The organism is Streptomyces cinnamoneus (genome assembly GCF_014650495.1).
GTDB lineage: Bacteria > Actinomycetota > Actinomycetes > Streptomycetales > Streptomycetaceae > Streptomyces > Streptomyces cinnamoneus.
In genome coordinates, this window is record NZ_BMVB01000011.1 from 110091 (window position 1) to 223203 (window position 113113).

Annotated in this window: 107 protein-coding genes, 2 pseudogenes and 1 riboswitch (2 of these 110 only partly in view); of the genes and pseudogenes, 61 read left to right on the forward strand and 48 right to left on the reverse strand. The window is 72.4% G+C overall.

The genetic code is table 11. From position 1 onward, the window contains the following. The 11 genes and pseudogenes from uvrC to pgi form a co-directional block, all read left to right on the forward strand. A protein-coding gene (gene uvrC / locus IE182_RS17880; RefSeq protein WP_190110850.1) for an excinuclease ABC subunit UvrC crosses the window boundary here: on the forward strand, positions 1-506 show its 3' portion. Its footprint begins 1465 nt before the window's first position; 506 of the gene's 1971 nt are visible here — the last part of the coding sequence; its start codon lies off the left edge, out of view; the stop codon is at positions 504-506. Positions 507-678: 172 nt separating this feature from the next. After that, on the forward strand, positions 679-1581 hold the full coding sequence (gene rapZ, locus IE182_RS17885; protein ID WP_190110952.1) for an RNase adapter RapZ: 903 nt from the start codon (positions 679-681) through the stop codon (positions 1579-1581). Continuing rightward, on the forward strand, positions 1578-2627 hold the full coding sequence (locus IE182_RS17890; RefSeq protein ID WP_190110851.1) for a gluconeogenesis factor YvcK family protein: 1050 nt from the start codon (positions 1578-1580) through the stop codon (positions 2625-2627). The genes rapZ and IE182_RS17890 overlap by 4 nt, the downstream gene beginning before the upstream one ends. Further along, complete coding sequence (gene whiA, locus IE182_RS17895; protein WP_071964484.1) at positions 2618-3625, forward strand: DNA-binding protein WhiA; 1008 nt, start codon at positions 2618-2620, stop codon at positions 3623-3625. Before IE182_RS17890 ends, whiA begins: the two co-directional genes overlap by 10 nt. A 175-nt stretch (positions 3626-3800) precedes the next feature. After that, positions 3801-6020 (forward strand): annotated as a pseudogene (locus tag IE182_RS17900) (M14 family metallopeptidase); the annotation flags it as partial. 382 nt (positions 6021-6402) lie between these two features. Beyond that, positions 6403-7407 (forward strand): type I glyceraldehyde-3-phosphate dehydrogenase, encoded by a 1005-nt coding sequence (gene gap, locus IE182_RS17905; RefSeq protein ID WP_190110853.1) that lies wholly within the window; start codon positions 6403-6405, stop codon positions 7405-7407. A 155-nt stretch (positions 7408-7562) separates the two neighbouring features. Then, entirely contained in the window at positions 7563-8774 is a 1212-nt protein-coding gene (locus IE182_RS17910) for a phosphoglycerate kinase (protein ID WP_190110854.1), read from the forward strand. Positions 8775-8780: 6 nt separating this feature from the next. Continuing rightward, positions 8781-9557, forward strand: coding sequence for a triose-phosphate isomerase (gene tpiA / locus IE182_RS17915; RefSeq protein WP_190110855.1), 777 nt, complete (start codon positions 8781-8783; stop codon positions 9555-9557). A 117-nt stretch (positions 9558-9674) separates the two neighbouring features. Beyond that, the gene (secG, locus tag IE182_RS17920; RefSeq protein WP_190110856.1) at positions 9675-9911 is read left to right on the forward strand and encodes a preprotein translocase subunit SecG; all 237 of its coding nucleotides are present in this window, start codon (positions 9675-9677) and stop codon (positions 9909-9911) included. 233 nt (positions 9912-10144) lie between these two features. Beyond that, positions 10145-10432, forward strand: a complete 288-nt coding sequence (locus IE182_RS17925; RefSeq protein ID WP_004002138.1) for an RNA polymerase-binding protein RbpA — start codon at positions 10145-10147, stop codon at positions 10430-10432. 125 nt (positions 10433-10557) lie between these two features. Beyond that, positions 10558-12210, forward strand: coding sequence for a glucose-6-phosphate isomerase (gene pgi, locus IE182_RS17930; protein WP_190110953.1), 1653 nt, complete (start codon positions 10558-10560; stop codon positions 12208-12210). Between the two features lie 167 nt (positions 12211-12377). Here the strand turns inward: pgi and pgl are convergent, their stop codons facing one another. The 5 genes from pgl to tkt are packed head-to-tail and all read right to left on the reverse strand — an operon-like array spanning position 12378 to position 18984. Further along, positions 12378-13157 carry a 6-phosphogluconolactonase gene (gene pgl / locus IE182_RS17935; protein WP_190110857.1) on the reverse strand — a complete coding sequence of 260 codons (780 nt, stop codon included), beginning with the start codon at positions 13155-13157 and terminating at the stop codon, positions 12378-12380. Next, on the reverse strand, positions 13154-14230 hold the full coding sequence (gene opcA, locus IE182_RS17940) for a glucose-6-phosphate dehydrogenase assembly protein OpcA (RefSeq protein WP_190110858.1): 1077 nt from the start codon (positions 14228-14230) through the stop codon (positions 13154-13156). Before opcA ends, pgl begins: the two co-directional genes overlap by 4 nt. Next, positions 14227-15750 (reverse strand): glucose-6-phosphate dehydrogenase, encoded by a 1524-nt coding sequence (zwf, locus tag IE182_RS17945; RefSeq protein WP_190110859.1) that lies wholly within the window; start codon positions 15748-15750, stop codon positions 14227-14229. Before zwf ends, opcA begins: the two co-directional genes overlap by 4 nt. A 1-nt stretch (position 15751) precedes the next feature. Then, complete coding sequence (gene tal, locus IE182_RS17950; protein ID WP_190110860.1) at positions 15752-16867, reverse strand: transaldolase; 1116 nt, start codon at positions 16865-16867, stop codon at positions 15752-15754. Between the two features lie 35 nt (positions 16868-16902). Then, positions 16903-18984 (reverse strand): transketolase, encoded by a 2082-nt coding sequence (tkt, locus tag IE182_RS17955; protein WP_190110861.1) that lies wholly within the window; start codon positions 18982-18984, stop codon positions 16903-16905. 419 nt (positions 18985-19403) lie between these two features. On the opposite strand from tkt, the gene IE182_RS17960 reads away from it, so the two are divergent. From IE182_RS17960 to IE182_RS17970, 3 genes are all read left to right on the forward strand, one after another. Beyond that, positions 19404-20351: a heme o synthase gene (locus IE182_RS17960; RefSeq protein WP_190110862.1), complete on the forward strand. Its 948-nt coding sequence runs from the start codon at positions 19404-19406 to the stop codon at positions 20349-20351. An 89-nt stretch (positions 20352-20440) separates the two neighbouring features. Further along, the gene (locus IE182_RS17965) at positions 20441-20788 is read left to right on the forward strand and encodes a hypothetical protein (protein ID WP_229844903.1); all 348 of its coding nucleotides are present in this window, start codon (positions 20441-20443) and stop codon (positions 20786-20788) included. Positions 20789-20864: 76 nt separating this feature from the next. Further along, on the forward strand, positions 20865-21923 hold the full coding sequence (locus IE182_RS17970) for an amidohydrolase (RefSeq protein ID WP_373303579.1): 1059 nt from the start codon (positions 20865-20867) through the stop codon (positions 21921-21923). On the opposite strand, the gene IE182_RS17975 is transcribed toward IE182_RS17970, so the two are convergent. From IE182_RS17975 to IE182_RS17985, 3 genes are all read right to left on the reverse strand, one after another. Then, entirely contained in the window at positions 21896-22894 is a 999-nt protein-coding gene (locus IE182_RS17975) for a COX15/CtaA family protein (protein ID WP_190110863.1), read from the reverse strand. The genes IE182_RS17970 and IE182_RS17975 overlap by 28 nt on opposite strands. Positions 22895-22975: 81 nt before the next feature. Beyond that, positions 22976-23758 (reverse strand): ABC transporter permease, encoded by a 783-nt coding sequence (locus IE182_RS17980; protein WP_190110864.1) that lies wholly within the window; start codon positions 23756-23758, stop codon positions 22976-22978. Beyond that, positions 23755-24681 (reverse strand): ABC transporter ATP-binding protein, encoded by a 927-nt coding sequence (locus IE182_RS17985; RefSeq protein WP_190110865.1) that lies wholly within the window; start codon positions 24679-24681, stop codon positions 23755-23757. The genes IE182_RS17980 and IE182_RS17985 overlap by 4 nt, the downstream gene beginning before the upstream one ends. Before the next feature lie 136 nt (positions 24682-24817). Here IE182_RS17985 and IE182_RS17990 point away from each other — a divergent pair, with 136 nt between their 5' ends. The 8 genes from IE182_RS17990 (at position 24818) to IE182_RS18025 (ending at position 31425) form a co-directional block, all read left to right on the forward strand. Continuing rightward, positions 24818-25585 (forward strand): helix-turn-helix transcriptional regulator, encoded by a 768-nt coding sequence (locus IE182_RS17990; protein WP_190110866.1) that lies wholly within the window; start codon positions 24818-24820, stop codon positions 25583-25585. Next, positions 25582-27003, forward strand: coding sequence for a Fe-S cluster assembly protein SufB (gene sufB, locus IE182_RS17995; protein WP_190110867.1), 1422 nt, complete (start codon positions 25582-25584; stop codon positions 27001-27003). Before IE182_RS17990 ends, sufB begins: the two co-directional genes overlap by 4 nt. Before the next feature lie 62 nt (positions 27004-27065). Beyond that, complete coding sequence (sufD, locus tag IE182_RS18000) at positions 27066-28256, forward strand: Fe-S cluster assembly protein SufD (protein WP_190110868.1); 1191 nt, start codon at positions 27066-27068, stop codon at positions 28254-28256. Then, on the forward strand, positions 28253-28573 hold the full coding sequence (locus IE182_RS18005) for a non-heme iron oxygenase ferredoxin subunit (protein WP_190110869.1): 321 nt from the start codon (positions 28253-28255) through the stop codon (positions 28571-28573). The genes sufD and IE182_RS18005 overlap by 4 nt, the downstream gene beginning before the upstream one ends. A 7-nt stretch (positions 28574-28580) precedes the next feature. Further along, positions 28581-29345 (forward strand): Fe-S cluster assembly ATPase SufC, encoded by a 765-nt coding sequence (gene sufC / locus IE182_RS18010; RefSeq protein WP_190110870.1) that lies wholly within the window; start codon positions 28581-28583, stop codon positions 29343-29345. 2 nt (positions 29346-29347) lie between these two features. Beyond that, positions 29348-30601 carry a cysteine desulfurase gene (locus IE182_RS18015; protein ID WP_190110956.1) on the forward strand — a complete coding sequence of 418 codons (1254 nt, stop codon included), beginning with the start codon at positions 29348-29350 and terminating at the stop codon, positions 30599-30601. Between the two features lie 12 nt (positions 30602-30613). Beyond that, a complete protein-coding gene (sufU, locus tag IE182_RS18020; protein ID WP_190110871.1) occupies positions 30614-31087 on the forward strand; it encodes a Fe-S cluster assembly sulfur transfer protein SufU in 474 nt (157 codons plus the stop codon). Next, positions 31084-31425 carry a metal-sulfur cluster assembly factor gene (locus tag IE182_RS18025; RefSeq protein ID WP_190110872.1) on the forward strand — a complete coding sequence of 114 codons (342 nt, stop codon included), beginning with the start codon at positions 31084-31086 and terminating at the stop codon, positions 31423-31425. Before sufU ends, IE182_RS18025 begins: the two co-directional genes overlap by 4 nt. A gap of 43 nt (positions 31426-31468) precedes the next feature. Here the strand turns inward: IE182_RS18025 and IE182_RS18030 are convergent, their stop codons facing one another. After that, entirely contained in the window at positions 31469-32470 is a 1002-nt protein-coding gene (locus IE182_RS18030) for an agmatine deiminase family protein (RefSeq protein WP_190110873.1), read from the reverse strand. A gap of 35 nt (positions 32471-32505) precedes the next feature. On the opposite strand from IE182_RS18030, the gene IE182_RS18035 reads away from it, so the two are divergent. Continuing rightward, positions 32506-32871 (forward strand): VOC family protein, encoded by a 366-nt coding sequence (locus IE182_RS18035; RefSeq protein ID WP_190110874.1) that lies wholly within the window; start codon positions 32506-32508, stop codon positions 32869-32871. A gap of 26 nt (positions 32872-32897) precedes the next feature. On the opposite strand, the gene IE182_RS18040 is transcribed toward IE182_RS18035, so the two are convergent. Then, positions 32898-34139: a S8 family peptidase gene (locus tag IE182_RS18040; RefSeq protein WP_190110875.1), complete on the reverse strand. Its 1242-nt coding sequence runs from the start codon at positions 34137-34139 to the stop codon at positions 32898-32900. Between the two features lie 292 nt (positions 34140-34431). On the opposite strand from IE182_RS18040, the gene dapD reads away from it, so the two are divergent. Then, a complete protein-coding gene (gene dapD / locus IE182_RS18045) occupies positions 34432-35424 on the forward strand; it encodes a 2,3,4,5-tetrahydropyridine-2,6-dicarboxylate N-succinyltransferase (RefSeq protein WP_190110876.1) in 993 nt (330 codons plus the stop codon). Between the two features lie 71 nt (positions 35425-35495). Here dapD and dapA read toward each other — a convergent pair whose 3' ends face one another. Continuing rightward, entirely contained in the window at positions 35496-36386 is an 891-nt protein-coding gene (gene dapA, locus IE182_RS18050) for a 4-hydroxy-tetrahydrodipicolinate synthase (RefSeq protein WP_190110877.1), read from the reverse strand. A 122-nt stretch (positions 36387-36508) separates the two neighbouring features. After that, positions 36509-38350 carry a DUF8508 domain-containing protein gene (locus IE182_RS18055; protein WP_190110957.1) on the reverse strand — a complete coding sequence of 614 codons (1842 nt, stop codon included), beginning with the start codon at positions 38348-38350 and terminating at the stop codon, positions 36509-36511. 592 nt (positions 38351-38942) lie between these two features. On the opposite strand from IE182_RS18055, the gene IE182_RS18060 reads away from it, so the two are divergent. From IE182_RS18060 to IE182_RS18070, 3 genes are all read left to right on the forward strand, one after another. Next, positions 38943-40448 (forward strand): hypothetical protein, encoded by a 1506-nt coding sequence (locus IE182_RS18060; protein WP_190110958.1) that lies wholly within the window; start codon positions 38943-38945, stop codon positions 40446-40448. A gap of 314 nt (positions 40449-40762) precedes the next feature. Continuing rightward, a complete protein-coding gene (locus tag IE182_RS18065) occupies positions 40763-42214 on the forward strand; it encodes an alkaline phosphatase PhoX (protein WP_190110878.1) in 1452 nt (483 codons plus the stop codon). A gap of 78 nt (positions 42215-42292) precedes the next feature. After that, positions 42293-43330 carry an MsnO8 family LLM class oxidoreductase gene (locus IE182_RS18070; RefSeq protein WP_190110879.1) on the forward strand — a complete coding sequence of 346 codons (1038 nt, stop codon included), beginning with the start codon at positions 42293-42295 and terminating at the stop codon, positions 43328-43330. Positions 43331-43462: 132 nt separating this feature from the next. Here the strand turns inward: IE182_RS18070 and IE182_RS18075 are convergent, their stop codons facing one another. The 4 genes from IE182_RS18075 to IE182_RS18090 form a co-directional block, all read right to left on the reverse strand. Continuing rightward, on the reverse strand, positions 43463-44629 hold the full coding sequence (locus tag IE182_RS18075) for a TerD family protein (protein ID WP_190110959.1): 1167 nt from the start codon (positions 44627-44629) through the stop codon (positions 43463-43465). 67 nt (positions 44630-44696) lie between these two features. Continuing rightward, on the reverse strand, positions 44697-45344 hold the full coding sequence (locus IE182_RS18080) for a response regulator transcription factor (protein WP_190110960.1): 648 nt from the start codon (positions 45342-45344) through the stop codon (positions 44697-44699). After that, entirely contained in the window at positions 45344-46612 is a 1269-nt protein-coding gene (locus IE182_RS18085) for a sensor histidine kinase (protein WP_229844905.1), read from the reverse strand. The genes IE182_RS18080 and IE182_RS18085 overlap by 1 nt, the downstream gene beginning before the upstream one ends. Continuing rightward, positions 46609-46986, reverse strand: a complete 378-nt coding sequence (locus tag IE182_RS18090) for a hypothetical protein (protein WP_190110880.1) — start codon at positions 46984-46986, stop codon at positions 46609-46611. Before IE182_RS18090 ends, IE182_RS18085 begins: the two co-directional genes overlap by 4 nt. A 201-nt stretch (positions 46987-47187) precedes the next feature. Here IE182_RS18090 and IE182_RS18095 point away from each other — a divergent pair, with 201 nt between their 5' ends. Continuing rightward, positions 47188-48315: an amidohydrolase family protein gene (locus IE182_RS18095; RefSeq protein WP_190110881.1), complete on the forward strand. Its 1128-nt coding sequence runs from the start codon at positions 47188-47190 to the stop codon at positions 48313-48315. Positions 48316-48328: 13 nt separating this feature from the next. On the opposite strand, the gene IE182_RS18100 is transcribed toward IE182_RS18095, so the two are convergent. Beyond that, positions 48329-48883 (reverse strand): hypothetical protein, encoded by a 555-nt coding sequence (locus IE182_RS18100; protein ID WP_190110882.1) that lies wholly within the window; start codon positions 48881-48883, stop codon positions 48329-48331. A gap of 261 nt (positions 48884-49144) precedes the next feature. Between IE182_RS18100 and IE182_RS18105 the strand changes: the two genes are divergently transcribed. Beyond that, complete coding sequence (locus IE182_RS18105) at positions 49145-50080, forward strand: SCO1860 family LAETG-anchored protein (RefSeq protein WP_229844907.1); 936 nt, start codon at positions 49145-49147, stop codon at positions 50078-50080. Positions 50081-50105: 25 nt separating this feature from the next. Here the strand turns inward: IE182_RS18105 and cobC are convergent, their stop codons facing one another. The 9 genes from cobC to IE182_RS18150 form a co-directional block, all read right to left on the reverse strand. After that, positions 50106-51158, reverse strand: a complete 1053-nt coding sequence (gene cobC, locus IE182_RS18110; RefSeq protein ID WP_190110883.1) for an Rv2231c family histidinol phosphate aminotransferase CobC — start codon at positions 51156-51158, stop codon at positions 50106-50108. A 34-nt stretch (positions 51159-51192) separates the two neighbouring features. Then, a complete protein-coding gene (locus tag IE182_RS18115) occupies positions 51193-51570 on the reverse strand; it encodes a cobalamin biosynthesis protein (RefSeq protein ID WP_190110884.1) in 378 nt (125 codons plus the stop codon). Further along, positions 51567-52988 carry a cobyrinic acid a,c-diamide synthase CobB gene (locus tag IE182_RS18120; protein WP_373303580.1) on the reverse strand — a complete coding sequence of 474 codons (1422 nt, stop codon included), beginning with the start codon at positions 52986-52988 and terminating at the stop codon, positions 51567-51569. The genes IE182_RS18115 and IE182_RS18120 overlap by 4 nt, the downstream gene beginning before the upstream one ends. Continuing rightward, positions 52982-53581 (reverse strand): cob(I)yrinic acid a,c-diamide adenosyltransferase, encoded by a 600-nt coding sequence (gene cobO / locus IE182_RS18125; RefSeq protein WP_190110886.1) that lies wholly within the window; start codon positions 53579-53581, stop codon positions 52982-52984. Before cobO ends, IE182_RS18120 begins: the two co-directional genes overlap by 7 nt. After that, positions 53581-55656 carry a putative cobaltochelatase gene (locus tag IE182_RS18130; RefSeq protein WP_190110887.1) on the reverse strand — a complete coding sequence of 692 codons (2076 nt, stop codon included), beginning with the start codon at positions 55654-55656 and terminating at the stop codon, positions 53581-53583. Before IE182_RS18130 ends, cobO begins: the two co-directional genes overlap by 1 nt. Before the next feature lie 127 nt (positions 55657-55783). Next, a complete protein-coding gene (locus IE182_RS18135) occupies positions 55784-57325 on the reverse strand; it encodes a cobyric acid synthase (protein ID WP_229844908.1) in 1542 nt (513 codons plus the stop codon). Beyond that, entirely contained in the window at positions 57322-58311 is a 990-nt protein-coding gene (locus tag IE182_RS18140; RefSeq protein WP_190110888.1) for a cobalamin biosynthesis protein, read from the reverse strand. Before IE182_RS18140 ends, IE182_RS18135 begins: the two co-directional genes overlap by 4 nt. A 121-nt stretch (positions 58312-58432) precedes the next feature. Continuing rightward, positions 58433-58559, reverse strand: a riboswitch (cobalamin riboswitch). A 115-nt stretch (positions 58560-58674) separates the two neighbouring features. Further along, positions 58675-58917 (reverse strand): hypothetical protein, encoded by a 243-nt coding sequence (locus IE182_RS18145; protein WP_190110889.1) that lies wholly within the window; start codon positions 58915-58917, stop codon positions 58675-58677. Positions 58918-58936: 19 nt separating this feature from the next. Beyond that, positions 58937-60187, reverse strand: coding sequence for an inorganic phosphate transporter (locus IE182_RS18150; RefSeq protein WP_190110890.1), 1251 nt, complete (start codon positions 60185-60187; stop codon positions 58937-58939). Positions 60188-60300: 113 nt separating this feature from the next. On the opposite strand from IE182_RS18150, the gene IE182_RS18155 reads away from it, so the two are divergent. From IE182_RS18155 to IE182_RS18165, 3 genes are all read left to right on the forward strand, one after another. After that, complete coding sequence (locus tag IE182_RS18155) at positions 60301-60975, forward strand: class II aldolase/adducin family protein (protein WP_190110891.1); 675 nt, start codon at positions 60301-60303, stop codon at positions 60973-60975. A gap of 44 nt (positions 60976-61019) precedes the next feature. Then, entirely contained in the window at positions 61020-62144 is a 1125-nt protein-coding gene (locus tag IE182_RS18160; protein WP_190110892.1) for an alpha/beta hydrolase family protein, read from the forward strand. Between the two features lie 111 nt (positions 62145-62255). Further along, entirely contained in the window at positions 62256-63674 is a 1419-nt protein-coding gene (locus tag IE182_RS18165; protein WP_190110893.1) for a hypothetical protein, read from the forward strand. 22 nt (positions 63675-63696) lie between these two features. On the opposite strand, the gene IE182_RS18170 is transcribed toward IE182_RS18165, so the two are convergent. Beyond that, positions 63697-64125 carry a VOC family protein gene (locus IE182_RS18170; RefSeq protein ID WP_190110894.1) on the reverse strand — a complete coding sequence of 143 codons (429 nt, stop codon included), beginning with the start codon at positions 64123-64125 and terminating at the stop codon, positions 63697-63699. A 23-nt stretch (positions 64126-64148) separates the two neighbouring features. Further along, positions 64149-65038: pseudogene (gene ypfJ, locus IE182_RS18175) on the reverse strand (KPN_02809 family neutral zinc metallopeptidase). A 237-nt stretch (positions 65039-65275) separates the two neighbouring features. Between ypfJ and abc-f the strand changes: the two are divergent. The 8 genes from abc-f (at position 65276) to amaP (ending at position 70757) form a co-directional block, all read left to right on the forward strand. Next, positions 65276-66874, forward strand: coding sequence for a ribosomal protection-like ABC-F family protein (gene abc-f / locus IE182_RS18180; protein ID WP_190110895.1), 1599 nt, complete (start codon positions 65276-65278; stop codon positions 66872-66874). Positions 66875-67287: 413 nt separating this feature from the next. Beyond that, positions 67288-67509 (forward strand): helix-turn-helix domain-containing protein, encoded by a 222-nt coding sequence (locus tag IE182_RS18185; protein WP_016573902.1) that lies wholly within the window; start codon positions 67288-67290, stop codon positions 67507-67509. 127 nt (positions 67510-67636) lie between these two features. Beyond that, entirely contained in the window at positions 67637-68428 is a 792-nt protein-coding gene (locus IE182_RS18190; RefSeq protein ID WP_190110896.1) for an enoyl-CoA hydratase/isomerase family protein, read from the forward strand. A gap of 129 nt (positions 68429-68557) precedes the next feature. Next, positions 68558-69007, forward strand: coding sequence for an Asp23/Gls24 family envelope stress response protein (locus IE182_RS18195; RefSeq protein ID WP_190110897.1), 450 nt, complete (start codon positions 68558-68560; stop codon positions 69005-69007). 10 nt (positions 69008-69017) lie between these two features. Further along, a complete protein-coding gene (locus tag IE182_RS18200) occupies positions 69018-69209 on the forward strand; it encodes a hypothetical protein (RefSeq protein WP_190110898.1) in 192 nt (63 codons plus the stop codon). Positions 69210-69230: 21 nt separating this feature from the next. Continuing rightward, the gene (locus IE182_RS18205) at positions 69231-69566 is read left to right on the forward strand and encodes an Asp23/Gls24 family envelope stress response protein (protein ID WP_190110899.1); all 336 of its coding nucleotides are present in this window, start codon (positions 69231-69233) and stop codon (positions 69564-69566) included. Beyond that, a complete protein-coding gene (locus IE182_RS18210) occupies positions 69563-70156 on the forward strand; it encodes a DUF6286 domain-containing protein (RefSeq protein WP_190110900.1) in 594 nt (197 codons plus the stop codon). Before IE182_RS18205 ends, IE182_RS18210 begins: the two co-directional genes overlap by 4 nt. Positions 70157-70163: 7 nt before the next feature. Beyond that, a complete protein-coding gene (gene amaP, locus IE182_RS18215; protein WP_190110901.1) occupies positions 70164-70757 on the forward strand; it encodes an alkaline shock response membrane anchor protein AmaP in 594 nt (197 codons plus the stop codon). Between the two features lie 69 nt (positions 70758-70826). Here amaP and IE182_RS18220 read toward each other — a convergent pair whose 3' ends face one another. The 5 genes from IE182_RS18220 to IE182_RS18240 form a co-directional block, all read right to left on the reverse strand. After that, on the reverse strand, positions 70827-71582 hold the full coding sequence (locus IE182_RS18220; protein WP_190110902.1) for an SDR family oxidoreductase: 756 nt from the start codon (positions 71580-71582) through the stop codon (positions 70827-70829). 4 nt (positions 71583-71586) lie between these two features. Further along, the gene (locus IE182_RS18225; RefSeq protein WP_190110903.1) at positions 71587-73371 is read right to left on the reverse strand and encodes a glycoside hydrolase family 15 protein; all 1785 of its coding nucleotides are present in this window, start codon (positions 73369-73371) and stop codon (positions 71587-71589) included. Positions 73372-73400: 29 nt separating this feature from the next. Next, positions 73401-74210 carry an SURF1 family cytochrome oxidase biogenesis protein gene (locus tag IE182_RS18230; RefSeq protein ID WP_190110904.1) on the reverse strand — a complete coding sequence of 270 codons (810 nt, stop codon included), beginning with the start codon at positions 74208-74210 and terminating at the stop codon, positions 73401-73403. 55 nt (positions 74211-74265) lie between these two features. Continuing rightward, entirely contained in the window at positions 74266-75276 is a 1011-nt protein-coding gene (locus IE182_RS18235; protein ID WP_190110905.1) for a DEDDh family exonuclease, read from the reverse strand. Positions 75277-75350: 74 nt separating this feature from the next. Beyond that, positions 75351-77990 carry an MXAN_6230/SCO0854 family RING domain-containing protein gene (locus IE182_RS18240; RefSeq protein ID WP_190110906.1) on the reverse strand — a complete coding sequence of 880 codons (2640 nt, stop codon included), beginning with the start codon at positions 77988-77990 and terminating at the stop codon, positions 75351-75353. Positions 77991-78247: 257 nt separating this feature from the next. On the opposite strand from IE182_RS18240, the gene IE182_RS18245 reads away from it, so the two are divergent. Beyond that, complete coding sequence (locus IE182_RS18245; protein WP_190110907.1) at positions 78248-79150, forward strand: sterol desaturase family protein; 903 nt, start codon at positions 78248-78250, stop codon at positions 79148-79150. After that, positions 79147-79884: a lysoplasmalogenase gene (locus IE182_RS18250; RefSeq protein WP_190110908.1), complete on the forward strand. Its 738-nt coding sequence runs from the start codon at positions 79147-79149 to the stop codon at positions 79882-79884. The genes IE182_RS18245 and IE182_RS18250 overlap by 4 nt, the downstream gene beginning before the upstream one ends. Here IE182_RS18250 and IE182_RS18255 read toward each other — a convergent pair. After that, positions 79845-81392 (reverse strand): S8 family serine peptidase, encoded by a 1548-nt coding sequence (locus IE182_RS18255; protein WP_190110909.1) that lies wholly within the window; start codon positions 81390-81392, stop codon positions 79845-79847. The two genes, IE182_RS18250 and IE182_RS18255, sit on opposite strands and share 40 nt — an antisense overlap. Positions 81393-81545: 153 nt before the next feature. Continuing rightward, positions 81546-81692: a hypothetical protein gene (locus IE182_RS18260; RefSeq protein WP_229844909.1), complete on the reverse strand. Its 147-nt coding sequence runs from the start codon at positions 81690-81692 to the stop codon at positions 81546-81548. 226 nt (positions 81693-81918) lie between these two features. Here IE182_RS18260 and IE182_RS18265 point away from each other — a divergent pair, with 226 nt between their 5' ends. The 3 genes from IE182_RS18265 (at position 81919) to moaA (ending at position 85023) form a co-directional block, all read left to right on the forward strand. After that, positions 81919-82308 (forward strand): DUF485 domain-containing protein, encoded by a 390-nt coding sequence (locus tag IE182_RS18265; RefSeq protein WP_229844910.1) that lies wholly within the window; start codon positions 81919-81921, stop codon positions 82306-82308. Next, a complete protein-coding gene (locus IE182_RS18270; RefSeq protein ID WP_190110912.1) occupies positions 82305-83951 on the forward strand; it encodes a monocarboxylic acid transporter in 1647 nt (548 codons plus the stop codon). Before IE182_RS18265 ends, IE182_RS18270 begins: the two co-directional genes overlap by 4 nt. Before the next feature lie 82 nt (positions 83952-84033). Next, positions 84034-85023, forward strand: coding sequence for a GTP 3',8-cyclase MoaA (gene moaA / locus IE182_RS18275; protein ID WP_190110913.1), 990 nt, complete (start codon positions 84034-84036; stop codon positions 85021-85023). An 84-nt stretch (positions 85024-85107) separates the two neighbouring features. Here moaA and IE182_RS18280 read toward each other — a convergent pair whose 3' ends face one another. After that, positions 85108-85335 carry a hypothetical protein gene (locus IE182_RS18280; protein ID WP_190110914.1) on the reverse strand — a complete coding sequence of 76 codons (228 nt, stop codon included), beginning with the start codon at positions 85333-85335 and terminating at the stop codon, positions 85108-85110. A gap of 226 nt (positions 85336-85561) precedes the next feature. After that, a complete protein-coding gene (locus tag IE182_RS18285) occupies positions 85562-85936 on the reverse strand; it encodes a DUF3099 domain-containing protein (protein WP_190110915.1) in 375 nt (124 codons plus the stop codon). A gap of 221 nt (positions 85937-86157) precedes the next feature. Between IE182_RS18285 and IE182_RS18290 the strand changes: the two genes are divergently transcribed. Continuing rightward, a complete protein-coding gene (locus tag IE182_RS18290; protein WP_190110916.1) occupies positions 86158-86436 on the forward strand; it encodes a GlsB/YeaQ/YmgE family stress response membrane protein in 279 nt (92 codons plus the stop codon). A 68-nt stretch (positions 86437-86504) separates the two neighbouring features. Here IE182_RS18290 and tyrS read toward each other — a convergent pair whose 3' ends face one another. The 5 genes from tyrS to IE182_RS18315 form a co-directional block, all read right to left on the reverse strand. Continuing rightward, a complete protein-coding gene (tyrS, locus tag IE182_RS18295; protein ID WP_190110917.1) occupies positions 86505-87908 on the reverse strand; it encodes a tyrosine--tRNA ligase in 1404 nt (467 codons plus the stop codon). A gap of 76 nt (positions 87909-87984) precedes the next feature. Further along, entirely contained in the window at positions 87985-89388 is a 1404-nt protein-coding gene (locus IE182_RS18300; RefSeq protein ID WP_190110918.1) for a metallopeptidase TldD-related protein, read from the reverse strand. Positions 89389-89512: 124 nt separating this feature from the next. After that, positions 89513-92098 carry a DUF6185 family protein gene (locus IE182_RS18305; protein ID WP_190110919.1) on the reverse strand — a complete coding sequence of 862 codons (2586 nt, stop codon included), beginning with the start codon at positions 92096-92098 and terminating at the stop codon, positions 89513-89515. After that, positions 92095-92475 carry a hypothetical protein gene (locus tag IE182_RS18310; protein ID WP_190110920.1) on the reverse strand — a complete coding sequence of 127 codons (381 nt, stop codon included), beginning with the start codon at positions 92473-92475 and terminating at the stop codon, positions 92095-92097. The genes IE182_RS18305 and IE182_RS18310 overlap by 4 nt, the downstream gene beginning before the upstream one ends. A 106-nt stretch (positions 92476-92581) precedes the next feature. Beyond that, positions 92582-94114 (reverse strand): TldD/PmbA family protein, encoded by a 1533-nt coding sequence (locus tag IE182_RS18315; RefSeq protein ID WP_190110921.1) that lies wholly within the window; start codon positions 94112-94114, stop codon positions 92582-92584. A 197-nt stretch (positions 94115-94311) separates the two neighbouring features. Between IE182_RS18315 and fabG the strand changes: the two genes are divergently transcribed. The 6 genes from fabG (at position 94312) to IE182_RS18340 (ending at position 97489) form a co-directional block, all read left to right on the forward strand. Next, positions 94312-95016 (forward strand): 3-oxoacyl-[acyl-carrier-protein] reductase, encoded by a 705-nt coding sequence (gene fabG, locus IE182_RS18320; protein ID WP_190110922.1) that lies wholly within the window; start codon positions 94312-94314, stop codon positions 95014-95016. 5 nt (positions 95017-95021) lie between these two features. Next, the gene (gene fabI / locus IE182_RS18325) at positions 95022-95792 is read left to right on the forward strand and encodes an enoyl-ACP reductase FabI (RefSeq protein ID WP_190110923.1); all 771 of its coding nucleotides are present in this window, start codon (positions 95022-95024) and stop codon (positions 95790-95792) included. A 151-nt stretch (positions 95793-95943) separates the two neighbouring features. Next, positions 95944-96282 (forward strand): hypothetical protein, encoded by a 339-nt coding sequence (locus tag IE182_RS18330; RefSeq protein ID WP_190110924.1) that lies wholly within the window; start codon positions 95944-95946, stop codon positions 96280-96282. A gap of 33 nt (positions 96283-96315) precedes the next feature. Next, positions 96316-96432 carry an SGM_5486 family transporter-associated protein gene (locus IE182_RS32480; RefSeq protein ID WP_263869375.1) on the forward strand — a complete coding sequence of 39 codons (117 nt, stop codon included), beginning with the start codon at positions 96316-96318 and terminating at the stop codon, positions 96430-96432. A gap of 227 nt (positions 96433-96659) precedes the next feature. Next, the gene (locus tag IE182_RS18335; protein WP_190110925.1) at positions 96660-96881 is read left to right on the forward strand and encodes a hypothetical protein; all 222 of its coding nucleotides are present in this window, start codon (positions 96660-96662) and stop codon (positions 96879-96881) included. Between the two features lie 89 nt (positions 96882-96970). Then, entirely contained in the window at positions 96971-97489 is a 519-nt protein-coding gene (locus tag IE182_RS18340) for a SixA phosphatase family protein (protein WP_190110926.1), read from the forward strand. Positions 97490-97557: 68 nt separating this feature from the next. On the opposite strand, the gene serB is transcribed toward IE182_RS18340, so the two are convergent. Beyond that, a complete protein-coding gene (serB, locus tag IE182_RS18345; protein WP_190110927.1) occupies positions 97558-98790 on the reverse strand; it encodes a phosphoserine phosphatase SerB in 1233 nt (410 codons plus the stop codon). A 58-nt stretch (positions 98791-98848) separates the two neighbouring features. Continuing rightward, positions 98849-100507 carry a streptophobe family protein gene (locus IE182_RS18350; RefSeq protein WP_190110928.1) on the reverse strand — a complete coding sequence of 553 codons (1659 nt, stop codon included), beginning with the start codon at positions 100505-100507 and terminating at the stop codon, positions 98849-98851. Positions 100508-100747: 240 nt separating this feature from the next. Between IE182_RS18350 and IE182_RS18355 the strand changes: the two genes are divergently transcribed. Then, positions 100748-103315 carry an ABC transporter ATP-binding protein/permease gene (locus IE182_RS18355; RefSeq protein WP_190110929.1) on the forward strand — a complete coding sequence of 856 codons (2568 nt, stop codon included), beginning with the start codon at positions 100748-100750 and terminating at the stop codon, positions 103313-103315. A gap of 103 nt (positions 103316-103418) precedes the next feature. Here the strand turns inward: IE182_RS18355 and IE182_RS18360 are convergent, their stop codons facing one another. Further along, positions 103419-104144 carry a transglycosylase SLT domain-containing protein gene (locus IE182_RS18360; RefSeq protein WP_190110930.1) on the reverse strand — a complete coding sequence of 242 codons (726 nt, stop codon included), beginning with the start codon at positions 104142-104144 and terminating at the stop codon, positions 103419-103421. Between the two features lie 361 nt (positions 104145-104505). Beyond that, positions 104506-105204 (reverse strand): nitroreductase family protein, encoded by a 699-nt coding sequence (locus IE182_RS18365; RefSeq protein WP_190110931.1) that lies wholly within the window; start codon positions 105202-105204, stop codon positions 104506-104508. Positions 105205-105307: 103 nt separating this feature from the next. On the opposite strand from IE182_RS18365, the gene IE182_RS18370 reads away from it, so the two are divergent. The 4 genes from IE182_RS18370 to IE182_RS32630 all read left to right on the forward strand — a co-directional run bounded on the left by IE182_RS18370 (position 105308) and on the right by IE182_RS32630 (position 108099). Beyond that, positions 105308-106453, forward strand: coding sequence for a GAF domain-containing sensor histidine kinase (locus IE182_RS18370; RefSeq protein WP_190110932.1), 1146 nt, complete (start codon positions 105308-105310; stop codon positions 106451-106453). Further along, positions 106446-107096, forward strand: coding sequence for a response regulator (locus IE182_RS18375; protein WP_308432125.1), 651 nt, complete (start codon positions 106446-106448; stop codon positions 107094-107096). The genes IE182_RS18370 and IE182_RS18375 overlap by 8 nt, the downstream gene beginning before the upstream one ends. A 177-nt stretch (positions 107097-107273) precedes the next feature. Further along, positions 107274-107519 (forward strand): chaplin family protein, encoded by a 246-nt coding sequence (locus tag IE182_RS18380; protein WP_229844911.1) that lies wholly within the window; start codon positions 107274-107276, stop codon positions 107517-107519. 190 nt (positions 107520-107709) lie between these two features. Next, positions 107710-108099, forward strand: a complete 390-nt coding sequence (locus tag IE182_RS32630; RefSeq protein ID WP_190110934.1) for a chaplin — start codon at positions 107710-107712, stop codon at positions 108097-108099. A 101-nt stretch (positions 108100-108200) separates the two neighbouring features. On the opposite strand, the gene IE182_RS18390 is transcribed toward IE182_RS32630, so the two are convergent. Continuing rightward, the gene (locus tag IE182_RS18390; protein ID WP_190110935.1) at positions 108201-109007 is read right to left on the reverse strand and encodes an Rv1486c family protein; all 807 of its coding nucleotides are present in this window, start codon (positions 109005-109007) and stop codon (positions 108201-108203) included. 92 nt (positions 109008-109099) lie between these two features. Between IE182_RS18390 and IE182_RS18395 the strand changes: the two genes are divergently transcribed. The 4 genes from IE182_RS18395 (at position 109100) to IE182_RS18410 (ending at position 112400) form a co-directional block, all read left to right on the forward strand. Next, positions 109100-109909: an ABC transporter ATP-binding protein gene (locus tag IE182_RS18395; RefSeq protein WP_190110936.1), complete on the forward strand. Its 810-nt coding sequence runs from the start codon at positions 109100-109102 to the stop codon at positions 109907-109909. A gap of 70 nt (positions 109910-109979) precedes the next feature. Continuing rightward, positions 109980-110402 carry an NfeD family protein gene (locus IE182_RS18400; RefSeq protein ID WP_190110937.1) on the forward strand — a complete coding sequence of 141 codons (423 nt, stop codon included), beginning with the start codon at positions 109980-109982 and terminating at the stop codon, positions 110400-110402. Positions 110403-110572: 170 nt separating this feature from the next. Beyond that, positions 110573-111520, forward strand: coding sequence for an SPFH domain-containing protein (locus IE182_RS18405; RefSeq protein ID WP_190110938.1), 948 nt, complete (start codon positions 110573-110575; stop codon positions 111518-111520). A gap of 106 nt (positions 111521-111626) precedes the next feature. After that, the gene (locus tag IE182_RS18410) at positions 111627-112400 is read left to right on the forward strand and encodes a sulfite exporter TauE/SafE family protein (protein ID WP_190110939.1); all 774 of its coding nucleotides are present in this window, start codon (positions 111627-111629) and stop codon (positions 112398-112400) included. A gap of 290 nt (positions 112401-112690) precedes the next feature. Here the strand turns inward: IE182_RS18410 and IE182_RS18415 are convergent, their stop codons facing one another. Then, a protein-coding gene (locus IE182_RS18415; protein WP_190110965.1) for a YbhB/YbcL family Raf kinase inhibitor-like protein crosses the window boundary here: on the reverse strand, positions 112691-113113 show its 3' portion. 117 nt of this gene lie beyond the right edge of the window; only the last 423 of its 540 coding nucleotides appear in the window; the start codon falls outside the window, past its right edge; its stop codon occupies positions 112691-112693.

Sequence of the window (113113 nt, forward strand, 5' to 3'; positions counted from 1 at the left end):
AGCGCTTCGCCTACCCGCCCCAGCTCGTCGTCGTCGACGGCGGCAAGCCGCAGGTCGCGGCCGCCAAGCGGGCGCTCGACGAGCTCGGCGTCACCGACGTGGCCGTCTGCGGCCTGGCCAAGCGGCTGGAGGAGGTCTGGCTGCCGGACGACGACGACCCGGTCGTCCTCCCGCGCACCAGCGAGGGCCTCTACCTCCTGCAGCGCGTCCGCGACGAGGCGCACCGCTTCGCCATCTCCTACCAGCGCAGCAAGCGCACCAAGACCCTCAAGGCCGGCCCGCTCGACACGGTCCCCGGCCTCGGCAGCACCCGCAAGCAGGCCCTGCTGAAACACTTCGGCTCGGTCAAGCGGCTGCGGGCCGCGACGGTCGAGCAGATCTGCGAGGCACCCGGCATCGGCCGCAAGACGGCCGAGACGATCGCCGCGGCGCTCGCGGCGGCGGCCCCGCCCGCCCCGGCCGTCAACACGGCGACGGGCGAGATCATGGACGACGCGGAGGAATGATGGACCTGGCCGCACAGGACGGCTCCCGCGGACGGCGCGCCGACCGGCGCCGCCCGCGGTCCGGGCCCCCGGCCCGGGAAAGCCGCAGTATGGAAGAGAGGACGGCGCCGGCGGCGCCGTCGGCAGAACGGGGGAAGACAGCATGAACGTGACCGACCGGGACGGAGCAAAGGTGAGTACGGGCACGACGGCGGATGCGACCGGCGAGGCAGCGGGCATCCCCGAGCTGGTGATCATCTCCGGCATGTCGGGGGCGGGGCGCAGCACCGCCGCCAAGTGTCTGGAGGACCTGGGCTGGTTCGTCGTGGACAACCTGCCGCCCGCGCTGATCCCCACCATGGTGGACCTCGGCGCCCGCTCGCAGGGCAACGTGGCCCGCATCGCCGTGGTCGTGGACGTCCGCGGCCGCCGCTTCTTCGACAACCTCCGCGAGTCCCTGGCGGACCTCGCGGCCAAGAAGGTCAAGCGCCGGGTGATCTTCCTGGAGGCGTCCGACGACGCCCTGGTGCGCCGCTTCGAGTCGGTGCGCCGCCCGCACCCGCTGCAGGGCTCCGGCCGCATCGTCGACGGCATCGCCGCCGAGCGCGACCTGCTGCGCGAGCTGCGGGGCGACGCCGATCTGGTGATCGACACCTCCAGCCTCAACGTCCACGAGCTGCGCGCCAAGATGGACGCCCAGTTCGCCGGCGAGGAGGAGCCGGAGCTGCGCGCCACCGTCATGTCGTTCGGCTTCAAGTACGGCCTGCCCGTCGACGCCGACCTCGTGGTCGACTGCCGCTTCCTGCCCAACCCGCACTGGGTCCCGGAGCTGCGGCCCTTCACCGGCCTCAACGAGGAGGTCTCGGGCTACGTCTTCAACCAGCCCGGCGCCAAGGAGTTCCTCGACCGCTACACCGAGCTCCTGCAGCTCATCGCCGCCGGCTACCGCCGCGAGGGCAAGCGGTACGTGACGATCGCGGTCGGCTGCACCGGCGGCAAGCACCGCTCCGTCGCCATGTCCGAGAAGCTCGCCCACCGACTCGTCTCGGAGGGCGTCGAGACCGTCGTCGTCCACCGGGACATGGGGCGCGAGTGACCGGCCGCACCTCCCGGATGCGCCGCGTCGGCAGACTGGTCCCCGGCCGCCGGCGCGGCACCGAGGGCCGTCCGGGCCGCGGCGCGCAGCCCAAGGTCGTCGCCCTCGGCGGCGGCCACGGGCTGTCCGCCTCCCTCGCCGCGCTCCGCCGGATCACCGGCGACCTCACGGCCGTCGTCACCGTCGCCGACGACGGCGGCTCCAGCGGCCGGCTCCGCCAGGAGCTGGGCGTGCTGCCCCCGGGCGACCTGCGCAAGGCCCTCGCGGCGCTGTGCGGCGACGACGACTGGGGCCAGACGTGGGCGCGCGTGATCAAGCACCGCTTCGAGAGCCAGGGGGAGCTGCACGGCCACGCCGTCGGCAACCTCCTCATCGTCGCCCTCTGGGAGCAGCTGGGCGACCACGTGCAGGCCCTGGACCTGGTCGGCAAGCTGCTGGGCGCGCACGGCCGGGTGCTGCCCATGTCGGCGGTCCCGCTGGAGCTCCAGGCGCTCGTCCGCGGCCACGACCCGGCCGAGCCCGACGCGGTCAGCACCGTGCGCGGCCAGGCCACCGTGGCGCTCACCCCCGGCGAGGTGCAGTCCGTGCACGTCGTCCCCGAGGACCCGCCGGCGGTCCCCGAGGCCGTCGAGGCGGTGCTGGACGCGGACTGGGTGGTGCTCGGCCCGGGCTCCTGGTTCTCCTCCGTCATCCCGCACCTGCTGGTGCCCGAGCTGCTGCAGGCCCTGCAGGAGACGAAGGCCCGCCGCGTGCTGTCGTTGAACCTCGCACCGCAGCCCGGGGAAACCGATGGCTTCTCCCCGCAGCGTCATTTGGAGGTTTTGGCCCGACACGCCCCTAAACTCGCCCTGGACGTGGTGCTGGCCGACGAGGCCGCCGTGCCCGACCGGGACAGCCTCACGGACGCCGCCAAGCGCCTGGGGGCGACGGTCGAGCTGGCGCCGGTCGCCTCCCCCGACGGCTGCCCGACGCACGACCCGGAGCTGTTGGCCGCCGCGTACGACCGTATTTTTCGGATGCATGGAAGGATCGGCCCATGGCGATGACGGCAGCGGTGAAGGACGAAATCTCCCGGCTCCCCGTCACCCGCACCTGCTGCCGCAAAGCGGAGGTCTCGGCGATCCTGCGCTTCGCGGGCGGGCTGCACCTGGTCAGCGGGCGCATCGTGATCGAGGCGGAGCTGGACACCGGGATCGCGGCCCGGCGGCTGCGCAAGGACATTCTGGAGATCTTCGGACACGCCTCCGACCTGGTGGTGATGGCCCCCGGCGGGCTGCGCCGCGGCAGCCGGTACGTGGTGCGGGTGGTGGCGGGCGGTGACCAGCTGGCGCGCCAGACCGGACTGGTCGACGGCCGCGGCCGGCCGATCCGCGGACTGCCGCCGCAGGTCGTCTCCGGTGCCACCTGCGATGCGGAGGCCGCCTGGCGGGGCGCTTTCCTCGCCCACGGTTCGCTCACCGAGCCCGGCCGCTCCTCCTCCCTGGAGGTGACGTGCCCGGGCCCCGAGGCGGCACTGGCGCTCGTCGGGGCGGCCCGCAGACTGCAGATCGCCGCCAAGGCCCGCGAGGTGCGGGGCGTGGACCGCGTCGTCGTCCGGGACGGTGACGCGATCGGCGCGCTGTTGACGCGGCTCGGCGCCCACGAGTCCGTGCTGGCCTGGGAGGAGCGGCGGATGCGCCGCGAGGTGCGGGCCACCGCCAACCGCCTGGCCAACTTCGACGACGCCAACCTGCGCCGCTCGGCCCGGGCCGCCGTCGCCGCGGGCGCGCGCGTCCAGCGGGCCCTGGAGATCCTCGGCGAGGAGGTCCCCGAGCACCTCGCCGCCGCCGGCCGGCTGCGCATGGAGCACAAGCAGGCATCGCTGGAGGAGCTCGGCGCCCTCGCCGACCCGCCGCTGACCAAGGACGCCGTCGCCGGCCGGATCCGCCGGCTGCTGGCCATGGCCGACAAGCGCGCGCAGGACCTGGGCATCCCCGGCACCGAGTCGAACCTCTCCGACCTGTCCGACCTCTCCGAGGAGATGGCCGAGGGCATGGTCGGCTGACTCCCGGGCCGCCCTCCGGCCGCCACGACGCCCCCGTCACCGCCCCCGTCACCCCGGGGGGAGACGGGGGCGTCGTGGCGTGCGCCCGGCGCGAATCGCACCGTTGACATGATCATGAAGGGGCTACAGCCTGACCTCCGTGCACCGACGTGGCAGTCGACAGCAAGGGGGGCTCATGAGACGCAGAAGAACGGGATCGGCGGTCGCGGTCGTCTCGCTGTTACTCGGCGGACCGGCCGTGGCGTCCGCCGCCCAGGCACAGCCGGCCGCGGGCACCGCCGCGGCCCCGCAGCCCGGCGCCGACGCGCCGGCCGTATGGACCGCCGAGGTCACCAGCGCACAGGTCCCGATCCTGCTCAGGGCCGGCGTCGACGGCCACGAGCTGGGCCAACGCATCACCGACGGCCGGAAGGCGGCCGTCGAGCTGTACCTCACCGCACCGCAGGCCGAGGAGCTGCGCCGGCAGGGCATCGCCCTCACCGGGAAGCGCCCGGCCGCCCCCGAGGGCCTCGGGCCCCAGGGCGACGGGGTCTTCCGCCCGTACAGCGGCGCCCACGGGCTCCGGCAGGAGCTCGTCGACACCTCCGCCGCACACCGCTCCCTCACCAAGCTCGTCAGCCTCGGCCGGACCACGCGCGGGCAGGACATCCTCGCCCTCAAGGTCTCCAAGGACGCCGGCGCACGGGCCGACGGCGCCAAGCCCGCCGTGCTCTACATGTCCAACCAGCACGCCCGCGAGTGGATCACCCCCGAGATGACCCGGCGGCTGATGCACCACTACCTCGACGGCTACGGCAAGGACGACCGCATCACGAAGATCGTCGACAGCACCGAGCTGTGGTTCGTCCTCTCCGCCAACCCCGACGGCTACGACTTCACCTTCGAAAGCCCCGCCAACCGGCTCTGGCGCAAGAACCTCCGCGACAACAACGGCGACGGGAAGATCACCCCCGGCGACGGCGTCGACCTCAACCGCAACTTCTCCTACAAGTGGGGCTACGACAACGAGGGTTCGTCCCCGCGCCCCGCCTCCGAGACCTACCGCGGCCCGGCCGCCGGATCCGAACCCGAGACCAAGGCCCTGGACGGCTTCCAGAAGAGCCACCGCTTCACGTACGCGGTCAACTACCACTCGGCCGCCGAACTGCTCCTCTACGGCGTCGGCTGGCAGGTGGCCACCCCCACCCCCGACGACGTCCTCTACAAGGCGCTGGCCGGCACCCCGGAGAAGTCCGCGATCCCGGGCTACCACCCCCAGCTCTCCTCCGAGCTCTACACCACCAACGGCGAGGCCGACGGCCATGCGGCCAACGCCAACGGCACGATGATGTTCACCCCCGAGATGGCGACCTGCCAGACGGCCTCCCGGGTGGACCCGGACGACCGCTGGGACCCGGCCGCGTGCGCTTCCGTCTTCAACTTCCCCGACGACGAGAAGCTGATCCAGCAGGAGTTCGCCAAGAACATCCCCTTCGCCCTCTCCGTCGCCGAGACCGCCGCCCACCCCGACCGCCCCTCCTCCGCGGTCGGCCTCACGGCCCCCGACTTCACCCCGCACGCCTTCACCACGTCCTACGCCCGCGGCAAGGCCCAGACCGTCGCCGTCACGGCCCGCAAGAGCCTGCGCGACAAGCACCTCAACTACCGCATCGACGGCGGCCGCACGCACACCGAGGAACTGCGGGCCTGGGACGGTGGCGACCGTTACGGCGGTGAGGACAACATCCGCTTCGACCAGTACCGCGCCGCGGTCGAAGGGGCCCGGCCCGGCTCCACCGTCAGCGTCTGGTTCACCGGCCGCACCCGTGAGGGCCGGGCGACCGCCAGCGAGCCCTTCACCTACACCGTGGCCGGGTACGCCGAGGCCGGGCGTTCCCGCGCCGACACCCTGGTCATCGCCGACGAGGGCGGCTCCGGCCCCGCCCGGCACGCCAGCGCCTACGTCAGGGCCCTCGCGGACAATGGCCGCAAGGCCGCGGTCTGGGACGTCGCCCGGCGGGGCGCACCCGACGCCCTGGGCGTCCTCGGGTCCTTCGACACCGTCCTGTGGTACTCCGGCGACGCCCGCCCGGACGGCGCCACCCTGCTCGCCGTCCGGGACTTCGTCAACGAGGGCGGCAAGCTGATCACCGCCGGCGTCAGGGCGGGCGGCAGCTCCAAGGTCGGCCCCGCCGACACCGACGACTTCAGCCAGTACTACCTGGGCGCGGGCACGCGGACCTCGCATCCCGTCCCGCGGCGCTTCACCGGCGCCGGCGAGCTCACCGGCACCACGGCGCTGCTGGGCGGCGCCGGCGGCGGACCGCTGGAGGCGGCCGGTGCCTACCGGCCCGTCTCCGAGGAGCTGCCGCCCGACGCCTTCCCGCAGTTCCGCAGCGCGGCCGCGGGCCACTACACCGCGGCCCCGGCGGAGGCACCCCGGAAGGTCACTCTGCGTGACGGCGGGGGCGCTGCCGGACCGGTGGCGGCCGTCACTACGCGTGACACCGCCCTCCTCGGCTTCGGCCTGGAGAGCGTGCCGGACACCCGCGAGCGCGCGGGGCTCATCGGTGCCGCACTGCGCGCAATTGGTGGGTGACAAACCGCCTCATTCCGGACGGCGTCCTCGCTCGTTCGGGCCCCCGACCGCTCGTTCGATCCCAGGCGCCCCATGGGCGGCGGGGCAGCGCCGCCAATGTCACGTACCTCCCTTGTTAGAGGTAGGGTCGGTGGTGGTCGGGGACATCCCATTACAGCCGCCGGCGGACAGTCCGGCACACCAACGAGGAGATCGGTTCGTGACGATCCGCGTAGGCATCAACGGCTTTGGCCGTATCGGTCGTAACTACTTCCGCGCGCTCCTGGAGCAGGGTGCGGACATCGAGATCGTCGGTGTCAACGACCTGACCGACAACGCCACCCTGGTGCACCTCCTGAAGTACGACACCATCCTGGGTCGCCTCAAGCAGGAAGTCAGCCACACCGACGACTCGATCACGGTCGGCAACCAGACGTTCAAGACGATGGCCGAGCGTGACCCGGCCGCCCTCCCGTGGGGCGAGCTCGGCGCCGACATCGTCATCGAGTCCACCGGTATCTTCACCAAGCGCGAGGACGCGGCCAAGCACCTGGCCGCCGGCGCGAAGAAGGTCCTCATCTCGGCCCCGGCCAAGAACGAGGACATCACCATCGTGATGGGCGTCAACCACGAGAAGTACGACGCGGCCAACCACCACGTCATCTCCAACGCCTCCTGCACCACCAACTGCGTGGCGCCGATGGCCAAGGTGCTCGACGAGAGCTTCGGCATCGTCAAGGGCATGATGACCACGGTCCACGCGTACACCAACGACCAGCGCATCCTGGACTTCCCGCACTCCGACCTGCGCCGCGCCCGCGCCGCCGCGGAGAACATCATCCCGACCTCGACGGGTGCCGCCAAGGCCACCGCCCTGGTCCTCCCGCAGCTGAAGGGCAAGCTGGACGGCATCGCCATGCGCGTCCCGGTCCCCACCGGCTCGGTCACCGACCTCGTCCTGGAGCTCGACCGCGAGGTCAGCAAGGAAGAGATCAACGCCGCCTTCCAGAAGGCCGCCGACGGTCCGCTCAAGGGCGTCCTGGAGTACACCGAGGACGCGATCGTCTCCTCGGACATCGTCAACTGGCCGGCCTCGTGCACCTTCGACTCCTCCCTGACCATGGTCCAGGGCAAGCAGGTCAAGGTCGTCGGCTGGTACGACAACGAGTGGGGCTACTCCAACCGCCTGGTGGACCTGACCGTCTTCGTCGGCGGCCAGCTCTGATCTCCCCCTGACGCGACTGCCACAGGCGACGGGATGTAGATGTAGGGGACGGGGCTCGTACGACGCGATGGTGCGCCGTACGGGCCCCGTTCCATGACTGACCCTCACGGATCCCCCAGCGACCGCTGGGAGGTGCCCCCAACCGGAGTCACTGCATGAAGACGATCGACGAACTGATCCAGGACGGCGTCACGGGCAAGCGGGTGTTCGTCCGCGCCGACCTGAACGTCCCCCTCGACGGCACCACCATCACGGACGACGGCCGCATCCGCGCCGTCGCGCCGACCATCGCCAAGCTCGCCGAGGCGGGCGCGAAGGTGATCGTCGCCTCCCACCTGGGCCGTCCCAAGGGCGCCCCGGACCCCCAGTTCTCCCTGGCCCCCGCCGCCGTGCGGCTCGGCGAGATCCTGGGCAAGAACGTCTCGTTCGCCACCGACACGGTCGGTGACAGCGCGAAGGCCACCGTCGCCGCTCTGGGCGACGGCGAGGTCACGCTGCTGGAGAACCTCCGTTTCAACGCGGGCGAGACCAGCAAGGACGACGCGGAGCGCGGCGCGTTCGCCGACGCCCTCGCGTCGCTGGCCGACCTCTACGTGGGCGACGGCTTCGGTGCGGTGCACCGCAAGCACGCCTCGGTCTACGACCTCCCGTCGCGCCTCCCGCAGGCCGCCGGCGATCTGATCGCCACCGAGGTCGGCGTCCTGAAGAAGCTCACCGACGACGTCCAGCGCCCCTACGTGGTGGTCCTGGGCGGTGCCAAGGTCTCCGACAAGCTGGGCGTCATCGACAACCTGCTGGAGAAGGCCGACCGCATCCTCATCGGCGGCGGCATGTCGTACACCTTCCTCAAGGCCAAGGGCCACGAGGTCGGCATCTCGCTGCTGCAGGAGGACCAGATCCCGGTCTGCCTGGAGTACCTGGCGCGCGCCGAGAAGCGCGGCGTGGAGTTCGTCCTCCCCGTGGACGTCCTGGTCTCGGCCGACTTCCCGGACCTGAAGACCAAGGCCCCGGCCAACCCGGAGCTCGTCGCCTCGGACGCCATCCCGGCGGACAAGGAGGGCCTGGACATCGGCCCGAAGACCCGCGAGCTCTACGCCTCGAAGCTCGCCGACGCGGGCACGGTGTTCTGGAACGGCCCGATGGGCGTCTTCGAACACCCCGACTACGCGAACGGCACCCGCGCCGTCGCCCAGGCACTGCTCGACTCGCCCGGCTTCACCGTCGTCGGTGGTGGCGACTCGGCCGCGGCCGTGCGCATCCTGGGCTTCGACGAGAACGCCTTCGGCCACATCTCGACCGGCGGCGGCGCCAGCCTCGAATACCTTGAGGGCAAGACGCTCCCCGGCCTCGCCGCACTGGAGGACTGAACCACTGTGAGTGCACGCACCCCGCTGATGGCGGGCAACTGGAAGATGAACCTCAACCACCTTGAGGCCATCGCGCACGTCCAGAAGCTCGCCTTCGCCCTCGCGGACAAGGACTACGAGGCCACCGAGGTCGCCGTCCTGCCGCCCTTCGTCGACCTGCGCTCGGTGCAGACCCTGGTCGACGGCGACAAGCTGAAGATCAAGTACGGCGCCCAGGACCTCTCGGCGTACGACTCCGGCGCGTACACCGGCGAGATCTCCGGCTCGATGCTCGCCAAGCTCAAGTGCTCCTACGTGGCCGTCGGCCACTCCGAGCGCCGCCAGTACCACGGCGAGACGGACGAGCTCTGCAACGCCAAGGTGAAGGCCGCCTTCCGCCACGGCATCACCCCGATCCTCTGCGTCGGCGAGGGCCTGGACGTCCGCAAGGCCGGCCAGCAGGTCCCGCACACCCTCGCGCAGGTCGACGGCGCCCTGAAGGACATCCCGGCCGAGCAGGCCGAGACGATCGTCATCGCCTACGAGCCGGTGTGGGCCATCGGCACCGGCGAGGTCGCCACCCCCGAGGACGCCCAGGAGGTCTGCGGGGCGATCCGCGCCCGCCTGGTCGAGCTCTACAGCCAGGAGCTGGCCGAGAAGGTCCGCATCCAGTACGGCGGCTCGGTCAAGTCCGGCAACATCGCGGCGATCATGGCGCAGCCCGACGTGGACGGCGCACTGATCGGCGGCGCCGCGCTGGACGCCGAGGAGTTCGTGAAGATCGTCCGCTTCCGCGACCAGTAGCAACTATGACGACGGAGGCTCTCCGTCGTACCCTGTCGGGGCCGGGACCGGCGCAAACGCGCCCCCCGGCCCCGCAGCATTGTCCATCCGAGTCAGTCCGAGAGAGTTGGTCCAGCCGTGGTCATCGGGTTCTCGATCGCCCTCATCGTCTTCAGCCTGCTGATGATGATGCTGGTGCTCATGCACAAGGGGAAGGGCGGCGGTCTGTCCGACATGTTCGGCGGCGGCATGCAGTCCTCCGTCGGCGGCTCCTCGGTCGCCGAGCGCAACCTCGACCGGATCACCATCGTGGTCGGTCTGCTGTGGTTCGCCTGCATCGTGGTGCTGGGCCTGCTGATGAAGCTCGACAGCTGACGTACTGTCGTATCAGCGGCCTATGATGGAGCTCGCGTTCTTATGGGCGGGCTGTAACTCCTGCCACTGGACGCGCGTTGGGCCTTACGTAGACTGGGGCGCCCGCAGCGGAGCCGACTGTCCGCCCCGCGGCGCAGCCGCTCAATCCGGCACAGTGCAGCACCATCACGCAGGGAGTTACAACCGTGGCAAGTGGCAACGCGATCCGAGGAAGCCGGGTCGGGGCGGGGCCGATGGGGGAGGCCGAGCGGGGCGAATCAGCCCCACGCCTCCGCATCTCCTTCTGGTGCTCCAACGGGCACGAGACGCAGCCGAGCTTCGCCAGCGACGCACAGGTGCCGGACACCTGGGACTGCCCGCGTTGCGGCTTCCCGGCCGGTCAGGACCGGGACAACCCGCCGGACCCGCCCCGCACCGAGCCCTACAAGACGCACCTCGCCTACGTCCGTGAGCGGCGCAGCGACGCCGACGGCGAGGCCATCCTCGCCGAGGCGCTCGCCAAGCTCCGTGGGGAGATCTGAGCAGCGGTACCCGAATGCGAAGCGGCCCGGCCGCACACCACACCAGGTGTGCGGCCGGGCCGCTTCGATCATTTAGGTTTGGTTGTGCGAGGCAGCTACCAAGGAGAAAAGGGCTGATGTCCGAGATGAACGCAGAAGGCCGCAACCGGCTCGACCGGACTCCCGAGTGGAACGCCCTGGCGAAGCACCGCGACGAACTGGGGGAGGTGCACCTGCGCGAGCTCTTCGCGGACGACCCCGACCGGGCCGGGAAGTACGCCCTGACGGTGGGTGACCTGCACCTCGACTACTCCAAGCACCTCGTCACCGACGAGACCCTGCGCCTGCTGCGCGAACTGGCCGCCGCGGCCGGCGTCGCCGGGCTGCGGGACGCGATGTTCCGGGGCGAGAAGATCAACACCACCGAGGGCCGCGCGGTGCTGCACACCGCCCTGCGCGCCCCGGAGTCGGCCGTCGTCGAGGTGGACGGGGAGAACGTCGTCCCCGCCGTGCACGCCGTTCTGATGAAGATGCAGGTCTTCTGCGACCGCATCCGTTCGGGTGACTGGAAGGGCCACACCGGAAAGCCCATCAAGAACGTCGTCAACATCGGCATCGGCGGCTCCGACCTCGGCCCCGCCATGGCCTACGAGGTGCTGCGCGCCTACACCGCCCGTGACCTGACGTTCCGTTTCGTCTCCAACGTGGACGGCGCGGACCTGCACGAGGCGCTGCGCGACCTGGACGCCGAGGAGACGCTGTTCATCGTCGCCTCGAAGACCTTCACGACCATCGAGACCATCACCAACGCCACCTCCGCCCGCAACTGGCTCCTGACCGGGCTGCGGGCCGGCGAGGAGGCCGTGGCCAAGCACTTCGTGGCGCTGTCGACCAACGAGGAGAAGGTCTCCGAGTTCGGCATCGACACCGCCAACATGTTCGAGTTCTGGGACTGGGTCGGCGGCCGCTACTCCTTCGACTCGGCCATCGGCCTCTCCCTGATGCTCGCCATCGGCCCGGACGGTTTCCGCGAGATGCTGGCCGGCTTCCACCTCGTCGACGAGCACTTCCGCACGGCGCCCTTCGAGGAGAACGCGCCGGTACTGCTCGGCCTGCTGGGCGTCTGGTACGGCAACTTCCACGGCGCGCAGTCGCACGCGGTGCTGCCCTACAGCCACTACCTGTCGAAGTTCACCGCCTACCTGCAGCAGCTGGACATGGAGTCCAACGGCAAGTCCGTGGACCGCGAGGGACGGCCCGTCGGCTGGGAGACCGGCCCCGTGGTGTGGGGCACGCCCGGCACCAACGGGCAGCACGCGTACTACCAGTTGATCCACCAGGGCACGAAGCTGATCCCCGCGGACCTGCTGGGCTTCGCGCGGCCCGTCGCGGACCTGCTGCCCGGGCTGCAGGGCCAGCACGACCTGCTGATGGCGAACCTCTTCGCCCAGGGGCAGGCGCTGGCCTTCGGCAAGACCCCGGAGGAGGTCGCGGCGGAGGGCGTCCCCGCGGAGCTCGTCCCGCACAAGACGTTCCGGGGGAACCACCCGACGACGACGATCCTCGCCAGTGAGCTGACGCCGTCGGTGCTCGGGCAGCTGATCGCGCTGTACGAGCACAAGGTGTTCGTACAGGGGGCGATCTGGAACATCGACTCCTTCGACCAGTGGGGTGTCGAGCTGGGGAAGGTGCTGGCGAAGCGGGTGGAGCCGGCGCTGACGGAGGGGGCGGAGGTCCCGGGGCTCGACGCGTCGACGGCCGCCCTCGTTGCGCGGTACCGCGAGCTGCGGGGGCGCTAGCCGCGCCGCGTTGACGCGCGGTGTCCTCACACGCCGGACGGGCTGGAAATTCCAGCCTGTCCGGCGTGTGAGGACCGGGGTCCGGGGCGGAGCCCCGGGAAACGGAGAAGGGGCGGGGCCGAGGACCTGAAAGGTCCTCGGCCCCGCCCCTTCGGGCTCACTGCCCGTCAGGGCGAGGCCGGCGGGTACAGGTCGCGCGGCAGGCGGGCCGCCGCGGCCTGGTCCAGCAGCCACAGCGTGCGGCTGCGGCCGTACGCCCCGGCCGCCGGAGCCTGCACCTCACCCGCACCGCTCAGCGCGACCGCCACCGCACCGGCCTTGTCCTCGCCGGCCGCCAGCAGCCACACCTCCCGCGCCGCCCGGATCGCCGGCAGGGTCAGGGAGACCCGGGTCGGCGGGGGCTTCGGCGCGCCGTGGACGCCGATGACCGTCCGCTCCGTCTCCCGGACGCCCGGCAGTTCCGGGAAGAGGGAGGCGACGTGCGTGTCCGGGCCGACGCCCAGCAGCAGGACGTCGAAGGACGGCACCGGGCCGTGGTCCTCGGGGCGGGCCGCGGCGGCCAGTTCGGCCGCGTAGGACTCCGCCGCCGCGTCCGCGTCGTCGTGCGTGCCGTCGGCCGCGGGCATGTAGTGCACCCGGGCCGGGTCCAGGTCGACCGCGTCGAGCAGCGCCTCGCGCGCCTGCGTGGCGTTGCGCTCGGGGTCGCCCTCGGGGAGGAAGCGCTCGTCGCCCCACCACAGGTCCAGGCGCGACCAGTCCACCGCGTCCCGGGCGGGCGCCGCGGCGAGGGCCGCGAGCAGCCCGTTGCCGTTGCGGCCGCCGGTGAGGACGACGGAGGCCGAGCCGCGTGCGGTCTGGGCGTCCACGATCTTCGTGATGAGCCGGGCCGCCGCGGCCTGGGCCATCAGCTCCTTGTCCCGGTGGACGACGATCTGAGGCGTGCTCACTTCGACGCCGCCTTCTTGCCGGAGGACTTCTTCGCCGGGGCCTCCTTGGCGGGGGCCTCCGCGACGGGCTCCTCGGCGACGGGCTCCTCCCCGGAGGCGGCCGCAGGGGCCTTCGGCTGGGCAGCCGCCGGTGCCGCCGGCACCGGCTCGCCCAGTCGCTCCACGCCGTACTTGAGCGCGGACTCGTAGATGAGGTCCGGGTCCAGTCGGCGCAGCTCCTCCGCGAGGAGCTCGGAGGTGTCGCGCCGCTTGAGCGCCACCGCGCGGTCCGGCTGGCCGCGCATGGAGAGCGTGGCCAGGGAGCCGTCGGGGCGGTCGAGGGTGATGACGCCGGACGTGGTCTCCAGGCGGACGGCCGTCAGGCCGGGGCCGTCGGAGACCGTGCGCCGGGCCGTGACCCCCAGGCGGTCGGCGAGCCACATGGCGAGCAGCTCGGCGCTGGGGTTGTACGCCTCGCCCTCGACCTCGGCCGCGGTGATCTCGACGCCCGGCTGCTGGTCCAGGGCGGCCGCCAGCATCGAGCGCCACGGGGTGATCCGGGCCCAGGCCAGGTCGGTGTCGCCCGGGGTGTAGCTCGCGGAGCGGGCCGAGAGCTCGGTGACCGGGTCCTCGGCGGCGTAGGTGTCGGTGACGCGGCGCTGGCCGAGCGCACCGAGCGGGTCCTTCTCCGGGTCGATGGGGGAGGCCACCGGCCACCACACGACCACGGGGGCGTCCGGCAGGAGCAGCGGCAGCACCACCGACTGGGCGTGGTCTATGACCTCGCCGTACAGCCGCAGGACGACCGTCTCGCCGGCACCGGCGTCGGCGCCCACCCGGACCTCGGCGTCGAGCCGGGCCTGGGCGCGGTCGCGCGGCGAACGGCTGACCCGCTTGATGACGACGAGCTTGCGCGAGGGGTGCTCGCGGGACGCCTCGTTGGCGGCCTTGAGCGCGTCGTACGCGTGCTCCTCGTCGGTGACGATGACCAGCGTGAGCACCATGCCGACGGCGGGGGCGCCCAGTGCGCGGCGTCCCTCGACCAGGGCATTGTTGATCTTGCTGGCCGTGGTGTCCGTGAGATCGATCTTCATGGCCGACGCCAGCTCCGTCCGTCTCGTGCGAGCATCTCGTCCGCCTCTGCCGGACCCCAGGTGCCGGCCGTGTACTGTGAGGGCTTGCCGTGCCGGTCCCAGTACTCCTCGATCGGGTCGAGGATCTCCCAGGAGAGCTCCACCTCCCGCAGGCGCGGGAAGAGGTTGGCGTCACCGAGCAGCACATCGAGGATGAGCCGCTCGTACGCCTCGGGGCTGGACTCGGTGAAGGACTCGCCGTAGGCGAAGTCCATCGAGACGTCCCGGACCTCCATCGAGGTGCCCGGCACCTTCGAACCGAACCGCATGGTGACGCCCTCGTCCGGCTGCACCCGGATGACCAGGGCGTTCTGCCCCAGCTCCTCGGTGGCGGTGTGGTCGAAGGGCGAGTGCGGGGCGCGCTGGAAGACGACCGCGATCTCGGTGACGCGGCGGCCGAGCCGCTTGCCGGTGCGCAGGTAGAAGGGGACGCCCGCCCAGCGGCGGTTGTCGATCTCCAGCTTGATCGCGGCGTAGGTGTCGGTCTTGGAGTGGGGGTCGATGCCCTCTTCCTCCAGGTAGCCGACGACCTCCTCGCCGCCCTGCCAGCCGTGTGCGTACTGGGCGCGCACGGTCTCCTTGCCGAGGTCCTTGGGCAGCCGGACGGCGCCCAGCACCTTGGTCTTCTCGGCGACCAGCGCGTCCGCGTCGAAGGAGGCGGGCTCCTCCATGGCGGTCAGCGCCAGCAGCTGCAGCAGGTGGTTCTGGATGACGTCGCGGGCGGCGCCGATGCCGTCGTAGTAGCCGGCGCGGCCGCCGATGCCGATGTCCTCGGCCATGGTGATCTGCACGTGGTCGACGTAGGACCGGTTCCAGATCGGCTCGAAGAGGGTGTTGGCGAAGCGCAGCGCCAGGATGTTCTGGACCGTCTCCTTGCCGAGGTAGTGGTCGATGCGGAAGACCGCCTCGGCCGGGAAGACCTCGTGGACGATCCGGTTGAGCTCCTGTGCGCTCTTCAGGTCGTGGCCGAAGGGCTTCTCGATGACGGCGCGCCGCCAGGAGTCCTCCTGCTGCTCGGCCAGCCCGTGCTTCTTGAGCTGCTGGACCACCGTGGGGAAGAACTTCGGCGGCACGGACAGGTAGAAGGCGAAGTTGCCGCCCGTGCCCTGTGCCTTGTCCAGCTCCTCGATGGTCTTCCTGAGCGTGTCGAAGGCCTCGTCGTCGTCGAAGTCGCCCTCGACGAAGCGGCAGCCCTGCACCAGCTGCTGCCAGACCTCCTCGCGGAACGGGGTGCGCGCGTGCTGCTTGACCGCGGTGTACACCTCGTGCGCGAAGTCCTCGTCGGCCCACGAGCGCCGCGCGAAGCCGATCAGGGAGAAGCCCGGCGGCAGCAGACCCCGGTTGGCCAGGTCGTACACCGCCGGCATCAGCTTTTTCCTGGACAAATCGCCCGTGACGCCAAAGATGACCAGGCCCGACGGCCCCGCGATACGCGGGAGCCGTCGGTCCGATGCGTCACGCAGCGGATTGCTGCTGCTCAATTCACGCCTCCGGGGCGAGGCGCTTGAGCTCCGCCTCGGTGGACTTCAGAAGGTCGTTCCACGACTGCTCGAACTTGTCCACGCCCTCGTCCTCCAGCAGCTGGACGACGTCGTCGTAGGAGATGCCCAGCTTGGCGAGCGCGTCGAGCTCGGCCTTGGCCTGCTCGTAGGTGCCGCGCACCGTGTCACCGGTGATCTGCCCGTGGTCGGCGGTGGCCTCCAGGGTGGCCTCCGGCATGGTGTTGACCGTGTTCGGGGCGACCAGGTCGTCCACGTACAGGGTGTCCTTGTAGGCCGGGTCCTTGACACCGGTCGAGGCCCACAGCGCACGCTGCTTGTTGGCGCCGGCCTTCTCCAGGGCGGCCCAGCGGTCCGAGGAGAAGACCTCCTCGTACGCCTGGTAGGCCAGGCGGGCGTTGGCCAGGGCGGCCTTGCCGCGCAGCGCCTTGGCCTCGTCGGTGCCCAGCGCGTCCAGGCGCTTGTCGATCTCGGTGTCCACGCGGGACACGAAGAAGGACGCGACCGAGTGGATCAGCGAGAGGTCCAGGCCCGCGGCCTTGGCCTGCTCCAGACCGGTCAGGTAGGCGTCCATGACCGCACGGTAGCGCTCCAGGGAGAAGATCAGCGTGACGTTGACGCTGATGCCCCGGCCGATGACGTCGGCGATGGCCGGCAGGCCCGCCTTGGTCGCCGGGATCTTGATGAGGGTGTTCGGGCGGTCCACCAGCCAGGCCAGCTGCTTGGCCTCGGCGACCGTGGCCCGGGTGTCGTGCGCCAGGCGCGGGTCGACCTCGATGGAGACCCGGCCGTCCTGGCCGTCGGTCGCGTCGAAGACCGGGCGCAGGATGTCGGCGGCGTCGCGGACGTCCGCCGTGGTGATCATGCGGATGGCCTCGTCGACGGTGACCTTGCGGGCGGCGAGGTCGGCGAGCTGCTGCTCGTAACCCTCACCGCTGGAGATCGCCTTCTGGAAGATCGACGGGTTGGTCGTGACGCCCACGACGTGGCTCTGGTCGATGAGCTCGGCCAGGTTGCCGGACGTGATGCGCTTGCGGGACAGGTCGTCCAGCCAGATCGCGACGCCTTCGTCGGAGAGGCGCTTGAGTGCGTCTGTCATGGGGTTTGCATCTCCTACTGGTTGTATACGGGGCGTCAGCGGCGGCCGGCGTCGGCGATCGACTCGCGCGCGGCCTCGACCACGGCCTCGGCGGTCAGGCCGAACTCGCGGTAGAGCACCTTGTAGTCGGCGGAGGCGCCGAAGTGCTCCAGCGAGACGATGCGGCCGGCCTCGCCGACGTAGCGGTGCCAGGTCAGGCCGATACCCGCCTCGACGGCCACGCGGGCCTTGACGTCCGGCAGCAGCACGCCGTCGCGGTACGCCTGGTCCTGCTCCTCGAACCACTCCACGGACGGCATCGAGACCACGCGGGTCGGGATGCCCTCGGCCTGGAGCGCGTCGCGGGCCTCGACGGCCAGCTGGACCTCGGAACCGGTGGCGATCAGGATCACCTGCGGGCGGCCGCCCTCGGCCTCGAACAGCACGTAGCCGCCCTTGGCCGCGCCCTCGTTGGCCTCGTACGTCGGGACGTTCTGGCGGGTGAGGGCCAGACCGTGCGGCGCCGGGTTGGTGGTGTGGCGCTTGGTGATCTCGCGCCAGGCGATCGCCGTCTCGTTGGCGTCGGCCGGGCGGACCATGTTCAGGCCCGGGATGGCGCGCAGCGCGGCCATGTGCTCGACCGGCTGGTGGGTCGGGCCGTCCTCGCCGAGACCGATGGAGTCGTGCGTCCACACGTAGGTGACCGGCAGCTTCATCAGCGCGGCCAGGCGCACGGCCGGGCGCATGTAGTCGGAGAACACCAGGAAGGTGCCGCCGTAGATGCGGGTGTTGCCGTGCAGCGCGATGCCGTTCATGGTCGAACCCATGGCGTGCTCGCGGATGCCGAAGTGGACCGTACGGCCGTACGGGTTCGCCTCCGGCAGCGGGTTGCCCTCCGGGAGGAAGGACGACGACGCGTCGATGGTGGTGTTGTTCGAGCCGGCGAGGTCGGCGGAGCCGCCCCACAGCTCGGGGATCACGCCGCCCAGCGCCTTGAGGACCTCGCCCGACGCCTTGCGGGTCGCGACGTCCTTGCCGACCGGGAAGACCGGGACGGCCTTCTCCCAGCCGTCGGGCAGCTCGCCCGCGGCGATGCGGTCGAACTCGGCGGCGCGCTCCGGGTTGGCCTCGCGCCACTGCTGGATGCGCTTGTCCCAGGCGGCGTGCGCCTCGCGGCCGCGGTCGACGACCTTGCGGACGTGGGTGAAGACCTCGTCCTCGACCTGGAAGTGCTGCTCGGGGTCGAAGCCCATCACGCGCTTGGTGGCGGCGACCTCGGCCTCGCCGAGCGCCGAGCCGTGCGAAGCCTCGGTGTTCTGCGCGTTCGGGGCCGGCCAGGCGATGATCGTGCGGGCCGCGATGATCGAGGGACGCTCGGTCTCGGCCTTGGCGGCCTGGAACGCCGCGTACAGCGCCTGGACGTCGAAGTCGCCGTTGGCGGCCTGCTCGATGCGCTGGACGTGCCAGCCGTACGCCTCGTAGCGCTTGAGGACGTCCTCGGAGAAGGCGGTCTCGGTGTCGCCCTCGATCGAGATGTGGTTGTCGTCGTACAGGGCGACGATGTTGCCGAGCTTCTGGTGGCCGGCCAGCGAGGACGCCTCGGCCGAGATGCCCTCCTCCAGGTCGCCGTCGGAGACGATCGCCCAGATGGTGTGGTCGAACGGCGACTCGCCCTTCGGGGCCTCGGGGTCGAACAGACCGCGCTCGTAGCGGGCGGCCATCGCCATGCCCACGGCGTTGGCGATGCCCTGGCCCAGCGGGCCGGTGGTGGTCTCCACGCCACGGGTGTGACCGTGCTCCGGGTGGCCCGGGGTCTTGCTGTCCCAGGTGCGGAACGCCTTCAGGTCCGACAGCTCCAGGCCGTAGCCGGCCATGAAGAGCTGGACGTAGAGGGTCAGGCTCGTGTGACCGGGGGAGAGGACGAACCGGTCGCGGCCGGTCCAGTCGGCGTCGCTGGGGTCGTGCCGCATCAGCTTCTGGAACAGCAGGTAGGCGGCGGGCGCCAGGCTCATGGCCGTGCCCGGATGGCCGTTGCCGACCTTCTGCACGGAGTCCATGGCCAGGACGCGGGCGGTATCGACGGCCCGCTGGTCCAGTTCGGTCCATTCGAGGTCTGTGGTGGTCGGCTTGGTGCTCACCCTCGGATCAGGGCTCCTCTCCACATGTTCAATCTGCCGGGGGCGGTATTGCCCGCCACGACGCGGCGCGGTCGAGCCTACCCCCGCTGGGACGCGCATTTTTTCGACGTACAGTCGGGCTCCCTGCCTCTCATTTGAGTGGGCGGCCCGCGGAACCTCATCCGTATATAAAAGATTCCCGTCACGGCATGACGGCCATGACTCCAGCCTGCCGGGCGACGGGCCCGGGCGCCTCTCGAACGCGACCGTTCTGTCGGGTTACGCGCCGTACGATCCGGCGGCGCCGGGCCCCCAACACGACCCCACCCCGGCGGAGGCCGAGCTCACCCCTGCGTCTAGAGTGGCGTGGTACGCGCAAGCCTTTACCCGGGATTCCCGCCCGGATGCGCTTGCTGGCCTTATCTCTGTCAGGGGTGTGCGTGACGGCCGTCGAATCCCGTCCTGCGGGGGTGCTCGCCGAGAGTCCGGTCCCGGCTCGCCGGCCGCTCGGGGCCCGTGTCAAGGCGTTCGTGGCGCTGACCAAGCCGCGCGTCATCGAGCTGCTGCTGATGACGACGGTGCCGGTGATGTTCCTCGCGGCCGAGGGGGTCCCGGATCTGTGGCTGGTGCTGGCCACCTGCATCGGCGGATACCTCTCCGCCGGTGGTGCGGGTGCGTTCAACATGTACTACGACCGTGACATCGACGCGATGATGGACCGTACGTCCCAGCGTCCACTGGTGACGGGCATGGTCTCCCCGGCCGAGTGCCTGGTCTTCGCCAGCGTGCTGACCGTCGGCTCGACCGTCTGGTTCTGGTATCTGGTCAACCCCCTGTCGGCGATGCTGTCGCTCGGTGCGTCGGTGTTCTACACCGTCGTCTACACGATGATCCTCAAGCGCCGTACCGCGCAGAACATCGTCTGGGGCGGCATCGCCGGCTGCCTGCCGGTCATCATCGGCTGGTCCGCGGTGAAGAACGAGGTCTCCTGGGCCTCCCTGATCCTCTTCCTCGTCATCTTCTTCTGGACGCCGCCGCACTACTGGCCGCTGTCGATGAAGGTCAAGGACGACTACGAGCGCGTGGGCGTGCCCATGCTGCCCGTCGTGGCCGGCAACAAGGCCGTGGCCAAGCAGATCGTCCTCTACAGCTGGGTGATGGTCGCCGTCTCGCTGCTGCTCACGCCGCTGGGCTACACGGGCTGGTTCTACACGCTCGTCGCCGTGGTGTGCGGCGCGCTGTGGCTGAAGGAGGCGCACGCCCTGCAGGCCCGCGCCAAGGCCGGCATCACGGGCGCCAAGCTCAAGGAGATGCGCCTGTTCCACTGGTCGATCACCTACGTGTCGCTGCTGTTCACCGCCGTCGCGATCGACCCGTTCCTGCGCTGACGCACCCACGTCGGATGGGCGGTGCGGGTGGCCAAAGCCACCCGCACCGCCCATCGCCGTTTCGGCTACTCGTCGGTAGCATCCTGGCCATGGCAGACGCAGACAACAAGCAGGCAGCGGCCGACCCCAAGCAGGCGGCCCGGCTGGCCAAGCAGATCACCGCCTTCGCCAAGAGCCACGGCGGCAGCGCGGAGGGCCAGCTCGCCCACATCGGCCGCGGCACCACCCGCATCGCCCTCGTCGGCGCCAACGGCGAGTGGGGCAACCTCGTGGCCCGCTCCCACGCGACCGCGCAGCAGGCCGTCGAGCTCGCCGGAATCACCCTCCAGGACGACTTCGACGGCGAGATGGCCGCCAAGGTCCGCACGGGCCCCTACGAGTGGTCCCGCATGGCCGGCCTGCAGCTCGGCGGCCCCGCCAACCCCGCCGATAACTGACGGCCCCCTCGCCCGTTAGAACCACCGGGAGCGGCGCCACGGCGCCGCGCGGTGGGGACCGGTGAGGGAGGGGCGCATGGACGGCCTGATCGATGACATACCGCCGCTCGTCGACCAGTACAGCCACGGCGCCGTCCACGGCGACCTCGGGCTCGGGGAGTTCGAGACGCACCTCGCCGAGGCCGCCGGGTCCACCGGACCCGCACCGCCCGGCACCACCTTCTTCGACAGCCGCGCGGGGCTGGCGGTGCGCCGCTGGTGCCCGCCCCTGCTCGGCCTCGAACCGCTCTGCGCCCCCGTCCGCTATCTGGCCAGGCGCCGCGAGCTGGGCGCCTACCGCGCGGGGCACCTGCTGCTGCGCGGCGCCGGCATCGGCACCTTCCTGCTGGAGGCGGGCGCACCCGGCGAGCTCACCTCACCGGCCGAGCTGGCCCGCGCCGCCGACGGCCGCGCCCACGAGGTCGTACGGCTCGAACCGCTCGCCGCGCGCATCGCCGACACCTCCGGCGGCCCGGACGCCTTCCTGGCCCGCACGGCCGAAGCGCTCTACGCGGCCGCCCGCACCGCCACGGCCTTCGCCTCCGGCGCCACCTTCTGCGACGACACCCCGCCCGCGGCCGCCGAGGTGCGCGAGGCGGCGGGACGCTGGCTGCGCGTGCGCCGCACGGGCGACGGGCCCACCGATCCGCTGCTCGCCCAGCACCTGGTGTGGAGCGCGGTCGCCACGGGCCTGCCCGCCCAGCTGCACTGCCCCGACCCGCAGCGGCTGACGGGCTTCCTGCGGGCCACCGCGAGCAGCGGCGTGGACCTGGTGCTGCTGCCCGACCCCTGGCACCGCCGGCAGGCGGCCCAGCTGGCCGCCGCCTTCCCGCACGTCTACGCGGACGTCGGCGCCCGACCGGAGGAGACGCTGCGCGAGGCACCGTTCGGCAAGCTGCTGTTCTCCACGGGTGCGCGCGGGCTCGCGGAGCTCTACGTGGTGGCCGCCCGGCTGTTCGTACGGGCCATGGAACGGCTCATGGGCGACTGGGTCGCCGACGGCTGGTGCCGGGCGGCCGAGGCGGGGCGCATCGCCTCGCTGGTGGCCGCCGGCACCGCCCGCAGGGTCTACCGGCTGGACGCCGCCGCAGGCTGACCGACGGCAGGCGCCTCGTGCCCGCCCGACGGCGCGGGCACGGTCGCCGCCTCGCCGCGCTCGCGCAGCGCCAGGAAGACCCGCAGCACCGCGATCCACACCAGGCAGGAGCCGAACATGTGGGTGCCGACGACGAACTCGGGCGAGTCGTTGAAGTACTGCACGTAGCCGACCAGGCCCTGGAGCATCAGCACGGCGAAGAGCTCGGCCGTGCGGCGGCGCGGGGCGGCGGGCGCGTTCACGGCCCGCAGCACGAACCACAGGGCCACCGTGAGACCGACGACGATGTAGACGAAGTCGACGTGCAGCTGGGTGATCTCCCGCCAGTTCAGCGGGATGCGGTGCACGTCCTTGGCGGCGTCGCCCGCGTGCCGGCCGGAGCCGGTCACCACGGTGCCGATCACGATCAGCAGGGCGCTCGTGACGACCAGCACCCACGTCAGCTGGCGCACCGGCACGGCCACCAGGTCGCGCGGCTCGGCATCCCCCTCGCGGGAGCGCTGCCACATCACCACCGCGACCGTCAGGAGCGCGGTGGACAGCAGGAAGTGGGCGCTGACGATGTACGGGTTGAGGCCCGTCAGCACCGTGATGCCGCCGACCACGGCGTTGCCCATGACGATCCAGAACTGCGCCCAGCCCAGCCGGGTGAGGCTGTGGCGGCGGGGGACCGCCGAACGGGCCGCGACGATCGTCAGGCCGATGACCGCGCACAGCACGTACGTCAGCATGCGGTTGCCGAACTCGATGATGCCGTTGATGCCCATGGCGGGCGTCGGCGTCAGGCTCTCCTCGGTGCAGGTGGGCCACGTCGGGCACCCGAGCCCCGACTGGGTGAGCCGGACCGCCCCACCCGTCACGACGATGACCACGGCCATGACGACGCAGGCCAGCGCGGCCCGCTCGACGAAGCGGGCGGAGGGCTGCCAGCGGTCGGCGACCATCTGGAGGGGGTTCAGCGTTCTGGGCACGGGAGCCATCGTAAGGGCCCGCTTGTGCACGGATTCACGAGGGGGGTGCGTGGCGGTTTGCCCGCCGGCGAACGAGCGTGATCACTCCCAGCGGAAGAAGCGGGCCGCCGCGCCCAGCCCCAGCGCCGCCCACGCGGCCAGGAGGCCCAGGTCGGCCCAGGGCATGCCCGCGCCCTCCTGCAGGACGTCCCGCAGGCCGCCGGAGAGCGCCGAGATGGGCAGCAGCTCCAGTGCGGCCCGGACCGTGCCCGGGAACTTCTCCAGCGGCACGATGACCCCGCCGCCGACCAGCAGCAGCAGGAAGACGAGGTTGGCCGCGGCCAGCGTCGCCTCCGCCCGGAGCGTGCCCGCCATCAGCAGGCCCAGTCCGGAGAACGCGGCCGTGCCCAGGACCAGCAGCAGGAGGACGGCCAGCGGGTTGCCGTGCGGCGACCAGCCGAGCGCGAAGGCGATCACGGTCAGCAGCACGATCTGCAGGACCTCGGTGACCAGCACCGAGCAGGTCTTCGCCGTCATCAGCGCCCAGCGCGGCAGCGGGGAGGCGCCGAGCCGCTTGAGCACCCCGTAGCGGCGCTCGAAGCCGGTGGCGATGGCCTGGCCGGTGAACGCGGTCGACATCACCGCCAGCGCCAGCACGCCGGGCGCAAGGAAGTCGACGGCCCTGCCCTCGCCCGTGTCCACGATGTCGACGGCGCTGAACAGCACCAGCAGGAGCGTGGGGATGACCACGGTGAGCAGCAGCTGCTCACCGTTGCGCAGCAGCATGCGGGTCTCCAGAGCGGCCTGCGCCCGGATCATCCGGCCGAGGGGGGCGGCGCCGGGCCGCGGGGTGAACGTGCCGGTGACGGCCGTTTCGGCGCTCATGCGCGCAGCTCCTTGCCGGTCAGTTCCAGGAAGACGTCCTCCAGCGTGTGCCGCTCGACCGTTATGCGGTCGGGCATGACGCCGTTCTGTGCGCACCACGACGTCACCGTCGCGAGCAGCTGCGGGTCGACCGTGCCGCCCACGCGGTACGAGCCGGGGGCCGGCTCGTCGGCCGTGGAGCCGTCGGGCAGGGCCTTGACGAGCGAGGACAGGTCCAGGCCGGGCCGGCCGCCGAAGCGCAGGGTGTTCTCGGCGCCGCCCCGGCACAGCTCCTCGGGGCTTCCCTGGGCGACGACCCGGCCGCCGTCGATGATGGCGACGTCGTCGGCCAGCTGCTCGGCCTCGTCCATGTAGTGGGTGGTCAGCACCACCGTCACGCCGTCCGCGCGCAGCTCCCGCACCAGCGCCCAGGTGGCGTGCCGGGCCTGCGGGTCCAGGCCCGCGGTCGGCTCGTCGAGGAAGACCAGCTCGGGGCGGCCGACGACGGCCATGGCGAGCGAGAGGCGCTGCTGCTGCCCGCCGGACAGCCGCCGGTAGCTCGTGCGGCCGCAGTCGCCGAGGCCCAGTCGCTCGATCAGCGCAGCGACGTCCAGCGGGTGCGCGTGCAGGGACGCCGTGTGGCGGAGCATCTCCTCGGCGCGGGCGCCGGCGTAGATGCCGCCGCTCTGCAGCATCACGCCGATGCGCGGGCGCAGTGCGGCGGAGTCGGCGAGGGGGTCGAGGCCGAGGACGCGGACGGTGCCGGCGTCGGGGCGGCGGTAGCCCTCGCAGGTCTCGATGGTGGTGGTCTTGCCGGCTCCGTTGGGGCCGAGGACGGCGGTCACGCCGCCGGCCGCCACCGTCAGGTCGAGGCCGTCGACCGCGGCTTTCGGCCCGTACCGTTTGACCAGGCCGTGGACTGCGACCGCGGGCTCTGCATGCATGCCCGGAAGTGTACGAAGCGCGGGGGTGTGCGTGGCCCGCCGGGGTCAGGGTTAGGTGACCCTAAGTGATCAAAGCCACCGTTACGTGATCCGTCCGCGCTTGTCGCGCCTCCGGCAATTACGCAACAATGGTGTTGTGAAATACGCGGGCGAAGCTCCACAGAGCCCCGTGGCCGAGCCGGCCACCGGGACGGGATCGCGCGTACCCGCAGGCCATGACGAGCTGCTCGGCACCCGCAACCGCGTCGCCCGGTCCATCCTCGACCACGGTCCGTCCACCGCCGCCGAGCTGGCCGAGCGCCTGGAGCTGACCCAGGCGGCCGTCCGCCGCCACCTCGACGCCCTCGTCGCCGAGGGTGTCGTCGAGCCCCGCGAGAAGCGCGTCTACGGCGCCCGGGCCCGGGGCCGTCCCGCCAAGGTCTTCGCCCTGACCGACTGCGGCCGGGACGCCTTCGACCAGGCGTACGACCAGCTCGCCCGGGACGCCCTGCGCTGGATCGCCCAGTCCGCGGGCGGCGGCGAGATGGGCGACGCCGCGGTCGCGGCCTTCGCCCGCGCCCGGATGGCCGCACAGGCCGAGGGGTACCGCGAGGCCCTGGCGGCCGTTGCGCCGGAGGACCGCGCGGAGGCCCTCGCCCGGGCATTGACCGCGGACGGGTACGCTGCTACGGCGCGTAGCGCGCCGGTCGGCGAACAGCTTTGCCAGCACCACTGCCCGGTCGCCCATGTCGCCGAGCAGTTCCCGCAGCTGTGCGAGGCGGAGACGGAAGTCTTCTCCCGCCTGCTCGGGACGCATGTGCAGCGTCTCGCCACCATCGCCCACGGTGACGGTGTGTGCACGACGTTCATCCCCAAGAAGACCACCACTGCATCCACCAGCACGGCCGGGAGGAACCCCGCATGACTCTCCCCACGGAGACTGCCCACCCTGAGCTTGAGGGCCTGGGCACGTACGAATACGGCTGGGCCGACTCCGACGCGGCCGGTGCCGCGGCCAAGCGCGGCCTCTCCGAGGAGGTCGTCCGCGACATCTCGGCGAAGAAGTCCGAGCCGGAGTGGATGCTCAAGCTGCGTCTGAAGGGTCTGAAGCTCTTCGAGAAGAAGCCCATGCCGACCTGGGGCTCCGACCTCACCGGCATCGACTTCGACAACATCAAGTACTTCGTGCGCTCCACCGAGAAGCAGGCCGCTTCCTGGGAGGACCTGCCGGAGGACATCAAGAACACCTACGACAAGCTGGGCATCCCCGAGGCCGAGAAGCAGCGCCTCGTCGCCGGTGTCGCCGCCCAGTACGAGTCCGAGGTCGTCTACCACCAGATCCGTGAGGACCTGGAGGAGCAGGGCGTCATCTTCCTGGACACCGACACCGCCCTGAAGGAGCACCCCGAGCTCTTCCAGGAGTACTTCGGCACGGTGATCCCGGTCGGCGACAACAAGTTCGCCTCGCTGAACTCCGCCGTGTGGTCTGGCGGCTCCTTCATCTACGTCCCGAAGGGTGTCCACGTCGACATCCCGCTGCAGGCCTACTTCCGCATCAACACGGAGAACATGGGCCAGTTCGAGCGGACGCTGATCATCGTCGACGAGGACGCCTACGTCCACTACGTCGAGGGCTGCACCGCCCCGATCTACTCCTCCGACTCGCTGCACAGCGCCGTCGTGGAGATCATCGTCAAGAAGGGCGGCCGCTGCCGCTACACGACGATCCAGAACTGGTCGAACAACGTCTACAACCTGGTCACCAAGCGCGCCGTGGCCTACGAGGGCGCGACCATGGAGTGGGTCGACGGCAACATCGGCTCCAAGGTGACGATGAAGTACCCCGCCGTCTACCTGATGGGCGAGCACGCCAAGGGCGAGACCCTGTCCATCGCCTTCTCCGGCGAGGGCCAGCACCAGGACGCCGGCGCCAAGATGGTCCACATGGCGCCCAACACCTCCTCCAACATCGTCTCCAAGTCGGTGGCCCGGGGCGGCGGCCGCACCTCCTACCGCGGCCTCATCGAGATCGGCGAGGGTGCCCACGGCTCCAAGTCGAACGTGCTCTGCGACGCCCTGCTGGTGGACACCATCTCCCGGTCGGACACCTACCCCTACGTCGACGTCCGCGAGGACGACGTCTCCATGGGCCACGAGGCGACCGTCTCCAAGGTCAGCGACGACCAGCTCTTCTACCTGATGAGCCGCGGTCTGTCCGAGGACGAGGCCATGGCGATGATCGTCCGCGGCTTCGTCGAGCCCATCGCGCGCGAGCTGCCGATGGAGTACGCGCTGGAGCTCAACCGGCTGATCGAGCTGCAGATGGAAGGCGCGGTCGGCTGACCCGGCCACCGTCCCCATCCGCAGCGAACCCTTTGTGACAGGAAGAGAGCACGACGACAGCCATGGCTGACAACACTCCCGCCGGCAGCACGACCGACGGCGCCATCCAGGTGGGCGGGCCGAAGCAGCCCATCGACGCGCGGGTCAGCGCCCCCGCCTCGTACGACGTCGCGGACTTCCCCGTGCCGCACGGCCGTGAGGAGGAGTGGCGGTTCACCCCGCTGGAGCGCCTCCGCGGTCTTCACGACGGCACGGCCGTCGACAAGGCCGTCGACGGCGGCGGCGTCAAGGTCGAGGTGAGCGCCCCCGAGGGTGTGACCGTGGAGACCGTCGGCCGCGATGACGCCCGGCTCGGCAAGGCCGGCAAGCCGGTCGACCGGGTCGCGGCGCAGGCGTTCAGCTCCTTCGAGACGGCCTCGGTCGTCTCGGTCCCCAAGGACACGGTGCTCACCGAGCCCGTCCGCATCGGCGTGCACGGCGTGGGCGGGGTGGCCTTCGGCCACCAGGTCATCGAGATCGGCGCGTTCTCCGAGGCCGTCGTCGTCATCGACCACACCGGTGACGCCACGCTCGCCGCCAACGTCGAGTACCTCGTCGGCGACGGCGCCAAGCTCACCGTCGTCTCCGTCCAGGACTGGGACGACACCGCGGTGCACGCCGCCCAGCACACCGCGCTGGTCGGCCGCGACGCCACCTTCAAGTCCGTGATCGTCACCCTGGGCGGCGACCTGGTCCGCCTCCACCCGCGCGTCGTCTACACCGGCCCGGGCGGCGAGGCCGAGCTGTACGGCCTGTACTTCACCGACAACGGCCAGCACCAGGAGCACCGCCTCCTCGTCGACCACGACACCCCGCACTGCCGCAGCAACGTCGTCTACAAGGGCGCACTGCAGGGCAAGGACGCGCACGCCGTGTGGATCGGTGACGTGCTCATCCGCGCGGCGGCCGAGGGCACCGACACCTACGAGCTCAACCGCAACCTCGTCCTCACCGACGGCGCCCGCGTCGACTCGGTCCCCAACCTGGAGATCGAGACCGGTGAGATCGTCGGCGCCGGCCACGCCTCGGCGACCGGCCGTTTCGACGACGAGCAGCTCTTCTACCTGATGGCCCGCGGCATCCCCGCCGACGAGGCCCGCCGGCTGGTCGTGCGCGGCTTCTTCGCCGAGCTCGTGCAGCAGATCGGCATCCCCGACCTGGAGGAGCGCCTCATCGCCAAGATCGAGGCCGAGCTGGAGGCGTCCCTGGCATGAGCGAGTTCGTCAAGGTGGCCGCCCTGAGCGACCTGGAGGAGGACACCCCCAAGCGGGTCGAGATCGACGGCACGCCCGTCTCCCTCGTCCGCACCGAGGGGGAGGTGTTCGCGATCAACGACATCTGCTCGCACGCGAACGTCTCGCTGTCTGAGGGCGAGGTGGAGAACTGCCACATCGAGTGCTGGCTGCACGGCTCCAGCTTCGACCTCCGCACCGGCAAGCCCGACGGCCTGCCCGCCACGCGCCCCGTCCCCGTATACCCCGTCAAGATCGAAGGGGACGACGTGCTCGTCTCCGTCACCCAGGAGTCCTGAGTTCCCCATGGCAACGCTTGAGATCCACGACCTGCACGTCTCCGTCGAGGCCGAGAACGGCCCCCGGGAGATCCTCAAGGGCGTCGACCTGACCGTGAAGCAGGGCGAGACCCACGCCATCATGGGCCCCAACGGCTCCGGCAAGTCCACCCTGGCCTACTCGCTGGCCGGCCACCCCAAGTACACGATCACCGGCGGCACCGTCACCCTCGACGGCGAGGACGTCCTGGAGATGTCCGTCGACGAGCGCGCCCGCGCCGGCGTCTTCCTCGCCATGCAGTACCCGGTCGAGGTCCCCGGCGTCTCGGTCTCCAACTTCCTGCGCACCTCCGCCACCGCCGTCCGCGGCGAGGCCCCCAAGCTGCGCACCTGGGTGAAGGAGGTCAAGGAGGCCATGGCGCGTCTGCAGATGGACCCCGCCTTCGCCGAGCGCAACGTCAACGAGGGCTTCTCCGGCGGTGAGAAGAAGCGCCACGAGATCCTCCAGCTGGAGCTCCTCAAGCCGAAGATCGCGATCCTCGACGAGACCGACTCCGGCCTGGACGTCGACGCCCTGCGCGTCGTCTCCGAGGGCGTCAACCGCGTCCGCGAGTCCGGCGAGGTCGGTACCCTGCTGATCACCCACTACACGCGCATCCTGCGCTACATCAAGCCCGACTTCGTGCACGTGTTCGCCAACGGTCGTGTCGTCGAGTCCGGCGGCGCCGAGCTGGCCGACAAGCTGGAGGCCGAGGGCTACGAGGCTTATGTGAAGGGTGGCGTAACGGCGTGACCATACTGCTGCCGGGTCTCCTCGACACCGACGCGATCCGTAAGGACTTCCCGATCCTGGACCGCAGGGTCCACGACGGGAAGAAGCTCATCTACCTGGACAACGCGGCGACCTCCCAGAAGCCGCGCCAGGTGCTCGACGTGCTCAACGAGCACTACGAGCAGCACAACGCCAACGTCCACCGTGGCGTGCACGTGCTCGCCGAGGAGGCCACGGCGCTGTACGAGGGCGCCCGCGACAAGGTCGCCGCCTTCATCAACGCTCCGAGCCGCGACGAGGTGATCTTCACCAAGAACGCCTCCGAGTCGCTCAACCTCGTGGCCAACATGCTGGCCTGGGCCGACGAGCCCTACCGGGTGGACCACGACACCGAGATCGTCATCACGGAGATGGAGCACCACTCCAACATCGTGCCGTGGCAGCTGCTCGCGCAGCGCTCGGGCGCGAAGCTGAAGTGGTTCGGCCTCACCGACGACGGCCGGCTCGACCTGTCCAACATCGACGAGGTCATCACCGAGAAGACCAAGGTCGTCTCGTTCGTGCTGGTCTCCAACATCCTGGGCACCGTCAACCCGGTCGAGGCGATCGTCCGCCGTGCGCAGGAGGTCGGCGCCCTGGTCGTCGTCGACGCCTCGCAGGCCGCCCCGCACATGCCGCTGGACGTCCAGGCCCTCCAGGCCGACTTCGTGGCCTTCACCGGCCACAAGATGTGCGGCCCCGACGGCATCGGCGTCCTGTGGGGCCGCCAGGAGCTGCTGGAGGACCTTCCGCCGTTCCTCGGCGGCGGCGAGATGATCGAGACCGTCTCGATGCACTCCTCCACGTACGCCCCCGCGCCGCACAAGTTCGAGGCCGGTACGCCCCCGATCGCCCAGGCCGTCGGCCTCGGCGCCGCGGTGGACTACCTCACCTCGATCGGCATGGAGAACATCGCCCGCCACGAGCACGCGATCACCGAGTACGCGATCCGCAGGCTCCAGGAGGTCCCGGACCTGCGCATCATCGGCCCCACCACGGCCGAGGACCGCGGCGCCGCCGTCTCCTTCACGCTCGGCGACATCCACCCGCACGACGTGGGCCAGGTCCTCGACGAGCAGGGCATCGCCGTCCGGGTGGGCCACCACTGCGCCCGTCCCGTCTGCCTCCGTTACGGAATTCCTGCGACCACGCGGGCGTCGTTCTACCTGTACTCCACCCCCGGCGAGGTCGACGCCCTGGTCGAGGGACTGGAGCACGTACGGAACTTCTTCGGGTGACGAGGGCTGACTGTGAAGCTTGATTCGATGTACCAGGACGTCATCCTGGACCACTACAAGCACCCGCACGGCCGGGGCTTGCGGGACGGCGACGCAGAGGTGCACCACGTCAACCCCACGTGCGGTGACGAGATCACGCTGCGCGTGCGGCTGTCCGGTGAGACCATCGAGGACGTCTCCTACGAGGGCCAGGGCTGCTCCATCAGCCAGGCGAGCGCCTCGGTGCTCAACGAGCTGCTGGTCGGCAAGGACCTCGGCGAGGCCCGTCGGATCCAGGAGACCTTCCTGGAGCTGATGCAGTCCAAGGGCAGGATCGAGCCGGACGACGCGATGGAGGAGGTGCTGGAGGACGCGGTCGCGTTCGCCGGCGTCTCCAAGTACCCGGCGCGTGTGAAGTGTGCTCTGCTGAGCTGGATGGCGTGGAAGGACGCGACCGCCCAGGCGCTGGGCGAGGGCTCCGAAAATACGGCAAGGAAGACCGCATGACCGACAACGCAGAGGTGGCCGGCACCAAGCCGGCCACGGAGGAAGAGGTCCGCGAGGCCCTCTACGACGTGGTCGACCCCGAGCTGGGCATCGACGTCGTCAACCTCGGCCTGATCTACGGCATCCACATCGACGACGCCAACATCGCCACCCTCGACATGACGCTGACGTCCGCGGCCTGCCCGCTGACCGACGTCATCGAGGACCAGGCGAAGTCCTGCACGGAGGGCATCGTCAACGAGCTCCGGATCAACTGGGTCTGGATGCCGCCGTGGGGCCCGGACAAGATCACGGACGAGGGCCGTGAGCAGCTCCGGGCACTGGGCTTCAACGTCTGATCCCGAGCTTCCAGCACGTGCGGCAGCCCGCCGCCTGACCCGGTCAGGCGGCGGGCTGCTGCTGTGTGGCGCAGTGGATGCCACCGCCGCCCTCGGCGAGGGCGGGGATCGGGACGGCGCGGACGTCACGGCCCGGGTGCAGGGCGCCCAGGAGGGCCGCCGCCTCGTCGTCGGCGCGGCGGTCGCCGAAGCGGGGGATGACGACGGCACCGTTGGCGACGTAGTAGTTGACGTAGGTGCCGAGGAAGTCGGGGCCGCGGTCGCCCAGTTCGCGCGGGTCGGGCTCGGGCAGGTCGACGATCTCCAGCGGGCGGCCGGCCGCGTCGGTGGCCGACTCCAGGGCCGCCCGGGCCTGGGCGTACACCCGGCTCCAGACGTCGGACTCCGCCGTGGACGGGCGGCTGAGGAGGACCATCCCGGGTCCGGCGAAGCGGGCCAGGGCGTCCACGTGACAGTCGGTGATGTCCTCGCCCCGCACGCCCTCCAGCCAGATCACCTTGCGGATGCCGAGCAGTTCGGTGAGGGCCGCTTCGATGTCGTCGCGGCCCAGGCCCGGATTGCGGTCGTCGCCCACCAGGGAGCTCTCGGTGGCCAGGAGGGTGCCGACGCCGTCGGTCTCCAGCGAGCCGCCCTCCGCGACGACGGGTGCCTCGATGCGGGGGATGCCGAACATCTCCAGCACGCGCCGGGCGACGAGACCGTCACGGGAGTGCGCCTGCTTGCCGCCCCAGCCGTTGAACCGGAAGTCGACGCCCGAGACGGCTCCCTGGGGGGTCGTGACGAAGACCGGGCCCGTGTCGCGCAGCCACAGGTCGTCCACCGGCACGGGGACGACCTCCACCGCCCCGCCGCACGCCGCACGGGCACCCTTGACGTCACCGGGCGCCGCGAGCAGCACCACGGGCTCGTGGTCCGCGATCGTCCGGGCGAGCGCGGCGACGTCCTCGCGCACGGCCGGGGTGTCGCGGCCCCAGACGGAGCGGGCCGGTGGCCAGCCCATGAACGTCCGGGCGTGCGGCAGCGACTCGGACGGCATCTGATGCATCGTCGGCTTCCCTCGGACTCCGGCAGACTGGACGCATGACCCTTTCGTTCTACACGATCGTCATCGATGCCCACGATCTCGCGGCGCAGGCACGGTTCTGGTGCCGCGCACTGGACTGGAAGGTGCTGTTCGAGGCCGACGACGAGGTCGTCATCGGCGCCGGCGAGCACACGCTGCCCGGCATCTGCTTCGTACCGGTCGGGGAGCCCAAGAGCGGCAAGAACCGGCTGCACATCGACCTCGCCCCCGACGACCAGGCCGCCGAGGTCGAACGGCTGATCGGCCTGGGGGCGCGGCCGGTGGACGTGGGACAGGGACCGGACGTCACCTGGCGGGTGCTGGCCGACCCCGAGGGCAACGAATTCTGCGTCCTGAGCCCGAAGAAGTCGCTGATCGCCTGAGCCGGACCGCCTGCCGCACCCCGGGCTCACAGGCCGCCCGTGTACAGCAGGCGGTTGGGCGTGCCCGGCTTCATGTCCTTGGCCGCGTTCTTCGTCGACTGCTCGACGATCCAGTTGATGACGGCCGTCGAGCCGGCCGTCGGGTTCTTCGCCTTGTAGAGCGCCGCCACGCCCGCCACGTGCGGCGACGCCTGCGAGGTGCCGCTGCGGGTGGCGCTGCCCCCGCCCATCGCCGCCGAGACGATGTCCGCGCCCGGCGCGAGGATGCGGGCGCACGGGCCGTAGTTGCTGAAGTCGGTCATCCGGTCCTGCTGATCGGTCGCCCCCACCGCGAGCGCCGCGAGCGCGCCGGCGGGGGAGTGGTCGCAGGCGTTGTCGTTCTCGTTGCCGGCCGCGACGACGGGCGGCACGCCCTTGGCGGCCACGTTGCCGACGGCGGTGTCCACCGCCTGCGAGGAAGGACCGCTGATCGAGGCGTTGACGACCGAGGCGGGGGCCGCCGACCGGGCCACGTAGTCGAAGCCCGCGATGAACTTGGCGACGGTGGTCCTGCCGCCGCAGTCCAGCACGCGCACGCTCACCAGGCTGACCTTGCGGGCCACGCCGAAGGTGGCGCCGCCCACGACGCCCGCCACATGGGTGCCGTGCCCGGTCCCCGTACGGCAGTCGCTGCCGTTGCCCGTCACCGAGACCAGGTCGATGCCGTTCTTCGCCCGGCCCCCGAAGTCGGGGTGGGCGTAGTCGATCCCCGTGTCCATGACGTAGACCGTGGCGCCCTCGCCCGTCGCGGTGGCGTTGAACTGGCTGTCGAGCGGGAGGTCGCGCTGGTCGATGCGGTCCAGCCCGTACGAGCCCGTCCCCACCCGGCCGGCGGCCCGCGCCACGGGCGTTGCGGCCGCCTCGGCCTGCGTGAGCACGGCGTCCTGTTCGACGGCCGCGACACCGGGTGTGCTGCGCACGGTCTCCAGCTGTTCGGCGCTCAGGGTGGCGGCGAAGCCGGTGAGGGCGTGGGTGTAGACGTAGTCCGGCGTCACGTCCAGCCGCCCGGTCAGTGCGCGCGGGCTGGTGCCGCTGCGCAGGGTGACGATGTAGTGGCCGGGTACGCGCTCGCCCGCCGTCGTCCGCAGCGGGGCGGGCCGATGCGGTCCCCCGGGGCCCGGTCCGGGGCCGGGTCCGGCCGGGGCGCCCGGCGTGTCGGCCAGCGCAACGACCAGGGGGAGCGCCAGGAGCAGGGCCGCGGCGGGTCCGTAGCGTCGGGGCAGTCTCATGCGGGGTCCGTTCGGGGCGGGGGCGGCATGCGGTCCGGGCGAGTCCGGCGGAAGGGGGCCTCGGGGCCTGGGGAGATGCGGTCCGGGGGGCTGGACCGGCCCCGGGGGCGGGAGCGCGCCCACGGAGCCGTCCCTCTATGGATATGTCGACACGTCTGTCGCCCGCGATCCGGGCTGAGCCGACCGGCTGGCCCGCTGCGCCACCCGCGTGACCGCCGCCCACCGGCCCTGCCCGTTCCCGGCACGGGCGCCGGTTCGCCTTGAGCAGGCCCGTCCGGTTAGGTTTTCGGACATGACCGATGCTGTTGCTTCCTCCTCCACCACCGGCGCAGTCGCCGCCGGTCTCGCCACGATCACCGCGGACGGCACCGTCCTCGACACCTGGTTCCCGGCTCCCGAGCTGACCGCCGAGCCCGGCCCCGCCGGCACCGAGCGGCTGACCGCCGAGCGCGCCGCCGAACTGCTGGGCGAGGGCGCCCTCAAGGCCGTGGGCCCGGACGCCCGCCGTGGCGTCGAGGTCGTGGCCGTCCGCACGGTCATCGCCTCGCTCGACGACAAGCCCCTCGACGCGCACGACGCCTACCTGCGCCTGCACCTGCTCTCGCACCGCCTGGTCAAGCCGCACGGCCAGAACCTTGACGGCATCTTCGGCCTGCTCGCCAACGTCGCCTGGACCTCGATCGGCCCCGTCGCCGTCGACCAGGTCGAGACCGTGCGCCTGAACGCCCGCGCCGAGGGCCTGCACCTGCAGGTCACCAGCATCGACAAGTTCCCGCGCATGACGGACTACGTCGCCCCGTCCGGCGTCCGCATCGCCGACGCCGACCGCGTCCGCCTCGGCGCGCACCTCGGCTCCGGCACCACCGTCATGCACGAGGGCTTCGTCAACTTCAACGCCGGCACGCTGGGCACCTCCATGGTCGAGGGCCGCATCAGCGCGGGCGTCGTCGTCGGCGACGGCACCGACATCGGCGGCGGCGCCTCCACCATGGGCACCCTCTCCGGCGGCGGCAAGCAGATCATCTCCATCGGCGAGCGCTGCCTGCTCGGCGCCGAGTCCGGCATCGGCATCGCGCTCGGCGACGAGTGCGTCGTCGAGGCGGGCCTCTACGTCACCGCCGGCACCCGCGTGACCCTGCCGGACGGCCAGGTCGTCAAGGCCCTGGAGCTCTCCGGCGCCGACAACATCCTCTTCCGCCGCAACTCCACCACCGGCGCGGTGGAGGCCCGCCCGTACAAGAGCACGTGGGGCGGGCTCAACGAGATCCTGCACAGCCACAACTGATCCACGACCGGGAGCGGCCGTCCCCACCCCCGTCGGGTACGGCCGCTCCCGCGTCGGTGCGCACCCGCCCCTTACAGGCCCAGCTTTCCGTACGCCTCCAGCAGCGCCCCGGTGCATGCGGAGGACGCCGGCCGCAGGGGTGCGCGGACCGGGCCGGCCGGCAGGCCCCGTTCGTTCAGCAGGGCCTTCGCCGTGACCGTGCCGGGGAAGCCGGAAGCCATCATGAGCTCCGTCAGCGGGAGCAGCCGCTGGTGCAGGCGCGCCGCCTCGTCCGTCGCCCCCCGGTCGAAGGCGTCCAGGACCGCGGCCACCGCCGGCCCCGCGACGTTGGCCACCGTGCTGACGTAGCCCACGCCGCCCACCGCGCGCAGCGGGAGGTTCAGCTCCTCGGAGCCCGAGTAGTAGGCGAGCCCCGTCGCGGCGATCACTTTGGCGCTGCCGAACAGGTCGTACGCACAGTCCTTGACCCCGGCGATGCGCGGGTGGTCGGCCAGCCGCAGCAGGGTGTCGGGCTCGATGCGGGTGCCGGTGCGGCCGGGGATGTCGTAGAGCATCACCGGGATGCCGATCGCGTCGGCGACCGTGCGGAAGTGCTCGGCGACGTCCTCCTGGGGCGGCTTGCTGTAGTAGGGGGTGACGGCCAGCACGCCGTGCGCCCCGGCCTTCTCCGCCGCCCGGGCCAGCTCCACGGTGTGCCGGGTGTCCGCCGTGCCGACCCCCGCCGTGATCCGCGCCCGGTCCCCGACCGCCTCGGCCACCGCGGTGATCAGCGCGCTCTTCTCGGCGTCGCTGGTGGTCGGCGATTCGCCGGTGGTGCCGCTGAGCACCAGGCCGTCGCAGCCGCCCCACCCGACGAGGTGGTCGGCGAGGCGCTGCGCGCCGTCCAGGTCGAGCTCCCCGTCCGGGGTGAACGGGGTGACCATCGCACAGACGGTACGGCCGAAGGGGCTGGTGGACGGCATGGCTCTCACACTCACGCTCCGGAATCGGGATTTCCGCGGCGCTCCGCGGGCCGCATCCGATTCTGGGCCCCTTCGACCGTACAGGTCCATTTAAATGTTCTGCCGGGTTCCCTTAAGGGATGTTACGGCTTCCAGCGCAGCACCTGCGGGTCGTGGTCGCTCGCCTGGTCGGCGAACTCCGCGTTGACGTGCACGATGTCGTAGTCGACGCGGCCGAGGTGGCGGCTCGTCAGCATGTGGTCCAGGACTTGCGAGTTGCCCTGGTAGACGTAGCCGTACCGCTCCTTCTTCGGGAGCCGGTCGACCAGGTCGGTCAGGACGCCGCCCGCGGTGAGCGCCTTGAGGGCCGGCGAGAACTGGTAGTCGTTGAGGTCGCCCGCGACGATCACGTTGGCCTGCCGGTCGGCCGTCAGGAGCTCCTTGACGAAGGCGTTGACGGCCTGCGCCTGCTGGGTGCGCTGCACCTCCGACGTCCGCGCGGGGGGCTGGAAGCGGCTGTCGACGCCCTGGTCGCCGCCCTTGGAGTTGAAGTGGTTGGCGACGACGAAGACGTCCTTGCCGCGGAAGGAGAACTGGCCCGCCAGCGGCTTGCGGCTGTTCGTCCAGGCCGCGTTCGCCGGGTCGATCCGGCCGGGGGAGGCGGACAGCGCGGCCTTGCCGCCCTCGCGGGTGACCTTCACGGCCGTGGTGGAGTCGCCGCCGGGGACGTCCTTGAACGACACGCGCGCGGGGTTGAAGAGGAAGGCCGTGCGGATGTTGCCGCCCGGCTGGCCGCCGTCCTGCCCGTCGACCGGGTTGACCTGCCGCCACTGGTACGCCGGGCCGCCCGCCGCCACGATCGCGTCCGTGAGCTTCTTCAGCGTCTGATCGGCGTCGACGACGCCGTCGTTGGTCGTGCCGTTGTTGTCCTGGACCTCTTCGAGGGCCACGACGTCGGGCGAGGCGAGGTTGGTCACCAGCGCCGCCGCCAGGCGGTCGAACTTCGCCTGCGGCGTCTTCGGCGAGAGGTTCTCGACGTTGTAGGTGGCGACGGCCAGCTCGCCGTCCTTCTGCTTGCGCGTGGTCTCGCGCTGCAGCTTGCCGTCCTTGAGCGCGCCCAGCTCGGTGGCCTGGAGGGTGTAGCCGCCGAAGTTGTCGTAGTCGAGCGGGCCGGCGGTGGTGCCGGTGAGCTCGTCGCCGACGTTCGCGACCGGGAAGGGGTGCTGCGCGTAGGGGAGCAGGGAGACGACCTTCACCCGGCCGGCGTTCGGGTCGCCGTACGAGCCGTAGACCGTGCCACCGCGGACGGTGCGGTTGTGCCGGGGGTCGGTGGTGACCCACAGGTCCTTGTGCTCGCTGGTGGCGCCGACGACGGGAGCGTCGCGGACCTCCACCCGCATGCCCTCCAGGGACTCGTAGCGGTCCAGGGCGTAACGGCCGGGGGCGAGCGGGAGCTTCTCGATGGAGCCGCCGTGCGCGTCGGGTGCGTAGCGGGCCGGAACGGTGGAGGGACGCAGCCGCACCGCGGCGGGCAGGACGTTGCCGGAGGAGGTGACGCTGACGGTGGGCTTGGTGAGCTGGGTGACCGACTGCAGGCCCGCGGCCTCGCCGCCCGGGTAGTACTCGGTGACCGTGCCGGAGACGAGCACGGCGTCGCCGACGGTGACGGCCGGGGCGTCCTTGCCGGTGAAGACGTAGATGCCCTCGCTGGTGGCGTCGTTCTTGTCGGGGTTCGGGTCCTGGACCCAGAAGCCGCGGGCCGAGCCGAAGTTCTTGACGGCCGTGACGACGCCCGGGACGTCCGCGACCTGCCGGCCGGCGAGCGGGGAGACGCGGGTGGTGCCCTGGATGTCATGGATGCGGACCGCGGTCCCGTCGGCCGCGCTCGCGAACTGGGCGGGGACGAGCAGCCCGGCCGCGAGCGCGCCGGCTATGAGGGTGCCGACGGTCACATGACGTCGGCGCGGGGAACGGCGGGTGGGCAGCACGAATGCCTCCGTGAGGAGTGATGAGGGGGGTGAGCAGGGGGAGACCACGGCTCATCGCCCCTGCCGACCGTGGCTCCGGCCGGAGGGGCGACGCGCTGGGTGATCTTGAGTGGTGCCGGGTGATTACATGCCGTCACATGGCCGGTACGCAATCTACGCGCGTCAATGTCGTGTGTGCGCAGGTCAGTTGTCAAGGGTCCGGCGGGAATCCGGCGGGGGGGGGCCGGGGCGGCGGCGATCGGGGGCAGGGCGGTGCCCCCGGCACCGTGGCGTGTCGGCGGGCGGGCGGGTGGCCGGGGCCGGGCGTCGGTGCGGGGGGCCCCGGCCCGGGGCTCGGGCCGCGGGCTGGGGAGGGCTCCGGGGGCCGGGCGGTGGTTTCGGCCGTCGAACCGGGCCGGGGGCGGGTGCATCGCTTCCGGGCGCGGAGCGTCGGTGGCCCGGTGGGTGGCCCGGGTTCGGGAGGGGGCGGGCCCGTCGCGGTCGCGAATGGGGGGAGGTCGGCGAAATCGCCCCCGGCACGGCCTAGGCTTGGCCCTTGCGCGCCCCGCACCACGGCGCGGCCCGCCACCACGAGGAGATGACCCCCCTGATGTCCGCAGACCGCCCGACCATGCCGCCGGTGCGGCTGCCCTCCGACGCGGAGCTCGCGCGCGACGCACTCTCCGCGCCGCTGTTCGCCCGCGCCGCGAAGCTCGCCCGCTGGGCCGGCGAGGGCACCCCGGTCGGAGCGGGCGGCGAACTGCTCGCCGGTCAGCTGCAGACCGCCACCGAACTCCTGGGCCTGGAGGCCGAGGAGGACGGCACCGCCTACGCCGCCGAGGCGTGGCAGCTCGCCCTGGACACCGGCCTCGTCGAGTTCACCGAGAACGAGGGCGCCGACGCCGAGGACCTCGACGCGGACGCCGACCAGCCCTACGGCACCGCCGTCGCCGGCGAGGAGCTCGCCACGCTCACCTCCGGCAGCCCCCAGGACGTCCTCGAACTCTGGCTCGGCGGCCTGGAGACCGTCCTCGCCGACGCCGCCGCCCCCGACCTGGGCGACCTCGTCGAGCAGCTCACCGACTCCTCCGGAGACCTGGACCTCGACGCGCTCGACTGGAACCCGGAGGAGGAGGCCGACTTCCTCGACGGCATCCTCGGCAACCTCTACCTGCTCACCGCCGTCGGCGAGGGCTCCGCCGAGCGGCCCGTGCCCCTGCCCGCGCTCGCCGCCTCCATGATCGTGCCCGACGACATGGACGAGCCCACCGACGACATCCTCGAAGAGGTCTCCGACGCGATGATGCGCCTGGACGACCAGTTCCGGATGCTCGCCCCCACCGGCATCGTCCACTACCGGCCCGTCGACGAGTCCCTCATCGAGGTCGTCGACGGCGAGGGCCACATCCGCGAGTCCGTCGACGGCGTGGACTCCGAACTGCCCGAGGACGAGGACGTCGCCCGCTACGGCATGGTCGCGCTCACCCCGCTCGGCCTCTTCGCCGTGCGCAGCCGGATGCTCGACGCCGGCGTCGACGCCCCGGCCGTCGGCGACCTCGCCGAGGCCGGCGCCGACGACCTCCTCGCCGCCCTGCCCGGCCACCCGCCCGCCGCCGCCCGCGCCGAGGCCGAGCTCTGGCTCGCCCGCCGCGCCCCGCTCGACGCCGCCCGCGAGCTGCTGGCCGCCGCCCGCGGCGCCGACGACGAGGGACCGGGCCGTCGCCTGCTCTGCCAGCAGACGCTCTCCCTCCTCGGCACCGAGGCCGAGCCCGCGCTGCGCGAGGTCCTCGACGACCCCCAGCTCGGCGGCCTCGCCCGCGTCTGGCTCGCCGAGCACGGCGTCACGGACGTCCCCGAGCCCGGCCAGGACGTGGTCTTCTGGCTGACCATCGACACCATCGCCGCCCAGCTCACCGCCGAGGAGGAGGACTCCGAGGAGCTCCAGGGCCTGGTGGAGAGCCTCGTCGGGCAGCACAGCGGCTTCTTCGACCTCGCCTGGAAGGTCGACCACCCCGCCACCGCCGACGTCCTGGAGGCGATGGGCCGCCTCCACCCCGACAAGGCCACGGCCAAGGAGGCCCGCAAGGCCGCCTTCAAGGCGCGCTCGCGGGGCTGAGGAACGCTCACCGCGGATAGCCGGGGGCCGGAACGGCGACGGTCCGGTGGCGACGTGTCCGGACGATGACGTGTTCGGGTGGCGACGTTCCGGACGGCGACGTGTCCGGGTGTCACCGGCGGGGTCCGTCCGGCCGGCCCCCGCCGGAAGCCCGCGGTCGGTCGAGCGGTCGGTACTCGTCCTTCCGACGCCGGGGCTTCGGGCCGTGTTCACCCTGCCTTTCCGGGGGAACGGGAACGTAAGCGCCGTCGCCGGGCCTTCCCGGGTCCTGCGACGGCGAGCCGCCGAACCCGCCCCGGAGCCTGGAGACGACGATGACCCTCAGCCGCAGAGATTTCGCCAAGCGATCCGCGTTCACGGGCGCCGGAGTGGTGCTGGCCGGGAGCGTCGGGGTGCTCGCCAGTGCGCCCGGTGCGCTCGCCGACGGGATGCCGGACGCCGACGGGGCGGGGGACGGGCAGGAGGCGCGCGCGGCGCGCCGGGTCGGGTACGGGCCGCTGCGGCCCGACCCCGCCGGGCTGCTCGCGCTGCCCGCCGGGTTCTCGTACCGCGTCGTCACCCGCACCGGCGTCACCACGCTGGAGTCCGGCGAGTCGACCCCGTCCCACCACGACGGCACCGCCGCCTTCGAGGGACGGCGCGGCACCGTCCTGCTCGTCAACAACCACGAGCTCAAGGGCCCCCGGTCCGGCTGGAAGCACCCCGTTCCGCTGGCCGAGGGACTGGTCTACGACCCCGCCGCCTCCGGCGGCTGCACGGTCGTGGAGGTCGCCCGGCACGGCGAACACGTCGCCGAGTGGGTCGGCATCGCCGGTACGTCCACGAACTGCGCCGGCGGCAGCACCCCGTGGGGGACGTGGCTCACCTGCGAGGAGACCGAGGACAAGGCCGGCCAGAACGGCATGACCAAGGATCACGGGTACGTTTTCGAGGTCGACCCGTACGACCGGCGCGCCAACCGCGCCCCCCGGCCCGTCAAGGCGCTGGGCCGCTACGCCCACGAGGCCGTCGTCGTCGACCCGGGACGCGGCCACCTCTACCTGACCGAGGACGCCTCCGGCCCCAACGGGCTGTTCTACCGCTGGACCCCGCCGGCCGGCTTCCGGCACGGGCGCGGGCGGCTGCGGACGCTCGCCGACGGCGCGGGCGCGCTGCAGGCGTTCACGTGCTACGACTCCGGCGGCCGGTTCGTCGACGACCTCTCGCGCGCCACGCGCGTCGGCACCGTCTACGGCGTCGACTGGGCCGACGTGCCCGACCGCGACGCGCGGACCACGTCCGTGCGCAAGCAGTTCAAGGACGGGCAGGTCACCCGGGCCCGCAAGCTGGAGGGCATGTGGTGGGGCGACGGCGGCGTGTACGTCGTGTCCTCCTTCGCCCGGGACGAGAGCCCCGTCCAGCACGACGGGCAGGTCTGGTTCTACAACCCGCGCCGCCGCACGCTCACCCTGAAGGTGCTGCTCGGCGTCAACAAGGACCCCGGGCGCGACGGGGCCTTCGACGGGCCCGACAACATCACCGTCTCCCCGTACGGGGGCCTGGTCATAGCCGAGGACGGCGAGGGCGTGCAGCACCTCTTCGGTGCCGTCGACGACGGGCGCACGTACCCCATCGCGCGCAACGAGCTCAACATCGGGACGCCTCAGAAGCCGGAGTTCAGCGAGTTCACGGGGGTGACGTTCTCGCCCGACGGGCGGACGCTGTTCGCCAACATCCAGGAGCCCGGGATCATGCTGGCCATCAGCGGGCCCTGGCGTCGGCACTGATCGTTTGCGTGGGGTGGGGTGGGGTGGGGCGGCGGGGCGGTCCGGGAATCCCTGGGGCGCGGTCGTGTTGACGTGTAGGTGACCTTTCAGCTCTCCGTACTGGACCGCTCCCGCACCCGGCAGGGGCGGCCACCCGGCGAGGCCCTGCGCGAGACCGTGCGCTTCGCGCAGGAGGCCGAGGCACTCGGCTACCACCGGTTCTGGGTCTCCGAACACCACGGGGTGCCCGGCGTCGCCGGGTCGGCGCCCACCGTGCTGGCGGCGGCCGTCGCCGGTGCCACGTCCCGGATCCGGGTCGGTACGGGCGGTGTGATGCTGCCCAACCACCGGACGCTGGTGGTCGCCGAGCAGTTCGGGGTGCTGGAGTCGCTCTTTCCCGGGCGCATCGACATGGGGCTGGGGCGGTCGGTGGGCTTCACGGGCGGGATCCGGCGGGCGCTGGGCGTCTCGAAGGACGCCATGGGGGACTTCGGCACGCAGCTGGAGGAGCTGGCGGGGTGGTTCGGCGGGGTCCCGCCGGTTCCGGGGGTGCACGCCCTGCCCGCCGAGGGGTTGCGTCCGCCGCTCTTCGTACTGGCCAACGCCTCCGGGGCCGATGTCGCCGCGGAGGCCGGGGCAGCGCTGGTCATCGGGGGGTTCTCGGAGTCGGCCGTCGCCGCTGCCGAGCGGTACCGGGCCGGGTTCCGGCCCTCGGCGTGGTGGGAGAAGCCGTACGTCGTCGTTGCGGGGAACGTCGCCGTGGGGGAGACGCGGGAAGCCGCCCGGCGGCTGCTGGTGCCCGAGGCGTGGGCGGTGGCCCATTCGCGTACGCACGGGGTGTTTCCGGCGCTGCGGTCCGCTGAGGAGGTGGAGGCGCTGGACATGTCCGAGCGGGAGCGGGGGTTCTACGAGGGCGCCTTGCGCGGGCACCTCTACGGCACCGAGGAGGAGGTCGGTGCCGCCCTGGGCTCTCTTGTGCGGAGCACCGGTGCCGGCGAGGTGCTCGTCACCACCGGGTCGTACGACCGTGACGCGTTGATGGACTCCTACCGCAGGCTCGCGGCGGTCGTGGGGCGGGGCCGGGAGGGGACGAGCCCTTCTGGGGGCTGCAATATGTGCGGCAACCGCACCCCGTAGGCGCGCTCCGAACGTCGCCGCACCTATCGCCCCCAGCTACCGCTGGGAGGTGCCCCCAACGCCCCCTGCCAGGGCTCGTCCCCTCCCGGCCCCTCCTGCCGGTGGTCTCCAGCCGGTTGTTCCGGGGGCGTCCTACAGCGCCTGCGCCGCCGGCTTCACCAGGTCGCGGACCGTCTTCGCCTTGACGTAGTCGCCCAGCGCCGTCATCTCCCACTCGCCCGAGAACTGGCGGATGAACTTGCACATGAGGACGCCCGTCTTCGGCTCCGCGCCCGTGAGGTCGAAGCGGACCAGCTCCTCGCCCGTCTGGGCGTCGAGGAGGCGGCAGTACGCCTTGGCGACCTCCGTGAACTTCTGGCCGTTGAACGAGCTGACGGTGAACACCAGGCCCGTCACCTCCGGCGGCAGACCGCCCATGTGGACGGTGATCGTCTCGTCGTCGCCCGAGCCGTCGCCGGTGAGGTTGTCACCGGAGTGCTGGATGGCGCCGTTGAGGATCTGGAGGCGGCCGAAGTAGCAGGCGTCGATCATGTTGCGGTCGGGGCCGTAGGCGATGACCGAGGCGTCCAGGTCGATGGCCCGGCTGTTCCACGCCGGCTCCCAGCCCAGGCCCATCCGCACCGAGCGGGTCAGCGGCCGGCCGCCCTTGACCAGCGACACCGTCTCGTTCTTGCGGAGGCTGACCTTGCCCTTGTCCAGGTTGATCTTGCCCGGGGCGGCGGGCGGGGCCGGGGGAGCGGCGGCCGGCATGGGCGGTGCCACCGCGGGGGCCGGGACGGGCGGGGCCGCCACGGGCGTCGCCGCCGGCTCCTCCACGCTCACGCCGAAGTCGGTGGCGATGCCCGCCAGGCCGTTCGCATAGCCCTGGCCGACCGCGCGGACCTTCCACGCGCCGTTGCGGCGGTAGACCTCCACGACCAGCAGCGCCGTCTCCGTGCCCAGCCGGGGCGGTGTGAAGGTGGCGATCACGGAGCCGTCGTCCGCGTTGCGGACGGTCGCGGTGGGCTCGGTGCCCGCGAAGGTGGCGCCCGCGGCGTCCGGGCTCGCCGTGACCACGATCTTCTCGATGGCGGCCGGGACGGCCGTGGTGTCGACGGTGATCGCGTCGGGCGTCGCGCCGGACGCGGCCCGGTGGGTCACGCCCGGGCCGCTGGGCTGGTTGTAGAAGACGAAGTCGTCGTCGGAGCGCACCTTGCCGTCGGCGGTGAGCAGCAGGCCCGAAACGTCGAGCCGCACCGGGGCGGTGACGTCCACCGTCACGCGGGCGACGGAGAGCGGGATGTTCGAGCCGGGTGTCATAGCGGTCATGTCCCGGGTAACGAGCGGCCCGGCTTTACGGTTCCATGACCCGCCCGGTTCGAACATCTCACCGTGGGGAGACGAAGCCGCTCTCGTAGGCGGCGATGACCGCCTGGGTGCGGTCGCGTACCCCCAGCTTGGCGAGCACCCCCGCCACATGGGTCTTCACCGTGGCCGCGCCCAGCGTCATCCGGGCGGCGATCTCGGCGTTCGACAGTCCCGCCGTCATCAGCCGCAGCACCTCCGCCTCGCGGTCGGTGAGCTTCTCGCGCAGGGTGTCCCTGCGGGGGCCGGTGCGGCCCGCGTGGGCGGCGGCCAGGGCGCGTACCGCGGAGGGGAAGAGCAGCGAGTCGCTGCCGGCCACCACGCGCACGGCCCGGACGAGTTCGTCGGCGTCCGACCGCTTGAGGAGGAAGCCGGAGGCGCCGGCGCGCAGGGCGTCGTAGACGTAGCTGTCGTTCTCGAAGGTGCTGACGACGACGATGCGCGGCGGGGCGTCCATGGTGGCCAGGATGTGCTCGGTGGCGCGGATCCCGTCCACCTCCGGCATCCGGACGTCCATCAGCACGACGTCGGGGCGCAGTGCGCGGACCACGGCGACGGCCTCGGCGCCGGTGGCCGCCTCGCCGACCACTTCCATGTCCGGCTCGGCGCCCAGGATGGCCCGCAGGGCCGTGCGGACCAGGTGTTCGTCGTCGGCCAGGACGATGCGTATCACCGGGCCTCACCGCGCAGCGGCAGGCGGACCGACAGCTGCCAGACGCCGTCGTGTGCGCCCGAGGAGCTGTCGCCGCGCAGCAGCCGGGCCCGTTCGGCGATGCCGAGCAGGCCGCGGCCGCCGCCCTGGCGTCGGGGGGCGGGGCCGGGTTTCAGGGGATTCTCCAAGGTGACCTCCACGTCGTCGTCGTCCACGGTGATCCGCAGTCGTACGGGCACCCGGCCCGCGTGCCGCAGGGCGTTGCTGAGCCCCTCCTGCACGATGCGGTACGCCTCGCGCGAGACGACCGCGGGCACCTCGGCCAGGCCGCCGCGGGCGGCGAAGTCGACGGTGCCGCCGGCTGCGCGCGTCCGTTCCAGCAGGCCGTCCACGTCGGTGAGGGTGGGTGCGGGGGCGGTGGGGGCGGTGCCGTCCTCGCGCAGCAGGCCCAGGACGGTGTCGAGTTCGCCGACCGCCTCGCGCGCCGTCTCCTCGATCGAGGTCAGCGCCTGGCGGGCGAACGCAGGGTCGGCGTCGAGGACCCGGCGGGCGGCGGCGGCCTGCAGGGTCACCGCGCTCAGCGCATGGCCGACCGAGTCGTGGAGCTCGCGCGCCAGGCGGTTGCGCAGCGCCAGCTGCAGGGCGCGCTCCTCGGCCTCCGCGAGCCGGTCCGCGGCCGTGGGGCCGAGCAGGACGGGCGCGCAGCGCGCCAGCAGCGAGCCCGCCGCCCAGGACGTGCCGACGACCAGCGCCAGCAGGGCGAGCCCCGCCAGGGGAGCCAGTGCGGGCCACGGGAAGTCCGTGCCCCCGTGGCGGTAGAGGTCCTCGATCCCGGCCGGCAGCGCGGTGACCGGCGAGGCGATCAGAACGACGGCCATCGGCGGCACGGCCAGCGACATGCCGCTGACGATGCCGCCGGTCAGCAGGTGCAGCGTGTACCAGGCGGCCGTGCGCCCCCGTGCCGCCCACGACCGGCTGGGCCCGGCCGCCAGGTCGGCCTCGGGCACTCCGCACAACGCGCGGGCCGCCGCGCCCTCCAGCGGCCGTACGAGCGGGTAGAGGGCCGTGACGGCCGCCGGGGCGAGCGCCAGGGCGAAGACGGCGAACTGCCAGAAGACCGAGGAGGGGATGAAGGCGCCGCGGTCGGGATCCTGGACGAGGAGTACCAGCAGCGTGTTCGCCGCCAGGTAGTACGGCATCAGCAGGGCCCCGCCCAGCAGCAGGTGCACCCAGCGCAGCCGGGCGCGGCGCCCCAGCGCCGCGCGGCGCAGGGCCGCCGCCGTCACGGGGTGCTGCGGCGGTGGAAGGGGTGGGTGCCGCTCGCGAGTACGAGTAATCCGATGATCACTGGCACAGCGTAGGTGATCGGCGCCGGCGGGGTCGCGGCCCGCCGGGCCGGCCCGGCCGCGGGCAGCCGGCCGCCCCGGCGACCGGGCGCCGCCGAGCCCACGCCCGACAGCAGCAGCGGCACCCGCGGCGGCCCGGCGCGCCGGCCGGTCCGGCTCCCGGCCGGCCAGGCGGCCTTGAGCGCGAGGCAGGGCACACGGGCGGCGATGGCGGCGGCCCGCAGCAGACGGCGGGCCGTCACGTGGTCGTCCCGGCGCGGCTCCGCCGTCGCGGTGACGGCGGCCGGCGACAGTGGCGCAGGCGTTCGGCTCATGCGTCCAGCCTTCCGTCCCGGGCTGCCGGGCGCCTCGGCCCGGACGGCGGACCTTCTCCGTCTCAGGGCGGAACCGCCCCTCCTCCGCACGTCCCGGGCCCGCGGGCCGCCGGTCCGCCTCAGGGCGTGGTGGCGGGCGCGTCCGGGACCGGGGTGGACGGTCCTCACCGTCATGGGACGCCGGGCTCGTACAGTGCGTTCATGGCCTCCATGAACGAGAGCGCGGCACCGCCGGAGCAGCCGGTGCTGCACATCAAGGGACGGATATTGACCGGCCCGGACCCGCTGGACGGGGTGCGCGACGAGCTGTGGGTCGTCGGCGGGCGGATCACCTTCGACCGGCCTGCCGGCGCGCGGGACGTCACCACCGTCGACGGCTGGGTGCTGCCCGGCCTGGTCGACGCGCACTGCCACGTCGGCCTCGACGCGCACGGCGCGGTCGACGCCTCGACCACCGAGAAGCAGGCGCTGACCGAACGCCACGCGGGCGCCCTGCTCCTGCGCGACGCGGGCTCGCCGTCCGACACGCGCTGGATCGACGACCGCGAGGACCTGCCCCGCATCATCCGCGCGGGCCGTCACATCGCCCGCACCCGCCGCTACATCCGCAATTACGCGCACGAGATCGAGCCCGAGGACCTGGTGGCGTACGTGGCGCGCGAGGCGCGGCGGGGCGACGGCTGGGTCAAGCTCGTCGGCGACTGGATCGACCGCGAGACCGGCGACCTGGGGGCCTGCTGGCCGCGCGGCGCGGTCGAGGCGGCCATCGCCGAGGCCCACCGGCTGGGGGCCCGCGTCACCGCGCACTGCTTCGCCGAGGAGACCCTCGCGCCGCTGGTGGAGGCGGGGATCGACTGCATCGAGCACGCGACGGGGCTCACCGAGGAGACGATCCCGCTCTTCGCCGAGCGGGGCGTGGCCATCGTGCCGACGCTGGTCAACATCGCCACCTTCCCCCGGCTCGCGGACGGCGGCCAGGACAAGTTCCCCCGCTGGGCGGACCACATGCGACGGCTGCACGCGCGCCGCTACGCGACCGTGGGCGCCGCCTACGACGCCGGCATCCCCGTCTACGTCGGCACCGACGCGGGCGGCTCGCTCCCGCACGGTCTGGTCGGCCAGGAGGTCGCGGAGCTGGTCAAGGCGGGCATCCCGGCGTCGGCCGCCCTGTCGGCGGCGACGTGGGGAGCCCGGGCGTGGCTGGGCCGCCCGGGCCTGGAGGAGGGCGCCCCGGCCGACCTCGTCGTCTACGACGCCGACCCCCGCGCGGACGTACGGGTCCTCGGGTCACCGCGCCGCGTGGTGCTGCGGGGGCGCGTGGTGGCGTGAGGGCCGTGGGAGGTCAGCCGAAGAGGGCGCTCAGCAGGGCCACGGCGGACAGCGCTCCCATGGACAGCGCGCAGACCCCCGCACAGCCCATGCCCAGTACCTCGCGTCCTTGCAGCGGTCGCCCCTCATCGGTGCGCAGGCTCGACAACCGTGCCAGCAGAGCGGCCGGGACGGTCGCCACGGTGAGCGCGACCCACCACCACAGGTAGACGGGCGCTGTCGCGGCTCGGTGCGCCGGTCCGATCGCCGTCCCCACGACGGCGATCACGGCGGCCACCACCACCGTGGCGGCGGCCGGCACCCAGCACCAGGCCCCCGAACCGCCCCACCGGGTTTCCGCACGCCGCGCCAGCACACTGGCGGGCAGGACGAACGCGCACACGAAGACGAGGGCCGCAGCCGTGGCGAACGGCAGGACGACCGGCAGGGCGAAGACGGCGAACACGGGGCTTTCCGGTCCCGCATCCCCCTCGGGGAGTGCCTCCGGGTGCGCCATTCCCCACACCCACAGACTCGCGTACGCGAGCGCCATCTCGACCAGGACGGTCGCTGCCGCGACCTTGGTCATGGACCACGTCCACGTGTTCCGACGTGTTATTGATGCTTTCACTCCACTGATCATCCTCTTGTCGCCGATGTGGCGAAAAGCCACCCCCGGCGCCCCGTGAATCGAATACTCACGCGAAACGCATCCTTTGGAGTGAACTCCCTCTGGTGTCATGTCCGTTCACCCTCACGTGATCGAACATTGCGGGGTCGATGCCGTCGGCGCGCGATGTCCCCCATTGGCGCGCCGACGGCTCCTTTCTCCCGTGGGGGTTCCACACACGTGTTCAGCACCACCAGCGCTTCCTCCGGCATGCCCGCACGCCGGTTCACGGCCCTCGCCGCGACGGCCACCGCCACCGCCCTCGCCCTGGGCACCGCACCCGCGCACGCCACCGACTCCGGCACGGCGGCGGCGACCGTGCTCCGCGCCGGGCTCGACGTCTCCCTCCTCGGCGGCACCGCACACGTACCGGTCAACGCCAGTCTCAACGACGTGAAGGCGCCGGGCGACGCCGCCAAGACCGCGCTCACCGTCACCCTCGACGGAGTCGAAGAGGGCAGGCCCGTCACCATCCTGCGCGCCGACGCCGCCACCTCCCGCGCCACCGCCGACCGCACCGCGTCCAAGGGCTACGCCCGCCTCGTCCACGCCGCCGTGCACGTCCCCGGCCTCCCGCTGCGCCCGCTCGTCGAGGTCCAGCAGGTCACCTCGGAGGCCGAGTGCGGGACGGGCCGCAAACCCACCGCCGCCTCGAACGTCCTCGGCAGCGTCTCGGTGCTCGGCAAGAAGGTCACGCTCAGCGCCACCGGCCCCACCAAGGTCGGCGTGCCCGGCGTCGGCGACGTGCGCCTGGACCTGTCGAAGACGGCCACGACCTCACGCACGGCGGCGGCCACCGCCCTCCGCCTCGACGTCGCCATCGACCCGCTCACCCTGGGCGTCGCCAAGGTGAAGGGCACCGTCACCCTCGTCGAGGCCAGCTGCGAAACACCCGCCGGTACGGGCGAACCGGCGAAGGAGACCCCCGCCACCGACCCCACGCCGCAGACCGCCGCCCACCAGGCCGCCGCACCCGCGAAGGGCGGCCTCGCCGAGACCGGCGGCAGCTCCGCCACCCCCTACCTCGCGGGCGCGGCCGGCCTGCTCGTCGTCGGGGGCGGCGGAGCCCTCCTCGCCGCCCGCCGCCGCAAGGACGCGGCGCACGGGAACGACTGACGCCCCGGCAAAAGGCGCGGCCGGGTCAGCCGGCCGTCAGAGCCTCGCCGAGCGCCGCGACGAAGCGGTCCGTGGTCGCACGGTCCCGGACCGCCAGGCGCAGATAGTCCGGCCCCAGCCCCGGGAACGTGTCACCCCGGCGCACCGCGAAGCCCAGCCCCCGCAGCCGCGTCCGCACGGCCCCAGCCCCCGCCACCCGGATCAGCACGAACGGCCCGGCCGCCGGACCGCACACGGTCACCTGCGGGAACTCCGCCAGCCGCAACTGCAGATGGGAACGGTCCGAGGCGATCCGGTCGGCGGCGTGCGCGGCCTCGGCGAGCGCCGCAGGCGCACTGCACGCCTCCGCCGCCGCCAGCGCCGGCGACGACACCGGCCACAACGGCTGCGCCCGCTCCAGCCTGGCCACCGTGCCGGGCGAGGCCAGCACGTAGCCGATGCGCAGCCCCGCCAGGCCCCAGGTCTTGGTGAGGCTGCGCAGCACCACCAGCCCCGGCAGGTCCGTGCGGGCCGCGAGGGACTCCCGCTCGCCCGGCACCGCATCCATGAACGCCTCGTCCACCACCAGCGTCCGCCCCGGCCGGGCGAGCCGTGCCAGGGCACGGGCGGGATGCAGGACCGACGTCGGGTTGGTGGGGTTGCCCACGACCACCAGGTCCGCGTCCCCCGGCACCGCGCGCGGGTCGAACCGGAAGCCGTTTGCGGCGTCGAGCAGTACCCGCTCGACCGTGTGCCCGGCGTCCCGCAGGGCCGCCTCCGGCTCCGTGAACTGCGGGTGCACGACCACCGCGCGCCGCACCGGCAGCGCCCGGGCTATCAGCACGAACGCCTCGGCCGCCCCCGCCGTCAGCAGCACCCGCTCCTCGGGCAGCCCGTGCCGGTCCGCCACGGCGCGCCGGGCAGCCCGCCCGTCCGGGTACGCCGCGAGCGTTCCGAGCGAGTCGGCTATGCGTTCGCGCAGCCACTGCGGCGGCGTGCCGGAGCGCACGTTGACGGCAAGGTCCGTCAGTTCCGCTCCCATGCCGCGTACTTCGGCGTCTCCGTGGTGCCGCAGGTCGGGTTCGGCGGATGTGTGCATGACGTAAACGGTACTGAGCAGCCGGGCGCGTCGTTCACCCGGGGCGGCCCGCGACGGCCGCCGTGGCCTGCGCGGATTTGCGTTTGGGGACGAGCAGGACGGCCCCCGGCCCCGCCGCCAGCAGCGCGGCCGCCTCGGCGACGCCCGGGGTGCCGAGGGCCCGCCGGGCCCATTCCGAGGGATGCGGCACCGGTTGCGCGGCGAGCACGTGGGGGGCGTACGCGAGCAGGCGCACGCCGAAGCGGGCGGCGGCCGCCAGCAGGGCGGGCTCGGCGGCCCGGGCGTCGACGGTGGCCAGCCCCGCCACCGCGGCCGTCCCGGCCTCGGCGACCGTCCGCTCGACGAGGGCGAGCACCTCCTCGACGGACGCCCCGCGGCAGCTGCCGACGCCGACGTACAGGACGCCGGTCATCGCCCGGCCGCCCGCGCCACGAAGCGCGCCGCCGTGCCGGGGGCTCCCGCCCAGTGGACGTGCAGGTACGAGGCGTGCACCCCGCCCTGGACGAAGCCCTCCACACGGCGCTGCGGATGGGTGATGCCCCACGCGGGGGCGGAACCGGCACCCGGCTCGATCACCGTGCGGTGGAACTCGTGCCCGCGGACACGGGTGCCGGCGGGGGCCAGCGGGTTGTCCGCGATCGCCACGGCCTCGCGGTAGCCGAGGGTGAGGCGCTCGCCCATGCGGGCGTCCGCCGGGAGGACGCCGCACATCGGCCTCCCGTCGAGGGAACGGGCCAGGTAGAGCAGGCCGGCGCACTCGGCGGCGACCGGCGCCCCGGTCGTGGCGAGGGCGGCGACGGCCGCGCGGAGCGGTTCGTTGGCGGAGAGCTCGGGGGCGTACACCTCGGGGAAGCCACCGCCGATGACGAGGCCGGCTGTGCCGGCCGGGAGCTCTTCGTCGCGGAGGGGGTCGAACGTGACCACTTCCGCGCCGGCTGCGCGCAGCAGCTCGGCGTGCTCGGCGTACGAGAAGGTGAAGGCAGGGCCGCCGGCAACGGCGATCACCGGGGCACGATCCAGCCCCTCCGGCGTTTGAGGAGCGGCGTCCGGGGCGGAGCCCCGGTTCGGGGAAGGGGCGGGGTGGGGGAGAAGCTCGCCGAAGGCGCTCCACGCCTCGCCGGGCACCGGCGGTGCCGAGCGCGCCAGCGCCAGCAACCGCTCCAGGTCGCAGCCCTCCCGCACGCGGGCCGCGAACTCCGCCACCGCGTCGACCGCCTCGGCCCGCCGCTCGGCGACCGGCACCAGCCCCAGGTGCCGGGACGGCGTGTGCACGGGCTCCGCCCGCCGCACCGCGCCCAGCACCTCCACGCCCGACTCCTCCAACGCCTCCCGCAGCAGCACCTCGTGGCGGTCCGAGCCGACCTTGTTGAGGATCACGCCCGCGACCCGCACCTCCGGGTCCCAGGACGCGAAGCCGTGCACCAGCGCCGCCACCGACCGCGACTGCGACGACGCGTCGACGACCAGCACCACCGGCGCCCGCAGCAGCTTCGCCACGTGTGCCGTCGACGCCAGCTCGCCCTGCCCGGCCGCCCCGTCGTACAGGCCCATCACGCCCTCGACGACCGCCAGGTCGCAGCCCGCCGCCCCGTGCAGGAACAGCGGGGCGATCCGCTCCGGGCCGCACAGGAAGGCGTCCAGGTTGCGGCCCGGACGGCCCGTCGCCAGTGCGTGGTAGCCCGGGTCGATGTAGTCCGGGCCCACCTTGTGCGGGGACACGGCCAGGCCCGCGTCCGCGAACGCCCGCATCAGGCCCGTGGCCACGGTGGTCTTGCCGCTGCCGGACGCCGGAGCGGCGATGACGAGGCGGGGGAGGTGCGTACTCACCACTCGATGCCCCGCTGGCCCTTCTGGCCGGTGTCCATGGGGTGCTTGACCTTGGACATGTCCGTCACCAGGTCGGCGAACTCCACCAGCTTCTCCGGGGCGTTGCGGCCGGTGATGACGACGTGCTGGGTGCCCGGACGGTCCCTCAGCACCTCGATCACCTCGTCCGTGTCGATCCAGCCCCAGTGCATCGGGTACGCGAACTCGTCCAGCACGTACAGCTTGTACCGCTCAGCCGCCAGATCGCGCTTGACCTGCTCCCAGCCCTCGCGGGCCTTCTCCTCGTTGCTCAGGTCGGAGTCGCGCTGGATCCAGGACCAGCCCTCGCCCATCTTGTGCCAGTCGACGGTCCCGCCCTCGCCGGACGCGCCGAGCACGCGCAGCGCGTTCTCCTCGCCGACCTTCCACTTGGCCGACTTCACGAACTGGAACACCCCGATCGGCCAGCCCTGGTTCCAGGCCCGCAGCGCCAGGCCGAAGGCGGCGGTCGACTTGCCCTTGCCGATGCCGGTGTGCACGAAGACCAGCGGCCGGTTGCGGCGCTGGCGCGTGGTGAGCCCGTCCTCCGGTACGACGGTCGGCTGTCCCTTGGGCATTACGCGGCCCTCCTGGTGTTCGTGTTCCGTACGGTACGCACGTCGCGCACCAGCGCGGAGACGTTGTCCGCGCGCAGTTCGTCGAGTGTCACCACGGGCCCGCCCAGCGCCCGGCCCAGCTCGCCCGCCAGGCCCAGCCGCACCGGCCCCGCCTCGCAGTCCACGACGACCGACGCCGTGCCCTCGCCGGCCAGCAGCCGCGCCGCCCGCGAGGCCCGATCCAGCGGCTCGGGGCCGCCGGTGGCCCGCCCGTCCGTCACCACGACCAGCAGCGGGCGGCGCGACGGATCGCGCAGGCGCTCCACCCGCAGCACCTCGTGCGCCTGCAGCAGCCCCGCGGCCAGCGGCGTCCGACCACCGGTCGGCAGCTTCTCCAGCCGCGCCGCGCCCGCCTCCACCGACGACGTCGGCGGCAGCGCCACCTCCGCGCCCGCGCCGCGGAAGGTGATCATGCCGATCTTGTCGCGCCGCTGGTAGGCGTCCATGAGCAGCGACAGCACCGCGCCCTTGACGGCACTCATCCGCTTGCGCGCCGCCATGGAGCCGGAGGCGTCGACCACGAACAGCACCAGATTGCCCTCGCGGCCCTCGCGCACCGCCTCCCGCAGGTCGTCGCGCCGGACCACCAGCCCGGGACCGCTGCGGCCCCGGGCCCGCTGATGCGGGGCGGCGGCCTGCACGGTCGCGGCCAGGTGCAGCGTGGAGAGGGCGCCCCCGCGCGGGCGGCGCGCCCCCGTCGTGCGCCCGTGCGCGGTGAGGGCGCGCGAGCGGCGGCCGTCGGCCCCTTCGCCCAGCCCGGGCACGTCGAACCTGCGGGTCCGGAACGGGTCGGCCGCGGCCACGGCGGGCGCCTCGGGGGCCTCACCGCCGGGGCCGGACGCCGGGGCTTCCTGCGGGGCGGGTGAGTCGGAGCCCTCCCGCTGTTGCGGTACGTCGGGGGTGCCGTCGGGGCCCGGACCGTCCTGCGGCGGCTGCTGCCCCCCGCCGTCGGGGCCGTCGGGGCCCTCGCCGTCCGGGTCCGGACCCTCGGGCTCCGGGTCCGGCTCGGGCTCCGGCTCGTCGTCCTCGAACTGATTGAGGATCTCGTCGAGCCTGTCCTCGTCCAGACCGGGTGCGTCGAACGGATTGCGCCGGCGCCGGTGCGGCAGCGACAGCAACGCCGCCTGCCGGACGTCCGCCGTCGTCACGTCCGTACGCCCCGCCCACGCGGCGAGCGCGCTCGCGGTGCGCGCGGTCACGATGTCCGCACGCATGCCGTCCACCTCGAACCCGGCGCACACGGCGGCGATGCGGCGCAGCGCGCCGTCCCCGAGCCGTACGTCCGGCAGCAGCGCGCGGGCGGCGGCGATGCGCTCGCGCAGCGCGTCCTCCTCCGCGGCCCACTTGGCGGCGAAGGCGGCCGGGTCCTCGTCGTAGGCCAGGCGCCGGCGCACGACCTCGACGCGCTCGTCGGTCTCGCGGGAGGCGGCGACCTCCACGGTGAGGCCGAAGCGGTCGAGGAGCTGCGGGCGCAGCTCGCCCTCCTCGGGGTTCATGGTGCCGACGAGGAGGAAGCGGGACGCGTGACGGACGGAGACGCCTTCGCGCTCGACGTGGGCGGCTCCGGTCGCCGCCGCGTCGAGGAGCGCGTCGACCAGGTGGTCGCCCAAGAGGTTGACCTCGTCGACGTACAGCACGCCCCGGTGCGCCGCGGCCAACAGGCCCGGCTCGAACGCCTTGACGCCCTCGGCCAGCGCCCGCTCGATGTCGAGCGCGCCGACGAGCCGGTCCTCCGAGGCCCCGACGGGCAGTTCGACCATACGGGCGGGCCGGGCGGCGCTCGGCCCGCCCTCGTGCGGGCCGTCGGGGCACGAGGGGTCCGGGGCCGCGGGGTCGCAGGAGAAGCGGCAGCCGGTGACGGTGTTGACCACCGGCAGCAGCGTGGCCAGGGCCCGGACGGTCGTCGTCTTCGCGGTGCCCTTCTCACCCCGTACGAGCACTCCGCCGATGGAGGGCGAGATGGCGTTGAGCAGCAGGCCCAGCCGCATGTCGTCCATGCCGACGATCGCGGTGAACGGATAGGTGGCCGAGGCCATCAGGTGTTACCCCCTTCGTGGGAACGTGGGTTGTGGGCAGTCGTTCCGCAGGGCTGGGGGGACCCCCGACGGTAGCTGGGGGAGGGTGGGCACAACTCCCACCCACCGGCCCGCACCTGCAGGACGATCACGGTGCCCCCGGCGGTATGAACGGGACACCCACCGGCACCCCGTCCTCGATAAGCCGCAGCAACGCATCCGTGTCCGCGTGCTCCTCGATCAGATCCCCCAGCCGGTCCAGCTGTTCCTCCCGCAGCCCCGCGAACGACGTGTCCGGCGCCGGGACGAACGCCCGCCCGGCCGCCTTCGCCACCCGCCGCAGGAACGCGCGCCGGAAGCCGTCGCTCTCCAGCGAGCCGTGCCAGTGCGTGCCCCAGACGGCACCGACCCGGCAGCCGTCCAGGAACGGCTCGTCGCCGCCCAGGACTTCGGCGACGCCGTGGTGGATCTCGTAGCCCTCCACCCGCTCGCCCAGGGCCTCGCCCACCGGCCGGGCCAGGGTCTTCTCGACCGCGAACCGCACCCGCACCGGCAGCAGCCCCAGGCCCTCGACCGCACCGGCCCGGGACTCCACCTCGTCCTCGATCCGCTCGCCCAGCACCTGGAAGCCGCCGCAGATGCCCAGCACCGGGCGGCCCTCGGCGGCGCGGCGGGCCAGGGCGTCCGCGAGCCCGCGCTCACGCAGCCACGCCAGGGCCTTCACCGTGCCGCGCGTACCCGGCACGACCACGAGGTCCGCGTCGGCGAGCTCCTCGGGCCGGTCCACGAAGCGCACCACGACGCCCGGTTCGGCCGCCAGGGCGTCCACGTCCGTGAAGTTGGACATCAGCGGCACCGCGCACACCGCCACCCGCAGCACGTCCGCGCCGTGCGGCGGCGCCACCACCGACTCCCGTACGGCGCCGCGCAGCGAGACGCGCAGGCCGTCCTCCTCGTCGATGCCCAGGCCGTGGGCGAACGGCAGCACGCCGAACGTCCGCCGCCCCGTCAGGTCGCGCAGCATGTCCAGGCCGGGCTCCAGCAGGGTCACGTCGCCGCGGAACTTGTTGACGATGTAGCCCGCTATCAGCTCCTGGTCCTCGGGCGAGAGCAGCGCCGTCGTGCCGAAGAAGGAGGCGAAGACGCCGCCCCGGTCGATGTCGCCGACCACGACGACGGGCAGCCGGCCCGCGCGGGCTATGCCCATGTTGACGATGTCGCTGCGCCGCAGGTTGATCTCCGCCGGGCTGCCGGCGCCCTCGCAGATGACCGCGTCGTGCGTACGCCGCAGCTCCTCCAGGCACTCCGTCACCGTGCCGAACAGCTGCTCCTGGCGCCCCGCGTGGTAGCCGCGCGCGCTCAGTTCGCCCACCGGCTTGCCCATGAGGACGACCTGGCTGCTGCGGTCGCCGCCGGGCTTGAGCAGTACGGGGTTCATGAGCGCGCTCGGCTCGACGCGGGCGGCCGCGGCCTGCATGGCCTGCGCGCGTCCTATCTCGGCGCCCTCGCGGGTGACGTACGAGTTGAGCGACATGTTCTGTGCCTTGAAGGGCGCGACCTTGACGCCCTTGCGCACCAGCCAGCGGCAGATGCCGGCCGTGACGACGCTCTTGCCCGCGTCCGAGGTGGTCCCCGCCACCAGCAGGCCCCCGCCCAGCGGGCCGCCGGGCCCGCTCCTGTCGGCTGTCACCGGTTCCCCCTCCGTGCGGACGTGCGTGCGGACGTGCGTGCGGACTTCGTGATGCTCGCCAGGGAGAGCCTGCCCACCACCGCGGCTCCCAGGGCGAGGGCGGACACCCTGCGCGAGAGCCGCACCGCGCGTTCGATGTCGGCCGTGCGCACCGGGCACAGCCCGGCTCCCAGGACGGGGCGGTGCTCGACGCGGCCGGCGTAGGCGAGGGTGCCGCCCAGCCGCACTCCGAGGGCGCCGGCGAACGCGGCCTCGACCGGCCCGGCGTTGGGGCTGGGGTGGCGGGAGGCGTCGCGCCGGGCCACGCGCCAGGCGCGGCGCGGGTCGGGGCCGGCGAGGACGGCGAGGGCGGCGGTGAGCCGGGCGCCGGGCCAGCCGACGACGTCGTCGAGCCGGGCGGAGGCCCAGCCGAACCGCCGGTGGCGGGGCGACTTGTGACCCACCATGGCGTCGAGGGTGTTGACGGCGCGGAAGCCCACCAGGCCGGGTACGCCGGCCAGGGCTCCCCATACGAGGGCGCCCACGACGGCGTCGGAGGTGTTCTCGGCGACGGATTCGACGACCGCCCGCGCGATCTGCTGCGCGTCCAGCGCCTGCGGGTCGCGGCCGCACAGGTGCGGCAGCCGCTCCCGGGCGACGTCCAGGTCGCCCGCGGCGAGCGCACCGCCGATGGCGCGCGCCTCGCGGCCCAGGGACGTGCCGCCCAGCACGGCCCAGGTGGCGGCGGCGGTCAGGGCGATGTCCGCGGGCCGGGAGCGGCGGGCGGTACGGGCGAGGAGCGCGGCGCCGGCCACGGCACTCCCGGCGCACAGCAGGGCGTGCGCGGTGCCGTAGCCGCGGTGGTCGCGCCACAGGCGCTGTTCGACGGCGTGCGCGGCGCGGCCGAAGGCGGCCACGGGGTGGCCCCGGCGGGGGTCGCCCAGGACGAGGTCGCAGGCGAAGCCGAGCGCCGCACCGCACGCGAAACCGATGTGATCGGCACGCATCGGGTCAGACCGCCGTCACGCCTCGGCGGTGGCAGGAGGGGACTTCGGGCGGTGTGCGGCCGGGCATGGGATGTGTCCTCACTCAGGGTCCGCGCCCTGGCTCGACGTGACCGGCGACCAGAGTCTCCTGGCTCCCGGATCGGCGTCGCCCCCGGCCTTCCGGCCCGCGTCGGCGGACCGTGGCCCTCGGTGGGGGGACACTCCCCGGTGACAGTGGCGGGACCGCGCCGGACTCGCACCGGCTTCCTCTGCTGTCGCCGTTTGGCTCCGGAAGTCCACCACGGCCCGGGAAGGGCAGTCAACTCACGGTTGACCTGCGGCCTTCCCGGGCCGTGGGGGAGGTATGCGGGACGGGCGAGGGCCTCAGGAGACGATGAGGTAGATGCCGTATCCGACGGCCGCCGCGCACAGCGCGAAGCAGGCGTACGCGCCGGTGCGCATCATCGCGCCCGGGGCGACGGGCGCGGCGACGGTGCCGTCCGGCTGCTCCTGGGGCTTGCGGGACGAGGTGCCCACGATGCCGAGGGTGAAGACGCCGACGAGCGTGACGGTCACGACGAGGCTGACGCCGAAGACCTGGCCGAGGGCTTCCCAGTTGATCTGCATGAGCGGGTTCCTTGGTTCCTTAGCTCGTCGCCGCGGCGGCGGGGGCGGCGGAGGAGGCGGTCGCCGGGGCGGCCAGGGGGCCGGCCGGCGGCGGGGCCACGGCCTGCAGGGCGGCGGTGATCACACCGGCCGGCTCGACGGGAGCGGCGTCCACGCCCTGCGGCTGGTTGAGGTCGTTGACGTTGTCGTGCGTGACCGGCTTGCGGCGGGAGGCCAGCCAGATAGCGCCGGAGACGGCCAGGCCGAGGACGGCCACCGCGGCCACGCCCCAGTCGCCCTGGTCGGCGAGGAGGGCCGCGCCACCGGCGACCAGGCCCGCGGCGGGCAGGGTCAGGCCCCAGGCCGCGACCATGCGGCCGGCGGTCGACCAGCGCACCACGCCGCCCTTGCGGCCGAGGCCGGCGCCCATGATCGAGCCCGAGCAGACCTGGGTGGTGGAGAGCGCGAAGCCGATGTGCGAGGAGGCGAGGATGACCGTCGCCGCGCCGGTCTGGGCGGCGAAGCCCTGCGCCGGCTTGATGTCGGTGAGGCCCTTGCCGAGCGTCTGGATGATGCGCCAGCCGCCCAGGTACGTACCGAGCGCGATGGCCAGGCCCGCGGAGACGATGACCCACATCGGCGGGTCGGAGTGCGGGGCGACGACGCCGCCGGTGACCAGGGCGAGGGTGATCACGCCCATCGTCTTCTGGGCGTCGTTGGTGCCGTGGGCGAGGGAGACCAGGGCCGCCGAGGCGATCTGGCCGGCGCGGTAGCCCTTGGCGGTCTCCTGCTCGTCGCGGCCCCGGGCCAGGCGGTAGGTGAGCCGGGTCGCGCACCAGGCGGCGAGGCCGGCCACCAGCGGCGCGGCGACCGCCGGGATGAGGACCTTCATGACGACCTTGTCGGCGTTGACCGCGTCGAAGCCGACGGCGACGACGGTCGCACCGATCAGACCACCGAAGAGGGCGTGGGAGGAGCTGGAGGGAAGTCCGGCCAGCCACGTGAGCAGGTTCCAGACGATGGCGCCGACCAGTCCGGCGAAGATCACCTCTGGTCTGACGCCGGCGGTCTCGTCGATGATCCCGCCGGAGATCGTCTTGGCGACCTCGACGGACAGGAAGGCGCCCACGAGGTTGAGCACGGCCGACATGGCCACCGCGACCTTGGGCTTGAGCGCCCCGGTGGAGATGGTGGTGGCCATGGCGTTGGCCGTGTCGTGGAAGCCGTTCGTAAAGTCGAACACCAAGGCCGTGACGATCACGATCCCGATGAGAAGCGTGATGTTTTCCATTCACCCAGGCAATCAGCTCGATGGTCAGTACAGCGGCGACCGTAAGGAGCCCGGGTGAACGGAAGGTGAACTGGGACGGGACGACCGATGACGCCAACCGGAGGCGGGGACCGATGAGGGCATACGAACAGACGCCGGGACCGGACGACCGCACGGCCCGCACCTGGGCGGAAGTCGTGGCCACGGCCCGCCGCAGCACCGCCGACGGCCTCGTGGTGGGCACCTCCGGCAACGTCTCCGCACGCATCGGCGACGTGGTGCTCGTCACGCCCAGCGGCGTCCCCTACGACCGGCTCGGCCCCGGCGACGCGGTCGGCGTGGACCTCGACGGCCGCCGGGTGCTCGGCGAGCTCGCCCCCACCAGCGAGCTCCCCCTCCACCTGGCCGTCTACCGGGCCACCGACGCCGCCGCGATCGTGCACACCCACGCCGTGCACGCCACCGCCGTCTCCACCCTCGTCACCGAGGTGCCGCCGATCCACTACGTGGCCGCCGCCCTCGGCGGACCCGTGCGGGTCGCCCCCTACGCCCTCTACGGCTCCGAGGAACTGGCCGACAACGCCCTGCGGGCCCTCGACGGCCGCACCGGCTGCCTCCTGCAGAACCACGGCACCCTCACCTACGGCGCCACCCTCGACCAGGCGTACGACCGCACCGCCCAGCTGGAGTGGATGTGCCGGGTCTGGCTCACCGCCGCCACCGTCCCGGGCCGCACCCCCTCCCTGCTGAGCCCCGAGCGGCTCGCCGAGGCCGCCGAGCGGCTGAAGGGCTACGGACAGCACGGCTGACCGCCCACTGGCCAGGCCGGCCGCCCGCGCCCACACTGGAGACGATGGTGCTGCGCACGGCGGCGGCCCTGGCCGCCACGACGCTGATCGGTGCCGGAGCGGCCGCGGTGGCGGCCGGGCGGTACGCCGGTGACGCTGCGCTCAAGGCGGGCCCCGGCAAGCCGCTGCCGGGCGAGCCGCGGCTGACCGTCCACGACGTCGGGGCCGGCACCGTCACCCTCGGCCGGACCCCCGCGGCGCTGCGTCCGGGCACCTACGGCCTCGCCGGAGCGGACCTGCACGCGATCGTCGGGCCCGTCGTCGCCGACGTCTCGCACCCCCACGACCGCGTCGTGCGGCGCCTGGAGTCGCTCGCCCGCGGCCTGCCGCGGCCGGGCGACCACGTCTGGCTCACCCCCCAGGTGCACACCGGCGACCCCGGCGAGGCCCTCGGCCTCGACCACAGGGACGTGGACGTCCCGGGCGAGCTCGGACCGCTGCCCGCCTGGTTCGTCCCCGGCAGCCGCGACACCTGGGTGATCACCGTGCACGGACTGGGCACCACCCGCGAGCACCCGCTGAACGTGCTGCCCGTCCTGCACCGCCAACGGCTCCCCGTCCTGGACATCGCCTACCGGGGCGACCCCGGCGCACCCCGCCCGGCCCACGGAATCCGCCACTTCGGCGCCGGGGAATGGCGGGATCTCGACGCCGCGATCCGCTACGCGATCCGCAGCGGCGCCCGCCGCGTGGTCCTGCACGGCTGGTCCACCGGCGCCACCATGGCCCTGCTGGCCGCCCGGGACTCCGCGCTCCGCGACCGCATCAGCGGGCTCGTCCTGGACGCCCCCCTCCTCGACTGGCCCGCCGCGCTGCGCGCCCTCGCCGCCCACCGCATCCCGGCATCCCTCATTCCGCTTGCGGTCCGTGCGACCGAGGGACGCACCGGACTCGGCCCCGGCAGCCTGCTGGCCGCCGCCGACCCCGCCCGCCTGACCGTGCCCGTCCTCCTCGTGCACGGCACCGACGACACCCTCGCGCCCCCGGTGCACTCCCGTGAACTGGCCGCCGCCCGACCGGAACTGATCACCTTGCGGACCGTGCGCGGAGCCGGGCACGCCGGGTCGTGGAACGCCGGCCCGCAGGGCTACGAAGAGGCCCTGCGCCGCTTCCTCGTCCCCCTCATGTAGGGCGCTCGCCGCCCGGGTGCAGCCCCTCCGTCGCCCCGCACCACCGGTCGCGTGCGACCGGTTCGCCGGTTCCGATTGGGTTTTCGGAGCGTGAACGGCAAGACTGCTCCTGTGACGTCCCGTACTCCGCGCGACTCCCGGCTCAGACTCGTCCCCCGACAGCCGATCGCCGCCGCCCGCCGGGCCGTGGCGAACCGAGGCACCCGCCCGGCGCCCCGCCCGCCCGCGGGCACCCCGGCCCGGCCCGAACTCGCCCAGCAGGCGAGAGCCGGGCTGGCCGGCGCCGTCCGCCTGGCCCGCTGGGCCGCGGCCGAAGCCGGCCGCGGCGCCACCCTGCGGCCGGGCCTGGCCGCGGGGTTGAGCGACGGCACGGCCGAGCGCGCCGCCGCAGCAATGGGACTGACGGCGGGCCAGGTGCGCGCCGACTGGGACCGGGCCCGCCTCGCCGGCCTCCTCGAACTGCACGGCGGCACCGCCCGCCCCGGCTGGCGCCTGCAGGCATGGGACCGCGACGACAGCGCCGTCCTGCGCGGCTGGGTCGCCCTCTTCGACGCCTGGTCCCTCGCCCACCCCGAGCCCGCCGGCGCCGACGCCACGATCGCCGCCGAGGTCGTCGAGGCCGCCCCGCAGCTGCTGTCCGTCATGCACCTGTCGGCCGGACCCGTCTCCGTGGCGATGCTCCTCGACCTGCTCCAGCAGCGCGTCGCCGAGATCCGCGCCGAGCGCTGCGAGATCCCGTACGACACCCCCGGCACGCCCCCGCCCCCCGCCCCGCCCGTCCCCGCCGACGGCGACCCGCTCCCCGAGCTCCTCGACTGGGCCCTCGAAGGGCTCGCCTCCGTCGGCGCCCTGGTGATGCGCGGCGGATCCGGCCCCCGCGCCGAGGCCCTCCTGACCCCCCTCGGCAACTGGGCCGTGTGGGTCAAGCTCGAACAGATCTGCGTGGCCGCCCAGAGCCCCGCAGGCAACATCGAACTCTCCGCCGAGGCCATGCTCCGCGGCTGCGCCGACCTCACCCCCGGCCCCGCCCGCGCCGAGTACCGCGCCTGGCTCGCCGCCCGGCCCGTGCGCAGCGCCGTCGAGGAGCTGCTCGGCACCGCCCGCGGCGACGACGCGATGGTGCGGGGCCTGGCCTTCGAGGCGCTGCGCGCCGTGGGCGCCCCCGCCGAGCCCGCGGTGCGCGCGGCGGCGGACGAGCCGGTGCTGCGCCCGTACGCCCTGCTGTGGCTCGCCGAGCACGAGGGCCACGACCCGGAGGAGGCCGCGGAGGTCCTCACCCGGGAGGAGGCGACGTGGCTGTGGATCGACACGGCGGCGGCTGTCGCCGACCACGGCGAGAGCCGGCTGCTGGTGCGCCACCTGGACTCGGCGGTGCAGGGGACGGTGCCCGGGCTCCTGGAGGAGGTACGGGCCGTGGGGCACCCGCGGACCGTGCAGGTGCTGGTGGCCCTGGCCGCCGCCCACCCGGACCCGGCCCTGGCCAAGGCCGTGCGCCGGGCCGCCTTCCAGGTCCACCGCGGCGGGGCGTGAGGGCGCGCCCGTCGGACAGGCCCTAACCCGCGGCGGCGGCCTCCGGCCCCTGTGGCGCGTACGTGCCGAAGCTCCAGATGTTCCCGCCGACGTCACGGGCCATGTAGTCGCGGGAACCGTACTCCTGGTCCGTCGGGGGCATCAGGATCTCGGCGCCGTTCTCCCGGGCCCGCCGGTGGTGGGCGTCGGTGTCCTCGACCACGACGTACACCGCCGCCGGGCCCGCCCCCGCCATCGCGTGGTCGAACACCCCGCCCGTGCCTCTGGAGCCGACCATCACCATGCCGTTGCCGTAGACGAGCTCGGCGTGCAGCACGGCGCCCTCCTCGCTCTCGTAGAGCGCGGTGCGGGTGAAGCCGAACGCCTCCGTGAGCTGCACGATTGCCGCCTGGGCGTCCTCGTAGAGCAGCGCCGGGCTGATGGTCGGCGACGCCGTGGTCATGTCGGTCATGACGGTCACTCCTCGGTCGAAGGTCAGCGGAAGGTGTCGCAGCGCTCCATGTCGCCCGTGGAGTAGCCGGTGGTGAACCACTGGCGGCGCTGTGCCGCCGAGCCGTGGGTCCAGCTCTCGGGGGTGACCCGCCCCTGGAACTTCTCCTGGATGCGGTCGTCGCCGACCGCCGCGGCCGCGGAGAGGCCGTCGTCGATGTCGGCCGGTGTCAGCTGCTTGATCAGCGGCCGGCCCGTGGACTTCTCCGGGGTCGTGGCCGCGTGGCGCGCCCAGACCCCGGCGTAGCAGTCGGCCTGCAGCTCGGTGCGGACGGAGGCGCTGTCGGCGCCCGTGCGCCGGTCCTGGGAGCGGCCCAGGACGCCCGCCAGGTTCTGGACGTGGTGGCCGTACTCGTGGGCGACGACGTACGCCTGGGCGAACGGGCCGCCGCTCGCGCCGAACTTCGTCCGGAGGTCGTCGAAGAAGCCCAGGTCCAGGTAGACCTTGTGGTCGGCCGGGCAGTAGAACGGCCCGACCGCCGAGGTGGCCGCCCCGCAGCCGGTGCGGACCTGCCCGGTGAAGAAGACCGTGGACGCCGGCGTGTACGTGCCGCCGTGGCGGGGCAGCTCCCGGCCCCAGAACGACTGCGCGCTGTTGACGACCGCCACGATGCGGCAGTCCTCCCGGGCGTTGGCGTCCTTGCCCGTCCGGCAGCTCTCGGAGACCTGCGCGGCCGTGCTCCCGGTCGGCCGCGTCCCCGGCTCCTGCGACGTGAGGCCCAGCTCACCCGGGCCGATGCCGAAGAAGAGCCCCAGCGCCAGGACGATCAGCCCGGCGATGCCGCCGCCGACGGTGAGCCCGCCGCCCGGGATCCCGCCGCCCGCCGGTCGTCCACCTGGGAGGTGTCGAGATCCGCGTCGTCGTCGAACTGCATGCGTCACCGCCCTCTCCGTCCTCCCGGCAGGCTTTTCCACCCTGAGTATCCGCGAATCGTCCCTTCTCCGCCCTTTTCGGCGCACGGAGTCGGGGTGCGGCCCCCGGGTGACCCTGGGAATCGGCTTGCGCGCCCCCGTTAGACTTGTCCCCATGGCATTCCTCCTCGTGCATTAGACGGCGTCGAATCGACCCAGTCCGCCCTTCCGCCGTCCTTCCTGCCCTGGAGTAGAAACCCGTGATCACCGCCTCCGGCATCGAGCTGCGCGCCGGCGCACGCGTCCTCATCGAGTCCGCCAGCTTCCGCATCGCCAAGGGCGACCGCGTCGGCCTGGTCGGCCGCAACGGTGCGGGCAAGACCACCCTCACCAAGTGCCTCGCCGGCGAGGGCATCCCCGCCGCCGGCACCATCGCCCGCTCCGGCGAGGTCGGCTACCTCCCGCAGGACCCCCGTACCGGCGACCTCGACGTGCTCGCCCGCGACCGCATCCTCTCCGCGCGCGGCCTGGACACCGTCCTGCGCAAGATGCGCGAGAACGAGGACCGGATGGCCAACGGCAAGGGCGCCACCCGCGAGAAGGCGATGAAGAAGTACGAGCGCCTGGAGACGGAGTTCCTCACCAAGGGCGGCTACGCCGCCGAGGCGGAGGCCGCGACCATCGCCGCCAGCCTCGGCCTGCCCGACCGCATCCTCACCCAGCCGCTGCACACGCTCTCCGGCGGTCAGCGCCGCCGCGTCGAGCTGGCCCGGATCCTCTTCTCCGACGCCGACACGCTCCTGCTCGACGAGCCCACCAACCACCTCGACGCGGACTCCATCGCCTGGCTGCGGGACTACCTCAAGAGCTACCGCGGCGGCTTCATCGTGATCTCCCACGACGTCGACCTCGTCGAGACCGTCGTCAACAAGGTCTTCTACCTCGACGCCAACCGCTCGACCATCGACGTCTACAACATGGGCTGGAAGCTCTACCAGCAGCAGCGCGAGGCCGACGAGAAGCGCCGCAAGCGCGAGCGCCAGAACGCCGAGAAGAAGGCCGCGGCCCTCAATTCGCAGGCCGACAAGATGCGCGCCAAGGCCACCAAGACCGTCGCCGCGCAGAACATGGCCAAGCGCGCCGAGCGGCTGCTCTCGGGCCTGGAGGCGGTGCGCGCCTCCGACAAGGTCGCCAAGCTCCGCTTCCCCGAGCCCGCGCCCTGCGGCAAGACCCCGCTCATGGCCGAGGGCCTGTCGAAGTCCTACGGCTCCCTGGAGATCTTCACCGACGTCGACCTGGCCATCGACAAGGGCTCCCGCGTGGTCATCCTCGGCCTCAACGGCGCCGGCAAGACCACCCTGCTGCGCCTGCTGGCCGGCACGGAGAAGTCCGACACCGGCCAGGTCACGCCCGGCCACGGCCTCAAGCTCGGCTACTACGCCCAGGAGCACGAGACGCTCGACCCGGACCGCACGGTCCTGGAGAACATGCGGTCCGCCGCGCCCGACCTCGACCTCGTCGAGGTGCGCAAGACCCTGGGTTCCTTCCTCTTCTCCGGCGACGACGTCGACAAGCCCGCCGGCGTGCTCTCCGGCGGCGAGAAGACCCGTCTCGCGCTCGCCACGCTCGTCGTCTCCTCCGCCAACGTCCTCCTCCTGGACGAGCCCACCAACAACCTCGACCCGGCCAGCCGCGAGGAGATCCTCGGCGCGCTGCGCACCTACAAGGGCGCGGTCGTGCTGGTGACGCACGACGAGGGCGCCGTCGACGCCCTGGAGCCCGAGCGGATCATCCTGCTGCCGGACGGCATCGAGGACCTGTGGGGCCCGGACTACGCGGACCTGGTGGCGCTCGCCTGACCCGCCCGCGGGGCCCTCGGGCCCCCTTTCCCGGCCGGCGCCGAGGGGCCCCGGCCGGGGCTCTTGATCAGTCCCGTCCCGATCATTCGGCCGACAGGTGATCCATCATCTGAGTGAGGACGGCTGGTACCCCGATAACACCCGGTGCTCCGGCGCATGCGCTGCGCGAGGTGCGGGGCGCCGTTCGCGCCGCGCGTGAGGGTGCCCCGCCTGACCTGCCGCTTCATCCCGCCACCCGTACGGCCGTACGAGCAGGATCACTCGGAATTGCCTGCTCCGGGCGGTCCCCGGGGCCCGATTTCCGGACGGCCGTTCCCCCCGACTTCGCATCGACCTTGCCGAATGGGTGGCCATGAGGCCGCCAAGGGGTGATCATGAGAGTCAAGAGGCGCATCTCCCATGAGGAGGCACGGGTGGCCGAGACTCTGAAGAAGGGCAGCCGGGTGACCGGCGCCGCGCGCGAAAAGCTCGCGGCAGACCTGAAGAAGAAGTACGACTCCGGTGCGAGCATCAGGGCGCTGGCCGAAGAGACCGGTCGCTCCTACGGCTTCGTTCACCGGATGCTCAGCGAATCCGGCGTGGTCCTGCGGGGCCGCGGCGGAGCCACGCGCGGCAAGAAGGCCGCCTCGGTCTGACGCCGCGCACCGGGAACAGCAGTCGGAGCACAGCAGTCAGGACAGTCGCCACCCGGTCGGCCGGCCGGCCCTCCGGGTGGTTACTGTGCAGTCAACCAAAGTGACTGCGGCCATTCCGGAGGCCCCCATGACTGCCCGCAAGACCCTGCTCGACCAGGACGGCGTACAGCTCACCGTCGATGATGCGGTTGCCACCGTCACGCTCACCAACCCCGCCAAGCGCAACGCCCAGTCGCCCGCGCTGTGGCGGGCCCTGGCCGAGGCGGGCCGGCTGCTGCCGGGCACCGTACGTGTGGTGGTGCTGGGGGGAGAGGGCAAGTCCTTCTCCGCGGGCCTCGACCGCCAGGCGTTCACCCCCGAGGGCTTCGACGGCGAGCCGTCCTTCCTCGACCTCGCGCGCGGCACCGACGAGGCGCTCGACGCCGAAATCGCCGCGTACCAGGAGGCGTTCACCTGGTGGCGGCGCAGCGACATCGTCTCCATAGCCGCCGTGCAGGGCCACGCCATCGGCGCGGGCTTCCAGCTCGCCCTCGCCTGCGACCTGCGCGTCTGCGCCGACGACGTGCAGTTCGCCATGCGCGAGACCAGCCTGGGCCTGGTGCCCGACCTCACGGGTACGCACCCGCTGGTATCCCTGGTGGGCTACGCCCGCGCGCTGGAGATCTGCGCGACCGGACGCTTCGTCCACGCCGCGGAGGCCGAACGGGTGGGTCTGGCCAACATCGTCGTCCCGCTCGCCGAACTGGCCGCCGCCACCGACGATTTGACGGCCGCCCTGCTGGCCGCGCCGCGCGACGCCGTCATCGAGACCAAGGCGCTGCTGCGGGGCGCGGGGGACCGCACCTACGACGAACAGCGCATCGCCGAGCGCGCCGCGCAGGCCCGCCGGCTGCGGGACCTCGCCGGTCTGGGGGAGTAGCGGCCCGCCCGTCCGGGACGGGGCCCACCCGAACGGTGGCCTCCGTCCCGCCCTTCCAGGGCATCGGCCGGGCGCGGCGGGGCAACCGCACCTATGGTGGCAAATGGACGGGAAAGGAGGCGATCGACCATGAGTGAGACCACCGGCCAGACCGGCCGCCCGGGAGACCGGGGCAAGCAGCCGCCGGTTCCCCCCGGCGACCGCGGCCGCACCACCATCGCCGACGGTGTCGTCGAGAAGATCGCGGGGCTGGCGGCCCGCGAGGTGATGGGCGTCCATGCCATGGGCAGCGGTCTCTCCCGCACCTTCGGCGCCATGCGCGAGCGGGTACCCGGCGGTGGCAAGTCCGTCGCCCGCGGCGTCAAGGCCGAGGTCGGCGAGGTCCAGACGGCCCTCGACCTGGAGATCGTCGTCGAATACGGCGTCTCCATCGTGGAGGTGGCCCGTGCCGTACGGGAAAACGTCGTCGCGGCGGTGGAGCGCATGACGGGTCTGCAGGTCGTCGAGGTGAACATCGCCGTCACCGACGTCAAGCTGCCCGACGAGGAAGAGGAAGAGCCGGAGCCCAGGATCCAGTGAGGAGCGCGCCATGAGCATGGCCGGGGCCGGCCTGATCGCCGGGATGGCTCTGGGATTCGCCGGCTACTTCGGCGGATTCGGGGCATTTCTGCTGGTGGCGGCGCTGGGTGCCGTCGGGTTCGTGGCGGGCCGGTTCCTCGACGGCGATCTGGAGCCGGGTGACTTCTTCCACCCGCGTGACCGCGACGGACGCGGGAGGTAGGGCGTGGGGGGAGGACCCGCGGTGGAACCCGCAGAGCGCGGGGCGACCCGCATCGCCGACCGCGTCGTAGCGAAGATCGCCTCCCAGGCGGCCCGCGAGGCGCTGCACGGGACGGCCACGGAAGGGCACGAGTCACCCCGGGCGTCCGTCGTCGTCCACGACGGCACCGCCCGGGTGCGGATCTCCGTCGACCTGGACTACCCCGCGGACATCGGCGCCCGCTGCCGTGCGGTGCGCGGCCGCATCGTCGAGCGGATCCGCGGCCTGGCCGGCATGGAGGTCCCCGAGGTGGTGATCACCGTGGAGCGGCTGCACGCGTCGCAGACCGGCCGTGTGGGCGCGGAGCGGGTCCGATGAGCGGTGTACCGCTGCAGAAGACGCCGCCGGACGCGCCTCCGCCCGGTGACGGGGCCGCACACCGCTTCTGGTCCGTGCGCCGCCTGCCCGCCGCGCTCGTCGCGGCCGTGGTGCTGGCGGCCGCGGGCTTCCTCCTCTACGACATCGTCTCCGTGCGGACCGGCCACCCCGCCCTGCGCTGGCGCCGCCGCCTCGCCCGGGAGCTGGCCGAGCGCCCTCTGGGCGACGGCTGGGTGACCGCGGGCGCCGCCGTGGCCGTCCTCGTGGGCCTGTGGCTGGTCGTGCTGGCCGTCACCCCCGGCCTGCGCGGCGTCCTGCCGATGCGGCGGGCCGCCGGCGTGCGGGCCGGACTCGACCGGCGGGCAGCGGCCCTGGCGCTGCGCGACCGGGCCCTGACGGTGTCCGGGGTGCAGTCCGTACGGGTCGACGTCGGCCGCCGTGTGGTCAGGGCCCGCGTCCAGTCGCACTTCCGCGACCTGGACGAGGTGCGGACCGACGTCAACAGCGTCCTGGCCGAGGGCGTCCGGGAACTGGGGCTGGCCCGGGAACCCTCCCTGTCCGTGCACGTACGCAGGGCGGCGAAGGGGTGAGCGCGCGGTGCTGAGGACCGTCAACCGGATCCTGGTGGGGCTGGCCGGAGCGCTGCTGCTGGCGCTCGGCGCCGCCGTCCTGATCGGGGCGCTGGACCTGCCGCGGCGCTGGGACTTCCTGCCGTCGGCGTGGCCGTTCGACGGCCCGCACGACGTGCTGCTCGCCCGCGAGGACCGGCTGAGGTGGCGCAGCAGCGGCTGGTGGTGGCCGGTGGTGATCGCGGCGCTGGCCGTCGCCGTCCTGCTCGCCGTGTGGTGGCTGCTGACGCTGGCCGCCCGGCGCCGGCTGCGCGAACTGGCCGTCCACAGCGACGGGCATGCGGTGGCGTCGGTGCGGGGGCGGGCGCTGGAGGAGGCGATGGGGGCGGAGACGGAACGGCTGGAGGGCGTGGAGCGGGCCGCGGTCGCCCTGACGGGGCGGCGGAGTGCGCCGCAGGTGCGCATCGTGCTGGTCCTGGGGGCGCACGCCGGCCCCGCCTCGGCGGTGGAACGGCTGCGGGCCGAGGTCCTGCACCACGCCAGGGTCTCGGCGGGGCTGCCCCACCTGCCCGCCGAGGTCCGCTTGCGTACGGTGCGGCACCGCCCGGAGCGGGTGGAGTGAGCTCTCCGGGGGCTCCGGACACCCGCGGCTCCCGGGACGGTCGTGGGGAACGGCGAAGGTGCCGCGGTGTCAGAATCCGTGCCGCGCCCCGCCGTCGACGGGCAGCACCACGCCCGTCAGGTAGGAGGCCGCGGGCGACAGCAGGAACGCCGCGGCCCTGCCGAACTCCTGCGGCGTCCCGTAGCGCCCCAGTGGGATCGACGCCCCGTGGCGGGCCCGGGCCGCCTCCGGATCCCGGGCGAGCGCGTCGAGCTCGCGCACCCGGTCGGTGTCGATCCGGCCGGGCGCCAGCCCCACGACCCGGATGCCGCGCGGGCCCAGGTCCCTGGAGAGCGAGTTGGCGAAGCCGGCCAAGCCCGGGCGCAGCCCGTTGGAGATCGTGAGACCGGGGATCGGCTCGTGCGCCGACGCCGACAGGACGAAGCCGATGACGCCGCCCTCGGTCAGCCCGGCCGCCGCCGCCCGGGCCAGCCGCACCGCGCCGAGGAAGACGGAGTCGAAGGCGGCCTGCCACTGGGCGTCGTCGTTGTCGGCCGCCGAGCCCGGTGGCGGGCCGCCGACGCTGATGAGGATGCCGTCGAAGCGGCCGAAGCGCTCGCGCGCGAGGGCGATCAACCGCTCCGCGGTGGCGGGGTCCGCGTTGTCGGCGGCGACGCCGACGGCGCCCGGGCCGAGCTCCCGCGCCGCCGCCTCGGCGGCCTCGCCGTCCCGGCCGGAGATGATCACACGGGCGCCGTCGGCGGCCAGTTCGCGGGCGGTGGCCAGGCCCAGTCCCCGGCTTGCGCCGGTCAGCACGTACACCCGGTCCTTGAGTCCAAGATCCATGCGCTCAGTCTGCCGTGCCCCCGCCGGAGAGGAGAAGTGCCGTGCCCACCAGGCCGATGTGGCTGAACGCCTGCGGGAAGTTGCCGAGCTGCCGCCCGGCCACGGGGTCGTACTCCTCGGACAGCAGGCCCACGTCGTTGCACACCCCGAGCACCTGCTCGAACAGCTCGCGGGCCTCCTTGGTGCGGCCGGTCAGGTGGAGCGCGTCGGCGAGCCAGAACGAGCAGACGGTGAAGGCGCCCTCGCCGGCGGGCAGCCCGTCCACGGGCGGGCCCTCGCCGCTGTAACGGCGGACGAACCCGCCGTGGGCCAGCTCCCGGCGCACCGCGTCGACCGTGCCGACGACGCGCGGGTCGTCCGGCGGCAGGAAGCCGACGCGGGGGATGAGGAGGGTGGCCGCGTCCAGTTCGTGCGAGCCGTAGGACTGGGTGAAGGTGCCGCGCTCGGCGTCGTAGCCCCACTCGCACACCTCGCGGTGGACCTCGTCGCGCATCGTGCGCCAGCCCTCGCGGTCGCCCTCCAGGCCGGGGTCGGCCTCCAGGGCGCGTACGGCCCGGTCGGCGGCGACCCAGGCCATGACCTTGGAGTGCACGAAGTGCCGGCGGGGCCCGCGGACCTCCCACAGGCCCTCGTCGGGCTCGCGCCAGCGGGCCTGCAGGAACGTCAGGAAGCAGCGCTGGACGTTCCACGCGTGCGGCTTGCCGCTCAGCCCGCCCCGGCGGGCGGCGTGCAGGGAGTCGATGACCTCGCCGTAGATGTCGAGCTGCAGCTGGGAGGCGGCGTTGTTGCCGACGCGGACGGGGAGGGACCGCTCGTACCCCGGCAGCCAGGCCAGGTCCGTCTCCGGCAGCCGGCGTTCGCCCGCGAGGCCGTACATGATCTGCAGGTCGGCGGGGTCGCCGGCGACCGCGCGCAGCAGCCAGTCGCGCCATGCGGCGGCCTCGTCCTCGTAGCCGAGGGAGAGCAGGGCGTTCAGGGTGAGGGTGGAGTCGCGCAGCCAGCAGTAGCGGTAGTCCCAGTTGCGCACGCCCCCGATCTCCTCGGGCAGGGAGGTGGTGGGCGCGGCGACGATACCGCCGGTGGGGGCGTAGGTGAGGGCCTTGAGCGTGATCAGCGAGCGGACGACCGCCTCCCGGTACGGCCCGCGGTAGCGGCAGCGGCCCGCCCACTCGCGCCAGTCCTCCAGGCTGTGGCGCAGTGCCTCGTGCGGGTCGACGAGGGCGGGCCGGGGCTCGTGGGAGGGGTGCCAGGTCAGGACGAAGGCGACCTTCTCGCCCGCCTCGACGGTGAATTCGGAGCGGGTGCTGAAGTCACGGCCGTACGTGGGGACCTCCGGTTCGCTGCGCAGCCAGACCGAGTCGGGCCCGGCGACGGCGACGCGGTGGCCGTCGGTGCGGCGTATCCAGGGCACGACGTGGCCGTAGTCGAAGCGCAGCCGCAGCACGCTCAGCATGTCGACGCTGCCGCTGACGCCCTCGACGATGCGCACGAGGTCGGGGGCCCGGTCGCGCTGCGGCATGAAGTCGGTGACCTTGACGGCGCCGGTGTCCGTCTCCCACGTCGAGTCCAGGACGAGGGAGTCCTCGCGGTAGGCGCGCCGGGTGCAGGCGGCCGCCCCGGTGGGGGCCAGGCGCCAGTGGCCGTTGTCGTCGTCGCCCAGGAGCGCGGCGAAGCAGGCGGGTGAGTCGAAGCGGGGCAGGCAGAGCCAGTCGACGGAGCCGTCGCGGCCGACGAGGGCCGCGGTCTGGAGATCGCCGATGAGCGCGTAGTCCTCGATGAGTGCAGCCACGCGAGGCGTCTTCCCTGATCGGCGCGGGCCTACTCCGGCGCGGCGGCCGTCCGGGCGGCGCCGGCGTCCGCCTCTGCGCTCTCCTGTGCGCCGGTGGCGGCCGCCAGGCGGTCGCGGCGCTCCCGGCGCACCAGGACGACCCAGCCGACGGGGACGAACGCGGCGAACAGCCACCACTGCACGGCGTAGGCCATGTGCGGGCCGATGCTGCTGTGGTCGGGGGCGGCGACGGGCTTGGGCTGGCCCTTGCCGGCCGGTTCGGTGAGCTCGACGTAGCCGCCGAGCAGGGGGCGGTGCAACTGGGCCGCGCGCTGCTCGCTGTTGATGAGCATCACCTGGCGGGGCGGCAGGCCCGCGGTGTTCTTGATGCCGCTGGCGGTGGTCTCGTCGGCCTTCAGCCGGCCGGTGACGGTGACCTTGCCGGTCGGTGCGGCGGGGACGTCCGGGAAGCGCGTCAGGTCGCCGTCGGCCGGAACCCAGCCGCGGTTGACGAGCACGGCCCGGCCGTCCTCCAGGACCAGCGGCGTGAGGACGAAGTAGCCCTGGTTGCCGTCGGAGTCCGTGCGCATCCGGACGACGACCTCGCCCTGGGGGTCGTAGGTACCGCTCGCCGTGACGGCGCGCCAGACGGCGTCGTGCGTCACCGTGCGGCCGGGGGCGGTGAGCTCGGTCACGGGGACGGGATCGGCGGACAGGCTCCGGGCGATCTGGTCGTTCCGCGCGACCCGGTGCTCGTGGCGATGCAGCTGCCAGAAGCCCAGCTTGATCATCACCGGGATGAGGGCGAGTCCCACGAGTGTGGTGATCACCCACTGCCGGGACAACAGGAAGCGGTACACGCTTTGACGGTACCTGGTGGGGTTCGCCCCCCGGCCAGCGGGTGGCGTGCGGGAGCTATGCGCCACTTGTCCCGTTTGCGGGTGTCGCCGGGGTCACATGCGAGAGCAGCTGGACGAACGCCGCCTCGTCGATCACGGGCGTTCCGAACGAGCGGGCCTTGGTGGTCTTGGAGGTGGGGGAGTCCGGGTCGTTGGTGACCAGCACGCTGGTGAGCCGGGAGAGGCTGGTGGCCACGTGCAGCCCGGCGTCGACGGCCCGGTCCTCCAGCAGCTCGCGGTCGATGGAGGTGTCGCCGGAGAACGCCACCCGCATGCCCTGCACGAGCTGCTCGCCGGGGACGTACCGGCCGGGGTTGGGGTACGGGCAGGCCGGGCGCTTCCGGCTGGGCCGCCAGGTCGCCGGCCGGTAGGACGCCTGATATCCGACCTGCGCCGAGCGGGCGCCGGCCGACGGCCCGTCGGACCACTCCGTCAGCGGCTGGCAGGCCAGCAGCGGCAGCTGCAGCCCCGCCTCGGCCGCCAGGTGCAGGCTCGGCCGGAACGCCTCGGCGAGCACCCGGGCGTCGTCCAGCGCGTGGTGGGCCCGCTGCTGCACGACGCCGTAGTGCGCGGCCAGCGACTCCAGCTTGTGGTTGGGCAGCGGCAGCCGCAGCTCCTTCGACAGCGCGATGGTGCACAGCCGTTGCCGCACGGGGGCGGCGGACCGCGCCCGGGCGTACTCCCGCGCGATCATCGACCAGTCGAAGGCCGCGTTGTGCGCGACCAGGACCCGCCCGTCGAGCCGCTTGGCGAACTCGTCCGCGATCTCCGGGAACAGCGGCGCACCCGCCAGGACTTCGGAGGTCAGCCCGTGGATCCACACCGGACCCGGATCCCGCTCCGGATTGACCAGCGTGTACCACTGGTCCTCCACCCGGCCGCGGGCGTCGAGCTGATAGACGGCCGCCGACACTATCCGGTCGTCCCGGGCGAGACCGGTGGTCTCGACGTCGACGACCGCGTACCCCTCGGGATACGCGGTCGGCCACGGGCTGGGCGAGGCGGCGGCGGTGCGGTCTTCGAGCATGGTCCAAGAGCTTACGGGCCCCCGCTGACAACGCGGGATCCGGCCGGGGCCCGGGGGCGGGCGGACGGTCCGGATCAGGCCAGCGGCGTCAGGAGGTCGCCGGCCGTGACGCGCTCCGCCTCCTGCCAGGCGTCCACGGCACCGGGGAAGAGCCGGTAGACGGTGCCGGTCGCGTTCTCGGGGCACACGTTCCCCTCGACGAGCGCGAGGAGGACGTGCCGTCCCCGGGCGGCCCGCGCCGCGAGGCCGTCGGCGTTCCCGGCGTTCCCGCCGGTCCCGGCCGGCTCCCGGGCCTCGGGCGTCCCCAGCGTCCGCAACCGCGCCGCGAAGGAGGGCACGTCCTCTCCTTCGCGGCGCCGGTAGCGCCACAGCTCGCCGGGGGTCCCCGGTGCCGGGGCCCGGCGGACGACGGCCGTCTCGTCGGCGCGCGCCGCCGCGTGCCAGCAGGCGAGGTCCCACACGGTGGTGCGGGCGCCGCCCTCGAAGTACGCCCACAGGTCGCGGCCGAGCGAGCCCAGGCCCACGCCGTGCCGCCTCGCGTCGTGGAAGCCGATCTCACCCGGAAGGTGGACATCGGTCCACACCGCGCGCCCGTCGGCGAGGTCGACGAGCATCGGCACGCACACGCGCGACGGCCCGGCGAGGTCGAACCGCTGCCGCACGCTCCCCGCGTCGTACGACGCGTCGCGCACCCCGAGGGCGGGCAGGGCCATGAAGCCCGCGAAGGCGTCCGGCAGCTCGTCGAAGGGGATGTCGTTGAAGCTGAAGACGACCGGCACGGCGAAGCGCGCACCACCGGACCTCAGTGCGGCGAGGTCGAGGTCGACGTACTCGGTCGCACCGCCGGGAGCGGGCGCGGAGGTGAGGTCGCCGGAGTGCACGGCGGCGTCGCCGTGGCGCAGCCCGGTGTAGTCGCACACGCCGGTCACGTTCCAGTCGTCGTCGAAGAACACCACCGACAGGTCGAGGTCCACGCGCATGCCCTCGGGCTGCGTCCAGTGCAGGAAGAGGCGCACCGTCCCGCCCTGCGGCAGCGGCAGCTCGCTGCCGCGCTGCACGGCGACCAGGGACGCCGAGAACGCCCGCTCCGCGAACGGCGCCGCGAGCGAGACCAGGTCCGCATCGAGCACGGCGAGCTCGTAGCGCGGCGCCCGGCCCAGCCGCCGCAGCAGCTCGGCCTCCAGCAGCGCACGCACCCGGGCGACGAGCGGCTTTGCGAGCGGCGCCCGCGCGTCGTCGGCGGGGTGGGCGTGCAGGACCCGGCCCCGGGGGAAGAACACCCGCCGCCGCGCCGGCACGTGCCGTCCGCGCAGCGCACCCCACGCCCCCAGCAGCGGCCCGGGCCCCACCCGGGGCAGGGCGTGCTCCAGCGCCCCGGCCAGCGCGGGCGCCGGCTCCTCGCCCCCGTACGCGCGCAACAGCTGGTCCAGCCGCCGCACCAGCTCCCCGGGCCGCTGCCGCAGCAACGCCACGGCCGCCCCAAGGTCACCGGCGCGCAGCGCCGCCTCGACGCGGCCCGCCCACGTACGGGCGACGAGGCGGCCGCCGCGCACCGACACGGCCTGCGGGTACGCCGCCGCCGTGCGCCGCAGGGCCTCGCCCAGCGCCCCCGGCGCGGCCGCATCCGTGCCGCGCAGCGCCGCGAAGGCCAGCGCCGCATGCGGATGCCGCGCGTGCTGCTCGAACGGATGCAGGATCTCCGCCGCGCGCTTCCACGCCGCCGGGTGCCGCCGCAGGTCCTCGACCAGCACGGACACCTCGAACCCGTCGAGCACGGAGAGCAGTTCGCGCCGTAGGGCGCGCGGCACGCTGCGCAGGCGCGGCACGGTCGGCAGGTCCGCCTCGCCGCCGGACCACACGCACAGCAGCCGCAGCACGTCCGTGGCCGTCGTCAGCAACTGCGGCAGCCGCTCCCGCACGGCCGCGGCAGCGGCAGGGCCGCCGTCGCGCAGCACGGTGCCCAGCACCAGCGCCTTGGTCGCGCGCACCGGCACCTCGGCGGGCAGCCAGCCGAGCCCGCCCGGCACGGCGTGCGCCAGCAGCACCGTGAGGTCCTCGCGGTCCTGCGGAGAGAGCGGGGTGGGCCGCGCCAGCAGACCGGCCAGCTCGGCACCGGCGTCCTGCGTGCGCGAGGCGCCGAGGACGAGCAGCCGCAGCGGCCCGCCGGGCAGGCTGCGCTCCTCGGCGCCGGCCGGCCGCGCGGGACGCAGGAACGGGTCCGACCGGTCGATGCGGCGGTGGCACAGCGGGCAGCCCGCGTAGTCCGCGCCGTCCCAGCAGGAGCGGCACACCAGATGGGCGCACGGCGAGACGGGGTGCACGACGCCGTGCGTGCCGCACAGCACGCACGGCTGCTCCGGATGCTGCAGCAGCAGGGCGAACACGCGGTCCACGTACAGCGCGAACGCGTCCTCGGGAACGGAGTGCGGGAAGCCGCGGAACAGCGGCATGTGCGTGCGGTCCGCTCCCAGCTGTGCGTCGATCGCCCGCAGCAGCCCGCGCCCGGAATCGGCGAGGGCCTCCGCCCCCGCGGCCGCCAGCGCGGTGCGCAACGGCTCGGTCAGCGCGTGCCCGCGGTCGAGCAACTCCGCATCCAGGGCGGCGAGTCCGGCCGCCACCTGGGGGTCGAGGACCCCGGAGGGCGGGGCGGACGGCTCGTGGTCGACGTAGACCGTCCGGGCGCGGCGGAGCAGCACGGAGTGCAGTGTGGACACGGCGGATTCCCCCTGAGGAAAAGCGAGCGGGGGCGGAGAGTGGGCGCGCTGGATTCATGGGAGAACGAGAAGGAAGCACACCGCGGAGCCGCCCCCGCACCGCGATTCTAGGGAGCGGGCATCCGGGCAGGCCACGGGTTTTCCGGGCCGTCCACAGGGCCTGGGTGCCACCGCCACCGAACTCGGGGTAACGCTCTTCGGTACCCGGGGGTAACAACCCCTAGCGGCACCCCCGTCGACGCCCTTATGGTGCGGCCATGCCGCACCTTCCCGATGTCGTGTTGTGGTCAGTCCCCGCCTTCGTCCTGCTCACCGCAGTGGAGATGGTCAGCTACCGGCTGCGCCCCGACGACCATGCCGAGGGCTACGCGGCCAAGGACGCCGCCACCAGCATCGGCATGGGCCTGGGAAGCCTGGTCTTCGACGCCCTCTGGAAGATCCCCATCGTCGCGGTCTACACCGCCCTGTACGAGCTGACGCCGCTGCGCGTGCCTGTCCTGTGGTGGACGCTCCCGCTGATGCTCCTCGCGCAGGACTTCTTCTACTACTGGTCGCACCGCGGCCACCACGTCGTGCGCATCCTGTGGGCCTGCCACGTGGTGCACCACTCCAGCCGCAAGTTCAACTTCACCACCGCGCTGCGCCAGCCGTGGACGTCGCTCACGGTCTGGCCGTTCTACGTTCCGATGGTCGCGGCCGGCGTGCACCCGGCGGCGGTGGCGTTCTGCTCGTCGGTCAACCTCGTCTACCAGTTCTGGGTGCACACCGAGCGGGTCGGCAGGCTGCCGCGGCCGGTGGAGTACGTCCTGAACACCCCCTCGCACCACCGCGTCCACCACGCCTCGCAGGGCGGCTACCTGGACCGCAACTTCGGCGGCATCCTCATCGTCTGGGACCGGCTGTTCGGCTCGTTCGTCGCCGAGCGGGAACGCCCCGTCTACGGCCTGACGAAGAACATCGACACCTACAACCCGCTGCGCGTCGCCACCCACGAGTACGCGGCCATCGGCCGCGACCTCAGGGCGGCACACACCTGGCGGGAGCGGGCCGGGCGGGTCTTTTGCGGTCCGGGCTGGAAGCCGCAGCCCCCCAAGCCCCCGGAGCAGCCGGCGGGCGGAGCGGCCGGGAGCGCGGCGGGTCTCCCGGAGCGGGTCGCGTGAGAACGGCTCGCGCGGCACGCCCCGCCCGGGCGGCGCTCGTGGCGTTCGCCGCGGCCGCGGCGGCCCACCTGGCCGCCCTCCTCGTGGACGTCCCGCTGCTCGCCCACGCCACCAAGCCCGCCCTGATGCCGCTGCTGGCGGCGTACGTCCTCGCCCGCGGAGGCCCGCGGCTGCTGGCCGCGGCGCTGCTGTTCGGCTGCGGCGGCGACACCGCGCTCCAGGCCGGCGGGGACGTCGTCTTCCTGCTGGGCATGGGCTCGTTCGCGGCCGGCCACGTCTGCTACCTGCTGCTCTTCGCCCGCCACGGCGGCGCGGGTGCGGCCCGTACGTACCGGCTCGCCGCCGGGTACGCCGTCGTCTGGCTGGTCACGGTCGCCCTGCTGTGGCCCGGACTGGAGCCGGGGCTGCGGGTGCCCGTCGTCCTCTACAGCGCGCTGCTGACGGCGATGGCGCTGGGCGCGACGCGGACGGCGGCGTGGCGGGCGGTGGCGGGCGGGGTGCTGTTCCTGCTGTCGGACACGCTCATCGCCAGCGGGCTCGCCGGGTGGCCGCAGGCCCCCGCCCCCCAGCTGTGGATCATGCTGACGTACCTGGTCGCCCAGAGCCTGCTGGTCTTCGGAGTGCTCGGGTGCGACGGTGGAGTGGGAGGGACCGGGCAGCAGCCACCCGGCCCCTCCACGGGCCGGCGACCGGGTCAGTCCTGGACCGCCGCCAGGGCGTCGACGATGCCGTAGCCGTAGAAGCTGTTCACGTGCTTGGTGCCGGTGCAGGCGGCCTTCCAGCTACCCTTCCCGTCCGGGTCGTACGCCGCCGTGGGGCAGCCCGGGTTCTTCGCCTGCGCCTTGAGGAGCCACTGGATCTCCTGCGGGCTGGACTTCGGGTGGGCGCTCTTCAGCAGCGCCGCCACGCCCGCCACGTGCGGGCCGGCCATCGAGGTGCCCTGCAGGTAGGCCCAGTCGCCGCCCGGCATGGTGGACAGGATGCGGCCGTCCTTGGCCGGCAGCTCCGGCACCTGGTAGGTGTCGCCGCCGGGGGCCGCGACGTCGATCGCGTCCTTGCCGTAGTTGGAGTAGAACGACTTCTGGGAGTTCACGCCGGTGGCCGCGACGGTGACGACGCCGGGCAGCTGCGCCGGCACGTCCAGGCACTTCTTCGGGTCCACCTTCCGCGGCCCGGGGGTGCTGTCGTTCGGGCTGGAGGCGTCGGTGATCTCCTTGGCCGCCAGGTCGAAGTTGGAGTTGCCCGCGGAGGCGACGTTGACGACGCCCTTGTCCTGGGCGTACTTCGAGGCCCGGCCGACCGCGTCGGCTATCGCCTTCTGGTCGGCGTTGTCCGGGCAGTTGAACATCCACGGGTCGACGTAATAGCTGTTGTTCGTCACCGAGGCGCCGTGGTCGGCGGCGAAGACGAAGGCGCAGACCACGCTCTCCGCGTAGAAGAAGCTGTCCTTCGGCGTGCTCACCTTGATGCCGGAGACCTTCACGCCCGGGGCGACACCGGCCACGCCGACGCCGTTGCGGGCCGCGGCTATGGAACCGGCCACGTGCGTGCCGTGGTAGTCCTCGGCCGGGTCGAACGGCCGCCAGGCGCCGGGGGTGGTGTCGGCCTTGCCGGAGACGCAGCTGGCGGACTGGCCCGCGGCGAAGTTCGGGGCGAGGTCGGGGTGGGTGTCGTCCACGCCGGTGTCGATGACGGCGACAGTGACGTTTCTGCTGCCCGGGTTGACCTTCGCGGCCTTGTCGGCGCCGATGGCACCGATGTCCCACTGCAGGCCCTCCAGCGGCTCCTTGCCGGTGCCGGCCGAGGCGGCCAGGGAACGTGCGCCCTCCTTGGACAGCTTCAGCCTCTCCGGCTTGCCGTAGTCGGTCGTCGCCGCGGACTTCAGCGGGGCGGTGCGGGTGGCACCCGCCGACTCCACGCCGGGCACCGCCCGCAGGGTCTTCGCGAACTCGGGGTTCTGCGCGTGCGCGACGATCACGCCGATCTTGTCGTAGGAGACCACGACGGTGCCACCGGCCTGCTTGACGGCCTTCTTCACCTTGGCCAGCGTGGCGCGGTCGGTGCGCGTGTTCACCACGTACGACAGCTGCGGGCCGTCCGTCGTCACGGCGGCCCTCGGGGCGGCGCCGTCCTGGCCGGCGGCCGAGGCGGCGCCGGGGAGGAAGCCGAGAGAAGCGGTGAGGGCCAGTCCGACGGGGGCCGCCAGCAGGGCGTGCCGCCGTCTGGAACGCAGACGATCCATGGGTCCTCCACATCATCCGGAAATCGGCCCGTGCGCACAGGTGTGCGTGGGCGCGTGCATGACGAGTGAAGCTATCGCCGATCATGGCGCCGGGCAATGAATTCCCCCAGAAACGAAGGGGAGTACGGCACTGTTGTCCCTGACGACGCCCCGTCAGCCGGGGCGGCGGGACGGCGCACCCGGCCCGCGCAGCGCCTCGATGCTCAGCGGCGGCAGCACCACCCGCGGTCCGTACCAGCGGACCGCCGCGCACATGACCGCAGGCCGGCCCGGGGACACGGCCGGCAGCGGAGCCGTCAACCTGACGCTCCCGAAGGGGCGACGGCCGGGGGACGGCGGCGGAGAAGCCGGGGCAGTGCTCACACCAGGCTCAACGAGGCCGTGCCCGGGCGGTTTTGCCGGCCGCGGCCACCGCTGCGACATTCGGTGAACCGACCCCTGTCGCATACTGCGGTGTCGCTCTACGATGCGTGATCCGAGTCACAGGCTTGGTTCGCGCCCCCGCATTCACTTGTCAGGAGAGACCGTGGACTCAGAAGAGGCCGTGGGAACGACACCGTCCACAGCCGAGGGGCCCGACGAGCCCGTCCGCCCCGCCATCCCCGCTCAGCCCGGCAGCTTCACCGACATGCAGACGAGCACGGAATTCGGCGAACTGCGCCGCGCGCACCGTTCCTTCGCCTTCCCGCTCACCCTCGCCTTCGTCAGCTGGTACCTGCTCTACGTCCTGCTCTCCAACTACGCCGGCTCCTTCATGGACACCATCGTCGTCGGCAACATCAACATCGCCCTGGTGTTCGGCCTCGCGCAGTTCCTCACCACCTTCCTGATCGCCTGGTGGTACGCCAAGCACGCCGAGGCCAGGATCGACCCGAAGGCCGAGGCCCTCAAGGCCCGTATGGAGGCAGGGGAATGAGCCCGAGCACCGTCCTGGCGGGCGCCACCGCCCACCCGCTGGCCGCCGGAGGCGCCGGTGAGCACCGCACCCTGATCATCACCCTCTTCTCCGTCTTCGTCGCCATCACCCTCGGCATCACCGTCTGGGCCGGCCGGCAGACCAAGGACGCCACCGACTTCTACGCCGGCGGCCGCTCCTTCACCGGCTTCCAGAACGGCCTGGCGATCTCCGGCGACTACATGTCCGCCGCCTCCTTCCTCGGCATCGCCGGCGCCATCTCGCTCTTCGGCTACGACGGATTCCTCTACTCCATCGGATTCCTCGTCGCCTGGCTGGTCGCCCTGCTGCTCGTCGCCGAGCCGCTGCGCAACTCCGGCCGCTTCACCATGGCCGACGTGCTCGCCTACCGCCTCAAGCAGCGGCCCGTGCGCACCGCCGCCGGCACCTCCACGATCGTCGTATCGATCTTCTACCTGCTCGCCCAGATGGTCGGCGCGGGCGCCCTGGTGGCCCTGCTCCTCGGCGCCACCGGCGAGGGCTCACGGCGCTGGATCATCGTCCTCGTGGGCCTGGTGATGGTCCTCTACGTGACCATCGGCGGCATGAAGGGCACCACCTGGGTGCAGATCGTCAAGGCCGTCCTGCTCATCGCGGGCACCCTGCTGATCACCGTCCTGGTGCTCAACAAGTTCCACTGGAACCTCTCCACCCTGCTCGGGCGCGCCGCCGAGGAGAGCGGCAAGGGCCGCGCCTTCCTGGAGCCGGGCCTCCAGTACGGCAAGGACGGGACCTCCAAGCTCAACTTCATCTCGCTCGGCCTCGCACTCGTCCTCGGCACCGCCGGGCTCCCGCACATCCTCATCCGCTTCTACACCGTGCCCACCGCCCGGGCCGCCCGGAAGTCGGTGAACTGGGCCATCGGCATCATCGGCGCCTTCTACCTGATGACCATCGCGCTCGGCTTCGGCGCCGCGGCCCTGGTCGGCCCGAAGGCGATCACCGCCTCGAACGAGTCCGGCAACACGGCCGCACCGCTGCTCGCCCAGGAGGTCGGCGGCGGCGCCGGCTCCACCGGCGGCGCGATCCTGCTCGCCGTGATCTCCGCGGTCGCCTTCGCCACCATCCTGGCCGTCGTCGCGGGCCTGACCCTCGCCTCCTCCGCCTCCTTCGCCCACGACCTGTGGGCCAACGTCATCCGCAAGGGGAGGACCAGCGAGAAGGAGGAGATCCTCACCGCCAAGTGCGCCGCCGTCGTCATCGGTGCGATCTCCATCGCGCTGGGCATCTTCGCCCACCGGCTCAACGCCGCCGCCCTGGTCGCCCTCGCCTTCGCCGTCGCCGCCTCGGCCAACCTGCCGACGATCCTCTACAGCCTCTTCTGGAAGCGCTTCACCACCCGCGGCGCCCTGTGGTCGATCTACGGCGGACTGATCTCCTCGGTCACCCTCGTGATCATCTCCCCGGTCGTCTCCGGCAACCCGAAGGCGCTCTTCCCGGGCCTGAGCTTCGACTACTTCCCGCTCGGCAACCCGGGCCTGGTCTCCATCCCGCTCGGCTTCCTGCTCGGCTGGGCCGGGTCCCTGCTCTCCAAGGAGGCCCCGGACGAGCAGAAGTACGCCGAACTCGAAGTCCGCGCCCTCACCGGCTACGGAGCGCACTGACGCCCGTACGGCCCCTCCCGCGGACGATCGCGTACGCTGCGACGAGCGAAGTACGTCTTCAGTCCGCGGGAGGGGCCACACCGTGCTCACCGACACCTACGGCCGCGTCGCCACGGACCTGCGCGTCTCCCTGACCGACCGCTGCAACCTCCGCTGCACCTACTGCATGCCGGAGGAGGGCCTGCAGTGGCTCGCCAAGCCGGACCTGCTCACCGACGACGAGATCGTCCGCCTCGTGCGCGTGGCCGTCACCCGGCTCGGCGTCACCGAGGTCCGCTTCACCGGCGGTGAGCCCCTGCTGCGCCCGGGCCTCGTCGGCATCGTCGAGCGCTGCGCGGCCCTCGCCCCCCGCCCCCGGCTGTCGCTGACCACCAACGGCATAGGGCTGGCCCGCACCGCCCGGGCCCTGAAGGACGCCGGCCTGGACCGCGTCAACGTCTCCCTCGACACCCTGCGCCCCGACGTCTTCGCCGCCCTGACCCGCCGCAAGCGCCACCAGGACGTCCTGGACGGCCTGGCCGCCGCCCGCGCCGCCGGGCTCACCCCCGTCAAGGTCAACGCCGTGCTGATGCCCGGCCACAACGACGACGAGGCACCCGACCTGCTCGCCTGGGCCGTGGAGAACGACTACGAACTGCGCTTCATCGAGCAGATGCCGCTGGACGCCCAGCACGGCTGGCAGCGCGACGGCATGATCACCGCCGAGGCGATCCTGGCGAGCCTGCGCACCCGCTTCACCCTCACCCCCGAGCGGGACGACGAGCGCGGCTCCGCCCCCGCCGAGCGGTGGCTCGTCGACGGCGGCCCGGCCCGCGTCGGCGTCATCGGCTCGGTGACCCGGCCCTTCTGCGCCGCCTGCGACCGCACCCGGCTCACCGCCGACGGGCAGATACGCACCTGCCTGTTCGCCACCGAGGAGAGCGACCTGCGCGGGGCACTGCGCTCCGGGGCCCAGGACGCGGAGATCGCCCGGCTGTGGCAGCAGGCCATGCGGGGCAAGAAGGCGGGGTCGGGCCTCGACGACCCGTCGTTCCTGCAGCCCGCCCGCCCCATGTCGGCGATCGGCGGCTGAGAGCCGGGCGACGGGTCGGTTTCCGGAGGAGCCGGGCGGTTTCCGGAGGGGCCGGACGGGCCCGTCAGGTTCCGGACGGGCCGGTCAATTCCCGGAGGCCGACGCCTCCCACTCCTCCAGCGTCACCACGTCCTTGAGGAAGCCGCGCAGACCGAGGAAGTTGGACAGGTGTTCGCGGTGCTCGTCGCAGGCGAGCCAGGTCTTGCGGCGCTCGGGGGTGTGCAGCTTCGGGTTGTTCCACGCCAGCACCCACACCGCGGCGGCGCGGCAGCCCTTGGCGGAGCAGATCACGGCATTCTCGGGGGAGTTCACTCCCCAGACTCTACGGCCACCCGGGACCCGGGCCCGCGGACACGGCGACGCCGGGCAGCCACGGGGGGAGCCGCCCGGCGTCGGTCTGTCGCTCCGACGGGGGATGCGGAGCGCCTACGAAGTATGTCACGGGGTGCCCGGCGCGGGGCACCGAACCAGATGATTGATCTGAGGTTTTCTTGAGCTTGTCACACCGTTCCCCGGCTGCCCGCGCGGAACCGGAGGATCAGTCGTGGTCGCGCTCTTGATCGCGCCGAGGGGGCCGGCCGGCTTCCGGGACGGGTTCCGCGACGCCCCCCGCCGGGCCGGTGGTCAGCATGGGACGGGTCGGCGCCGGCACGAACGTACCCGGCAGTGAAGGGGCGTTCTCCCGGCCCGCGTTGGCGATGACGACGGCCACGTAGGGCAGCAGCGCACCCAGGACCAGCGTGCCGATCGCCACGTAGCGCTCGATGTTCCACAGGATCACGGTCAGCACCACGGAGAGCGTGCGGATCCCCATCGAGATGACGTAGCGGCGCTGGCGCCCGCGCACGTCCTCCGCCAGGCCCTGACGGGCCCCGGTGATCCGGAAGACCTCCGTGCCACCCAGCTTCCGCATCACGTTCCACCACCCGACTGCCGCGCCGACGCCCCTCGGGCCCGTACGCAGTCAACGTTACGCCGCACCCTCGCCGGGTACGAGACCGGGGCGCTCCGCCCTGGCTCGCGGGCAGGCGCCCGACGTGCGCATACGGCGTACGGCCCGGTCCGACGTGCGCCGTAGTGGGCACGGCCCCAGAATGGCGGAGCACGCCACATCGCTCCGTAGGAGGAGGCGGCATGAACTGGTTGTGGGCAATCGTCGTCGGCCTGGTGCTGGGCCTGATCGCCAAGGCCATCCTGCCGGGCAAGCAACAGGTCCCGCTCTGGCTCACGATCATCCTCGGCATGCTCGGCGCCCTGCTCGGCAACTGGGTGGCCTCGTTGCTGGGCGTCGAGCACACCAAGGGCATCGACTGGATCCGCCACCTGCTGCAGCTGGCGGGCGCGGTGATCCTCGTCGCGATCGGTGACCGGCTGTGGGTCGGAGCCAGGGGGAACAAGCACAGGGCCACCTGAGCGGTCGCGAAAAAGAGGCGGCCGGTGCGCCATGTGCGCACCGGCCGCCTCGGGGAGCAGCGGATCCGTTACAGACCGCGCAGCTCGGCGATCTTGCGGCCGGCCTTGAGGTAGACCCCGGTCACCTCGCGCCCGGCCAGCAGCTCCCGCGCCACCTCGCCCAGCGGGCGGATCGCGTCGGCCTCGGGCAGCACCACGGCGTCCTGGCCGTCGGCGCCCTGGAAGACCAGGCGCAGGCCGTTCTGCTTGGCGACCCGGCGGGCGGCGGAGGCGCTCGGCTGGAAGCCCAGCACCTTGCTCAGCACGGCCGTGGCCGGCTCCTCGCCGTGCTCGGCCAGGTCCACCACCGGGGTCTCCACGTCGGTGAAGGACTTCTTCGAGAACTGCGCGACGAAGCCCGCGCGCGCCGCCATCGCCGCCTCCACGCCGTACAGCGCGGCCACGACCTCACCCGCGAGGACCTTCTTGAGGTCCATCGGGTGCAGCGACTTCTCCTCGATGCGGGCCAGGACCAGCGCGACCTCCGCGTCCGTCCACTCCGTCCACGCCTTGAGGTAGGGCTCCATCAGCCGGTCCGGCACCGACATGATCTTGCCGAAGACGTCGTCGGCGGGCGCGGACAGGCCCACGTAGTTGCCCTTGGACTTGGACATCTTCGCGCCCGTGCCGTCGGTGCCCTCGATCAGCGGCATGGTGACGACCAGCTGCGGCTTCTGGCCGTGCACCTCCATGAGCTTGCGGCCCATCTGCAGGTTCAGCAGCTGGTCCGCGCCGCCCAGCTCCACGTCGCAGTTCAGCGCCACGGAGTCCAGGGCCTGCGCGATGGGGTAGAGCATCTCCGTCATCGTCAGGCCGGAACCGGCCGCCAGACGGTTGCGGAAGTCCTCGCGCTGCAGCAGCTGCGAGACCGGCACCTGCGCGAGCACGCCCAGCAGCTCCGGGAAGGTGTAGCCGGCCAGCCACTCGCTGTTCTGGACGAAGCGGACCTTCTCGAAGTCGAAGAACGGCCGGACCTGCTGGCGGTAGCCCGCGAGGTTGGCGGCGATGTCCTCGTCCGTCAGCGGCGGACGCTCGGCCGTGCGGCCCGTCGGGTCGCCGATCTTGGCCGTGAAGTCACCGATCAGCAGGGTGACGTCGTGGCCCATGCGCTGGAAGCGGCTGAGGATGATCATCGGGACGGCGTGTCCGAGGTGCACGTCCGCGGCCGTCGGGTCGATGCCCAGCTTGAGGTGCAGGCCCTTGCCCTCGGCACTGCGTGCCTCGATGCGCTCGGCCAGCTTGGTCACCGCGGGCAGCACCTCGACCGTGCGCGCGGCGATGAGCTCGGCCTGCTCCTTCGCCGACAGGTCCGTCAGGTCCAGATAGCGCCGCGCCTTGGTCTCCGTGAGCAGCTGCTCCACGGTCGATTCGGTGGAGAGGTCCTGCGCCAGCAGTGCGCTGGCGCGCGCGACGGAGTCGCCGAGGCGTGTCATCGTGACGTTCCTGTGGTGGTTGTCGGACAGCGGACAGACCGAGTCTATTTGCTCGGCGCAACCGATTTCGCGCCGGTCACACGCCCTGGCTGACCGAGCTCATGTTGAAGTCCGGAATCCGCAGGGCCGGCATCGCGGCACGGGTGAAGTAGTCGCCCCACTCGCGCGGCAGCGTCGGCTCGGTGCGCCCCGCCTCGGTGGCCCGCGACAGCAGGCTCACCGGGGACTCGTTGAAGCGGAAGTTGTTGACCTCGCCGACGACCTCCCCCTTCTCGACGAGGTAGACCCCGTCCCGGGTCAGCCCCGTCAGCAGCAGCGACGCGGGATCCACCTCGCGGATGTACCACAGGCAGGTCAGCAGCAGCGCCGGCCCGTCGTGCCCGCTCGCGGCCACCATCTCCGCCAGCGACTGCGTCCCGCCCCCCTCCAGGATCAGGTTGTCCGTGTACGGGGTCACCGGCAGCCCCGTCAGCCCCGCACTGTGCCGCGTGGTGAGCAGGTGCTCCAGCACCCCGTCGCGGATCCAGTGCGTGGCGGCGAGCGGCAGCCCGTTGTCGAAGACCGACGCGTCGTCGCCGGAACTGCCCGTCAGCACGAACGGCGCGCACTCCAGGCCCGCCGCGTGCGGGTCGCTGCGCAGCGACAGCGGCAGCTGCGCGAGCTTCTCCCCGACCCGCGTGCCACCGCCGGCCTTCGAGAAGACCGTGCGGCCCTCGGCCGCGTCCCGGGCCGCCGCCGACCACTGCTGGTAGACCAGCAGATCGGCCACGGCGGTCGGCGGCAGCAGCGTCTCGTACCGCCCGGCGGGCAGCTCGGTCCTCCGCTGCGCCCACACCAGCCGCTGGGCCAGCTCGGCGTCCATCGCCCCCGGGTCCACGTCGGTGAAGTCCCGCGTGGCCCGCCCGGCCCACGCCGAGCGCGTGCGGTCCGGGGTCTTGGCGTTGAGCTCCAGCGTGCCGGTGGGCTGGTCGTGGCGCAGCCGCACCCCGGTGGAGGTGCCCAGGTAGCTGGAGACCACCTCGTGGCGGGCGAAGCCGTACAGCTCCCGCCCGGCGGAGCGGGCCCGCGCGAAGGACTCGCCCAGCGCGGGCGCGAAGGAGTCGAAGACGGCGGAGGAGGTCTCGGCGGGCGCGTCCGTGAAGTGCGGCGACTGCGGCACCCCCGTCACCAGCGGCTGGGCGTCCTCGGCGGGCCCCGCCTCCCGCGCGGCGGCCTCCGCCGCCCGCACCAGCGGCTCCAGCTCGGCGGCGGTCACCGCCGACCGCGACACCACCCCCGAGGCGGTGCCCTCGGAGCCGTCCACGGTCGCGATGACGGTGACGTCCCGGCCGCGGGTGACGCCGTTGGTGGTCAGCGCGTTGCGGGCCCAGCGGAGGTTGGCGGTGGAGTGCTCGCCGGCAATGACGACGCAGCCGTCGGCCCGCGAGAGGGAGAGGGCACGCTCGACGATCTCGTGCGGCTTGTTCGTACGTGGGCTCATCGACCGGCCTCCTGCGTGGTGTCCCGTACGGGGCCTGGTGGTGACCCCGTGTCGACTCGCGTCAGAGCCTACTGAGCGTACGGAGCGGGGGGTGTTCCGGCAGAGGGGGTGCGGGGGCCGTCGGTCACTTCGACGCGGTGACGATTTGGTGCCAGATCGTCACCGCGGCCCCTGCCTGTGCCAGCAGGAAGGCGATCTGCCCGGAAAGGCCGTGCACCTGGTAGACCGATGTGAGCAGGCCGAGGCGCTTCGTCCGGTAGTGCCGTTCCTGCTTGAACGTGTCGGTGTCGACCCACATGCTCGTCAGCGTCAGCACCATGAGCATCAGCACGACGTTCAGGACTTGCAAGCCCAATACCATGCGGCTGATGTCGAGGCTGAACATGGCCACCAAGCTGATGGGGATGAGCCAGGCGACGAAGAGGCTGAAGGCCCGCATCGGGCCGCGTTCCCCGGGCAGTACGCGCCACAACGCCCCCAGGACCAGTCCCGCACCGGCGAAGGAGATCTCCCGTGCCAGGAAAGCTCCTACTGTATCCGGAATTCCTGTGGGCAAGCTGAGTGTGAACGCCCAGTGATGGGCACCGTACGCATTCTCGTACCAGGCGGTGACCATGCTTGGGAGGATTCCGAACATGGACGCCCGGCGTGCAGCGTGCAGGGCATTGTCCCACCAATGGTGTTTCGGCCCCCAGCTCAGGGCGACATCGACCACGGATACGGGGTCGGGTAGGCAGTCACGGTGACATTCGGCGGGCCGCCAGTGGTGCAATGTCTGGAGCTGTGTCTCCAGACTTCTCCTTGTGGTGCCCTCCTCGTGCCCTTGATCGACGAGGTGCAGGCGGTGGAGCAGGGTTCGATAAAGGCGGGCATCTTCCATCAGCTTTGCATGCCCTGAAGGCTTGCTGAGTTCTGCCACGAGGCAATTTGTCTTCGTCTTTCTGTTCACTCGGTTCAATACCGACCGTCTACGCCCTATCAGCACCATTGCGTAAAGGGTGATCATGTTCATGGGCAGCCAGAGGCCGTACACTGCCGCCGAGCTTCCTGCAAACTTGACCCCCCTCAAAGCCACGACGATGGCGAAGATTCCGGTCACCGCGAATAGGCGAACTCCTTTCGGCTCGAGAGGTGTTTCCGGTAGTACGTGTGAGACGTTGTGGAGGAGTGCTACGAGTGCGATTCCCGTCAATACCCATGTATATGCGTATACCCATTGGGGCCCCCTGGCCGCGAAGTCGGCCAGTTGCAGGCCAAGGAGGCTTCTGTGGTCGGCCCCGAGAACCGTAGTTGCCTCTCCCATCCAGTTGGTGCGGTCCCAGAGACGTTCAAATGACTGTGCCCGGAAAAACACCACCATGGCGGCAGCCACAAGGAGTGCGGCCCCGATTGCAGCGATACGGCTGAGAGAATGCCTGGGATCGTCTCTGTTCAAGGAATCATGACGCGCGGGCTCGGCCGGGGCTTCGCCCAACCTTCCTTCTCGTGCAAAACGCCAGGCCCAGGCAGCCATCGCAGTCAGCCACAGCCAGAGCGCGGACACGTCCAACAGGGCCAGCCCGGTAATTCCTGAAGCCGGAGGCGGAGCTGTCGACGTCAGATTCTGCGGAAGGCCGAAGAGGTGAGGGGCGAGAATCACCAGCAGACCGATCGCTGCCGCTGTGCCCGCGCAGGTGGTAACCATCACCTTGCGTACCTTCAGACTCTTGTGATTACCGCCGGATCCTTGATTCCATGAAATCCACGGTTGTGCGAGGAGGACGAGAGTGAAGCCTGATGAAATCCCGATGAGGGCACGCCAACTATTCGCGCGGGGTGTACCGGCAGAGGGGTCCAGCGCCAGCAGCAATGTCAAACCAAGGGCTACACTCAGCCCTGCCCATTTCAAAACCGTGCGGGCCATGACTTTGGAGGCGGCCGTCTCGGAACTGCCGTTGGGCTTTCGGTCGGAGCGGAGGAAGCGCCATGCCGGCCAGGCGATCACAATCGAGGAGCAGGCCCACCAGGAGAGGATGCCCAACGAGCCGATCCAGGTGAATCGGCTGCTCAGCCCGAGGGCGAGATTCTTTGGCGGCACTACATCGACGTGTTCAAGGCTCTGCCCGCTCCATACTCTGATCTCTTTCTCGGTGCTCGATGCTCCGGGGGCGTCGCTGATCTTCAGGCCGTCCGGATCGACCACAATCTTCTCCCACGAGGCTCCGCGCAGAGCATGGGGCGATTGGAAGGCCAACCTCCAGTCCTTGTCCGGTTCGACGGTGACCGTCCACGGGCCCACTTCGAATTCGCCGCGGGAATTGATCAGATTCCATGACTCGTAGGGTGCAGTGACCATGCCTTCCAGCTTGGTCGCTTGAGAAGCGCTGGATCGCCACTCCGGGTGCCATACGTCGGCTGCCTTGTGCGGTGTGTGGTCGCTGTGCAGCAGGCAATGCAGAGCATTTCGATATCTATGGGTGTCCGGGCTGAGTGTCAGGTCGTTGGCGAGCTCCCACTGCGATTCCGGAACCTTGATGTTCGTTACCTGGTGCACCTCGACGAAGTCGGGATTCTGGCGGATGAATCGAATCTTGGAGTCAACATGGACCTTCCGGGGTTGAAGATTCCCGCAGTTCATCGCCTCGACGGCCTGTGCCGGTGCAGGTTGTACCGCCCACCACCCGAGCGTGGCGAAGACGACCGCGATCCACCGCCACGCCCGGAAGATCATGACCGGGGCGGGCAGCCGCTGTAGGGGTCACACACCAGGACGACCTCGTAGGGATCGCCGGCGAACTCCGCGCGGCGCGAGTGGTGGACGCCGGGCAGGAAGCGCCACTGGGAGGGCTTCTTGTGCCTGGTCCCACTCGCCTTCTCCACGCTGGTGCGGAGCGTGCGCGTCTCCATGTCGGTCGTCTCGACCAGGATCTCGTCCGCGGCCAGCGGGAAGTGGCCGTGCAGCAGGCACAGGCCGAAGCGGTCCGCGTTGCCGTGCTTCTCCAGGACGGCGATCAGGTCCTGGACGAATTCCGCGTCCTGCGGTCCGAGGGGTGCGGCCTCCTCGAACCGCGGAAGGTCCGTCCTCGGCTTGATGTCCTCAGTGCTCATGCGCAGCCTCCACGAGGATTACTCACAGTATGGATATTGTGACCGTAAGTGTCCGCATGGAGGCTCGCAACAGGAAGTGAAGCTTTCCGGGGTGACCGCAGAACCCTCAGGCGCCCCCCGCCTCGGCCGTGGTGTTCAGAATGTTGACGCCCCGGAACAGCGCCGACGGGCACCCGTGCGACACCGCCGCGACCTGCCCCGGCTGGGCCTTTCCGCAGTTGAAGGCGCCTCCGAGGACGTAGGTGCCGGGTCCGCCGACCGCCTCCATGGAGCCCCAGAACTCGGGGGTGATCCCCTGGTAGGCAACGTCCCGGAGCTGGCCCGCAAGCCGTCCGTTCTTGATCGCGTATGCCCTCTGCTGCGTGAACTGGAAGTTGTAGCGCTGCATGTCGATCGACCACGAGCGGTCGCCGACCACGTAGATGCCGTCGTCCACGCCCGAGATCAGTTCCTCGGTCGACGGGCCGTCCGGCGCCGGCTGCAGGGAGACGTTCGCCATCCGCTGCACGGGCACGTGCGAGGGCGAGTCGGCGTACGCGCAGCCGTTGGAGCGGCCCAGGCCGGTCAGGCGGGCGATCCGGCGGTCGGTCTGGTAGCCGACGAGCACGCCGTCCCGGACGAGGTCCCAGGACTGGGCGGCCACGCCCTCGTCGTCGAAGCCGACGGTCGCCAGGCCGTGCTCGGCGGTCCGGTCGCCGGTCACGTTCATGATCTTCGAGCCGTACTTCAGCGAACCCAGCAGATCGGGCGTCGCGAACGAGGTGCCCGCGTACGCGGCCTCGTAGCCCAGCGCCCGGTCCAGCTCGGTGGCGTGGCCGATGGACTCATGGATCGTCAGCCACAGGTTGGAGGGGTCCACCACCAGGTCGTACGAGCCCGCCGACACGCTCGGCGCCCGCATCTTCCCGGCCAGCAGCGAGGGGATCTCCGCCAGCTCCGCGTCCCAGTCCCAGGCGCCGTCGGCGCCCGTCAGGTACTCCCAGCCGCGCCCCACCGGCGGGGCGAGGGTGCGCATCGAGTCGAAGCCGCCCGTCGACTCGTCCACCGCGAACGCCGTCAGCTGCGGATGCAGCCGGACGCGCTGCTGTGTGGTCGTCGTCCCCGCCGAGTCCGCGTAGAACTTGTTCTCGTGGACCGTCGTCAGGGACGCGTCCACGTGCGCCACGCCCTCCGCGCCCAGCAGCCGCTCGCTCCACTCGCCGAGCAGCCCCGTCTTCTCGGCGTCCGGCACCGTGAACGGGTCGACGGCGTACGACGACACCCACGTCCGGTCCGCGTGCACCGCCTCCTCGGCCAGCTCCACCCTCTCGTCGGACCCGGCAGCGGCGATCACCTTGGCCGACAGCTTCGCCATCGCCACCGCCTGGGACGCCACCCGGGCAGCGGCGTCCATCGTCAGGTCCACCCCCGAGGCGAACCCCCACGTGCCGCCGTGCACGACCCGGACCGCGTACCCCAGGTCCGTGGCGTCCGACGAACCCGCCGGCCGGGCGTCCCGCAGCCGCCAGGACGCGCTGCGCACCCGCTCGAAGCGGAAGTCCGCGTGCGCGGCCCCCAGGGCCCGCGCCCGGGCGAGGGCCGCGTCGGCCAGTTGGCGCAAGGGCAGCGCCAGGAATGACGGATCGATCTCATGCGGCACGGTCCACTCTCCCTCTCGGTCTGTGTCCGCAGTGAAGCATGCCCTCCCCGGGCGGTCGCCGGACCGTTCCGGACCTGCTTCTGTAGAGATCCAACAGTGACTGCGGGTCGCCCCTGTCGCAGCTCGATTGTCTCTTCGGTGACCACTACCGATACGTTCGGTGTATCCAGCACCACCTAAAACGGAAGGGTGATCCTTTGAGCCGCTCGGTTCTCGTCACCGGAGGAAACCGGGGCATCGGCCTCGCTATCGCCCACGCGTTCGCCGAGGCGGGCGACAAGGTCGCCATCACCTACCGCTCGGGCGAGCCGCCCGCCGGCTTCCTCGCCGTGAAGTGCGACATCACGGACTCGGAGCAGGTCGAGCAGGCGTACAAGGAGATCGAGGAGAAGCACGGCGCGGTCGAGGTGCTGGTGGCCAACGCCGGCGTCACCCGTGACCAGCTGCTGCTGCGCATGTCCGAGGAGGACTTCACCTCGGTGGTGGAGACCAACCTCACCGGCACCTTCCGGGTCGTCAAGCGCGCCTCGAAGGGGATGCTGCGCGCCCGCAAGGGCCGCGTGGTGCTGATCTCCTCGGTCGTCGGCCTGATGGGCTCGCCCGGCCAGGCGAACTACGCCGCCTCCAAGGCCGGCCTCGTCGGCTTCGCCCGTTCGCTCGCCCGCGAGCTGGGCTCCCGCAACATCACCGTCAACGTCGTCGCGCCCGGCTTCGTGGACACCGACATGACCCGCGTGCTCACCGACGAGCAGCGCGCGGGAATCGTCGGCAACGTCCCGCTGGGCCGCTACGCGCAGCCCGAGGAGATCGCCGCCTCGGTCCGCTTCCTCGCCTCCGAGGACGCCGCATACATCACCGGAGCCGTCATTCCTGTCGACGGCGGAATGGGAATGGGTCACTGATCGCCATGAGTGGAATCCTCGCAGGCAAGCGCATCCTCGTCACGGGTGTCCTCACCGAGTCGTCGATCGCCTTCCAGGCGGCCAAGGTCGCCCAGAACGAGGGCGCCGAGGTCATCCTCACCGGCTTCGGCCGGCTCTCGCTCGTCGAGCGCATCGCCAAGCGGCTGCCCAAGCCGGCGCCGGTCATCGAGCTGGACGTGACCAACCAGGAGCACCTCGACGGGCTCGCCGACAAGGTGCGCGAGCACCTGGGCGAGGACGTCCCCCTGGACGGCATCGTGCACTCCATCGCCTTCGGTCCGCAGGGCGCCTTCAACTTCCTGGAGGGCACCTGGGAGGACGTCTCCACGGCCGTCCAGGTCTCGGCGTACTCCTACAAGTCGCTGACCATGGCGCTGCTGCCGCTGATGCGCGAGGGCGGCTCGGTCGTCGGCCTCACCTTCGACGCGCAGATCGCCTGGCCGAAGTACGACTGGATGGGCGTGGCCAAGGCCGCCCTGGAGTCGACCAACCGCTACCTGGCCCGCGACCTCGGCCCCAAGGGCATCCGCTGCAACCTGGTCTCCGCCGGCCCTCTCAAGTCGATGGCCGCCAAGTCCATCCCGGGCTTCGAGGAGCTCGCGGACGTGTGGAACCACCGCGCCCCCATCGGCTGGGACCTGACCGACCCGGAGCCGGCCGGCCGCGGTGTCGTCGGCCTGCTGTCGGACTTCTTCCCCCGCACCACGGGCGAGATCGTGCACGTCGACGGTGGCGTACACATGATGGGCGCCTGACGCCTGACGCCTGACGCCTGACGCCTGACGCCCGGCCCCGCCGCGGCGTCGCGATGCCCGTCCCGGACCCCCGGGGCGGGCATCGCGCGTTTCCCGGGTCGTGCGGTGCGCGGGCCGACCGCACACTGGGGGCAGGGAGGAGGTGCGGGTCATGCGCTCCCCGATATGCCGTACGGCGGCGCTGCTGCTGGCGACCGCCGCTCTCTCCGCCGCGCCGGCGTCCGCCGCCGGGCTCTCCGGCCGCGGGGCGCCCGAGCCGCCGCGCGAAGCCGAGTGCCACACCCGCGTCCACGGCTCCCGCGCCGTCACCGACTGCTTCAACCCCAACGCGACCACCGACCGCGTCCAGCTGCACCTCGTCTGCGCCCGCTGGTGGGACCCGGCCATGGACACCGCCCCCGTCGCCGTCGGGCCGGCCCAGCACGTCTCGCTCACCCAGCGCTGCTGGCTGGAGATACGCCGCGCCTGGGTGACCCATACGCCCGGGTGAGGGCGGCCCGGGCGGTGGTGGGAGACTGTCCCCATGCCCGTGCTGGAAGAGAACCCCAAGAACGGCCAGAAGGCCCTGCTGACCATCCTCGGCGTGATGCTCGGCATCACCGTCGTCATCGCCGTGATCGCCACGATCGCCTCGCCTTGAGCCTGAGCCCGCGCCGTTGAGCGCGCGCCCCTGAGCCCGTGCTCGCTGAGCCCGTGCCCCGGGGTCGCCCCCGCGCAGGGCCGTGGTGGGGTTGTCCCCACCATCCCCTAGGGGGTCAGGGTCAGGGACGAGTGGGTGGGTTACCGGATGGGCGGCGCGGTCCGCTCTCCGTAGGTTCGTAGTACACCGCGACGGCGCGGTGCACCGAAGCCTCGGAGGCGATCCCGATGTCCGCCGGAAAGCAGCTCCAGACCCCCGCCCGCACCCCGGCCGGGCCGCAGACCAGGCTGCCGTGGTGGGCATGGGCGCTGCCCGCGGCCGCGTTCGTGGCGCTGTTCTCCCTGCTGTCGTCGCCCGCCCAGGCGGACGGCAGCACTCAGGCCGGCAGCGGGCCGATGGCGCGGGTGGTGCAGTTCGTGCAGCATTCCGCCGGGCGTCTGGCGCCATGAGCACCCGCATGCGCGGGAGCGCCACCCGCCGGGGTCAAGCCTGCCAACACCCCGCGCCTCGCCGTGCGTTTCATGCGAAGCTGGACGGCATGAGCTCCGACCCGACCCGCAGGATCGTCATCCTCCGGCACGCCAAGGCCGAATGGTCCGACGTGGACGACCACGAGCGGCCCCTCGCGGACCGCGGGCGCAAGGACGCCCCGGTCGCCGGCCGCTGGCTCGCCGGTTCCGGCGTCACCCCCGACCTGGCCCTCTGCTCGACCTCCGCCCGCACCCGGGAGACCTGGAAGCTCGCCGTTCCCGAGCTGCCCGAGCGTCCCCGGACGGTCTACGAGGAGCGGATGTACGAGGCATCCCTCGGCGAGCTGATCGCGCTGGTCAACGAGGTCTCGGACGAGGTGTCCGACCTGGTGCTCATCGGGCACAACCCCGGGATGCACGCCCTGGCCGACGCCCTCGCGGGCGAGTCGGACGGCGATCTGCTGCCCCGGATGAACCGTTCCGGCTTCCCGACGTCCGCCATTGCGGTGCTCACCTTCACCGGCTCCTGGAAGGCCGTGGAGCACGGCGTGGGCAGGCTCGTCGCGTTCTGGGCCCCGCACGCCTGACCGCCGGCGGGGACGGGCGGCCCGTCGGTCCGTCCCCCTCCCGGACACTCGCGGGCGCTCCCGGGCGCTCACTCGTGGGTGTTGGCTGCCTCGACCTCTTCGCGCGTGACGCCCAGCAGGTACAGCACGGTGTCCAGGAACGGCACGTTCACCGCGGTGTGCGCGGCCTCCCGCACCACGGGCTTGGCGTTGAACGCGACGCCCAACCCCGCGGCGTTGAGCATGTCCAGGTCGTTGGCGCCGTCGCCGACCGCCACCGTCTGCGCCAGCGGCACCCCGGCCTCCGCCGCGAACCGGCGCAGCAGCCGGGCCTTGCCCGCCCGGTCCACGATCTCCCCGGTGACCCGGCCGGTCAGCTTCCCGTCGACTATCTCCAGCGTGTTCGCCGACGCGAAGTCCAGCCCCAGCCGCTCCCGCAGATCGTCCGTCACCTGCGTGAAGCCGCCCGAGACCACGCCCACCTGGAAGCCCAGCCGCTTCAGCGTCCTGATCAGGGTCCGGGCGCCCGGCGTCAGCCGCACCTCGGCCCGCACCTTCTCCACCACCGACGCGTCGAGCCCCGCCAGCAGCGCCACCCGCTCGTGCAGCGACGCCTCGAAGTCCAGCTCGCCCCGCATCGCCCGCGCGGTCACCTCGGCCACCTCGGCCTCACAGCCCGCATGGGCCGCGAACAGCTCGATGACCTCGTCCTGGATGAGCGTGGAGTCCACGTCCATCACGACCAGCCGCTGCGCCCGCCGCTGCAGACCGGCCGCCACGACGGCCACGTCCACGCCCAGGGCCGCCGACTCGATGGCCAGTGCCGTGCGCAGCTTCTCCGTCTCCGTGCCCGAGACGGCGAACTCCACCGCCGTCACCGGGTACTTGGCGAGCCGGAAGATGCGGTCGATGTTGCCGCCGGTGTCGGTGATGCACGCGGCGATGGCCGCCGTCGACTCGGCCGTCAGCGGGTGCCCGAGCACCGTGACGTGGGAACGTCCCGTGCCGCGGGGCCGGTTGTCGCCCCGGCCCGAGATGATCTCGGTCTGCAGGTGCATCGAGTCGGCCCAGCTGTGCACGGTGGCCCGCAGCTCGCCCTCGGTCACGGCGCCGCCGGCGGGCGCGGTGACGAGCGCGCACAGCGTGATCCGGCCTCGCGTGACGATCTGCTCGATGTCTATGACGTCCACGGCGTAGGCGGCGAGGGTGTCGAAGAGCCCGGCGGTGATGCCCGGCCGGTCCTTCCCGAAGATCTTGACGAGGAGGGTCGGGACATCGTCGCCGGTGGCAGCGGTGACAGGCGGGGTCTGCGATGCGCTCATGGTGGTCCTACGGTAGCGGTCCCCGCGCCCCGTCCGTACATGTGTCCTGGGCAACCACCTACCGCCGGCCCCCCGGCGCGGGCGGTGGTTCGTCCGGCGGCGGCACCGGCGAGGAGCCGTAGCGGTACCCGGAGGGCCCCCGTGGCCGCCGCGGCGGCGGCACCGGGCCACGGCTCGTCTGCGTGGGTGCGCTGAAGGGGTCGCCCCCGGCCGGCCCCGCCGCTCCCGGCGGCCGCAGATACGGATTGGTCTCCTCGTGCGCGGCCCGGTAACCCGGCGACGGACGGTACGGCCCGGGCAGGTACGCCAGATCCGGGTACGTTCGTCCATCCGGGCGTACCCCTCGTGCGGAGGGCGACGCCCGCCGCCCGGCCGCCCCCGTCGCACACGCCAGCAGCGCCCCGGCCGCTCCCGCCCCGAACCCCCACACCGCGCCCAGCGCCGCCGCCCCCGGCACGCTGCCGCCCAGCTGCAGCCCCGCCCCCACCGCGTCGACGCCCAGCACGGACAGGCTCGCGCCCACCTCCACCCGCGTCGCCAGCGCCAGCAGCGGCAGGGCCACCGCCCCGGCCAATCCCAGCCATAGCCCGCACCGCCCGGCGAACGCCACCGGTCCCCCCCCGCCCCGGGGCGTCCGGGCCGCCGCGAGCACCCCGGCGGTCAGCATCAGCAGGGCACACGCCAGGGACAGCAGCCACACCAGTGGTTCCAGCTCGGCCAGCCGCGCCACCGTCACCGACTGCTCGGTGTCGGCGCGCAGCAGGGTGTCGAGCGGATGGGGCAGCACCTGCAGCAGTGATCCGCTCGCCGTACCCCGCAGCGGCACGAACAGCCCCAGCGGCACCCCGAGCCACACTCCGTTCGGTGCCCCGAGCAGGGCCGCGCCCAGCACCCGCCGCGGATGGCCGTCCCCCGAGGCCGCCCCCACCGCCGCCGCCAGGCCGGCCGCGACGGACAGCACCAGCACGGCACGCAGGGCCGAGGCCGCCGGACGGACCGTCCGGTGCCCCGCCCGCCAGCGGCGGGGCAGCGGGGCCCGGCGGGCGGCCAGCAGCGTGATCAGCAGCACGGCGAGGACCCAGACCAGCCCGCCGAGCAGCGACGCCCCGGCCCGGACGGAGAAGCCGACGGACGCCTTGGCGTCCGCGAGGCCCGCGATGCGGTCCGGCAGACCGCCCCCGAAGTCCCCGATGTCCCCGAGCCCGGGGATCTCCAGGCCGGGCCCCTTGCCGCCGGACGCCGCCGGGCTCCCGAGGCCCAGCCCGCCGCCGTCGATGGTGACCGTCGACGACCCCGCCCAGGCGAGCCCGCCGAGCAGCAGCAGGAACAGGACGGCCACCGCAGCCGCCCGCGCGACGAGCTCACGGCCCGGCACGGCCGCACCCGAGCCGCGCAGGGACCGGGCGAAGACCCAGCCGAGCAGCAGTGCCCCCGTCAGACTCACACCCAGTGGCGCGATATCGATGGTGGTGTGCGCCCCCGCGCCCGTCAGCCCGAATGCTTCGACCGAGCCCGAGGGAGTGATCGAGCCACCGACGGCCAGGACGACCACCGCGGCCGTCATCGGGCCCAGCGAGCCCGCCGCATCCGCCCCCAGCAGGTGCAATCCCAGCGCCGCGACCCCGGCCATCGCGAGAAAAGCCCAGCTCACGGCCGCTATGGCGGTAAGGATCAGGTCGGCGGCCAGCGCCGCACGCCTGCCACTGGTCATGGTCATCACGGCCCCCCGATGCCTACCACGTGCCCGGATGCTCATGATCCGTACACATCCATCGCATCTACGGGCGGTTACTACTGTCAGGGCGCGTTTCGCATCGGTCAACGGCGCCTGTTACAGGCCCGGTACACCTCCGCGCCACTCCCGACTTTCGGTGGGGGGACTGCGCCTGAAATAGTTCCTCCCGATGTTCGCCATCCCTAGACTCCCCCGTGCAGGGGGCTCATCGGGGGACAAATAGTGGGGCATGGAGTGCCGGAACTCGTACTGGAATTGAACGGACAGACCTGGACGCTGGACCCGTCCCGGTCGTACACCCTGGGGCGCGACCCGCAGGGTGACATGGTGCTGGAGGACGCCCGCGTCTCCTGGCGGCACGCCACCCTCCGCTGGGGAGGCCGCAGCTGGGTCATCGAGGACCACGGCAGCACCAACGGCACGTACGTGCAGGGCCAGCGGATCCATCAGATGGAGATCGGCCCCGGCTCGGCCGTCCACCTGGGCAACGCGACGGACGGCCCGCGGCTGAACCTGTCCGGTGCCGCCGCCCCCGCCGCCCCGGCCGCGGACCTCTACAACGCCCAGACCGCGTTCGCCGCGCCGCTGCAGCAGCAGGCCGGACAGCAGTACCAGCAGCCCGGCCAGCAGGCCGCCGGCCAGGGCTGGCCCGGGCAGCAGCAGTACCAGCACCCCCCGCAGCAGCAGGGTTCCTGGCAGCAGCCCCAGGCCCAGCAGCCGTACGTCCCGCAGCAGGCCGCGCAGTCGCCGCAGGCGCCCGGCGGCGGCGCGGGAGCTCCGTCCGCCCCCGGCGACGGAAGCCCGACCCGCTTCCATCAGATGGCCGTCGGCCGTGTGATGCGCATCGGTCGTGCGCTGGACAACGAGCTGGTCGTCTCCGACCTGCAGGTCTCCCGGCACCACGCCGAGTTCCGGGCCACCGCCGGCGGATTCGAGATCGTCGACCTCGGCAGTCACAACGGCACCTACGTCAACGGTCAGCCGGTCCGCCAGCAGGTCATCGGCCCCAACGACATCGTCGGTGTCGGTCACTCCACCTTCCGGCTGGTCGGCGACCGCCTCGAAGAGTTCGTCGACACCGGTGACGTCTCCTTCTCGGCCCGCCACCTCACCGTCACGGTCGACGGCGGCAAGCAGATCCTCAAGGACGTCTCCTTCGGCGTCCCCGAGAAGTCGCTGATCGCCGTCATCGGCCCCTCCGGCTCCGGAAAGTCCACCCTGCTCAAGGCGCTCACCGGCTACCGGCCCGCCAACGAGGGCGACGTCCTCTACGACAACCGAAACCTGTACAAGCAGTTCGCCGAACTGCGCCAGCGCATCGGTCTGGTCCCGCAGGACGACATCCTGCACAAGGAGCTCACCGTCCGGAAGGCGCTGCGCTACGCGGCCAAGCTCCGCTTCCCCGGCGACACCGCGGCCTCCGAGCGCGAGGCCCGCATCGACGAGGTGCTGCGCGAGCTCAAGCTCGACATCCACAAGGACAAGAAGGTCACCGCCCTCTCCGGCGGCCAGCGCAAGCGCGTCTCGGTCGCCCTGGAGCTGCTGACCAAGCCGTCGCTGATCTTCCTGGACGAGCCCACCTCCGGCCTCGACCCGGGCATGGACCGAGACGTCATGCAGTTGCTGCGCGGCCTGGCCGACGACGGCCGCACGGTCCTGGTGGTCACCCACTCCGTCGCCGAGCTCGCCCTGTGCGACAAGCTGCTCGTCATGGCCCCCGGCGGCTCGGTCGCCTACTTCGGCCCGCCGGAGGAGGCGCTCAACTTCTTCGGCTACGAGACCTGGGCCGACGTCTTCTCGGCCTTCGAGAACTACCGCGACTACGACTGGTCGGGCCGCTGGAAGGGCTCGCAGCACTACCAGATGTACGCGGCCGACATCGACGCCGTCGCCCCGCAGTCCGTGCACGTCCAGCCGCAGATGGTCCGCCCGTCGGTGCCGCAGAGCTGGGGCTCCCAGCTGTGGACGCTGATGCGCCGCTACAGCTCGGTCATCGCCTCCGACCGCGGCTTCCTCGCCCTGATGCTGCTCCTGCCCGCCGTCCTCGGCGGCGTGAGCGCCCTGATCCCGTCCGACTTCGGACTCGGCGCGCCGAGCAAGGGCCACTTCAACCAGGACGCCGGCACGATCATGCTGATCCTCGCGGTCGGCATGTGCTTCTCCGGCGCGGCCAACTCCGTCCGTGAGCTGATCAAGGAACGGGTCATCTACGAACGGGAACGCGCCGTGGGCCTGTCCCGGTCCGCGTACCTGATGTCCAAGGTGTTCGTCCTCAGCTTCATCACCGTGGTGCAGGGCGTCCTCACCTGCGCCATCGGCTTCTCGGTCCGCAAGCTGCCGGAGCAGGGCCTCATCCTGAAGAAGTTCCCGGCCGTCGAGCTCTGCCTCGTGATCATCGGCCTGGGCTTCACCTGCATGATGATCGGCCTGGTCATCTCCTCCCTGGTGAAGACCGCCGAGAAGACCATGCCGCTGCTGGTCATGTTCGCCATCGTCCAGGTCGTGTTCACCGGCATCCTGTTCAAGCTGTACGACGCGCCCGGCGTCGAGCAGGTCGCCTGGCTGATGCCGGCCCGCTGGGCCATCGCCGGTGCCGGCACCACGCTGGACCTCTCGCACATCATGGCGCCGATGGACAAGAACAACCCGACGAACCTCGACCCGCTCTGGGCGCACACCGCCGGCCAGTGGGGCATCGACATGATCGCCCTCCTCGCCCTCGGCGTCGTGTGCGGCTTCGCGGTCGTCCGCCTGCTGCGCCGCCACGAGCCCGAGGTCATGCGCAAGTAGTCGGCCATGCATGGATATGCCGCAGGGCGGCACCCGGTCCCGGGTGCCGCCCTGCGGCATATGTGCTGGTCACAGCCTTGGTCAAAGGCCGGTACGAGCTCTCTTAGTACGCCGAGTTGACGTTGTCCATGGAGCCGTAGACCTTCCACGCGTAGTTGCACGCGGCGGTGATGTTGGCGACCGGGTCGTAGATGTTCCAGGAGGTGCCGTCGACGTGGTACGCCTTGAAGGTCGGGTCGATCACCTGGAGCAGGCCCTTGGACGGGATGCCGGCGGCGGCGTTGGAGTCCCAGTTGTTGATGGCGTTGGGGTTGCCGGTCGACTCCCGCATGATGTTGCGGTAGATGCCGTCGTACGAGCCGGGGATGCCCTTGGCCTTCATGATGTCCAGCGCCTCCTTGATCCAGCCGTCAAGGTTGTTGGCGTAGGTCTTCTTGGCGGGCGCGGCCGGGGCGGCCGGGGCGGCGGGCGCGGCCGGGGCGGGCTTGCGCTCCTGGGACCGGCTCGCGGCCTCCTTCTCGGCGCGCTCCTTGTCGGCCTTGGCCTTGGCGGCGGCCTCGGCTTCGGCCTTCTTCTTGGCCTCGGCGTCGGCCTTGGCCTGCTTGGCGGCGTTGTCCGACTGCTTGGTCAGCTCGTCCTGCTGGGTCTCCCCGAAGGCGGTGGCGTTCCAGGCGACCGGCTTGACGGCGACGTCCTTCTGCTCGGCGTCGGCGGCACCGCCGGGGACGACGGCGAAGGCCAGGGCGGCGACGCCTGCCGCGGCGATGCCGGCGGCGGAGAACTTGTGGGTCTTGGTGAGACGGCTATAACCGGAGATGGGGGAGCGCATCTTGAGCTGAACCTCTTCCAATCGCTTGAGTCGCAGTGGCCCGGATCGGCGCGGAAAAAGCGCCGCGTCGATCTGACGGCGCCCTGCGGCTGGGCAATTGTTAGCGGCTGCAAAAACATGTGGCAAAGGTGTCTCGTACTACCCCGCTTCGTTGTGAGTCCCGGGACGAAGGTCCCGTACACACCGCCCCGTCCCTGCTCGGAGGGAGGCTTATGGGCGCTTTACGGCTCCACTAGGCGGCTTCGTACGTGATGTGCGTCCCATGAGCGGGCTCACACCGGGGAGCCCCGACGCTCACCCGGTGTGGCCGCTCCGGTGCGGAGCGTTTGCAATGCAAAACGATCGTGGACGGGGGTGGAGCTCAGATCTCCACCAGCACCTGATCCAGACTCTTGCGCACCAGGTCCGGCACCTCGCAGTCGGGGGCCGGATACCCCACCGGGATCACCGCGAACGCCTTCTCGTTCACCGGCCGGCCCAGCACCTCCGACAGGAACCGCATCGGGCTCGGCGTGTGCACCAGCGCCGCCAGCCCCGACAGGTGCAGCGCGGACAGCAGCATCCCGACCGCGATGCCCACCGACTCGTCCACGTAGTAGTGCTTGCGCCGCTCCCCGCCCTCACCGAGCCAGTAGCGCTGCTGGAACACCACGATCAGCGCCGGGGCGTCCGTCAGGTGCGGCTTGACCTCGTCCGTGCCCAGCGGACGCAGCGCCGCCAGCCACTCCTCTCCCAGCCGCCCGTCGTAGGAGATCCGCTCCTCTTCCTCCGCCGCCCGACGGATACGCCGCCGCACCGCGGGGTCCTTGACGAGGATGAACGTCCACGGCTGCTGGTGCGCCCCGGAGGGCGCCGTGGCGGCGCACGCGACGGCGTCCCGCACCACCTGCTCCGGCACCGGGTCGGGGGAGAACTGCCGCACGGTCCGCCGGCCGTCCATCCGCTCCCGCAGCTCGGCGGCGCGGGCGAGCGACTCCGCCGCGGGCATCCGCGCGGGCCGGTAGGGCACGGGCCGGTAGGGCTCGCCGTGCGTGGGCGTCCACTGCATTGGTATAGACATGCCCGGAGTCTGCCCACGGGCCGACCGGCCTAGGCCCGATGACCGAAGCCCCGGCCGTCCCGGGCCCGATCCCCGGCCGGGCACCGCTCGGTACGGTGATCCCATGACCAACGGCCCCCGCTCCGGCCTCACGGCCGTGAGCACCGCACTCCTCGCCATGAGCCGGCACCTGGAGGTGCGCGACGTCCTCCAGACCATCGTCGTCTCGGCCCGCGAGCTCCTCGACGCCCAGTACGCGGCCCTCGGCGTCCCCGACGACCACGGGGGCTTCGCCCAGTTCGTCGTCGACGGCATCGACGACGAGGAGTGGAAGGCCATCGGCCCGCTGCCCCGCCAGCACGGCATCCTCGCCGCGATGCTCCAGGAGGCCACCCCGCAGCGCCTCGGCGACGTCCGCCAGGACCCCCGCTTCGAGGGCTGGCCCGCCGCCCACCCGGAGATGAGCGACTTCATCGGCATGCCCGTCGCCGACGGCGACGAGATCCTCGGGGCCCTCTTCCTCGCCAACAAGAACTGCCCCAAGCCGGCCGGCGGCTGCGCCTTCACCGCCGAGGACGAGCAGCTCCTCGGCGTCCTCGCCCAGCACGCCGCCATAGCCCTGACCAACGCCCGGCTCTACGAGCGCAGCCGCGAGCTGACCATCGCCGGCGAGCGCGCCCGCCTCGCCCACGAGCTGCACGACGCCGTCTCCCAGAAGCTGTTCTCCCTGCGCCTGACCGCCCAGGCCGCCACCGCCCTCGTCGACCGCGACCCCGCCCGCGCCAAGGACGAACTGCACCAGGTCGCCCGGCTCGCCGCCGAGGCCGCCGACGAGCTGAGCGCCGCCGTGGTGGAGCTGCGCCCCGCCGGCCTCGACGAGGACGGCCTCGTCGCCACCCTGCGCACCCAGATCAAGGTCCTCGACCGCGCCCACGCCGCCCGCGTCACCTTCGACGCCCAGGGCGTACGGGCCCTGCCGGCCGCCCAGGAGGAGGCGCTGCTGCGCGTGGCGCAGGAGGCCCTGCACAACGCCCTGCGCCACTCCGGCGCCGCAGCCGTGACCGTCACCCTCGCCCGCCGCGGCCAGGGCGCAACCCTGCGCGTGAGCGACGACGGGTGCGGCTTCAAGCCCTCCGCCGTCCGCCGGGCCGGCCGCCACCTGGGCCTGGTGTCCATGCGGGACCGCGCGAGCGGCGTCGGCGGCAGACTCACCGTCGTCTCGGAGCCCGGAAAGGGCACCACGGTCGAAATGGAGGTGCCCGGTGGCTGAGAACCGAGTGATCAAGGTGCTGCTGGTGGACGACCACCAGGTGGTCCGCAGGGGCCTGCGCACCTTCCTGGAGGTCCAGGACGACATCGAGGTGGTGGGGGAGGCCGCCGACGGCGCCGAGGGCGTCGAGCGCGCCGAGGAGCTGCGCCCGGACGTCGTCCTCATGGACGTGAAGATGCCCGGCACGGACGGCATCGAGGCGCTGCGCAGGCTCCGGGAGCTGGCCAACCCGGCCCGGGTGCTGATCGTCACGAGCTTCACCGAGCAGCGCACGGTGATCCCCGCCCTGCGGGCCGGTGCGGCCGGTTACGTCTACAAGGACGTGGACCCGGACGCCCTGGCCGGTGCCATCAGGTCCGTGCACGCCGGGCACGTCCTGCTGCAGCCGGAGGTGGCCGAGGCCCTGCTGTCCCAGGACGACGCGGGCGGCGGGGGCCAGGGCAGGGGCAACGCGCTCACCGAGCGGGAGCGCGAGGTGCTCGCCCTGATCGCGGACGGCCGCTCCAACCGGGAGATCGCCCGGGCGCTGGTGCTGTCGGAGAAGACCGTCAAGACGCACGTCTCGAACATCCTGATGAAGCTCGACCTCGCCGACCGCACCCAGGCGGCGCTGTGGGCCGTCCGCCAGGGCATCGGCGCCTGAGACCGGGGTCCCGGGGCCGGTTGCGGAACGTCGCGTTCTGATCAGAGATTCATGCGGTCGTGTGATAACCGACCTGGCGGCGCAACCCGAATGGCCCTGGCCCGTTTTCCATGGCGTAACCGCGGCGGCTGGCCGTGGCGACGCTCTGGCAGAACACTCAGGAAGGTCACAGGAAGAGTGAAGAACATGAAGAAGGCCGCTGCTGTCACGCTCGCCGTGGGCGGTCTCGCCCTCGCCGGTGCCGGTGCCGCCTCCGCGCACGGCGGGCACGGCGCGGACGGCGTGGCGAAGAACTCGCCCGGCGTCGTCTCCGGCAACGTCGTCCAGGTCCCCGTCGAGGTCCCGGTCAACGTCTGCGGCAACACCGTCAGCGTGGTCGGCCTGTTCAACACGGCGGCCGGCAACACCTGCGTCAACGAGTAATCAGCACCTCCTCACCCCGAGGTGCGGTCGGCTCCGCCTCCGGCGGAGCCGACATCCGAGGGTGATGAATCGTCCGAATGAGGGCAAAAACCGCCGATGACCGTGCCGTCGGCGGTGTGTTGGCGTTCATCAGTGTGCAGGGCCCGTGGCAGGGCCCGACCAGGTCAGTCATCAAAAGGAAGACCACCACATGAACACTGCCAAGAAGGCCGCCCTCGCTCTGGCCGCCGCAGGTGTCGCTGTCAGCGCCTCCGTCGTGCCCGCCTTCGCCAGCGACGGCGACTTCGACGGAGCTCTGGCCTCCGGCGTCGCGAAGGGCTCCCCGGGCGTCGTGTCGGGCAATGTCATCCAGGTGCCGATCGACATCCCGATCAACATCTGCGGGAACACCATCGACATCATCGCCCTGCTCAACCCGACGTTCGGGAACACCTGCGTCAACGGCGGTCACCGCGAGACCCACCACGAGACCCACCACGAGAGCCACCATCACCACCACGGTGGGAACGACCGCGGTCACCACGACGACGGTGGCCACCACGACGACGGTGGTCACCACCACCACGAGGGTGGTCACTAAGGACTGACGCTCCGCGCCCCTGCGGGGGCGTACGAGCGCACAGCGGGAAGGCCCCGCGGACCGCGGTCCGCGGGGCCTTCGCGTACCCGGAGCCGGTGTCGTCAGTCCCGGCGCCGGCCCCGCTCCTCCACCATGGCGTTGTACGCCGCCACCTGCGCCCGCCGGGCCGTGCGCTCCACCGGCCGCAACGCCGCCGCCCGCGCCGCGATCTCCGAGGCGCTCACCGCGCCGCCGTGCTCCCGGCCCTCGCGGTCCCCGGGCTCGTACGCGATCGCGATCAGCGCCCCGACCCGCTGCGCCAGCTCCAGCACCCGCACCGCCCGCGGCGGGTACCCCGGCGCGAGTACCTCCCGGCCGCGCTCGGCCCGCGCCCGGTACGCCTCCAGCGCCGCCTCGGCCACCGGGCCCGAGCCGGCCACGTCCAGCCGGGTGAGCACCTCGGTCGCGTCCCGCAGTGCCTCCGCCAGCTCCCGCTCGGCCTCCGACAGCGACGGCACGTCCGCCGGAGCGGCCTCGCGCACGGGCAGGCAGTGCCAGACCACCTCCACGTGCACATCGCCGGCGGGCCCGGCCTCGGACACCTCCGGCACGAGCCCCAGCGCGGCGCCCTGGGCGATCACCGCTTCCTCGGCCTCCAGGGCGCGCGCGTTGAACTCCGGGGGCCCGCTCAGTCCCAGCGGGTGCCCGGGGGCCGGCAACGCCAGGCGCAGCCCCGTCGCCCCGAGGGCGCGCAGGCGCCCCAGGGCCAGGGTGAGTCCCACCGGACCCGACTCGCCGGGCAGACCGGCGACACGGTGGACCGCGTCACGTCCGGTGATGTGGTGCGCTGCGTCATCCGGGGCGACAAATCCGGCAAGAAGGGCATTTCCCCACGCGGTGAGCCGTCCTGAGCGATGTTCATCGAGCATGGCCCCCAGCCTAAGGACTGGCGCCGATGACCGGTGGCGTAGGTTTTTCCTTGGGGGCTGCGCCGACAGGCGCAAGCGACGACGCGACTGCAATGGGAGACAACGCGCTCATGAGCGATGTGCTGGAACTGGTGGACGTATCCGTGGTCCGCGAGGGCCGGGCTCTGGTGGACCAGGTCTCCTGGTCGGTCAAGGAGGGCGAGCGCTGGGTGATCCTCGGCCCCAACGGCGCCGGCAAGACCACCCTTCTCAATGTCGCCTCCAGCTACCTCTTCCCGACCAAGGGCACCGCCCGGATCCTCGGTGAGAAGCTCGGCGCCGTCGACGTCTTCGAGCTGCGCCCGCGCATCGGCATGGCCGGCATCGCGCTCGCCGACAAGCTGCCGCGCAGCCAGACCGTCCTGGAGACCGTGCTCACCGCGGCCTACGGCATGACGGCCACCTGGCAGGAGGACTACGAGGCCGTCGACGAGCAGCGCGCCCGCGCCTTCCTCGACGTCCTCGGCATGACCGAGTTCCTGGACCGCAAGTTCGGCACCCTCTCCGAGGGCGAGCGCAAGCGCACCCTCATCGCCCGCGCGATGATGACCGACCCCGAGCTGCTGATGCTCGACGAGCCCGCCGCCGGCCTCGACCTCGGCGGCCGCGAGGACCTCGTGCGCCGTCTCGGCCGGCTGGCCCGCGACCCGCTCGCCCCCTCGATGGTCATGGTCACCCACCACGTCGAGGAGATCGCCCCCGGCTTCACCCACGTCCTGATGATTCGTCAGGGCAAGGTGCTCGCGGCGGGCCCCCTGGAGCTCGAACTCACCTCCCGCAACCTCTCCCACTGCTTCGGCCTGCCCCTGGTCGTCGAGCGCCGCGGCGACCGCTGGACCGCCCAGGGCCTGCCGATGGCCTGACCGCCGGGGGGCGGATCCGAGCCCCTCGGCGCCCTGTCCGCGGGGCGGCCCACGCCCCTACCATGACCATGTGGACACATGGGTGTGGTGGCTCGTGGCCGCCGTCGGGCTGGGCATTCCCCTGGTCGTCACCGCGATGCCGGAGTTCGGCATGTTCGCGGTCGGCGCCGTCGCCGCCGCGATCACGGCGGCCCTGCACGGCGGCATGGTGGCCCAGGTCGTGGTCTTCGCCGTCGTCTCCGTCGCCCTCATCGCGGTCGTGCGCCCGATCGCCAACCGGCAGCGTTCCCGCCGGCCCGAGCTCAAGTCGGGCATCGACGCCCTCAGGGGCCGCCAGGCCGTCGTCCTGGAGCGGGTCGACGGCAGCGGCGGCCGCATCAAGCTGGCCGGGGAGATCTGGTCCGCGCGCGCCCTCGACGAGGAGCGGGCCTACGAGGTGGGGCAGCACGTGGACGTGGTCGAGATCGACGGCGCGACGGCCGTCGTGATGTGAAGGCCGGAACCGTCGCCATGTGGACGAGTCGGCCTCAACGGCTGCACGCCGGCACCGGGTTCTGAAAGACTCCACCACGACGATCAACCGCCGGCGACCGGCGGCCACCGCCGCGATCGACGACAGGCCCGATCACCACAACGACAACGGCACGGGGAGCTGGAGCCACGATGGAACCGATCATCATCGTCCTGATCATCCTGGTGGTGCTCGTCTTCATCGCCCTCATGAAGACGGTGCAGGTCATCCCACAGGCCAGCGCCGCGATCGTCGAGCGCTTCGGCCGCTACACCCGCACCCTCAACGCGGGCCTGAACATCGTCGTCCCGTTCATCGACTCCATCCGCAACCGCATCGACCTCCGCGAGCAGGTCGTGCCGTTCCCGCCGCAGCCGGTCATCACCCAGGACAACCTCGTCGTCAACATCGACACCGTCATCTACTACCAGGTGACCGACGCCCGTGCGGCGACGTACGAGGTCTCCAGCTTCATCCAGGCCATCGAGCAGCTCACCGTCACCACCCTGCGCAACATCATCGGCGGCATGGACCTGGAGCGGACGCTCACCTCCCGCGAGGAGATCAACGCCGCCCTCCGCGGCGTCCTGGACGAGGCCACCGGCAAGTGGGGCATCCGCGTCAACCGCGTCGAGCTCAAGGCCATCGAGCCGCCCACCTCCATCCAGGACTCGATGGAGAAGCAGATGCGCGCCGACCGCGACAAGCGCGCCGCGATCCTCACCGCCGAGGGCATCCGCCAGTCGCAGATCCTCACGGCCGAGGGCGAGAAGCAGTCCGCGATCCTGCGCGCCGAGGGCGAGGCCCGCGCCGCCGCACTCCGTGCCGAGGGCGAGGCCCAGGCGATCCGCACGGTCTTCGAGTCCATCCACGCCGGCGACGCCGACGAGAAGCTGCTCGCCTACCAGTACCTCCAGATGCTCCCGAAGATCGCCGAGGGCGACGCCAACAAGCTCTGGATCGTGCCCAGCGAGATCGGCGACGCCCTCAAGGGACTCAGCGGCGCCGTCGGCAACTTCGGCCCCATGACCGGCGGCGGAGGCGGTGGCACCAAGCCCGCGAAGGAGAGCCCGCGCCGCGAGCGGCCCACCATCGACTGAGCCGCCCACGGCCCGCTTCCCTGTTCAGGTTTGACCCATCTCATGCATGATCAGTGCGGCCCCCCGACCTCTGATGGCGGGGAGGCGACACACTGACCTGAAGGAGATGGCCTTGTCCATCTGGGAAGCACTCGCGGTCCTCGCCGCCGGCGTCGGCGCGGGCACCATCAACACCATCGTCGGCTCGGGCACCCTCTTCACCTTCCCGGTGCTCCTCGCCACCGGACTGCCCCCGATCACCGCCAACGTCTCCAACACCCTCGGCCTCGTACCGGGCAACTTCAGCGGCGCCATCGGCTACCGCCACGAACTGCGCGGCCAGCGACGCCGCGTCATCCGCTTCGGCATCGTCGGGCTCATCGGCGGCCTGGCCGGCGCGATCCTCCTGCTCGCACTCCCGTCGAAGGCGTTCGACGCGATCGTGCCCGCCCTGATCGCCCTCGCCCTCGTCCTGGTCGTCCTGCAGCCCCGGCTCGCCCGCGCCCTCGCCCGCCGCCACGAGCGCAACGGCACCGAGGCCCCCAGCGACGGCGGCCCCGCCCTCCTCGCCGGACTGCTCGTCGCCAGCGCCTACGGCGGCTACTTCGGCGCGGCCCAGGGCGTCATGTACCTCTCCCTCATGGGCGTCCTGCTCAACGACGAACTCCAGCGCATCAACGCCCTCAAGAACGTCATCGGCGTCGTCGTCAACAGCGTCGCCGCGCTCTTCTTCGTCTTCGTCGCCGACGTCGACTGGACCGCCGTCGTGCTCATCGCCGTCGGCTCCACCGTCGGCGGTCAGATAGGCGCCAGGATCGGCCGCCGCCTCTCGCCCACCGTCCTGCGCGGCGTCATCGTCGCCGTCGGCATCGTGGCGATCGTCCAGATGCTTCTCAAGTAGCGGCAGCCCACGAGAAGCGGACGCTGCACGGAAGGGGGCAACGCTCCGGGCCCTTCCCCCGTGGACACACGGGCCCGGAGCGTTCGGCGGCGGACGCGGCCACCCGGCACCCGGGCCGGACTCCGGCAGACGGCCGGCGCACACGCGCCCCGCCGTCCCCGCCACTGCGGTGTCCGCCACCCGACGGCCATGCGGAGCCGCCGGTCAAGCACCACCACTGTGCGATCCGGGAGCGGCGGGACGCAACGGAATTTCCGGTCGCCCACGCGCGCCTGACGGGGCGTACGGAGTCAGCCCGCGGCCGGCGCCTCGTACTCGCCGATCAGCTGCGCCCGCGCAAGCGCGTGGAAGCGCAGGTGGAAGCCCACCACCGCCGGCGTGGCGTCCGCATCCGGCCCCAGCTTCTCCTGGTCCACCGCGTACACCGTGAACACGTACCGGTGCGGCCCGTCCCCGGGCGGCGGCGCGGCGCCACCGAAGTCCCGCGTCCCGTAGTCGTTGCGCACATGCACCGCGCCCTCGGGAAGCCCCTTCATGTCACCGCTGCCGGCACCGGTGGGAAGCTCGGTCACCGTCGTCGGGATGTCGAACAGCACCCAGTGCCAGAACCCGCTGCCCGTCGGCGCGTCCGGGTCGAAACACGTCACGGCGAAGCTCTTCGTCTCCGGGGGGAAGCCGTCCCAGCGCAGCTCGGGCGAGACGTTCCCCCCGGC

Coding starts and splice junctions, on each gene's coding strand:
- whiA (WP_071964484.1), top strand. CDS start 2,618: ATGGCGATGACGGCAGCGGTGAAGGACGAAATCTCCCGGCTCCCCGTC.
- IE182_RS17910 (WP_190110854.1), top strand. CDS start 7,563: ATGAAGACGATCGACGAACTGATCCAGGACGGCGTCACGGGCAAGCGG.
- IE182_RS17925 (WP_004002138.1), top strand. CDS start 10,145: ATGGGGGAGGCCGAGCGGGGCGAATCAGCCCCACGCCTCCGCATCTCC.
- pgi (WP_190110953.1), top strand. CDS start 10,558: ATGAACGCAGAAGGCCGCAACCGGCTCGACCGGACTCCCGAGTGGAAC.
- opcA (WP_190110858.1), bottom strand. CDS start 14,230: ATGAAGATCGATCTCACGGACACCACGGCCAGCAAGATCAACAATGCC.
- tal (WP_190110860.1), bottom strand. CDS start 16,867: ATGACAGACGCACTCAAGCGCCTCTCCGACGAAGGCGTCGCGATCTGG.
- IE182_RS17965 (WP_229844903.1), top strand. CDS start 20,441: ATGGCAGACGCAGACAACAAGCAGGCAGCGGCCGACCCCAAGCAGGCG.
- IE182_RS17970 (WP_373303579.1), top strand. CDS start 20,865: ATGGACGGCCTGATCGATGACATACCGCCGCTCGTCGACCAGTACAGC.
- IE182_RS17980 (WP_190110864.1), bottom strand. CDS start 23,758: ATGAGCGCCGAAACGGCCGTCACCGGCACGTTCACCCCGCGGCCCGGC.
- IE182_RS17985 (WP_190110865.1), bottom strand. CDS start 24,681: ATGCATGCAGAGCCCGCGGTCGCAGTCCACGGCCTGGTCAAACGGTAC.
- sufB (WP_190110867.1), top strand. CDS start 25,582: ATGACTCTCCCCACGGAGACTGCCCACCCTGAGCTTGAGGGCCTGGGC.
- sufD (WP_190110868.1), top strand. CDS start 27,066: ATGGCTGACAACACTCCCGCCGGCAGCACGACCGACGGCGCCATCCAG.
- IE182_RS18005 (WP_190110869.1), top strand. CDS start 28,253: ATGAGCGAGTTCGTCAAGGTGGCCGCCCTGAGCGACCTGGAGGAGGAC.
- sufC (WP_190110870.1), top strand. CDS start 28,581: ATGGCAACGCTTGAGATCCACGACCTGCACGTCTCCGTCGAGGCCGAG.
- IE182_RS18025 (WP_190110872.1), top strand. CDS start 31,084: ATGACCGACAACGCAGAGGTGGCCGGCACCAAGCCGGCCACGGAGGAA.
- IE182_RS18030 (WP_190110873.1), bottom strand. CDS start 32,470: ATGCATCAGATGCCGTCCGAGTCGCTGCCGCACGCCCGGACGTTCATG.
- IE182_RS18035 (WP_190110874.1), top strand. CDS start 32,506: ATGACCCTTTCGTTCTACACGATCGTCATCGATGCCCACGATCTCGCG.
- IE182_RS18040 (WP_190110875.1), bottom strand. CDS start 34,139: ATGAGACTGCCCCGACGCTACGGACCCGCCGCGGCCCTGCTCCTGGCG.
- dapD (WP_190110876.1), top strand. CDS start 34,432: ATGACCGATGCTGTTGCTTCCTCCTCCACCACCGGCGCAGTCGCCGCC.
- dapA (WP_190110877.1), bottom strand. CDS start 36,386: ATGCCGTCCACCAGCCCCTTCGGCCGTACCGTCTGTGCGATGGTCACC.
- IE182_RS18060 (WP_190110958.1), top strand. CDS start 38,943: ATGTCCGCAGACCGCCCGACCATGCCGCCGGTGCGGCTGCCCTCCGAC.
- IE182_RS18065 (WP_190110878.1), top strand. CDS start 40,763: ATGACCCTCAGCCGCAGAGATTTCGCCAAGCGATCCGCGTTCACGGGC.
- IE182_RS18075 (WP_190110959.1), bottom strand. CDS start 44,629: ATGACACCCGGCTCGAACATCCCGCTCTCCGTCGCCCGCGTGACGGTG.
- IE182_RS18090 (WP_190110880.1), bottom strand. CDS start 46,986: ATGAGCCGAACGCCTGCGCCACTGTCGCCGGCCGCCGTCACCGCGACG.
- IE182_RS18095 (WP_190110881.1), top strand. CDS start 47,188: ATGGCCTCCATGAACGAGAGCGCGGCACCGCCGGAGCAGCCGGTGCTG.
- IE182_RS18100 (WP_190110882.1), bottom strand. CDS start 48,883: ATGACCAAGGTCGCGGCAGCGACCGTCCTGGTCGAGATGGCGCTCGCG.
- cobC (WP_190110883.1), bottom strand. CDS start 51,158: ATGCACACATCCGCCGAACCCGACCTGCGGCACCACGGAGACGCCGAA.
- IE182_RS18115 (WP_190110884.1), bottom strand. CDS start 51,570: ATGACCGGCGTCCTGTACGTCGGCGTCGGCAGCTGCCGCGGGGCGTCC.
- cobO (WP_190110886.1), bottom strand. CDS start 53,581: ATGCCCAAGGGACAGCCGACCGTCGTACCGGAGGACGGGCTCACCACG.
- IE182_RS18130 (WP_190110887.1), bottom strand. CDS start 55,656: ATGGCCTCGGCCACCTATCCGTTCACCGCGATCGTCGGCATGGACGAC.
- IE182_RS18140 (WP_190110888.1), bottom strand. CDS start 58,311: ATGCGTGCCGATCACATCGGTTTCGCGTGCGGTGCGGCGCTCGGCTTC.
- IE182_RS18145 (WP_190110889.1), bottom strand. CDS start 58,917: ATGCAGATCAACTGGGAAGCCCTCGGCCAGGTCTTCGGCGTCAGCCTC.
- IE182_RS18150 (WP_190110890.1), bottom strand. CDS start 60,187: ATGGAAAACATCACGCTTCTCATCGGGATCGTGATCGTCACGGCCTTG.
- IE182_RS18155 (WP_190110891.1), top strand. CDS start 60,301: ATGAGGGCATACGAACAGACGCCGGGACCGGACGACCGCACGGCCCGC.
- IE182_RS18160 (WP_190110892.1), top strand. CDS start 61,020: ATGGTGCTGCGCACGGCGGCGGCCCTGGCCGCCACGACGCTGATCGGT.
- IE182_RS18170 (WP_190110894.1), bottom strand. CDS start 64,125: ATGACCGACATGACCACGGCGTCGCCGACCATCAGCCCGGCGCTGCTC.
- IE182_RS18190 (WP_190110896.1), top strand. CDS start 67,637: ATGACTGCCCGCAAGACCCTGCTCGACCAGGACGGCGTACAGCTCACC.
- IE182_RS18195 (WP_190110897.1), top strand. CDS start 68,558: ATGAGTGAGACCACCGGCCAGACCGGCCGCCCGGGAGACCGGGGCAAG.
- IE182_RS18200 (WP_190110898.1), top strand. CDS start 69,018: ATGAGCATGGCCGGGGCCGGCCTGATCGCCGGGATGGCTCTGGGATTC.
- IE182_RS18210 (WP_190110900.1), top strand. CDS start 69,563: ATGAGCGGTGTACCGCTGCAGAAGACGCCGCCGGACGCGCCTCCGCCC.
- IE182_RS18220 (WP_190110902.1), bottom strand. CDS start 71,582: ATGGATCTTGGACTCAAGGACCGGGTGTACGTGCTGACCGGCGCAAGC.
- IE182_RS18235 (WP_190110905.1), bottom strand. CDS start 75,276: ATGCTCGAAGACCGCACCGCCGCCGCCTCGCCCAGCCCGTGGCCGACC.
- IE182_RS18245 (WP_190110907.1), top strand. CDS start 78,248: ATGCCGCACCTTCCCGATGTCGTGTTGTGGTCAGTCCCCGCCTTCGTC.
- IE182_RS18255 (WP_190110909.1), bottom strand. CDS start 81,392: ATGGATCGTCTGCGTTCCAGACGGCGGCACGCCCTGCTGGCGGCCCCC.
- IE182_RS18270 (WP_190110912.1), top strand. CDS start 82,305: ATGAGCCCGAGCACCGTCCTGGCGGGCGCCACCGCCCACCCGCTGGCC.
- IE182_RS18285 (WP_190110915.1), bottom strand. CDS start 85,936: ATGCGGAAGCTGGGTGGCACGGAGGTCTTCCGGATCACCGGGGCCCGT.
- IE182_RS18290 (WP_190110916.1), top strand. CDS start 86,158: ATGAACTGGTTGTGGGCAATCGTCGTCGGCCTGGTGCTGGGCCTGATC.
- tyrS (WP_190110917.1), bottom strand. CDS start 87,908: ATGACACGCCTCGGCGACTCCGTCGCGCGCGCCAGCGCACTGCTGGCG.
- IE182_RS18300 (WP_190110918.1), bottom strand. CDS start 89,388: ATGAGCCCACGTACGAACAAGCCGCACGAGATCGTCGAGCGTGCCCTC.
- IE182_RS18305 (WP_190110919.1), bottom strand. CDS start 92,098: ATGATCTTCCGGGCGTGGCGGTGGATCGCGGTCGTCTTCGCCACGCTC.
- IE182_RS18310 (WP_190110920.1), bottom strand. CDS start 92,475: ATGAGCACTGAGGACATCAAGCCGAGGACGGACCTTCCGCGGTTCGAG.
- fabI (WP_190110923.1), top strand. CDS start 95,022: ATGAGTGGAATCCTCGCAGGCAAGCGCATCCTCGTCACGGGTGTCCTC.
- IE182_RS18330 (WP_190110924.1), top strand. CDS start 95,944: ATGCGCTCCCCGATATGCCGTACGGCGGCGCTGCTGCTGGCGACCGCC.
- IE182_RS32480 (WP_263869375.1), top strand. CDS start 96,316: ATGCCCGTGCTGGAAGAGAACCCCAAGAACGGCCAGAAGGCCCTGCTG.
- IE182_RS18335 (WP_190110925.1), top strand. CDS start 96,660: ATGTCCGCCGGAAAGCAGCTCCAGACCCCCGCCCGCACCCCGGCCGGG.
- IE182_RS18340 (WP_190110926.1), top strand. CDS start 96,971: ATGAGCTCCGACCCGACCCGCAGGATCGTCATCCTCCGGCACGCCAAG.
- serB (WP_190110927.1), bottom strand. CDS start 98,790: ATGAGCGCATCGCAGACCCCGCCTGTCACCGCTGCCACCGGCGACGAT.
- IE182_RS18350 (WP_190110928.1), bottom strand. CDS start 100,507: ATGACCATGACCAGTGGCAGGCGTGCGGCGCTGGCCGCCGACCTGATC.
- IE182_RS18360 (WP_190110930.1), bottom strand. CDS start 104,144: ATGCGCTCCCCCATCTCCGGTTATAGCCGTCTCACCAAGACCCACAAG.
- IE182_RS18365 (WP_190110931.1), bottom strand. CDS start 105,204: ATGTCTATACCAATGCAGTGGACGCCCACGCACGGCGAGCCCTACCGG.
- IE182_RS18370 (WP_190110932.1), top strand. CDS start 105,308: ATGACCAACGGCCCCCGCTCCGGCCTCACGGCCGTGAGCACCGCACTC.
- IE182_RS32630 (WP_190110934.1), top strand. CDS start 107,710: ATGAACACTGCCAAGAAGGCCGCCCTCGCTCTGGCCGCCGCAGGTGTC.
- IE182_RS18390 (WP_190110935.1), bottom strand. CDS start 109,007: ATGCTCGATGAACATCGCTCAGGACGGCTCACCGCGTGGGGAAATGCC.
- IE182_RS18395 (WP_190110936.1), top strand. CDS start 109,100: ATGGGAGACAACGCGCTCATGAGCGATGTGCTGGAACTGGTGGACGTA.
- IE182_RS18405 (WP_190110938.1), top strand. CDS start 110,573: ATGGAACCGATCATCATCGTCCTGATCATCCTGGTGGTGCTCGTCTTC.
- IE182_RS18410 (WP_190110939.1), top strand. CDS start 111,627: ATGGCCTTGTCCATCTGGGAAGCACTCGCGGTCCTCGCCGCCGGCGTC.